Annotated in this window: 91 protein-coding genes, 1 pseudogene and 2 riboswitches (1 of these 94 running past the window's edge); of the genes and pseudogenes, 26 read left to right on the top strand and 66 right to left on the bottom strand. The window is 74.4% G+C overall.

Annotated features, from left to right (window positions below; genetic code table 11):
• The coding region (locus tag BLR33_RS29675) for a formate dehydrogenase accessory sulfurtransferase FdhD (protein ID WP_176930612.1) at positions 1 to 125 on the top strand (125 nt) is incomplete at its 5' end.
• A gap of 234 nt (positions 126 to 359) precedes the next feature.
• Here BLR33_RS29675 and BLR33_RS29680 read toward each other — a convergent pair.
• The 6 genes from BLR33_RS29680 to BLR33_RS29705 all read right to left on the bottom strand — a co-directional run bounded on the left by BLR33_RS29680 (position 360) and on the right by BLR33_RS29705 (position 10,994).
• Entirely contained in the window at positions 360 to 2,609 is a 2,250-nt protein-coding gene (locus BLR33_RS29680) for an RICIN domain-containing protein (protein ID WP_407639740.1), read from the bottom strand.
• Between the two features lie 157 nt (positions 2,610 to 2,766).
• Positions 2,767 to 3,603 (bottom strand): undecaprenyl-diphosphate phosphatase, encoded by an 837-nt coding sequence (locus tag BLR33_RS29685; protein WP_093787740.1) that lies wholly within the window; start codon positions 3,601 to 3,603, stop codon positions 2,767 to 2,769.
• 240 nt (positions 3,604 to 3,843) lie between these two features.
• Positions 3,844 to 5,415, bottom strand: coding sequence for a chitinase (locus BLR33_RS29690; RefSeq protein WP_093787741.1), 1,572 nt, complete (start codon positions 5,413 to 5,415; stop codon positions 3,844 to 3,846).
• Between the two features lie 185 nt (positions 5,416 to 5,600).
• Complete coding sequence (locus BLR33_RS29695) at positions 5,601 to 6,977, bottom strand: S53 family peptidase (RefSeq protein WP_093787742.1); 1,377 nt, start codon at positions 6,975 to 6,977, stop codon at positions 5,601 to 5,603.
• Between the two features lie 232 nt (positions 6,978 to 7,209).
• Positions 7,210 to 8,103: an ABC transporter permease gene (locus BLR33_RS29700; RefSeq protein WP_107408938.1), complete on the bottom strand. Its 894-nt coding sequence runs from the start codon at positions 8,101 to 8,103 to the stop codon at positions 7,210 to 7,212.
• A 116-nt stretch (positions 8,104 to 8,219) separates the two neighbouring features.
• Complete coding sequence (locus tag BLR33_RS29705) at positions 8,220 to 10,994, bottom strand: alpha/beta fold hydrolase (protein ID WP_093787743.1); 2,775 nt, start codon at positions 10,992 to 10,994, stop codon at positions 8,220 to 8,222.
• 197 nt (positions 10,995 to 11,191) lie between these two features.
• On the opposite strand from BLR33_RS29705, the gene BLR33_RS29710 reads away from it, so the two are divergent.
• The 3 genes from BLR33_RS29710 to BLR33_RS29720 all read left to right on the top strand — a co-directional run bounded on the left by BLR33_RS29710 (position 11,192) and on the right by BLR33_RS29720 (position 14,257).
• Positions 11,192 to 11,845 (top strand): hypothetical protein, encoded by a 654-nt coding sequence (locus BLR33_RS29710; protein ID WP_143031786.1) that lies wholly within the window; start codon positions 11,192 to 11,194, stop codon positions 11,843 to 11,845.
• A gap of 202 nt (positions 11,846 to 12,047) precedes the next feature.
• Positions 12,048 to 13,049: an aldo/keto reductase family protein gene (locus tag BLR33_RS29715; protein ID WP_093787745.1), complete on the top strand. Its 1,002-nt coding sequence runs from the start codon at positions 12,048 to 12,050 to the stop codon at positions 13,047 to 13,049.
• Between the two features lie 272 nt (positions 13,050 to 13,321).
• Positions 13,322 to 14,257: a phosphatase PAP2 family protein gene (locus tag BLR33_RS29720; protein WP_093787746.1), complete on the top strand. Its 936-nt coding sequence runs from the start codon at positions 13,322 to 13,324 to the stop codon at positions 14,255 to 14,257.
• Here BLR33_RS29720 and BLR33_RS29725 read toward each other — a convergent pair.
• Positions 14,247 to 15,536, bottom strand: a complete 1,290-nt coding sequence (locus BLR33_RS29725) for a transglycosylase family protein (RefSeq protein ID WP_093787747.1) — start codon at positions 15,534 to 15,536, stop codon at positions 14,247 to 14,249. The genes BLR33_RS29720 and BLR33_RS29725 overlap by 11 nt on opposite strands.
• A gap of 160 nt (positions 15,537 to 15,696) precedes the next feature.
• Here BLR33_RS29725 and BLR33_RS29730 point away from each other — a divergent pair, with 160 nt between their 5' ends.
• From BLR33_RS29730 to BLR33_RS29750, 5 genes are all read left to right on the top strand, one after another.
• Positions 15,697 to 16,737 (top strand): LLM class flavin-dependent oxidoreductase, encoded by a 1,041-nt coding sequence (locus BLR33_RS29730; protein WP_093787748.1) that lies wholly within the window; start codon positions 15,697 to 15,699, stop codon positions 16,735 to 16,737.
• Positions 16,738 to 16,848: 111 nt separating this feature from the next.
• Positions 16,849 to 18,189 carry a D-alanyl-D-alanine carboxypeptidase family protein gene (locus BLR33_RS29735; protein WP_093787749.1) on the top strand — a complete coding sequence of 447 codons (1,341 nt, stop codon included), beginning with the start codon at positions 16,849 to 16,851 and terminating at the stop codon, positions 18,187 to 18,189.
• Positions 18,190 to 18,422: 233 nt separating this feature from the next.
• Positions 18,423 to 20,531: a restriction endonuclease gene (locus BLR33_RS29740; protein ID WP_176930614.1), complete on the top strand. Its 2,109-nt coding sequence runs from the start codon at positions 18,423 to 18,425 to the stop codon at positions 20,529 to 20,531.
• A gap of 292 nt (positions 20,532 to 20,823) precedes the next feature.
• Positions 20,824 to 21,975 (top strand): transcription termination factor Rho, encoded by a 1,152-nt coding sequence (gene rho / locus BLR33_RS29745; protein ID WP_093787750.1) that lies wholly within the window; start codon positions 20,824 to 20,826, stop codon positions 21,973 to 21,975.
• A gap of 184 nt (positions 21,976 to 22,159) precedes the next feature.
• Positions 22,160 to 22,969 (top strand): phytanoyl-CoA dioxygenase family protein, encoded by an 810-nt coding sequence (locus BLR33_RS29750; RefSeq protein ID WP_093787751.1) that lies wholly within the window; start codon positions 22,160 to 22,162, stop codon positions 22,967 to 22,969.
• 132 nt (positions 22,970 to 23,101) lie between these two features.
• Here BLR33_RS29750 and BLR33_RS29755 read toward each other — a convergent pair whose 3' ends face one another.
• Positions 23,102 to 23,878 carry a M23 family metallopeptidase gene (locus BLR33_RS29755; protein ID WP_093787752.1) on the bottom strand — a complete coding sequence of 259 codons (777 nt, stop codon included), beginning with the start codon at positions 23,876 to 23,878 and terminating at the stop codon, positions 23,102 to 23,104.
• 5 nt (positions 23,879 to 23,883) lie between these two features.
• Positions 23,884 to 24,041, bottom strand: a riboswitch (cyclic di-AMP (ydaO/yuaA leader).
• A gap of 427 nt (positions 24,042 to 24,468) precedes the next feature.
• Between BLR33_RS29755 and BLR33_RS29760 the strand changes: the two genes are divergently transcribed.
• Positions 24,469 to 25,290 (top strand): alpha/beta fold hydrolase, encoded by an 822-nt coding sequence (locus tag BLR33_RS29760; RefSeq protein WP_093787753.1) that lies wholly within the window; start codon positions 24,469 to 24,471, stop codon positions 25,288 to 25,290.
• A gap of 293 nt (positions 25,291 to 25,583) precedes the next feature.
• Positions 25,584 to 26,180 (top strand): TetR/AcrR family transcriptional regulator, encoded by a 597-nt coding sequence (locus BLR33_RS29765; protein WP_093787754.1) that lies wholly within the window; start codon positions 25,584 to 25,586, stop codon positions 26,178 to 26,180.
• 20 nt (positions 26,181 to 26,200) lie between these two features.
• Here the strand turns inward: BLR33_RS29765 and BLR33_RS29770 are convergent, their stop codons facing one another.
• Together BLR33_RS29770 and BLR33_RS29775 are read right to left on the bottom strand one after the other, a co-directional pair.
• A complete protein-coding gene (locus BLR33_RS29770) occupies positions 26,201 to 27,217 on the bottom strand; it encodes a GNAT family N-acetyltransferase (RefSeq protein WP_093787755.1) in 1,017 nt (338 codons plus the stop codon).
• A gap of 451 nt (positions 27,218 to 27,668) precedes the next feature.
• Entirely contained in the window at positions 27,669 to 28,295 is a 627-nt protein-coding gene (locus BLR33_RS29775; protein ID WP_093787756.1) for a nucleoside/nucleotide kinase family protein, read from the bottom strand.
• A 334-nt stretch (positions 28,296 to 28,629) separates the two neighbouring features.
• Here BLR33_RS29775 and BLR33_RS29780 point away from each other — a divergent pair, with 334 nt between their 5' ends.
• Both BLR33_RS29780 and BLR33_RS29785 read left to right on the top strand, forming a co-directional pair.
• Positions 28,630 to 28,824: a hypothetical protein gene (locus tag BLR33_RS29780; protein ID WP_093787757.1), complete on the top strand. Its 195-nt coding sequence runs from the start codon at positions 28,630 to 28,632 to the stop codon at positions 28,822 to 28,824.
• A gap of 172 nt (positions 28,825 to 28,996) precedes the next feature.
• Positions 28,997 to 30,739: a hypothetical protein gene (locus tag BLR33_RS29785; RefSeq protein WP_093787758.1), complete on the top strand. Its 1,743-nt coding sequence runs from the start codon at positions 28,997 to 28,999 to the stop codon at positions 30,737 to 30,739.
• 413 nt (positions 30,740 to 31,152) lie between these two features.
• Here the strand turns inward: BLR33_RS29785 and yczR are convergent, their stop codons facing one another.
• On the bottom strand, positions 31,153 to 32,661 hold the full coding sequence (yczR, locus tag BLR33_RS29790) for a MocR-like transcription factor YczR (protein WP_093787759.1): 1,509 nt from the start codon (positions 32,659 to 32,661) through the stop codon (positions 31,153 to 31,155).
• A 496-nt stretch (positions 32,662 to 33,157) separates the two neighbouring features.
• On the opposite strand from yczR, the gene BLR33_RS29795 reads away from it, so the two are divergent.
• Entirely contained in the window at positions 33,158 to 33,532 is a 375-nt protein-coding gene (locus BLR33_RS29795) for an RNA polymerase-binding protein RbpA (protein WP_031517570.1), read from the top strand.
• A gap of 204 nt (positions 33,533 to 33,736) precedes the next feature.
• Here the strand turns inward: BLR33_RS29795 and BLR33_RS37205 are convergent.
• The 3 genes and pseudogenes from BLR33_RS37205 to fxsA all read right to left on the bottom strand — a co-directional run bounded on the left by BLR33_RS37205 (position 33,737) and on the right by fxsA (position 36,156).
• A pseudogene (locus BLR33_RS37205) lies at positions 33,737 to 34,986 on the bottom strand (RNA polymerase sigma factor).
• A 50-nt stretch (positions 34,987 to 35,036) separates the two neighbouring features.
• Entirely contained in the window at positions 35,037 to 35,387 is a 351-nt protein-coding gene (locus tag BLR33_RS29805; RefSeq protein WP_093787760.1) for a YciI family protein, read from the bottom strand.
• Positions 35,388 to 35,556: 169 nt separating this feature from the next.
• Positions 35,557 to 36,156, bottom strand: a complete 600-nt coding sequence (fxsA, locus tag BLR33_RS29810; protein WP_093787761.1) for an FxsA family membrane protein — start codon at positions 36,154 to 36,156, stop codon at positions 35,557 to 35,559.
• Between the two features lie 90 nt (positions 36,157 to 36,246).
• Between fxsA and BLR33_RS29815 the strand changes: the two genes are divergently transcribed.
• Entirely contained in the window at positions 36,247 to 37,215 is a 969-nt protein-coding gene (locus tag BLR33_RS29815) for a hypothetical protein (protein WP_245771751.1), read from the top strand.
• 53 nt (positions 37,216 to 37,268) lie between these two features.
• Here the strand turns inward: BLR33_RS29815 and BLR33_RS29820 are convergent, their stop codons facing one another.
• The 5 genes from BLR33_RS29820 to BLR33_RS29840 all read right to left on the bottom strand — a co-directional run bounded on the left by BLR33_RS29820 (position 37,269) and on the right by BLR33_RS29840 (position 44,051).
• Complete coding sequence (locus tag BLR33_RS29820; protein ID WP_093787762.1) at positions 37,269 to 38,039, bottom strand: polyprenol monophosphomannose synthase; 771 nt, start codon at positions 38,037 to 38,039, stop codon at positions 37,269 to 37,271.
• The gene (gene lnt, locus BLR33_RS29825) at positions 38,036 to 39,727 is read right to left on the bottom strand and encodes an apolipoprotein N-acyltransferase (RefSeq protein WP_245771752.1); all 1,692 of its coding nucleotides are present in this window, start codon (positions 39,725 to 39,727) and stop codon (positions 38,036 to 38,038) included. Before lnt ends, BLR33_RS29820 begins: the two co-directional genes overlap by 4 nt.
• A gap of 803 nt (positions 39,728 to 40,530) precedes the next feature.
• Positions 40,531 to 42,210: an amidohydrolase gene (locus tag BLR33_RS29830; protein WP_093787763.1), complete on the bottom strand. Its 1,680-nt coding sequence runs from the start codon at positions 42,208 to 42,210 to the stop codon at positions 40,531 to 40,533.
• Between the two features lie 82 nt (positions 42,211 to 42,292).
• The gene (locus BLR33_RS29835) at positions 42,293 to 42,733 is read right to left on the bottom strand and encodes an Lrp/AsnC family transcriptional regulator (protein ID WP_218136728.1); all 441 of its coding nucleotides are present in this window, start codon (positions 42,731 to 42,733) and stop codon (positions 42,293 to 42,295) included.
• Positions 42,734 to 42,809: 76 nt separating this feature from the next.
• On the bottom strand, positions 42,810 to 44,051 hold the full coding sequence (locus BLR33_RS29840) for a D-arabinono-1,4-lactone oxidase (RefSeq protein WP_093787765.1): 1,242 nt from the start codon (positions 44,049 to 44,051) through the stop codon (positions 42,810 to 42,812).
• 280 nt (positions 44,052 to 44,331) lie between these two features.
• Between BLR33_RS29840 and BLR33_RS29845 the strand changes: the two genes are divergently transcribed.
• Positions 44,332 to 44,829: a hypothetical protein gene (locus BLR33_RS29845; protein ID WP_093787766.1), complete on the top strand. Its 498-nt coding sequence runs from the start codon at positions 44,332 to 44,334 to the stop codon at positions 44,827 to 44,829.
• Positions 44,830 to 45,136: 307 nt separating this feature from the next.
• Here BLR33_RS29845 and BLR33_RS29850 read toward each other — a convergent pair whose 3' ends face one another.
• The 6 genes from BLR33_RS29850 to BLR33_RS29875 form a co-directional block, all read right to left on the bottom strand.
• On the bottom strand, positions 45,137 to 46,306 hold the full coding sequence (locus BLR33_RS29850) for an acyl-CoA dehydrogenase family protein (protein WP_093787767.1): 1,170 nt from the start codon (positions 46,304 to 46,306) through the stop codon (positions 45,137 to 45,139).
• A 285-nt stretch (positions 46,307 to 46,591) separates the two neighbouring features.
• Entirely contained in the window at positions 46,592 to 48,763 is a 2,172-nt protein-coding gene (locus tag BLR33_RS29855) for a putative bifunctional diguanylate cyclase/phosphodiesterase (protein WP_322987214.1), read from the bottom strand.
• On the bottom strand, positions 48,760 to 49,575 hold the full coding sequence (locus tag BLR33_RS29860) for an SAM-dependent methyltransferase (protein ID WP_245771753.1): 816 nt from the start codon (positions 49,573 to 49,575) through the stop codon (positions 48,760 to 48,762). The genes BLR33_RS29855 and BLR33_RS29860 overlap by 4 nt, the downstream gene beginning before the upstream one ends.
• Before the next feature lie 402 nt (positions 49,576 to 49,977).
• Entirely contained in the window at positions 49,978 to 51,231 is a 1,254-nt protein-coding gene (locus BLR33_RS29865) for a chitinase (protein ID WP_176930616.1), read from the bottom strand.
• A gap of 306 nt (positions 51,232 to 51,537) precedes the next feature.
• Entirely contained in the window at positions 51,538 to 52,950 is a 1,413-nt protein-coding gene (locus BLR33_RS29870) for a C39 family peptidase (protein WP_093787769.1), read from the bottom strand.
• Between the two features lie 158 nt (positions 52,951 to 53,108).
• Positions 53,109 to 54,236, bottom strand: a complete 1,128-nt coding sequence (locus tag BLR33_RS29875; RefSeq protein WP_093787830.1) for a M24 family metallopeptidase — start codon at positions 54,234 to 54,236, stop codon at positions 53,109 to 53,111.
• A gap of 129 nt (positions 54,237 to 54,365) precedes the next feature.
• Here BLR33_RS29875 and BLR33_RS29880 point away from each other — a divergent pair, with 129 nt between their 5' ends.
• Together BLR33_RS29880 and BLR33_RS29885 are read left to right on the top strand one after the other, a co-directional pair.
• A complete protein-coding gene (locus tag BLR33_RS29880) occupies positions 54,366 to 54,965 on the top strand; it encodes a uridine kinase family protein (protein WP_093787831.1) in 600 nt (199 codons plus the stop codon).
• A gap of 633 nt (positions 54,966 to 55,598) precedes the next feature.
• Positions 55,599 to 57,500 carry an AAA family ATPase gene (locus tag BLR33_RS29885; RefSeq protein WP_093787770.1) on the top strand — a complete coding sequence of 634 codons (1,902 nt, stop codon included), beginning with the start codon at positions 55,599 to 55,601 and terminating at the stop codon, positions 57,498 to 57,500.
• Between the two features lie 33 nt (positions 57,501 to 57,533).
• Here the strand turns inward: BLR33_RS29885 and BLR33_RS29890 are convergent, their stop codons facing one another.
• From BLR33_RS29890 to BLR33_RS29950, 13 genes are all read right to left on the bottom strand, one after another.
• Positions 57,534 to 57,899, bottom strand: coding sequence for a hypothetical protein (locus BLR33_RS29890; RefSeq protein ID WP_245771754.1), 366 nt, complete (start codon positions 57,897 to 57,899; stop codon positions 57,534 to 57,536).
• 213 nt (positions 57,900 to 58,112) lie between these two features.
• On the bottom strand, positions 58,113 to 59,207 hold the full coding sequence (locus BLR33_RS29895; RefSeq protein ID WP_093787772.1) for a hemolysin family protein: 1,095 nt from the start codon (positions 59,205 to 59,207) through the stop codon (positions 58,113 to 58,115).
• Positions 59,204 to 60,583 (bottom strand): hemolysin family protein, encoded by a 1,380-nt coding sequence (locus BLR33_RS29900; protein ID WP_093787773.1) that lies wholly within the window; start codon positions 60,581 to 60,583, stop codon positions 59,204 to 59,206. Before BLR33_RS29900 ends, BLR33_RS29895 begins: the two co-directional genes overlap by 4 nt.
• Positions 60,584 to 60,854: 271 nt before the next feature.
• Positions 60,855 to 61,367: a PH domain-containing protein gene (locus BLR33_RS29905; protein WP_407639741.1), complete on the bottom strand. Its 513-nt coding sequence runs from the start codon at positions 61,365 to 61,367 to the stop codon at positions 60,855 to 60,857.
• A complete protein-coding gene (hisG, locus tag BLR33_RS29910) occupies positions 61,364 to 62,212 on the bottom strand; it encodes an ATP phosphoribosyltransferase (protein ID WP_093787774.1) in 849 nt (282 codons plus the stop codon). Before hisG ends, BLR33_RS29905 begins: the two co-directional genes overlap by 4 nt.
• Positions 62,213 to 62,385: 173 nt before the next feature.
• Entirely contained in the window at positions 62,386 to 62,658 is a 273-nt protein-coding gene (locus tag BLR33_RS29915) for a phosphoribosyl-ATP diphosphatase (protein ID WP_093787775.1), read from the bottom strand.
• A 39-nt stretch (positions 62,659 to 62,697) separates the two neighbouring features.
• Positions 62,698 to 63,183 carry a 6,7-dimethyl-8-ribityllumazine synthase gene (ribH, locus tag BLR33_RS29920; protein ID WP_093787776.1) on the bottom strand — a complete coding sequence of 162 codons (486 nt, stop codon included), beginning with the start codon at positions 63,181 to 63,183 and terminating at the stop codon, positions 62,698 to 62,700.
• Positions 63,184 to 63,290: 107 nt separating this feature from the next.
• Entirely contained in the window at positions 63,291 to 64,712 is a 1,422-nt protein-coding gene (gene ribA, locus BLR33_RS29925; RefSeq protein ID WP_093787777.1) for a GTP cyclohydrolase II, read from the bottom strand.
• A complete protein-coding gene (locus BLR33_RS29930; protein ID WP_093787778.1) occupies positions 64,709 to 65,374 on the bottom strand; it encodes a nicotinamide mononucleotide transporter family protein in 666 nt (221 codons plus the stop codon). The genes ribA and BLR33_RS29930 overlap by 4 nt, the downstream gene beginning before the upstream one ends.
• Positions 65,371 to 65,994, bottom strand: a complete 624-nt coding sequence (locus BLR33_RS29935) for a riboflavin synthase (RefSeq protein WP_093787779.1) — start codon at positions 65,992 to 65,994, stop codon at positions 65,371 to 65,373. Before BLR33_RS29935 ends, BLR33_RS29930 begins: the two co-directional genes overlap by 4 nt.
• Before the next feature lies 1 nt (position 65,995).
• Entirely contained in the window at positions 65,996 to 67,063 is a 1,068-nt protein-coding gene (gene ribD, locus BLR33_RS29940; RefSeq protein ID WP_407639743.1) for a bifunctional diaminohydroxyphosphoribosylaminopyrimidine deaminase/5-amino-6-(5-phosphoribosylamino)uracil reductase RibD, read from the bottom strand.
• Between the two features lie 162 nt (positions 67,064 to 67,225).
• Positions 67,226 to 67,356, bottom strand: a riboswitch (FMN riboswitch).
• Between the two features lie 418 nt (positions 67,357 to 67,774).
• A complete protein-coding gene (locus BLR33_RS29945) occupies positions 67,775 to 68,611 on the bottom strand; it encodes a trypsin-like serine peptidase (RefSeq protein ID WP_143031787.1) in 837 nt (278 codons plus the stop codon).
• Positions 68,612 to 69,020: 409 nt separating this feature from the next.
• Entirely contained in the window at positions 69,021 to 70,226 is a 1,206-nt protein-coding gene (locus BLR33_RS29950; protein WP_093787781.1) for an ROK family transcriptional regulator, read from the bottom strand.
• A gap of 112 nt (positions 70,227 to 70,338) precedes the next feature.
• On the opposite strand from BLR33_RS29950, the gene BLR33_RS29955 reads away from it, so the two are divergent.
• A complete protein-coding gene (locus tag BLR33_RS29955; RefSeq protein ID WP_093787782.1) occupies positions 70,339 to 71,601 on the top strand; it encodes an MFS transporter in 1,263 nt (420 codons plus the stop codon).
• Between the two features lie 622 nt (positions 71,602 to 72,223).
• Positions 72,224 to 73,492: a DUF5995 family protein gene (locus BLR33_RS37210; protein ID WP_176930618.1), complete on the top strand. Its 1,269-nt coding sequence runs from the start codon at positions 72,224 to 72,226 to the stop codon at positions 73,490 to 73,492.
• Here BLR33_RS37210 and BLR33_RS29965 read toward each other — a convergent pair.
• From BLR33_RS29965 to rpe, 6 genes are all read right to left on the bottom strand, one after another.
• Entirely contained in the window at positions 73,453 to 75,156 is a 1,704-nt protein-coding gene (locus BLR33_RS29965; RefSeq protein WP_093787783.1) for a flavin monoamine oxidase family protein, read from the bottom strand. The two genes, BLR33_RS37210 and BLR33_RS29965, sit on opposite strands and share 40 nt — an antisense overlap.
• Positions 75,153 to 75,986 (bottom strand): carbon-nitrogen hydrolase family protein, encoded by an 834-nt coding sequence (locus BLR33_RS29970; protein WP_245771755.1) that lies wholly within the window; start codon positions 75,984 to 75,986, stop codon positions 75,153 to 75,155. The genes BLR33_RS29965 and BLR33_RS29970 overlap by 4 nt, the downstream gene beginning before the upstream one ends.
• 243 nt (positions 75,987 to 76,229) lie before the next feature.
• The gene (locus BLR33_RS29975) at positions 76,230 to 77,249 is read right to left on the bottom strand and encodes a DUF2382 domain-containing protein (RefSeq protein WP_093787784.1); all 1,020 of its coding nucleotides are present in this window, start codon (positions 77,247 to 77,249) and stop codon (positions 76,230 to 76,232) included.
• A gap of 400 nt (positions 77,250 to 77,649) precedes the next feature.
• Complete coding sequence (locus BLR33_RS29980) at positions 77,650 to 79,098, bottom strand: GuaB1 family IMP dehydrogenase-related protein (RefSeq protein ID WP_093787785.1); 1,449 nt, start codon at positions 79,096 to 79,098, stop codon at positions 77,650 to 77,652.
• A 111-nt stretch (positions 79,099 to 79,209) separates the two neighbouring features.
• Positions 79,210 to 80,223, bottom strand: coding sequence for a sugar-binding transcriptional regulator (locus BLR33_RS29985; RefSeq protein WP_093787786.1), 1,014 nt, complete (start codon positions 80,221 to 80,223; stop codon positions 79,210 to 79,212).
• 99 nt (positions 80,224 to 80,322) lie between these two features.
• Positions 80,323 to 80,988, bottom strand: coding sequence for a ribulose-phosphate 3-epimerase (gene rpe / locus BLR33_RS29990; RefSeq protein ID WP_093787787.1), 666 nt, complete (start codon positions 80,986 to 80,988; stop codon positions 80,323 to 80,325).
• A gap of 205 nt (positions 80,989 to 81,193) precedes the next feature.
• Between rpe and BLR33_RS29995 the strand changes: the two genes are divergently transcribed.
• Together BLR33_RS29995 and BLR33_RS30000 are read left to right on the top strand one after the other, a co-directional pair.
• Positions 81,194 to 83,320 (top strand): MMPL family transporter, encoded by a 2,127-nt coding sequence (locus BLR33_RS29995; protein ID WP_093787788.1) that lies wholly within the window; start codon positions 81,194 to 81,196, stop codon positions 83,318 to 83,320.
• 256 nt (positions 83,321 to 83,576) lie between these two features.
• Complete coding sequence (locus BLR33_RS30000) at positions 83,577 to 85,205, top strand: ricin-type beta-trefoil lectin domain protein (protein ID WP_093787789.1); 1,629 nt, start codon at positions 83,577 to 83,579, stop codon at positions 85,203 to 85,205.
• A 54-nt stretch (positions 85,206 to 85,259) separates the two neighbouring features.
• Here the strand turns inward: BLR33_RS30000 and BLR33_RS30005 are convergent, their stop codons facing one another.
• The 3 genes from BLR33_RS30005 to def all read right to left on the bottom strand — a co-directional run bounded on the left by BLR33_RS30005 (position 85,260) and on the right by def (position 88,888).
• Entirely contained in the window at positions 85,260 to 86,711 is a 1,452-nt protein-coding gene (locus BLR33_RS30005) for an RsmB/NOP family class I SAM-dependent RNA methyltransferase (RefSeq protein ID WP_093787790.1), read from the bottom strand.
• 527 nt (positions 86,712 to 87,238) lie between these two features.
• Entirely contained in the window at positions 87,239 to 88,171 is a 933-nt protein-coding gene (gene fmt / locus BLR33_RS30010; protein ID WP_093787791.1) for a methionyl-tRNA formyltransferase, read from the bottom strand.
• Between the two features lie 171 nt (positions 88,172 to 88,342).
• A complete protein-coding gene (gene def, locus BLR33_RS30015; protein ID WP_093787792.1) occupies positions 88,343 to 88,888 on the bottom strand; it encodes a peptide deformylase in 546 nt (181 codons plus the stop codon).
• A gap of 275 nt (positions 88,889 to 89,163) precedes the next feature.
• On the opposite strand from def, the gene BLR33_RS30020 reads away from it, so the two are divergent.
• Positions 89,164 to 89,619 carry a hypothetical protein gene (locus BLR33_RS30020; protein WP_093787835.1) on the top strand — a complete coding sequence of 152 codons (456 nt, stop codon included), beginning with the start codon at positions 89,164 to 89,166 and terminating at the stop codon, positions 89,617 to 89,619.
• A 717-nt stretch (positions 89,620 to 90,336) separates the two neighbouring features.
• Here BLR33_RS30020 and BLR33_RS30025 read toward each other — a convergent pair.
• The 14 genes from BLR33_RS30025 to pyrR form a co-directional block, all read right to left on the bottom strand.
• Complete coding sequence (locus tag BLR33_RS30025) at positions 90,337 to 92,457, bottom strand: primosomal protein N' (RefSeq protein WP_407639742.1); 2,121 nt, start codon at positions 92,455 to 92,457, stop codon at positions 90,337 to 90,339.
• Between the two features lie 230 nt (positions 92,458 to 92,687).
• Positions 92,688 to 93,896, bottom strand: coding sequence for a methionine adenosyltransferase (gene metK, locus BLR33_RS30030; RefSeq protein WP_093787794.1), 1,209 nt, complete (start codon positions 93,894 to 93,896; stop codon positions 92,688 to 92,690).
• A 320-nt stretch (positions 93,897 to 94,216) separates the two neighbouring features.
• Entirely contained in the window at positions 94,217 to 95,428 is a 1,212-nt protein-coding gene (coaBC, locus tag BLR33_RS30035) for a bifunctional phosphopantothenoylcysteine decarboxylase/phosphopantothenate--cysteine ligase CoaBC (protein ID WP_093787795.1), read from the bottom strand.
• A 123-nt stretch (positions 95,429 to 95,551) separates the two neighbouring features.
• A complete protein-coding gene (rpoZ, locus tag BLR33_RS30040) occupies positions 95,552 to 95,824 on the bottom strand; it encodes a DNA-directed RNA polymerase subunit omega (protein WP_093787796.1) in 273 nt (90 codons plus the stop codon).
• Positions 95,825 to 95,902: 78 nt separating this feature from the next.
• Positions 95,903 to 96,526 carry a guanylate kinase gene (gmk, locus tag BLR33_RS30045; protein WP_093787797.1) on the bottom strand — a complete coding sequence of 208 codons (624 nt, stop codon included), beginning with the start codon at positions 96,524 to 96,526 and terminating at the stop codon, positions 95,903 to 95,905.
• Positions 96,527 to 96,642: 116 nt separating this feature from the next.
• Positions 96,643 to 96,966 carry an integration host factor gene (locus BLR33_RS30050; protein ID WP_073502779.1) on the bottom strand — a complete coding sequence of 108 codons (324 nt, stop codon included), beginning with the start codon at positions 96,964 to 96,966 and terminating at the stop codon, positions 96,643 to 96,645.
• A gap of 304 nt (positions 96,967 to 97,270) precedes the next feature.
• Positions 97,271 to 98,149, bottom strand: a complete 879-nt coding sequence (gene pyrF / locus BLR33_RS30055) for an orotidine-5'-phosphate decarboxylase (protein ID WP_093787798.1) — start codon at positions 98,147 to 98,149, stop codon at positions 97,271 to 97,273.
• On the bottom strand, positions 98,146 to 99,249 hold the full coding sequence (locus BLR33_RS30060; protein ID WP_093787799.1) for a quinone-dependent dihydroorotate dehydrogenase: 1,104 nt from the start codon (positions 99,247 to 99,249) through the stop codon (positions 98,146 to 98,148). Before BLR33_RS30060 ends, pyrF begins: the two co-directional genes overlap by 4 nt.
• Before the next feature lie 50 nt (positions 99,250 to 99,299).
• A complete protein-coding gene (gene carB, locus BLR33_RS30065; RefSeq protein WP_093787800.1) occupies positions 99,300 to 102,614 on the bottom strand; it encodes a carbamoyl-phosphate synthase large subunit in 3,315 nt (1,104 codons plus the stop codon).
• Positions 102,607 to 103,740: a glutamine-hydrolyzing carbamoyl-phosphate synthase small subunit gene (carA, locus tag BLR33_RS30070; RefSeq protein ID WP_093787801.1), complete on the bottom strand. Its 1,134-nt coding sequence runs from the start codon at positions 103,738 to 103,740 to the stop codon at positions 102,607 to 102,609. Before carA ends, carB begins: the two co-directional genes overlap by 8 nt.
• On the bottom strand, positions 103,737 to 104,492 hold the full coding sequence (locus BLR33_RS30075) for a PH-like domain-containing protein (RefSeq protein ID WP_245771756.1): 756 nt from the start codon (positions 104,490 to 104,492) through the stop codon (positions 103,737 to 103,739). Before BLR33_RS30075 ends, carA begins: the two co-directional genes overlap by 4 nt.
• Positions 104,489 to 105,784, bottom strand: a complete 1,296-nt coding sequence (locus BLR33_RS30080; protein ID WP_093787802.1) for a dihydroorotase — start codon at positions 105,782 to 105,784, stop codon at positions 104,489 to 104,491. Before BLR33_RS30080 ends, BLR33_RS30075 begins: the two co-directional genes overlap by 4 nt.
• Positions 105,785 to 105,786: 2 nt before the next feature.
• Positions 105,787 to 106,773, bottom strand: coding sequence for an aspartate carbamoyltransferase catalytic subunit (locus tag BLR33_RS30085; RefSeq protein ID WP_093787803.1), 987 nt, complete (start codon positions 106,771 to 106,773; stop codon positions 105,787 to 105,789).
• A 139-nt stretch (positions 106,774 to 106,912) separates the two neighbouring features.
• Positions 106,913 to 107,596, bottom strand: a complete 684-nt coding sequence (pyrR, locus tag BLR33_RS30090) for a bifunctional pyr operon transcriptional regulator/uracil phosphoribosyltransferase PyrR (RefSeq protein ID WP_245771757.1) — start codon at positions 107,594 to 107,596, stop codon at positions 106,913 to 106,915.
• Between the two features lie 186 nt (positions 107,597 to 107,782).
• Between pyrR and bldD the strand changes: the two genes are divergently transcribed.
• Positions 107,783 to 108,283, top strand: coding sequence for a transcriptional regulator BldD (gene bldD, locus BLR33_RS30095; protein ID WP_093787804.1), 501 nt, complete (start codon positions 107,783 to 107,785; stop codon positions 108,281 to 108,283).
• A gap of 168 nt (positions 108,284 to 108,451) precedes the next feature.
• Here the strand turns inward: bldD and nusB are convergent, their stop codons facing one another.
• The 4 genes from nusB to BLR33_RS30115 form a co-directional block, all read right to left on the bottom strand.
• Entirely contained in the window at positions 108,452 to 108,877 is a 426-nt protein-coding gene (gene nusB / locus BLR33_RS30100; protein WP_093787805.1) for a transcription antitermination factor NusB, read from the bottom strand.
• A gap of 2 nt (positions 108,878 to 108,879) precedes the next feature.
• Positions 108,880 to 109,446 (bottom strand): elongation factor P, encoded by a 567-nt coding sequence (efp, locus tag BLR33_RS30105; protein ID WP_093787806.1) that lies wholly within the window; start codon positions 109,444 to 109,446, stop codon positions 108,880 to 108,882.
• A 62-nt stretch (positions 109,447 to 109,508) separates the two neighbouring features.
• A complete protein-coding gene (locus tag BLR33_RS30110; protein ID WP_093787807.1) occupies positions 109,509 to 110,612 on the bottom strand; it encodes a M24 family metallopeptidase in 1,104 nt (367 codons plus the stop codon).
• A gap of 197 nt (positions 110,613 to 110,809) precedes the next feature.
• Positions 110,810 to 112,015, bottom strand: coding sequence for an MFS transporter (locus BLR33_RS30115; RefSeq protein WP_245771759.1), 1,206 nt, complete (start codon positions 112,013 to 112,015; stop codon positions 110,810 to 110,812).
• Between the two features lie 467 nt (positions 112,016 to 112,482).
• Between BLR33_RS30115 and BLR33_RS30120 the strand changes: the two genes are divergently transcribed.
• Positions 112,483 to 113,493, top strand: a complete 1,011-nt coding sequence (locus tag BLR33_RS30120) for a DUF5937 family protein (protein ID WP_093787809.1) — start codon at positions 112,483 to 112,485, stop codon at positions 113,491 to 113,493.
• A 263-nt stretch (positions 113,494 to 113,756) separates the two neighbouring features.
• Here BLR33_RS30120 and BLR33_RS30125 read toward each other — a convergent pair whose 3' ends face one another.
• Positions 113,757 to 114,506: an AAA family ATPase gene (locus BLR33_RS30125; protein WP_093787838.1), complete on the bottom strand. Its 750-nt coding sequence runs from the start codon at positions 114,504 to 114,506 to the stop codon at positions 113,757 to 113,759.
• Between the two features lie 288 nt (positions 114,507 to 114,794).
• On the opposite strand from BLR33_RS30125, the gene BLR33_RS35685 reads away from it, so the two are divergent.
• Positions 114,795 to 115,343, top strand: the 5' portion of a protein-coding gene (locus tag BLR33_RS35685; RefSeq protein ID WP_093787810.1) for an ATP-binding protein. Its footprint extends 330 nt past the window's final position; the window shows 549 of its 879 coding nt (coding positions 1-549); it begins with the start codon at positions 114,795 to 114,797; the stop codon falls past the right edge of the window.

Raw genomic sequence — 115,343 nt, forward strand, 5'->3', positions numbered from 1 at the left:
CCCCCTCCTCCCTCGCCGTCGACCTCGCCCACGAAACCGGCCTCACCCTCATCGGCTTCCTCCGCGGCACCTCCATGAACGTGTACGCGGGCGAGCAGCGGGTCGCCCTCCACGCGACGGCCTGAACGGGCCGCCCGCCCCTGCCCGCTGCACGGGAAAGGGCCGGCCGGCGGAAGCAGCGCCCCCCTGCCGACCGGCCCTCCCCCCCTCTTTTCCGCTCTTTCGCTCCGGGGGCTTCAACCGGTGTCGACGGTCGATCATGCTCGGCCGATCGTTCCTCACGGCCTGCGCGTGTTCTCCCTTTCGACACCGGCCGCCCCCTGCGACTCAATCGCTGAACTCAACCGCTGATACGGGTTCTACGGGTAACTCGTCAGCGTCTCGTGGGTGTGGCTGGCCGTCACCGCCGCGCCCGAGTTGTCGATGATGTGGTTGATGTTGCCCGCGCCGCCGAGAACCGTGGTGACCATGTCGTGGAACTTCACGCCCGAGGTCGTGGGGGTCTCGATCGCGTGGCCCAGGACGAGGTCGGGGTGGTCGCGCAGGTAGGCGTAGATGCCGACGCCCCACGCCTCGTGCGTGGTCACGGAGTTGGCCACCTTGTAGGAGGCGTACCCGAGGTCGCCGCCGCTGGTGGTCCAACTGGCCTGGTCCGGCACGTCGTACGGGGTCTCGCTCTGGTAGAAGTACACGCGGCCGCCGTTGGCGTTCCAGGTGGTCTGGTACTTCTCGTAGTGCTCGACCGCCAGGCCGTACATGGTGACGTTGGCGCCGTTGACGACCAGGCCCTGCTGGGCCGGGTTGGTGTTCCAGCCCACGCCGTTGGAGTGGTCGCCGCGCCACAGCCACAGGTCGTCGCCGATGACGTTGGCGCTGTTGACCACCAGGGTCGTGGTGGCCTTGCCGGCGATGTCGCCGCCGACGCGGAAGAACACGTCCTGCAGCACGGTGGGGTCGGCGGCGTGCGAGGCGGTGGAGCCGGACGGGCCGATCTGCATCAGTGTCGCGGAGTTGGTGGTGTTGGCGCTGATCAGCAGGCCGGCGATGTCGATGCCGTCGACGTCGGCGGTGGTGATCGCGGTGACGCCGTTGTCGGGCACCAAGGTGGCCAGGCCGAGGCCGAGCACGACGGTGTCGGGGCGGGTGATGTTCAGCGGCGCCGACAGGTGGTAGACGCCCGGGGTGATGATCAGGTTCTTGCCCGCGGCGAGCGCGGCGTTGATCGTGGTGGCGGTGTCACCGGACTTGACGATGTAGAACTGGTCGATCGGGATCGAGGTCCCGGCCGGGGTGCCGTTGGTCCAGCTGGGGCCTTGGGCGTTGGTGCGCAGCGCCGGGTCGAACACCTGCCAGGCGCCGGAGGAGTCGACGTAGAGGAACGGCTTCTCCTTGGTCGTCGGGCTCTGGGCGACCGTGGTGTAGGGCGGGTTGGGGAAGCTGTTGCCCGGGGCGCCGTTGTCGCCGACGAAGACCATGTTCCAGTTGCTGCCGGACCAGCCGCCCATGGCGGTGTCCTTGGTGAGGTACTGCTGCTGGGTGCCGGAGGTGATCGTGCCCGAGATCCGGGAGTCACCGATGTAGCCGCCGCTGGACCAGTTGGTGGAGGTGCCGTGGGTGTTGTCGTAGAGCAGCATGCCGCCGTGCACGTCCATCCGGCGGAACGGGTCGGCCTGGGAGGCGGCCCACATGGTGCTGCCGGAGCTGGGGGTGACGGACATGTTCTCGGCGTCGCGCCAGAAGATCTGGGTGGCGTTGCCGTCGCTGGTGTGGCCGGAGACGTGGACGCCGCCGCCGGTGATGTTCACCTGGTCGGGGTTGAGGCCGAGCCCTGCGACCTGGGTGTAGTAGCCGACGGGCACGTCGACGTTGTAGGTGCCGGGGGTGAAGAGCAGGGCGTTGCGCTGCGTGCCGAACTCGTTGTTGACCTGGGCGTTGTAGACCGAGTTGATCGTCGACTGGATGGCGGACGTCGACATCGACGGGTCGAACACCGTGACGTTGGGGCCGAAGTCCGGGGTGCCGGCCGGCGGGGTGGTGCCGCCGCCGGAGCCGCCGATGGTGAAGGACTGCGCGGCGGTCCCGTTGCAGGTGTACTGCTCGAGTTGGACGCTGTCGGCGGTGGAGGCGCCGGGCACGTCCAGGCACTTGCCGCTGTTGCGGTTGACGAAGTGGTAGGTGCCGCCGGACTCGGCGACGGGCTGCCACTGCTGGTTGGCGCCGCCGCCGTAGAGCCACAGCTGGGTCAGGGCGCCGTCGGCGGTGGAGACGTCGGTCTCGTCCCAGACCTGACTGGGAGCGCTCGACACCCCGATCCGGTAGTAGCCGCTGTCGGTGGCGGTGAACTGCCAGGACTGGGCGGCGGTGCCGTTGCAGGTGTACTGCTGCACGGCGGTGCCGTTGGCGGTGGCGGCCGCGCGGGCGTCGACGCACTTGCCGCTGCCGGCGTTGACGACGGTGGCCGGGGAGGTGGGGATGGTGGCGGCGCCGGCGCCGCTCGCGGTGATCAGGGCCAGGCCGGCGCCCGCCGGGAGCAGCAGCGCGGCCGCGAGGGCGGCGGTCCGTCTGCGGTGCCGGCGGGGGCGGGCGGAGGTGGGGGAAACCGTTGTCACACGGGGCTCCTCGGTCGCGTTGTGGGGGGGGGATCGCGATGTGGTCTGGACCGTAGGTCCAGACCAGTGAGGAGTCAATACAGAACAAAAAATAAGTCGTGAACTATGCCGCGCGCCCTCGGCCGTGGAGGGGGCGGGGTCCTGGCTCAGGGCCGGCTCAGGGCTCCACGACGTTGGTGACCAGCAGGCCGATGAGCAGGACGCCGACGACGATCCGGTAGATCACGAACAGGTTGAAGTCGTGCCGGGCGACGTAGCGCAGCAGCCAGGCGATGGAGGCGTAGGCGACGACGAAGGAGACCAGGGTGCCCACCGCGAGCGCGCCGGTGCTCACACCCCCGCTGGTGGCGTCCTTGAGCTCGTAGAGCCCGGCGCCGGTGAGGGCGGGCAGGCCGAGGAAGAACGACAGCCGGGTGGCGGCCATGCGGTCCAGGTCGCGGATGAGGGCGGTGGAGATGGTGGCGCCGGAGCGGGAGAAGCCCGGGAAGAGCAGCGCGAGGATCTGCGAGCAGCCCACCCACATCGCGTCGCGCAGGGTCACCTCGGCCTCGCTGCGCTTGTAGCGGGCCATCTGCTCGGCGGCCCACATCACCCCGCTGCCGACGATCAGCGAGGCCGCCACCACCCACAGCGAGCCGAGCGGCCCGTCGATGAGCGGCTTGGCGGCCAGCCCGACGACCACGATGGGGATCGTCGCGTAGATCACCCACCAGGTGAACTTGTAGTCGTGGTCGGTGCGGGCCCGGCGGTCGGTGAGGCCGCGCAGCCAGGCGCCGACGAAGCGGGCGATGTCGCGGAAGAAGTAGACGAACACCGCGAGGATGGCGCCGACCTGGATCACCGCGGTGAAGCCCACGACGGAGTCGTCGTCGACGGGGATGTTCATCAGGCCCTCGACCAGCTTGAGGTGGCCCGTGGAGGAGACCGGCAGGAACTCGGTCAGCCCTTCCACGATGCCGAGAATGACGGCCTGGCCGACGCCGATGGCACTCATGGGCGGTTCCCGTCCCCTTGGGGTTCTGCGGTGCTCGGTCTGCTGCGACTACATGGGCGTAGACACCTTCGGCAGACTCTAGGGGATGGGCGTGCGCCGCACCGAAACGGGGGCAGGGCGCGGCCCGGTGCGGGCGGTCCGCGGGGACCGTCCGCACCGGGGTGTCAGGGGGTGCTCAGCGACCGGTCAGCACGTGAGGAGCAACCGAGAGCAACTGGTCGGCCCCTACCGACACGGACGTCAGCAGGGCCCGAGGTCCTGCCAGACGCCCCACTCGCCGGTGGTGCCGGGCACCTCGTCGGTGGTCCACCACTTGGCCTGCCAGGTGTGGCCGCCGTAGGAGACCTTGTCGCCGCCGACGTAGATCGCCGAGGAGCTCCACGGCTGCGCGGTGCAGGCGCTGGCGCCGCCGGTGACGGTGAGGGTGTACGTGGCGGTGTGGGTGGTGCTGCCGGCCTTGCCGGTCACGGTCAGCGGGTAGCTGCCGTTGACCGCCGAGGAGGAGGCGGACACGGTCAGGGTGGCGCTGCCGCCGGCGGTGACCGATCCGGGGCTGACCGCGGCGGTGACGCCGGCGGGCGCGCCGGACACGCTCAGCGCGACGGACTGGGCGCTGCCGGCGGTGACCGCGGTCTTCACCGTGGAGGTGGCCGAGCCGCCGACGGCGACGGAGCCGGAGGAGGGGGTCAGCGCGACCGAGAAGTCGTTGGCGGGCGGCGGGGTGGTGCTCCCGCCGCCGCTGAACGGCTCGAAGGTGTGGCTGAACTGCCAGGTGCTCTGCGAGATGCCGGAGCAGGTGTCGGAGGCGCTGCTGCCGGGGCAGCCGCCGTTGTCGCGCTGCAGCGCCCAGAAGGACAGCGTGTTGATGCCCTTGCTGACCGCCCAGTTGTAGACGGTGGTGGCGTTGGCGGTGGTGAAGGTCTCGGCCGGCCCGTAGTCGTCGACGCCGGGCATCTCGGTGACGCCGATGGTGTTCCACAGCTGGGCGTCGGTCCGGTTCGGGTAGAGCTGCGCGAGCTGGTCGTGCAGGCCCTGGGCGGCGGTCTCGGTGTCGGTGGCCATGTTGTGGGTGGCACCGTCGTAGTAGTCGAACGTCATCAGGTTGACGACGTTGAGGTTCACGCCGTTGGAGACCGCGTTCTGCAGCACCGGCAGGCCGGAGCCGTCGCCGAGGCTGCCGGTGGTCAGGCCGTGGGTGGTGGTCGGCAGGGTGTAGGAGAACTGCACGGTGCGGCCGTTGGCCGCCGCCCAGTCCTGGACCTGCTTGACGGCCTTGTTGCGGCGGTCGATGCCCGCGGAGTTGGAGAGCGAGTCGGCCTCGACGTCCAGGTCGATCCGGGTGACGTCGTAAGTGGTGATGACGCTCTCGTAGGCGGCGGCGATCGAGTTGACGTTGGTGCAGCTGTCGGCGATGTCGGTGCCGGTGGTGTCGGCCGCGTACCCGCCGAAGGACGGGATGACGTTGCCGCCGCCCGCCTGGATGGTGTCGATGTCGGCGCCGAAGTTCGCCTGGCTCACCGGGGTGGAGCTGTCGCCGTTCCAGTCGGGGGTGCACGAGCCGGCCGAGGCGGTCTGCAGGAACGCCATGGTGAGGTACTTGTTGCCCGAGGAGGAGGCGAGGCCGGAGAGGCTGTCGCCGTTGTACGCCTCGAAGTACGGGGCGAAGACGTGGGTGGGCAGCGGGGTGGCCGCGTGGGCGGAGCCGGCGCCGGTCAGCGCGAGGCCGGCGGAGGCCGCCGCGGTGACGAGGCCGGTGAGCAGGGCGCGGGTGCGCGTGCGGGCCTTGGGGGCTCTGCGAACGGGTCCGGTCATGGACCGCGCTCCCTTCGACGGTGGGGGTCCCAGCACGCGGGCCCGGTGCTGGTCTGGACCAATACTCTTGGTAGGGACCACCCAACTGTCAAGACTCCTAACAGATACCGCCGTTGGCACCGCGGCGACTTGGCCCGCCATTGGCCGGCTCTTGGCCCACCGCGGACCCGCGCCCTCGCTCCGGCTCAGTGCAGCCAGCTGAAGAGGGCGAGCGCGGGCACGAAACGCGCGGCGTCCACGGTGCCGACGCCCGTCGCCATGTCGTAGCCCTTGACCGCGGTGTAACCGGTCACGCCGTCGTAGCTGTTGTCGGTGCCGTCCGCGACGTCCACGATCCCGCCGGCGGCGCCGGCCCTGGCCAGCGTGTAGAGGGCGGTGTGGATGTCGCCCACCCGCTGCCCGGCGACCTGGTCGGCGAGCGCGACGACGCCCGAGAAGAGCGGGCTCGCCTCACTGGTGCCGCCGTAGACGTCCCAGCCGACGGCCGTGGGGTCGTAGCTGGAGTACACCCAGGCGCCGCCGTCCACCGCCGCGGACATCGAGACGTCCGGGGTGCCGCGCCGGCCGCCCACGGTGCCCGCCACCCCGTTCTGGTACGACGGGCGGGCGAAGACGTGCGACTGCCCGCCGCCACCGGCCCCGTAGTCGTTGTAGACCGAGTCCGGCGCGCTGCGGCGGCCCGACTCGTCCAGGTGCAGCTGGGTGCCGCCGATGGAGGTGACCAGCGGATCGGCCGAGGGCCAGGAGTTCACCGGGTACGGGTAGTTCGCCGTGCCGTCCTCGGTGGCGTCGGTGGGGCCCGCGTCGCCGGAGGAGGCGAGCACGGTCACCCCGCGCGCCCGGGCGGCCCGGAAGGCGTACCGCAGGTTCTCGATGCTGGAGAAGTCGCCCTTGGCGAAGCCCGGGAAGGTGTTCTCGGTGGCGCCGAAGCTCTGCGTGATGACGTCGCCGACACCGCGGTCGATCAGCGACTTCTCGGCGTCCATCATCTCGGGCAGCCCGGTGACGCCCTCGGTCTCGGCGACCCCGGTCTCCACCAGTACCAGGTGCGCGCCGGGCGCGACCGCGTGCGCCATCTCCACGTCCAGCGTGGTCTCGCCGGCCCAGCCGTTCTGGTCGGCGTCGGCCGGGTCGAAGGGCGGCACATGGCCCCACTTGACGACCTGCACCTCGGTGCTCGGCAGCCCGAACTGCCGGCTGTAGACGTCGAGGTCGTGCTGGATCGTCGGGGAGCCGAAGGAGTCCACGATGACGATCGTCCGGCCGCGCCCGGTCACCCCGGAGCGGTAGAGGGGGTTGAGGTCGTACGCCTGGCGGTACTGCAGAGGCGTGTAGCAGTTGATGCCCCAGTTCGCCTGGCACTGCGCGATGGTCAGCGGGCTGCTCGCGCCCTTGACCAGTTCGTGCCCGGTGACGGCGGGGACCGGCTTGGCAGCGGGCGCCGGGCGCTCGGCGGTGGCGGCCGCGCCGGTCGCGGGGGCGGCGACCAGGGCGGCGGCGGTGAGGGCGGCGGCCCCCGCGGCGGCGACGGCGGCGCGGCGCCGCGGACGGAATGGGCGCATGGACTCTCCTTGCGTGGAGGGCTCTTCGGGCGTGGCCGCGGCACCGCCCGCGAAGGGTGGGGCCATGGCCGCTTCCGTGGATCATGCCCAGGACAAGGAGGTCCGCATGTGTCGGATCGCCGTTCTACCCGAACGGCCGATCATCTGACCATCACTCAGAAGGGCCGTCCGAGGCGTGAGGAGCGCCGGGTACCGCGATGCCGGGCGCCCGGCCGGCTCGCGAGCCGGCCGCTCAGGAGACGATGTCCTTCGTGCGGAAGCCGCGGAACGCCAGCGCCGCCAGCACCACCGCGTACGCGACCGACACCGCCGTGCCCTGTGCCATCCCGCTCCACTCGGTGGTCGGCTGGATCGCGTCCAGCCACGCGTACTGCCAGTGCGCGGGCAGCACCTTGCGCCAGGAGTGCAGCGCCGTCACCGCGTCCAGCACGTTGCCGACGATGGTCAGCCCGACCGCGCCGCCCACCGCGCCCAGCGGCGCGTCCGTCACTGTGGACAGCCAGAACGCCAGCGCCGCCGTGACCAGTTGGCTCGCGTAGATGTACGCGACCGTGACCGCGAGCCGCGCCACCGCCGTGCCCGCCGGGACCGCGCCCCCGGCCGGCAGCTCCAGCGGCCCCCAGCCGTAGGCGACACCGCCCGCCACCAGCGCCACCAGCGGCAGCACCACCAGCGCGACCGCGCTGAAGCCCAGCGCCACGGCCAGCTTCACCGCGAGCAGCCGCACCCGCGGCACCGGCGCGGCCAGCAGGTAGCGCAGGCTGGACCAGCCGGCCTCCGAGGCCACGGTGTCCCCGCAGAACAGCGCCACCGGCACCACGAGCACGAAGCCCGCCGACACGAACAGCGCGGTGGCCGCGAAGTTGGCGCCGGAGGAGGTGGCGGTGTCGATGAGGGTCGGGCCGCCTGCGTCGTTGCCGGACGGGGTGCCGCCGACGGCGAAGGCGGCCATCAGCACGAAGGGCAGCGCGACCAGGAGGCCGAAGACCACCATCGTGCGGCGCCGCCGCAACTGGCGCCGGGCCTCCACCCGCAGCCGCAGGGTGCGGCCGGGGCGGTAGCCGGGGGCGGTGGCGGACCCGGGAGCGGCAGGGCGGGCGGGCGGTACGACAAGGGCGCTCGCCACGCCCGTACCCGTACGGCCCGCGCCCGCGGTGTCCGTGCTGGCCGTGCTGCCCGTGCTGTCCGTGCCGCCGGCCGCGTCCGTGCCGCCCGCGCTCCCCGCGCCGTCCGTACCCGTGCTCACGCCGAACCTCCGATCAGGGTCAGGAAGGCGTCCTCCAGCCGGCGGTGCGGGCCGACCTGCGCCACCGGGACGCCCAGGCGCACCAGTTCGGTCACCAGCGCGGCCGGCGTCATCCCGTCCAGCACCGCGAGCAGGCCGTCCTCCTCGCGGACGGCCGTCGCGACCCCGGGCAGCGCGGCCACCTTGTCCACCACGCCCTGCTCCATCTCGCCCTCCACGCCCACCAGTACGGTGTCCGCCGAGCCGACGATCTCGGCCACCGGGCCCGCCGTCACCAGCCGGCCGCGGTCCATCACCACCAGGTGCGTACAGCTCTGCTCGACCTCCGCGAGCAGGTGGCTGGAGACGATGACCGTCCGGCCGCCGGCCGCGTAGCGGATCAGCACCTCGCGCATCTCGCGGATCTGCGGCGGGTCCAGGCCGTTGGTCGGCTCGTCGAGGATCAGCAGGTCGGGCAGGCCCAGCATGGCCTGGGCGATGGCCAGGCGCTGCCGCATGCCCTGCGAGTAGGTGCGCACCGCCCGCTGCAGCGCGTCGCCGAGTCCGGCGATCTCCAGCGCCTCGGCCAGGTGGGCGTCCTGCTCGGGCCGCCCGGTGGCCTGCCAGTACAGGTCCAGGTTCTGCCGCCCGGTCAGGTGCGGCAGGAAGCCGGCGCCCTCCACGAAGGCGCCCACCCGCGACAGCACCGGCGCACCCGGCCGGACCGCCTCGCCGAACACCCGGATCTCGCCGTCGTCGGGCCTGATCAGGCCCATCAGCATCCGCAGGGTGGTGGTCTTGCCGGCCCCGTTGGGCCCGAGCAGGCCCAGCACCTGGCCGGGCTCCACCCGGAAGGACAGGTCGCGCACGGCGTAGCGGTCGGCGGACTTCGCGTACCGCTTGCTCAGGCCGGTGATCTGCAGCGGCACCGCGGCGAGCGCCGGGTCGGCCGGCCGCGGCCGCACCCGACGGCGGCCGGTGAGCAGTAGCGCGACGGCCACCACGAGCGCGGCCGGCGGCAGCGCCCACACCCACCACGGCACCGAGGCCGCGTCCGCGTGCAGCGCGTGGTCGACCGGGACGGTGAGCCCCGGGCCGTCGAGGGCCACGGTGGAGACGGCGGGCGCGGCGGGGACCGCGTAGCCGAGGTCGGTGCTGGCCAGCGCCACGCCCATGCGGTGACCGGCGGCGAACTCGTGGTCGATCGCGGGCAGTCGGATGCGGACGGCGGTGCCGTGCGGGGAGCCGGCCACCCGGACGGGGGTGACCAGGCCGGAGGGCAGGGTGCGCTTGCCGTCCGGCCCGATGTCGTAGACCTTCGCGAACAGGACCGCCTCGGGTGCGCTGGTGGCGACCTTCACGGTGACGCCCGGCGAGCCCGTCACGGTGGTCGCCCTCGGCAGCGGGGCCGAGGTGAACAGGGCGGTCTGGCCGGGGAAGTCGGTGGCCAGGCCGGTGTCCGCGCCGAGTTGGGAGAGCTGGCTGAGCGAGCCGAGTCCCGGCACCGCGGAGATCGCCGGGGGCGCGCCGCCTGCCGGGCGGGTGACCTGCTGCGGCCGCCCGCCGAGCGCGATCCGCTCGCTGCCCGTGCCGTCGAGCCCGGGGTACACGCCGGCGCTCGCCCCTCGCAGCACGACGCTGCCGTCGGTGGAGTCGAGGCCGCCGGTGCGGGTGACGCGGAAGGCGGGGCCGGTGGCCGCGCCCGTGTCCTTCTTCAGGTAGTGGTCGAACCACGTGGTGACCCGGGCGTCGATCCGCTGGGGCTCGGTGTCGCCGCCGTCGTGGCCGCCCGCGATCCAGTCGACGTCCACAGGGGCGCCGTTGGCGCGGATCGCCTTCGCGGCGGCGTCGGCCTGGCCGAGGGTGAACAGGGAGTCGGTCTGGCCCTGCACGAGCAGGGTGGGCACGTCGATGCTGCGCGCCACGGCCTGAGGGCTGAGGGCGGCAAGGCGGGCTTCGGCGGCGGCGTCGGGCTTCCCCGCTTCGGCGACGCGGGTGTAGAGGGCGCACAGGGAGGGCTCGAAGCGGCCGCAGCCGGGGGCGGGTGCCCGGCTGCTCGGGGGTGCCTGTCCGTTGCCCGGCGGGGCGTTCCGGCCGGTGGCGGGGGCGGTCTGCCCGCCCGGGGACGGGGTGGCCGTAGCGCCGGCCGTGCCCGTGGTGTTCAGGGCCGTCTCCGGGGAGCCGGCGGAGAAGAGGATGCCGGTCCACAACTTCTTGTAGACACCGTCGGGGAAGAGGGCGTCGGAGAGATTCCAGTAGCTCTCGCGGGGGGCGATGGCGTCGATGCGGTGGTCGTAGCCGGCCGCGAGCAGGGAGAGGCCGCCGCCGTAGGAGATGCCGGAGACGCCGACGCGGGGGTCGCCGGGGGCGTCGAGCTGCACGGCGGGCTGCTCGGCGAGCCAGTCCAGCAGGCGGCTGACGTCGGCGACCTCGCCGGTGCGGGAGTTGAGCCCGATCTGCCCGCCGGAGCGGCCGAAGCCGCGCGCGGACCAGGTCAGCACGGCGTACCCGTGCCGGGCCAGCGCCTCGGCCTGCGCCTTCACGTCCGCCTTGCTGCCACCGAAGCCGTGGGCGAGCAGGACGGCGGGGCGCCGCCGGGTGCCGCCGGTGGTGAAGTAGGAGGTGTCGAGCTTGACGCCGCCCGCGCCGGTGAGCATCGCGTCGCTCTCCCGTACGGCGGCTCCCCCGCCGCCCCCGCTCGCGCCGAGCGCCACTCCCCCGCCCACCGCCACCACGGCGAGCGCCCCCACCGCCGCGACCCATTTCCGCCCGCGCGGCCACCGAAATCGCATCCCCCGATCCTAGGTCGCCACCCGCGCGACAACGGGCGCCGGGCCGGTGGGGGGCGGTTTTCCCCGGCTTTTCCCAGGGTTCGAGGGCGTGGGGGCGACTGGGTCAGGCACCGGGGGCCTGGTGCCGCGGCCGGTACAGGGTGATCGGTCGCCTGTGGCGGTTCGGGGGTGACGGTGGGGGGCGGTACGGTCCTGGGGTGGGGACTTTGACGGCTGCGCAGCGCAGGGCCGTGGTCGAGTCGGAGCCCGGGACGGGGCGGCTGGCCGCGCGGCCGCAGGTGTGCGCGGCGCTGGTGGCGGCCGGGGTCGCCGTACGGCACGGGCGGGCCGGGCACCATGGCTTCTACCTGAACCGCGAGGGGCTGGCGCTGCGGGCGGAGCTGATGCGGGCGGCCGAGCAGCGGACGCCGGAGCCGCAGGGACCCGCGGAGCCCACGGAACCCGCCGCGGGCGGTTTCGTGGCGGACGACGGTTCCGGGGCGGTCCCCGCCTCGCCGCGCCGTGCGGCCGAGGTGGCGGCCGCGTGGGAGGGGCTGCTGCAGATCAGGTCCGTACTGGGCGCGGGGGCCGCGGAGGTGCCCGCGCCGTGGGAACGCGAACGCGCGGTCCACGCGGTGGCGCTGGCGCTCGAAGCAGCGGGGGTGCCACCGGCCCGCCCGGACTCCCCCGGCTACCAGGTCGCCCCGTCCCAGGACCCCGCCCTCCCCCGTATCACCTGGACATCCCCGTCGCAGGCCCCGCAGGCCCTTGCCCGGATCGCCTCGCTCCTCCCCTCTTCGGGCTGGCAGCCCACCCTCCACCGCACCCGCACCGCAACCCCGTACCTCCTCGCGTCCCCCCGCCGGGCCTGAGTGGGTTCTTGCGCAAGGAACCGCCCGAAACGGGCGCCCCGGTCCGCCCCGGACCACCCGCCGGCACATGGCTCGGCGCGCGGCTCCCCTCGCACCCGCACGCCTTGTGTCCGCGGGTCTGCCGTCGCACAAGGGGTCGCGGCCGTCGTGGGAGGGGGAACCGGCCGGTCAGGGGCGGCGGGGCCGGGATAGAGTCGCATGCATGGAATATCGCCACCTCGGCCGCAGCGGCCTCTTCATCAGCGAAATCGCCTACGGCAACTGGCTCACGCACGGCTCCCAGGTGGAGGAGGACGCCGCCACGGCGTGCGTGCGGGCGGCGCTGGACGCCGGGATCACCACCTTCGACACCGCCGACGTGTACGCGCAGACCCGCGCCGAGTCGGTGCTCGGCCGCGCGCTGAAGGGCGAGCGCCGCGAGGGCCTGGAGATCCTGACGAAGGTCTTCTGGCCCACCGGCCCCGGCAACAACGACCGTGGCCTGTCCCGCAAGCACATCCACGAGTCGATCGCCAACTCGCTGCGCCGCCTGCAGACCGACTACGTCGACGTCTACCAGGCGCACCGCTTCGACGTCTCGACCCCGCTGGAGGAGACGATGGAGGCGTTCGCCGACGTCGTGCACTCCGGCAAGGCGCTCTACATAGGCGTCTCGGAGTGGACCTCGGACCAGATCCGCCGCGGCCACGCGCTCGCCCGCGAGCTGCACATCCCGTTCGTCTCCAACCAGCCGCAGTACAGCGCGCTGTGGCGGATCATCGAGGGCGAGGTCGTCCCCACCAGCGAGGAACTCGGCATCGGCCAGGTCGTGTTCTCGCCCATCGCGCAGGGCGTGCTGACCGGCAAGTACAAGCCGGGACAGCAGCCGCCGGCGGGCTCGCGCGCCACCGACGACAAGGGCGGCGCCGACATGATCAGCCGCTGGATGCGCGACGAGGTGCTGGAGCGCGTGCAGTTGCTGGAGCCGCTGGCCGCGGAGGCGGGCCTGTCGCTGGCCCAGCTCGCCGTCGCCTGGGTGCTGCAGAACCCGAACGTGTCGGCCGCGATCGTCGGCGCCTCCCGCCCGGAGCAGGTCGCGGAGAACGCCAAGGCCGCGGGCGTCAAGCTCGACGCGGACCTGCTGGCGAAGATCGAGGAGATCCTGGAGCCGGTCGCGGTCACCAGCCCGCTGCGGGTGCACGAGAACGTGCCCGCCAAGCGCTGACCTGCGGTTCTCTTCCACGGCGGCCGTACGCCGGGCTCGGACCCGGGTACGGCCGCCGTGTCGTCGGCGGACCCGGGTAGACTGACGACAGCCCTGTAGACAGTGGGGCGGCGGCCGGGACGTACCGTGGAGACGAGGGTCCGCGGACCCGGCGGACCAGCAGGACGCGGTCGCACGCGGCCCAGGCAGGCGGCGGGCGGCCCGCACGGACACCGCACCGGCGGCCCGGCTCCCCGCCCGGCCCGGCCGGGGAAAGGCACCGACTCCACGCGATGACCCGGCACCCGCGGCACACCCCCGAGCCCGAGTCCGCAGACCCCGCGCACGACGCCGGCCGCGACCCCACCGCCCCCGGACCGGAGCCCGTGCACCCGGCGCCCACCTCCGAGCCCGAGGACCCCGCGGGCACCCCGGAACCCCACCCCACAGGCTCCTCACGCGACCCCGAGCCCGAGCCCGGACCCGCCGAACCCGCACTCTCCGTGCCGGGACGTATCCGCACCCCTTACACCCGGGCGGTTCTGCTGCTCGCGGTTCTGCTGGGGGCCGGCTTCGCCGTCGTGGCGGCCGTGGTGAACCTGCGGCAGGGGCACCCGTACGGCTTCGACACCGGGCCGCACCACTGGGCGGTCGCGCACCGGCCGCACGGGTGGGTGGTGGCCGCCCGCGGGGTGACCCACGCCGGGACGGGGGCGTACCCGTACCTCGCCGCGGCGGCCGGCGGGCTGCTGGCCGGCAGACGCGCCGGATGGCTGCGGACCGGTGTGCCCACCGCGCTGCTCGCGGTGCTGGCGCTGCTCGCCGAGCAGGTGGTGCGCACCGCGCTCATGGCCGCCTTCGCCCGGCCCCGCCCGCCGGCGGCCGACTGGGCCACCCCCGTGACGGGCCACGCCTTCCCCTCGGGGCACTCCTCCTCCGGCGCGATGGCGGCCGGCCTGCTGGCCTGGGGCCTGCTGTGGGCCCTGCCGCCGCTCGCCGGCCGGCTCGGGGCGGCGGTGTGCGTCCTGGCCGCGGCCGCGATCGGCTTCACCCGCGTCTACCTGGGCGTGCACTGGCCCAGCGACGTGCTCGGCGGCTGGCTCTACGCGGGCCTGTGCCTCACCCTGGCGCTGCCGCTGCTGGCCGCGTTCGTCCGCCGGGCGGGTACGGCGGACACAGCAGGCGCGGCCGACGGATCCGGCGCACCCGAGCCGCCGGTCAGACGCTGACGCCGTGCGAGCGCAGGAACCGCAAGGGGTCGACGTCGTCGCCGTACACCGGCCCGGTGCGCACCTCGAAGTGCAGGTGCGGGCCCGTGGCGTTGCCGGTCGCGCCCGAACGCGCGATCCGCTGGCCCTCGTTGACGTGCTGGCCGACCTTCACGGAGATCTGCGACAGGTGGCCGTACTGGCTGTAGTAGCCGTCCGCGTGCCGGATGACGACCTGGTAGCCGTACGAGCCGCCCCAGCCGGCGGTGACCACGGTGCCGGAAGCGGCCGCGTGGACGGCGGTGCCGGTGCCGACGAGGAAGTCCACGCCCGTGTGGTAGCCGCTGGCCCAGCTCGCGCCGCCGACGTGGTAGCCGGTGCCTATGGCGGCGTGGACGGGCACGGTCCAGCCGGTGGTGTGCGCGGCCTTGTGGGTGGTCTTCGGGGCTGTCTTGTGGGCGGCCTTGGCGTCCGTCTTGTGCTCGGCGGGCGCCTCGTGGTGCTTGGCGGGGGCCGGGTGGGTCGCGGGCTTGGGCTTCGTCGCCGTGGCGGCGGAGTGCGCGGAGTGCCTGCCGCCCGCGGGCTCGGCCAGGTGCAGGTGCTGGCCGGGGAAGATCAGGTCGGGGTCGTCGCCGACGACCTCGCGGTTGTCGCGGTAGAGCGCGGGCCAGCCGCCCTTGACCGCGTGCTCCTCGGCGATCTGCGAGAGGGTGTCGCCGTGGACGACGGTGTAGGGGTCGGCCTTCTCCCGGGTGGGAGCGACGGCCGGCTTCGCGGGCTGCTTCGGCTTCGCGGACCGCGTGGTCTTCGGCTCGGCGGCCTCCGGCTTCTTCGGCGCCGCCTCGTGCGCCGCCTTCTGCACGCTCTTCACGGCCTTCGGCTTCGCCGCCGCCACATGCACGGTGTGCGAGGCGGTCGCGGGCTCGCGGGTCAGCCCCGCCTCGCGGGAGCAGACCGGCCAGGCTTTCGGCCCCTGCGCGTCGAGCACCTTCTCGGCGATCGCGATCTGCTCGCTCTTGCTGGCCAGGTCCGCCCTGGGGGCGTAGGCGGTGCCTCCGTACGCCTTCCATGTGCCGGCCGCGAACTGCAGCCCGCCGTAGAACCCGTTGCCCGTGTTGATCGACCAGTTGCCCGAGGACTCGCACTTGGCGACCTTGTCCCACACCCCCGCGGAGGCGGCGTGCGCGCTGGTCATGCCGACCAGCGGCAGGGCGAGCCCGGCGCCGCCCGCGGTGACGGTCAGCGATGCCTGCGAGACCCGGCTCGGGCGGTAACGGCGGTGGCGTCCGCGTAAGGCCATAACGCGCGTCCTCTCAGGGACGGCCCCCTCGGGGCCTGTGCACCCGTGACACCCGGCCTGCCCGGGCGGGGCCAAGATAGGCCCTGCCCCACCCCGCCACAAGAGCGCCCGCATCCGCACAGGTGGGACTACCCGGCGCAACGCGGACGTTGGACGAGAAATGATCCGTCTGCTGCATCAGACACCGTTCTCCGTCCTGGACCGCTCCCGCGTCCGCGAGGGCGGCACCCCGGCGCAGGCGCTGCGCGACACCGTGGAGTTCGCGCGCGAGGCCGAGGCACTGGGGTACCACCGCTTCTGGGTCTCCGAGCACCACAGCGTGCCCGGCGTGGCCGGCTCGGCGCCGACCGTGCTCGCGGCCGCGGTGGCGGCGGCGACCTCGCGGATCAGGGTCGGCACCGGCGGGGTGATGCTGCCCAACCACCGCCCGCTCGTCGTCGCCGAGCAGTTCGGCGTGCTGGAGGCGCTGCACCCGGGGCGGATCGACATGGGCCTGGGCCGCTCGGTGGGGTTCACCGGCGGTGTCCGCAAGGCGCTCGGCCAGGGCAAGGAGGCCGCCGACGCCTTCGGCGACCTGATCGCCGAGCTGCTCGGCTGGTTCGACGGCAGCCAGCGCGCGTACCCCGAGGTGCACGCCTGGCCCGCGGAGGGGCTGCGCCCCGCCCCCTTCCTGCTCGCCGTGGGCAGCGGCGCCGACCTGGCGGCCGCCCACGGCCTGCCCCTGGTGATCGGCGGCATCCGCGGCGAGGACGAGATGCTGCGCGCGGTCAACCGCTACCGCGCCGCCTTCCGCCCCTCGCCGTGGGCCGAGCGGCCCTACGTGGTGCTCTCCGGCACGGTCGCGGTGGCTGCGACGCCGCAAGAGGCCTACCGTCTGCTGCTGCCGGAGGCGTGGGCGACGGCCTGGTCCCGTACCCACGGGGTCTTCCCGCCGCTCTCCCCCGCCGCCGCGATCGAGGCCCGCACGATGGCCCCGGCCGAGCGCGCCCGCTTCGAGCAGGCGCTGGCCGGCCACATCCACGGCACCCCGGATGCGGTGGCCGACGCGCTGGAGTCGCTGCTCGCCCGCAGCGGGGCCGACGAGTTCCTGGTGACGACCAGCACCTACGACCGCGCGGCGCTGCTGGAGTCCTACCGGCTGCTGGCCGGTGTGCTGCACGGCGCCCCCGACAGGAGGTCAGGCGCGGGCGCGGCTCGATGATGTGACGGTACGTCCGGTTGGCGGGAAGAGCGTCACCCGCAGGCGCGGCCCGCTCACCGTGATGGGCGGCGTCACCGCGCCACCGGCCCGGTGCGTTCTTACGGTGAGCACATGAACGCCTACCGCCGGTTCCGCCGCCCGCCGCTGCCGCACCCGCTCCCCACCGCCAGGCAGCAGGCGGCCGCGCTCGCCACCGCCTGCTGCCTGGCGGCGCTGGCCGCCGGGCCCGCGCTGGCCGGCGAGAACAGCGGAACCGGCGGTACGGGCGGGTCCGCCCGGCAGGCCACCTCCGCGGCTTCCTCGGCGGACCGGTCCGACGCCGCCCGGGCCGGCAGCGCCACGGCCCTGCTGTCCGAGCCCGGCGTGCACGTCGCGCCGCGGGCCGGGGCGCCCGCGTTGCCCTCGGGGCTGTCGGCGCTGTCGTGGACGGTGAGCGACGCCCGCACCGGCGAGGTGCTGGCGGCGAAGGACGCGCACCGCAAGCTCCCCCCGGCCTCCACGCTGAAGACGCTCTTCGCCGACACGGTGATGCCGCGCTTCCCGGCGACCCTCAAGCACAAGGTCACCCAGGCCGACCTGGCGGGGCTGGGCGAGGGCAGCAGCCTGGTCGGGGTGCAGCCCGGGCAGACCTACACGGTGGCGGACCTGTGGCGCGGGGTCTTCCTCGCCTCGGGCAACGACGCGGTGCACGTGCTGGCGAACATGAACGGCTCGGTGGCCAACACGGTCGCCCAGATGCAGGCCAAGGCACGGATGCTGGGCGCGAACGACACCCACGTCGTCACCCCCGACGGGTACGACGAGCCCGGCCAGGTCTCCTCCGCGTACGACCTGGCCGTCTTCGCCCGGGCCGGCCTCGACAACCCGGACTTCGCCGGCTACGCGGCCACCAAGGACTCGCAGTTCCCCGGCGGCTACGACGACCACGGCACCTATGTCGCCTCCTTCGGCATCGAGAACACCAACCGGCTGCTCACCGGCGAGAAGGGCGTCACCGCCTACCCGGGCCTGATCGGCGTGAAGAACGGCTACACGACGAACGCGGGCAACACGCTGGTGGCGGCGGCCCGCCGGGACGGCCGGACGATCATCGTCTCGGTGATGAACCCGCAGTCGGGCGTCTACAACGCGGTCTACACCGAGGCCACCAAGCTGCTCGACTGGGGCTTCGCCGCCGCCGACCACACCTCGGCGGTCGGCACCCTCAACGCGGCCGCCCCCGACCGGCCGGCCGACGCCGGGGTGGCCCCGGCCGGGCAGTCCACGTCCTCGGCGTCGGCCGCCGATCCCGGCGCGCCCCGCGAGGAGCCGGCCGGCCCGGTCTCGGCGCACTCCGACACCGCCTCCACGACCGCGTGGTACATCGGCGGGGCGCTGGTGCTGGTCGCGGCGGTGTGCGTGGTGCTGCTGCGGCGGCGCGGCATCAAAGGCCACGATTCCGCGGAGAGTTGAGGGTGCCAGGCGGCTGACTGACGGAGCGTCGGTGCGCGGGGGCCGCGGACGGCGGCGGACGGTTTCCCGGCTGCCCGCGGACGGGTCCCGCGCCACCCGCGCGAGCGCGACGAACCGGTACGGAATCCCCTGGCCAAGGGGTACGCTCGGGTGATCGGCGGTTCGGCCGGGGCCTTGGGGGGCGCGCACCGGGACCGCCGCTGCGTCGTGCCGCCGAGGGGGAGCTTCACCGCATGAGCCGTCGTTCGACCGGTCTGGTCTCCACGTGGGCCGAGATCCAGCGCCAGCAGCAGCGGCAGGCCGAGGCGCAGCACCGGGCGAGGCTCCGCCAGCAGCGCGACGCCGAGCGGCAGCAGCGGGCCGCGGAGCAGGCGCTGGCCCGCTCGCAGCGCGAGCAGCGGGCCGCCTACCGGCACCGCCGCGAGGAGGACGCCCGCCGGGCGACCGACGAACTGGAGCGCCGGTTCACGGAGTTGACGGGGCTGCTGCAGGCCGGCTGCCGGGCCCCGGTGTTCACGCCCGCCGCCCTGGCCCTGCCCGAGCAGGTCGAGCCCTTCGCGCCCGGCCCGCTCGCGACCCCGGTACCGATGCCGGAGCTGCGGGACTACCTCCCGGCGCAGCGCCAGGGCTGGGGACTGGGCGGCGGCCGCGACCAGCGGGCCGCCCGCGAGGCATACGAGCACGACCTGCGGGCCGCACAGGCCGCGGAGGCCCAGCGCCAGGCCCAGTTGGCCGACTACAGCCGCCGGTACCGCAGTTGGGCCGACCAGCGGCTGGCCGAGATACGCCGGCACAACGCGAGCGTGCAGGAGTCGCTGGCCCGGCTGCGGCGCGGCGAGCCGGACGCCATCGAGGACTACCTGACCGGCGCGCTGTACGCCTCGCAAGCGTTCCCCGAGGGCCTGCCACGCCAGGTGGCGGCCACCTTCGAGGCGCCCGAGCGGCGGCTGGTGCTCAACTGGGAGCTGCCGTCCTTCGCGGTGGTGCCCGAGGCGGCGATGGTGCGCTACATGCCCGGCGCCGACCGGGACAAGGAGGTGGCGCGGCCGGTCGCCGAGCGGCGCGCGGCCTACCGGGACGTGCTCGCCCAGGTCATGCTGCTGGTGCTGCGCGAGGTGTTCGGCGCCGACAGCTTCGGCCTGCTGGAGTCGGTGGCGCTCAACGGCTTCGTGGACGACACCGACCCGGCCACCGGGCACCGCACGCCGGTGTTCCTGGCCACCGTGCTCGCCTCCCGCGCCGACTTCACGGCCGTCAACCTCGCCCAGGTCAACGCGGTGGACTGCCTGGTGGACGGGCTCGGCGGGCAGCTGTCGCCGCGCCCGGACCGGCGGGCCGCGGTGCCGCCGGCGCGGGTGCCGGGCCAGGCCGGGCGCGAGGCGGTCACGCACGGCGGCGGCGAGGAGCCGGACCTGCTGACGATGGACCCGCTGGAGTTCGAGGAGCTGGTCGCCGAGCTGTTCCGGGCCATGGGCATGCACGCGGTCACCACGGTGCGCTCCGGCGACGGCGGGGTGGACGTGGACGCGCTCGACCCGGACCCGATCCGCGGCGGCAAGATCGTGGTGCAGGTCAAGCGGTACCGCAACACGGTCGCGCCCACCGCGGTGCGCGACCTGTACGGCACCGTGCAGGACCAGGGCGCCAACAAGGGCGTGCTGATCACGACTTCGGGGTTCGGCCCGACCTCGCACGCCTTCGCCAACGGCAAGCCGCTGACGCTGGTCTCGGGCACCGACCTGGTGGAACTGCTCCACCAGCACGGCCTGGCCGGGCGGTTGGGCGGCGGGCCGGCGGCCGAGGCGAACTCCCCCGCGGGCCGGGCGGGTTCGGCGCTGGACGAGGACGCCGACGACGTGAGCGTGCTCGGCATGCGGTGGTCGGGGCCGGTCGCCCTGGACGTGTGCGCGCTGGTCTGCCGCGGGTCGCGGGTACTCGGCGACGACCACTTCGTCTTCTACAACAACCCCGCCACGCCCGACGGGACGGTCCGGATGATGCCGGGGGTCGGCGGCGACAAGGCCGCGATCTGGGTCGCCTTCGACCGGCTGCCGGCGGCCGCCGACCGGGTGGTGCTGGTCGCCGCCGTCGACCCCCAGGTGAACCCGGACGACGACCTGACCGGCTTCACCGACGCCTGCATCCGGCTCACCGACCCCAGCGGCAGCGAGGCCGACCGGCTCGACGTCTCCGACGGCCGCCCCGGCGAGACCGCCCTGGTCCTGGGCTCCTTCCGGCGCCGTGCGGGCGGCGACTGGGACTTCGTCCCCGGCGGCAAGGGGTACGAGGGGGCGGGCGGTTTGGTCGAGCTCGTGCAGGAGTACGGCATCGAGGTGGAATAGCCCGGGCGACGCTCGTGCTACACTAAGTGTGGGGACACAGAGTCCGCGTTTTTTCATCCGACGCCTGTCCCGATCTTTCTCAGGGGTTCGACCCCTTCCCTTCCGGCGGCTGACGGCCCGGAATCCCGGGTCTCCGCGAACGGCACACCTGTGGTTTCCCCGAGTGCCGCTTGTCCCGCCGTATGTCCGCGGTCCGTGGAGCGTGACCTTTCCGCTCGCGCCGCATCCCCCGCAACGCACCTTCCGGCGGCGCACCGCGCCGCACCGTACGTCCGCGAAAGGACGACCATCCATGACCGACACTCTCGAACGACCCGCCGTACGGCAGGAGTTGCCGCAGCGGGTGGCCGGCGTGCTCGACCCCGGGCGCGGCGGCCAGGGCCGGCTCGTCGGCCCCACGCTGCTGCCCGCCCCCGGCGATCCGACTGTCCCGCAGGCGCTGATGCGCGCGCACGGCCTGCGCAAGGGCGACCTGGTGGAGGGCACGGCCGCCAAGGGCGGCACCCTCGGCGAGGTCCTGCTCCTCAACGGCCTGCCGCCGGAGCGCTCCCGGCCCCGCTTCGCCGACCTCACCCCCCTCCACCCCGACCGGCGGCTGCGCCTGGAGAGCCCGCTGCTGCGCGGCCCCGCCGCCGCGGCCGGCCGCGTCATCGACCTGATGGCGCCGATCGGCAAGGGCCAGCGCGGCCTGATCGTCGCCCCGCCCAAGGCGGGCAAGACGATCCTGCTCCAGGGCATCGCGGCCGCCGTCTCCGCCAACCACCCCGAGGCCCACCTGATGGTGCTGCTCCTGGACGAGCGGCCCGAGGAGGTCACCGACATGCGGGCGCACGTGCGCGGCGAGGTGGTCTCCTCCACCTTCGACCAGCCCGCCAAGCAGCACATCGCGGTCGCCGAACTCGCCGTCGAGCGGGCCCGGCGGATGGTCGAGCAGGGCCGGGACGTGGTGATCCTGATGGACTCCCTCACCCGGCTGTGCCGCGCCCACAACACCGCCGGCACCGGCACCGGCCGCACTCTTTCCGGCGGCGTGGACGCCGGGGCGCTGCTCGGCCCCAAGCGCCTGTTCGGCGCGGCCCGCAACACCGAGGAGGGCGGCTCGCTGACCATCCTCGCCACCGCCCTGGTCGACACCGGCTCACGCGCCGACGACTTCTACTACGAGGAGCTCAAGGGCACCGGCAACATGGAGCTCCACCTCGACCGCTCGCTCGCCGAGCGCCGCCTCTTCCCCGCGATCGACATCACCGCCTCGGGCACCCGGCGCGAGGAACTCCTGCAGTCCCGCGAGGAGCTGGCCGCGCAGCGCGCCCTGCGCCGGGCGCTGGCCACGCGCGACCCGCACACCGCCATGGAGACCCTCCTCGACCGCCTCCGCCAGACCCCGGACAACCAGGCCTTCCTCCGCCACGCCCTGGCCACCAGCCCGCAGCCGGCCGCCTGACCCGACTCGGCGCAGCCGCTGCCGGATACCCGAAGCCGGTTGCCGACCGCCGGCTTCCCGCTTCCCGCTTCCCGCGTCCCACTGAGCCCGCCGTCCACCGGGAAGCGTCCCGCTCAGGAGCGCCCCGCACGGGCCCGCGGAAAAGCAGTGGCGGCCGGGGCGGGGTCGTGGGCATGATCGCGGGATGGCGGAACGTGCGACGGAGCAGCAGGCGGCCGAACACGACGGTCTCGCCGAGCAGTTCGTGCGGGACGGGTTCGTGAAGCTGGCGGGCGCCGTCGACGGCGGCACCGCGCGGGAGTGCGCGCGGCTGCTGTGGGAGCGGACCGGCTGTGACCCGCAGGACCCGGTGACCTGGACGCAACCGGTGCACTGGGTCGGCGACATGGCGCAGCCGCCGTTCGAGCGGGCCGTCAACAGCCCGGCGCTGCATGCCGCGTTCGATCTGCTGGTCGGACCCGGGCGGTGGGCGCCGCGCCGTTCGCTCGGCTCGTTCCCCTTGCGCTTCCCGCACGAGGAGGAGCCCGACGACGCCGGCTGGCACATCGAGGCCAGTTACCTGTTGCCCGGCGGCACCCAGCACTTCACGAACGTGCGCTCGCGCGACCGGGTGCTGCTGATGCTCTTCCTCTTCACGGAGGTCGGCGAGCAGGACGCGCCCACCCGCATCCGCGTCGGCTCGCACCTGGACGTCCCGCCGGTCCTCGTCCCCTACGGCGAACGCGGCGCCAGCATCTTCACCTTCGCCCGCGAGGTGGACGAGGCCAGCGCGCACCGCCCGGTGGCCCTGGCCACCGGCAGCCCCGGCGACGTGTTCCTGTGCCACCCCTTCCTGGTGCACGCCGCGCAGCCGCACCACGGCACCCGTCCCCGCTTCATGGCCCAGCCCCCGCTGCACCCCGCCGAGCAGATCGCCCTGGAACGCCCGGACGGCGCCTACTCCCCCGTCGAGCAGGCCATCCGGCTGGGCCTGGCGGACACGCCTCTCACCTGAACGCTCCGGGCACGCGCCAGAGCAACCCGACTCGGACGCGAACGGTGCCCGCCCGGTGGGGGGACCGGGCGGGCACCGCTGTGCCGGTGTGCAGGCCCGGCCGGAAGAGGGCCGGGGCCCGTGCGGGCGGCGTCAGATGGTGATGCCGTGCGAGGCCATGTAGGCGACGGGGTCGATGTCCGAGCCGTAGTACGGCGTGGTGCGCACCTCGAAGTGCAGGTGCGGGCCGGTGACGTTGCCGGTGGCGCCGGAGATGCCGATCTCCTGGCCCTCGGTCACCGCCTGACCGGCCGCGACCAGCGGCTGGGTGAGGTGGCCGTAGAGGGTGTACTTGCCGTCGGCGTGCTTGATGATCACGTCGTTGCCGTAGGCGCCGTCCCAGCCGGCCGAGACCACGGTGCCCGCGGCGACCGCGTGCACGGGGGTGCCGCTGCCCACGAGGAAGTCGACGCCGGTGTGGGAGCCGCTGGACCACAGCGAACCGGACGCCTTGTAGCCGGTGCCGATGGCGGCGTTGCCGACCGGCTTCATCCAGCCGCCGGCGGCAGTGGTGGCCGCGGCGGGCCGGGCGGCGGGCTTCGCGGCCGGCGCCGCCTTGAGGGCGAGCGTCTGGCCGGGGTGGATCAGGCCGGGGTCGGCACCGATCACGGACCGGTTCGCGGCGTACAGGGCCTTCCAGCCGCCGCTGACGTGGTGGGCGGCGGCGATGCCGGCGAGGGTGTCGCCCTTGACCACCTTGTAGGTGGCGGTCGTCGCGGGCGCGGGCACGACCGGCGTGGCGGCGGAGGCGTGCACGGCGCCGATCAGCGGCAGGGCGAGGGCGGCGCCACCGGTTCCGGCGGCGGCGTACAGGCGGGTCAGGCGGCGGGTGCGGGGCTTGGCCTTGCGGTGCTGGCCGGTTCCGGGCATGGCGGATGTCCTCTCCTGCGCCTGCGAGGTGAGCTGTCGGGTTCGGGCAGGAGATGCCTGGTCGCGGCGCGACTTCACCCCAAGCCGCCCGCAGCGTGGCTGCGGACGGCGGCTTACCTGGTTCCCCCGCTCCTGCCGTCGGTCGGTTCGGCTGACCCCGGGACCGGGCGGCGGCAGGATTCGGCGGCCCGCCCGGCGGGTGCGGGCCGTGCTCGGCCCGCGGCAATCGGAACCTAGGCGCACCCCCGCGCCCTCCGCAAACCTCCTTTTTCAGCACACCCGAGCGCGCCGGCCACCCTCCGCGCCGGAGTGCGCACGGTACGCACGGCCCCCTCACTCTCCGCCGAGAAAACAGGGGCATGGCGTCACACACAGCTCCGCCTCACTGGCTCCACGTGAGGGGCCCACGACTCATCGTGCGGGTCCTGTGATCCCTCTCACCGCGTCCCCATTCGATGACATACGGAAGGAATTGCCCGATACGGCCTCGGCGACAGATGATTCTCGTCGTGAGACTTCACTTGCACGAAGAGCGCGAGGCCTCTATATTCATGAGAGTCAGATCTCACGACGAAGGAAAAGGCGCAGCAATGACCACCCCCGTCACCCCCACCACCCGCACCGTCGACCTCCCGAACGGCCTGTCCGTCACCATCGAGGAGCGCGGGAGCACCACCTCGGGCAACGGCTTCCTGCTGCTGCACGGCGGCGCGGGCCCGCGGACGATGGCCGGCCTGGCGAACGCGCTGACCGAGCACGCGTACACCGTGATCCCGACCCACCCGGGCTTCGACGGCACGCCCCGCCCCGATTGGGTCGACTCGCCGGCCGACCTCGCGACCGCCTACCTCGACCTGCTGGACGTCCTCGGCCTGACCGAGGTCATGGTGATCGGCAACTCGCTGGGCGGCTGGATCGCCTCCGAGATGGCCCTGCGCGACACCAAGTGCACCATCGGCAGCGTCACCCTGCTCAACGCCCTGGGCATCCACGCGGTCAACAAGCAGAACGCGGCCGTCGACACCCGCTCACTCGCCCCGGCCGAGATCACCCAGCTGTCCTTCGCCAACGCGGCCTTCCGGCCGGACTTCTCCAGCCTCACCGACGAGCAGCGCGCACAGGGCGCCGCCAACATGCGGACGCTGGCGGTCTACGGGGGCGAGCACTTCACCCACGACCCCAAGCTGCGCCGCCGGCTGCACCGCGTCACCGTGCCGGTGCTGGTCGCCTGGGGCGAGGAGGACGGCATCGCCTCCACGGCCTACGGCCGCGGCTACGCGAAGTCCTTCGCCAACGGCCACTTCACCCCGATCGCCGAGGCCGGGCACCTCCCGCACATCGAGCAGCTGGGCCGGACCCTGGGTGCCATCGGCGACTTCGCCACCACCGTGGTGAAGCCCGAGGCCGCCTGACCCACCCGCAGTCCCGACGAACACCCCTTCCACCCCGTGCGCCGGAGCCGTCAGGGCCCGGCGCGGGGGGGGTGGGCGCTGCCGAGCAGCGCAGACCGAAAGGTGGACCCATGCCCCCGTCGACACCGTCCCCGTCCGCCCGGCAGGGCTCCTGGGCCCCGCCCGTCCGGCCGGCCGCGTCACCCTCGGCCGAGCCGTCGCCCTCGGACCCCTCGCGCCCGTCGGCCCCATCGGTCCGGTCGGCGCCACCGGTCCCGCCCTCCGGGTGGCCCGACGCGCCCGCGCCCACCGCCATGACCGGCCGCGCCAACCAGAAGCTGCGCACGCGCCGGGCGATCGTGCAGGCCGCGGCCGACCTCAGCAGGACCGGCCGCGACGTCAGCATGTCCGACATCGCCGCCGCGGCCCTCGTCTCCGAGGCCACCGCCTACCGCTACTTCCCCGACCTCGTCAGCCTGCTCCGCGAGGCCATCGCCGGCCAGCTGCCGGGCCCGGACGAAGCGCTCGCCTCGATCGCGCACTGCGCGGACCCGGTCGAACGCGTCGCCGCGGCGGCCGAGTTCTTGCTGCGCCACGTGCTGACCCGGCAGGGCGTGGTGCGCGCCATGATCGCCGGGACCATCGCCCGCCCCGCGCCGTCCGCCCGCCCCGGCCTGCGCTTCGGGCTGATCGACCACGCGCTCGCCCCCGAGGAGGAGAACGGAACCGTCGAGCCCGCCGTACTCGAACAGCTCAGGCGGGGCCTCGCCGTGGTGGTCAGCCCCGAGGCGCTCTTCACCCTCACCGACCTCTACGGCCTCGACCCGGAGGACGCCGTCGCCGGCATCGTCGCGACCGCCGCGACCCTCACCCGCGCCACCCTCCCCCCGGCCACCGGGCCGGCCTCCTAGGGCGTGCTGGTACGTGCCGGCTAGTACGTGCCGGGCGGGCCCGTCAGGCGGGAGTCGAGGGTGCGGGAGAGGCGGTAGGCGACGGGGCGGAAGCCGATCGCCGGGAAGTGCCCGGCGGCCAGCGGGGAGGCCGAGGGCCAGTTGGCCGACATGTAGCGGTGGCCGTTGTCGAACGCCCAGGCCAGGCCCGTGGCCAGCAGCACCCGGCTGATGCCCTCGCCCCGGTGGGCGGGCTCGACGTACGCCTCGGCGAGCTCGACGCAGGAGGCGGGGGTGACCGGGTCGGGCTGGGCCGGCACCAGCACGACCATGCCGATCTCCTCGCCCCGGCGCAGCGCGATCCAGGCGCCGCAGCGGGAGTCGGCGAGCGCGTCGGCGTAGTGCACGCGCAGCGCGGCAAGGGCCTGCTCGGGCTGCGGCTGGAAGGTAGCGGTGCCGCGCTGCCGCCGGGCGGACTCCGCGGCCATCCGGCCGATCTGCGGCAGGTCGCCGGGGCCCGCGCGGCGGATGGCGAGCCCTTCGACGCCGCGCGGCTGGCGGCCGCGCGCCTTGACGGCCATCAGCCCGTACACCCGCTCGCGGCCGAAGCCGAGGTCGCACCAGGGGGCAGTGGCGGCCTCGCCCGCGGGGACATCGGCGTAGTGCACCAACCGGCGGTCGGCGACGAGCCGTTCGGCGACGCGGACGTACAGCGAGCGCAGCACCTCGCTCTCCCGGCCGGACGGCAGCGCGTGGCCGCCGTGCGGGACGAGGGCGGAGCGGGGGTGGCTGCGCAGGGCCGCGGGGTCGTCGGGGCGCAGGTCCTGGGGCACCGCCGCGAGGTGGCCGATCAGGGCGCCGTCGCCGTCGAGGGCGCGGCACGCCTCCAGTCCCGGGGTGTGCTGGAGCTTGCCGAGCAGTTCGTCGCCGCGCACCGGGCCGTCGGCGAGCCAGGACCGCTGCGAGGGGGGCCGCCGGGCACGGGCGAACCAGCGGTCGTAGCGCTGCGCGGCAAGGGGTATGTGCTCGGAGGTCAGCGGCGCGGTGGCGACAGTCATGGTGCTCGTGGACGCTAGTGCCGCTCCTGCCCCGAGGGCAAGGCGAGCCCCGCCGCTCCGGGGTACAGCTCGGGACGTGCCCCGCGAAGCACCCCCAAATGCCGCTCCCCCAAGGGCGGTTCACGGCGGTCAAGGGGCCGCCTTGCGTGCACGCCGGAACCCCGTACGAAGGCGGGCAGCCGCCCGCCCGGGCCCCGCACCGGTGGCAGCCGCATGGACGGCGGCCGACCGCCCGGCTGTGCGATCCTGCGCGCACGCCCCCCGGCCGCACGCACGGGATCGGCCCGGACACACCGGGCGGGTCCTCCGGGCCGGCCGGCGTCCCGGCCGCACGCACGGGATCGGCCGGACACACCGCACGGGTCGTCCAGGCCGTACGCACCGGATCGGCCCGGATCCACCGGGCGGATCGTCCGACCGGCCGGTGCCCCGGCCGCACGCATGGGAGCGGTCAGCCGGTCCAGGCGGGGTGGCGGGGGTCGTCGGCGCGGACCAGGACGTCGGCGGTCTCCTCGGGGAGGACCTCCTCGGCGTAGCGCGCGTACGCCGGCAGGGTCCAGTGCTCGGCCTCGGGGGTGCGGCGGCGCAAGGCGGCCGGGGAGAGCCGCAGGTGCACGGTGAGGTCGAGCGGCAGCCCCTGGCCGAGCAGCAGCGGGCCGTCCAGCACCAGGACACCGCCGGGTGGCAGTTCGACGTAGCCGGCCCGGGTGGAGCGGTCGGTGGCGGGGTCGCGCAGGGAGGGCAGGGCGCGGCCGGTGCCGCCGGGGCCGAGCGGGTCGAGCACCTCGCGGCGCAGCGCCCCGGTGTCGAGCCACAGCTGGTAGTAGGCGTCGACGTCCTCGTGGCCGTACTCCAGCCGGAGCGAGGCGGACCGCCAGAAAGAGGGGGCGCTCACCCGCAGCACCGGGTGGCCGAGCGGGGGCAGCGCCTCGGCCAGGGCGTCGGCGAGGCCGGCGGGGTTCGCGGCGGGCGCGCCGTCGACGGCCACCCGCCACCAGGGGCCGGGGGCGGGACCGCGGGCGATCCGCTCGGCGAGCGCGTCGGCGAGTCTGGGCCAGGTGATCGGGGTCAGCTGCACCCGCCCATCCTGCCGGACCCGCCGGCCGGCACCCTGCGTCACCCCGCCGCCCCTTCGTCACCCGATCGGGCGAAGCGAGCCTCCGGTGCGGACGGTTGCCCCGGCGTCCGCGCGCCGGCCGAGCCCCCTCACCGAAGCTCGACCGGCCCCGGGGTCCACCCCGCACATCCGCCCCGCGATGGGCGCGAGCCCCGCCGCACCGCCGGTCCGAACTCACCCAGGTAGTGGAAATTCTCTACAAATCACCCTTTTGCCGCCGTGCGCGATCTATTACTTCTTGTGAGCCTGGAAGAACTCATGGTGACCGTCCCCATCACCTCAGGAGAAGAGCCCCATGATCCTTTCCATCTCCGGCGTCGTCCTGCTCGGCGTCATCTGCTTCCTGTTCTTCCGCAAGGACGGCCTGAAGGTGTCCCACGGAGTGGTCTGCTCGCTCTTCGGGTTCTACCTCGCGGGCACCGCCATCGCACCGAGCATCACCGCCGGCGGCGCGAGCCTGGCCAGCCTGATCGGCGGGCTCAAGATCTAGGCCGTACCCCGCGCCGGCCACTCCTGCCCCACCCGCACGGGCCTGGCAGCGGTCGCACCGCTCCCGGGCCCGTGCCCGTCCGACGAGCCCCGCCCGCCGCACGCGCGCCACCGGCCGTCCCCGCCGGCCGCGCACCCGTCCCCCCACACCCGAAACACCCCATGGAGCACCCGTGGCCAGGCGTCCCCTTCCCAGCATCCTGAGCAGCCGCCCCTCGCTCGCCCGCGGCCGCGAGCTCGCCCGCACCGCCGCCGACGGCGCCGGCGACGTGCTCCACCCGGTCATCACCATCGCCCGCGGCATGCGCCGGCAGGCCGCCTGGGCCGGCGCCTGGTGGGGCCGCACCCCCAAGGACCGCCGGATGCCCGCCCTGCTGCTGGCCGCCGCGGCCGTGGTGGTCGTCGCGATGATGCCCTACGGGCCGATCATCGCGGTCGCCGCGCTGGTGGCCTCGGCGGCCTGGGCGGGCCGGGACCGCACCACAGCGGCGCCGGGCGGCCCGAGCGAGGCCGAGGAGGTGCGGCTGCAGTCGCTCTACGAGGCCCTGGTGCCCTATCTGTCGGACGCCGGTGATCCCGCCCCGCTCTACGCCCACGACGGCGGCTGGGAGCGCGCCTTCAGCTCCTACGAGTTCCAGGACGGCCGGCTGGTGCGGCTGCACCTGCGGTATCCGGCCTACTTCACCGACGGCGAGGCGGACTCCAGGGCCCGGGTCGAGCAACTGCTGCACGCCAAGGCGGGCCGCGGCCGCGAGTACCGCTTCGACTGGAACGAGGAGGAGAACCACCTCACCCTCACCGCCCTGCCGCCGCTGCCGACGGACATCGTCGCGCAGCGGTTCGTCACTTCTCCGGGCGAGACCGTGCTCGGCTTCACCGACGCCGACGCGGTGCAGCGCACCGTCCCGGTCACGGTGCCCGCCGACGGCGGGGGCGAGGCGGCCGGCTCGGGCGCCGAGGGCGGCGCGGTGGTCAGGGACGCGCCGCCGGTGGTGTGGCGCACCGGGCCGCGCTCCACCGAGCCGCACCTGCTGGCGCTCGGCCAGCCCGGCACCGGGACCACCAGCCTGCTGCGCTCGATCGCCCTGCAGGGCCTGGTGCACGGGGACATCGTGGTCGTCGACGGCAGCGGCACCGGCGAGTACGCGTGCCTGGCCGGGCGGCCCGGGGTGCTCGCGGTGGAGGACGGGCTGCTGGGCGCCTCGGCGACCCTGGAGTGGGCGGCGCACGAGACCGAGCGGCGGCTGATCGCCGTCAACCGGGCCCGGCAGGCGGGCAACCCGGTGGCCGAGGACGTCCGCCGGCCGCTGTGGATCCTGGTCGACCGGCCCACCGCGCTCACCCAGCTCGCCCTGGCCGAGGGCCGCCCGGACCCGCAGGCGCTGCTCGACGTCCCGCTGCGGCACGGCCGGGCGGCGAACGTGGCGGTCGCCGTCGCCGACCAGCTCGACGCCACCGAGACCCTCGCGCCCGTGGTCATCGCGCAGACCAGGGCCCGGATCGTGCTCGGCCCGCTCGCCCCCGAGCACGTGCAGGCCGTCCTGGGCGCCCCCCAGCGCACCACCCCGGCCGCAGACGTGCCGCCCGGACGCGGCTACGCGCGGCTCGGCACCGGCCCGGTGCTGCGGCTCCAGGTGCCGGCCACGCCCGACCCCTTCGACGAGGAGACGCCCGCCGCCGAGCGCGCCGCCGTCCTGGCCCTGCTGCCGCCCACGGGCACGGCGATGGACGACCTCACGGACGAGGCCCGCAAGGCGGCGCAGGAGGCGGAGGCGGCCGAAGCCAAGGAGGCCAAGGAGGCCAAGGAGGCCAAGGGGGGCACGGACGGCAGGGAAGCCGGGGAGCAGCTGCCCGAGGCGGTGGCACTGGGCAAGGAGGCGGTGGTGCGGACCGTCGCCGACCTCGAACTCGGCTGACCCCGCCCCACGCCCGTTGGGCTCCGGACGCCACGGCTGCGGCCCCCGCTCCCCCACCGGGAACGGGGGCCGCGCCACGGCAAGCGGCACACGGGTCCGTACGGGCGCGTACGGCAGCGGCACGGGTACGGACGGGTCCGTACGTCACAGGCGCGGCCCATCCGGGGATCGGCCGCGGGCCGCCCGGGTACGCACCGGCCTGAGTTGCAGCAGCACGGACACCAGGCCGTACGGCTCAGGTGCGGGCACGGATCCGCACTGCACGGGCGCGGGTCCGTCAGGGAACCGGCCGCGGGCCGCCCGAAAAAGCAACGGCCCGGCCCGCGCGGCAACGGCAACCGGCGTGACCCCGTACGCGAGCCGGCTGCCACGGCCCGGCGCAGCTGCCTCCCGCTGCTCCCTCTACCGCTCGCCTATGCCACGAACAGTCCCACCGGCTCCCCGTCGGCCCCGGCGCCGTTGCGGACGAGGTCGGCGGCCTGGGCGAGGCGGGCGGCGGCCTCCTCGGCGGCGGCGCCGCTGACCGTGAAGGGGACCCGCACGTAGGACTCGAAGGCGCCGTCCACGCCGAAGCGCGGCCCCGAGGGGACCCGCACGCCGAGCCGCTCGCCCGCCACGGCCACCCGGGAGCCGGAGACGCCGCCGGTGCGCACCCACATCGTCATGCCGCCGCGCGGCACCGAGAAGCTCCACTCGGGCACATGGGCGCGCAGCGCGGCCACCAGGTCGTCCCGGCACTCGCGGGCCCGCTGCCGGCGGGCGGCCAGCGCCTGCTCCCAGTTCCCGCCGCGCAGCAGCCAGGCCAGGGCGAGTTGGTCGACCACCGGGGAGGCGAGGTCGAGGTAGGCGCGGGCGGCGACCAGGCGGCGCACGAGGTCGGGGGTGGTGCGCACCCAGCCGATCCGCAGGCCCGCCCAGATCGCCTTGCTCGCCGAACCGACCGACATCACGGTGCCGCCGTGGTCGAAGGCGGCCATCGGGCGCGGCCCCGACTCCTCGCCGTCCAGGGTGAGTTCGGCCATGGACTCGTCCACCACGACCACGGTGCCGGCCGCCCGCGCGGCCGCCACCAGCGCCCGCCGCTGTTCCTCGCCGACGAGGGTGCCGGTCGGGTTGTGGAAGTCCGGCTGGACGTACGCCATCCGCGGGGCCGCGTCGCGCAGCACCCGGCGCCAGGCGGGCATGTCCCAGCCGCCCAGGCCGTCCCTGAGGGCGACCGGGACCAGCCGGGAGCCGGTCTCGCGGAACAGCTCCAGGACGTTGCCGTAGCTCGGCGACTCCACCGCGACCCGCTCGCCGACGCCGACCAGCCGGCGGGTGGCCGCGGCGATGCCGCCCATCGCGCCGGTGGTCACCATGATCTGCTCGGGCATGGTGGGCACCCCGCGCGCGGTGTAGCGGTCGGCGATGGCCTCGCGCAGCACGGGCAGCCCGGCCGGGAAGTCGCCGTGGGTGGCGGCGTAGGCGGGCAGGTCGGCGAGGGCCGCCTGCATGGCCCGGGTGAGCCAGGGCTCGGGCGCGGGCAGCGCGGCGCAGCCGAGGTCGATCACGGAGCCCGCGGTGTCCGGCGGCAGCGGCTCCAGACTGCGGCTGGGCTGGATGTGGCCCGCGGGGATCGCGGTCCAGGTGCCGGCGCCGCGCCGGGAGCGGGCGAAGCCCTCGGTGCGCAGCGCCTCGTACGCGGCCGCCACGGTGGTGCGGCTGACGCCCAGGGCGAGGGCCAGCTCGCGCTCGGCGGGCAACCGGGCCGCGACCTGGACCCGGCCTTCGAGCACCAGCAGCCGCACCCCGTCGGCCAGCTCCCGGTAGGCGGGCAGCCGCCGGGCGCCCTCGCGCACGGAGGCTTGGGAATCGGCGACCGGACGGGGTTCGAGGAGCCGGGCGAGATGCGCCGCGCTCACCGTTGCGGTCCACTGGGGCATCGAGTGGGTCCACCTTCCGCTGATTGGCCCTGACACAACCATTTTCGCAGGCCGCATGGTGGCACGTCGGCCCGGCCGCCGCCAGGGGTCGGACCGGGCGCCGGGCGGGGGAACAACCTCGGCGGGATTCGCGCTGTTCCGGGAGTTTCCGGGGGTTTCCACGGGTTTCCCGTGCTTCCTCATGCCCCCGGGCGTTTTCACCGGGAACCGCCGGAACCCTCGGCAGTGGCCCCGATTTACTCCTGGGCGCGGCGGGCGGGTAGTGTACGCGGTTGGCCCAGCGACCTGATGGTCACTGCATGCAAAAGATACGCCGACCGCGGGTGACATACCGGAACGGATGTGACAAATCGCAGATTGCTGGGTACACACAGGGGCGACACGACGGGCGACGCACATCCCTGAACGGGAATCTTCACCGCCGACCGGACGTTGACCGGATGACGACGACAGCGACACCTGTCCTGTGGGCGACCAAGCCCGGGAGGCACGATTCATGAGTGAGCGAGCTCTCCGCGGCACGCGACTCGGGGCCACCAGCTACGAGACCGACCGCGGCATCGATCTGGCCCCGCGCCAGACCGTGGAGTACGCATGCCGGAACGGCCATCGCTTTGAGATGCCGTTCTCGGTCGAGGCAGAGATTCCGCCGGAGTGGGAGTGCCGCGCCTGCGGCCAGACCGCACTCCTGGTGGACGGAGAAGGTCCCGAGGAGAAGACCACCAAGCCCGCGCGCACGCACTGGGACATGCTGATGGAGCGGCGCACCTTGGAGGAGCTGGAGGAAGTGCTGGCCGAGCGGCTGGCCGTCCTGCGCTCCGGTGCGATGAACATCGCGGTGCACCCGCGCGACAACCGCAAGACCGCCTGACCCAGGCACCGGGCCCGCACAGGAGCGGGCCCGGCGGGGCCCGACGCGTGACGGGCCCACCCCATCCGACGCCCCCACGGGTTCCCGCACGGGAGCCCGTTTCCTATGCCCGCGTCCGCTCCTAGTGGCCGTCCACGGCCCTGCCGAGGCACCGGGGCCGGCCGCACGGGCGCCGCTGCTAATCGCGGCCGGCCCTCCCCGCGGTCAGCCGGGAAGGCCCGCGATCCGGTTCCGTACGCTCGCGCGCTCGACCTCGTTGCCGGTGAACGCCAGCGCCTCCTCGTACGCCGCGCGGGCCTCTGCGACCCGGCCCAGGCGCTCGAGGAACTCCCCGCGGGCCAGTGCCCAGTACGGGTAGCAGGCGAGGGCGGGCTCGTCCGCCAGAGCGTCCACGGCGGCGAGCCCGGCCCGCGGACCGGCGGCGAAACCCACCGCGACCGCCCGGTTGAGGGCGGCCACCGGGTCCGGCCGGCGCCGCAGCAGCAGGTCGTACAGGCCGACGATCTGCGGCCAGCCGTCTCCTGCCACGAGGGCGCCTCGGCGTGCACGGCCGCGATGGCCGCCCGCAGCGCGAAGGGTCCCGGCCGGCCCCGGCGCAGCGCCCGCCGTACCAGGGCCAGGCCCTCGGCGACGGCGGCGGCGTCCCAGCGACCACGGTCCTGGTCGGCGAGGAGCACCGCCCGCCCCCGCGCGTCCAGCCGGGCCGCCCGCCGGGCGTCGGTGAGCAGCACCAGCGCGAGCAGCCCGGCGGCCTCCCCGTCGCCGGGCAGCAGTTCCACGAGCATCCGGGCCAGGTCCCGGGCGCGGCCGATCAGGTCCGGGCGCGTCAGGTCGGGTCCGCCCGGCGCCACATGGCCGGTGGTGAAGAGCAGGTCCACCACCGTCAGCACCGCCCCGATCCGCTCGGGCAGCTCCTCGGCGGCCGGGATGCGGTACGGGATGCGGGCCGCGGCGATCTTCTTCTTCGCCCGGGTGATCCGGGCCGCCATCGTCGCCTCCCCCACCAGGAACGCCCGGGCCACCTGCGGGGTGGTCAGCCCGCACACCAGCCGCAGGGTGAGGGCCACCTGGGCCGGGCGGGACAGGGCCGGGTGGCAGCAGGTGAAGACCAGCCGCAGCCGCTCGTCGGCGATGTCCTCGCCGTCCTCCGGCCCCGCGCCGGCCTCGTCCTCGGCGAGCAGCGGCAGCGCGGTGCGCAGGAAGGCGTCGCGCCGGATCAGGTCCACCGCCCGATTGCGGGCCGCCGTGGTGAGCCAGGCGCCGGGGCGGGCCGGCACCCCCGTGGCACCGGCCCAGGCGACCAGCGCCTTGGCGTAGGCGTCCTGGACGCACTCCTCGGCGAGATCCAGGTCGCGGGTGACCCGCACGGTGGCCGCGAGCACGAACGCCCACTCGGTGCGGTGCGCCCGCGCGACGGCGTCCGCCGCCGACGCCCGCGCCCGGTCGCTCGCCATCGGTCCCCCCTTCCCGCCTTTCCCGTCTGCCCGGTGGACGCCAGGAGCTGTCAGTGCAGCGGCCGGACCTCGACCGCGGCCTCACCCGTGCGGCCGAAGTACGGCAGCCGTTTGGCGACGGCGAGGGCGGCGTCGAGGTCGGGGACGTCCACGACGTAGTAGCCGCCCAGCGCCTCCTTGGTCTCGGCGTAGGGGCCGTCGGTCACCAGGAAGCCGCCCTCGCCGTCCTCGCGGACGACCGTGGCCGTCGCGGACTGCTGCAGGTGGGCGCTGGCGGTGATGACGTCCTTGTGGGCGCGGGCGAAGGCCGCGTGCGCCTCGTCGTGGGCGCGGTGGGCCGCCTCGTCGGCGGCGTCCCAGTCGGCCTCGTTGTCGTGGATGAGCAGCAGGTACTGCGCCATGGCTCGGTCGTCCCCATTCTCCGCGGTCCTCCGCGGTTCCTCGCGGTACGCGCCGGTGGCGTGCGGCCACCGGTCCGTACGGAGGGCGCATTCGCGCGCCCTTCACTGCACCGACGAACGGGACGGGGCCCGAATCGACACCTCGGCGCCGCGAATCGGGGCGCCGGGCTCAGTCGCGGTCGACGACCTCGCCCTGGATGACCTTGCCGCCCCCGGAGGGGCCACCGGAGCCGTCACCGGACGGGCCGCGGCCGGGACCGCCGCCGGGCCCCGTCGGGCCGCCCATGGGTCCCATGGGGCCGCCGGGCGGGAAGTCGAGCGGGACCCCGCGGCGGCGCAGCGAGCGGTCCAGCAGGCGCCCGGCGAGCCGGCGGACCGGCGGCAGGAGCAGCAGCAGACCGACCGCGTCGGAGAGGAAGCCGGGGATGATCAGCAGCAGGCCGCCGAGCATGGCCAGCCCGTTGCGCCCGCCGCCCTCCGGCGGCCGCGGCACCGTGCCCTGCTGCTGGGCGGCGACCTGGGCCGTCAGGTTCCGCCAGGCGCTGCGCCCGGCCCGCTTGACGGCTGCGGCGCCGAGTACGAAGCCGGCGACGATGCAGAGCAGGACGACGAAGCCGTTGGTCGCCGAGGCCACCTCGACCAGCAGCCAGATCTCCAGCACCGCCCAGGCCGCGACGGCCAGCGGGAGCACCGTGCGCATCCGCGAGCGCGCGGGCCGCGGGCGCACCGGGGGCGGTGTCGGCGGGGACGTCGTGGGCGGAGTGGTCATACCTCAAGTGTGCCAAAGACCGGGTAAAGCCCGGATACGGGAGCCTGCCGCGGTGGACCCCGGCGGCGCCCGGCCGCGACGATGGCGGACGTGACGCACGAGGAACCGGCCGCGAGCCCCGACGAGCCCGACACGAGCGGCCGCACCGCCCGCCCCATCCCCGCCCCGGCAACTGCACCAGCCCCTGCGGGCGACCCCCGGGCCTCCGCTTCGGCCGCCCAGCCGGCCGACGGGCAGCCCATGGGCCCGCAGTTCACGACCGGGCCCACCGCGGCGGACCGTCCCGGCGGCGGCTCCCCGCCCGACCCCGTGGTGAGCCGGCTGGCCCGGATCGAGGCGCTGCTGGCCCAGTCGCACGGCGCGGGCGGCCGGGACCTCGTACGGTCCGGGCAGCAGCACCTGGTGCCCGCGTGGCGGCGGGTCACGCGGGGCGAGACCCGCTGGGCGGCGACCGTGTCGGTGCTCGCCGTGCTCGGGATGCAACTGCACCTGCCGCCGCGGCTCGCCGGGCACCCCCAACTGCTGATGCCCGCCGTGGAGTTCGGGCTGCTGCTGTGCCTGTTCGCGCTCAACCCGCACCGGATCGTGCGGCGTTCCGCGCTCTACCGGCTGCTCGGCCTCGCGCTCACCTTGTGCACGGCCGGCGCCAACCTCTACTCGGCCGGCCGGCTCGTCGCCGAAGTGGTGCGCGGCACCGACCACTTGACCGCGGGCGCGCTGCTGGTGGCGGGCGGCGAGATCTGGCTGATCAACGTGGTGATCTTCGCCCTGGCCTACTGGGAGTGGGACCGCGGCGGCCCGGCCGCCCGGGCGTTCGCCGAGCGGGACGTGCCGGACTTCCTCTTCGTGCAGATGCAGGAGCCCGAACTCGCGCCCCCGCACTGGGAACCCGAGTTCCTGGACTACTTCTACCTGTCCTTCACCAACTCCACCGCCTTCAGCCCCACCGACGTCATGCCGGTGACCCGGCCCGCCAAGGCGCTGATGCTGGCGCAGTCCGCGGTCTCGCTGACCACGGTGGTGCTGGTGGTGGCGCGAGCCGTCAACATCCTCGGCTGACCTCCCGCGCCCGGCAACAGGCCACCGTGCCGGAGGGGTTCGGCGCCCTCGCCCTACGGCAGCGGGCGGCGCCCGGTGAAGCGCGCGGCCCGCGAGCCGACGCCCCAGGCCGTCACCCGCCACAGCGCCTCCGCCACGATGCCGCGGCTCATCTTGCTGTCCCCGCGCACCCGCTCCACGAAGGTGATCGGCACCTCCACCACGTGGAAGCCCGCCTTCACCGCGCGCCAGGCGAGGTCGACCTGGAAGCAGTAGCCGGCCGAGGCGACGTCGCCCATGCCCAGGCCCTCCAGGGTCTCCCGGCGGAAGGCCCGGTAGCCGCCGGTGACGTCATGGACCGGCACGTCCAGCATCAGCCGCGAGTAGGTGCTGCCGCCGCGCGAGAGGAACTCGCGGGACTTGGGCCAGTTCACCACCCGGCCGCCGGGGATCCAGCGCGAGCCCAGCACGAGGTCGGCGCTCTTGAGGGCAGTGAGCAGCCGGGGCAGTTCCTCGGGCTGGTGGGAGCCGTCGGCGTCCATCTCCACCAGCACGCCGTAGTCGTGGTCGATGCCCCACTGGAAGCCGGCGAGGTAGGCGGCGCCCAGGCCCTCCTTGCCGCGCCGATGCATCACGTGCACCTGCTCGTCGGCGGCGGCCAGCTCGTCGGCGAGCTTGCCGGTCCCGTCCGGGCTGTTGTCGTCGGCGATCAGCACGTGCGCCTCGGGCACCGCGGCCCGCACCCGCTTGACGATCGGCACGACGTTCTCGGCCTCGTTGTAGGTCGGGATGATGACCAGGACCTTGCCGAGCGGCCCGAAGCTCCGCTGCTCGTCCTCGTTCACTGCTGGGTCTGCCCTTTCGCCGTGCGGGTGCGCTCGAACCTGCCGATCGCGACGGCGGCCGCGCAGGACAGGAGCCCCACCATAGCGAGGGTCCACTCCGGCGCCGCACCGACGCGGTCGGCGAGGGTCTTCTCGTCGCGCAGCGGGATGTCGGCGCTGATGACCTGTTGCGTGAACTCCTTGCTGCGCTGTTCGATCTTCCCATCAGGAGCGACGATCGCACTGATCCCGCTGGTCGCGGCCGTGACGACGGCCCGGCCGTGCTCCACCGCCCGCAGCCTGGACATCGCCAGCTGCTGCTCGGGCTGCCCGGTGCGGCCGTAGGTGGCGTTGTTGGTCTGCACGACGATGGCGCGGGCACCGGCGTTGACGGTGTCGCGGACGATGCCGTCGTAGGCGACCTCGAAGCAGATGACGTCGCCGAGCCTGGCCGGGCCGATCTGCATCACGCCGGTGGTCTTCCCCGGGTAGAAGTCGCGCGGGATCTCGTTGAGCATCGGCACGATCTTGGTGAGCTGCTTGCGGAAGGGCACGTACTCGCCGAAGGGCACCGGGTGCTGCTTGGTGTAGTGGGCGCCGGGGCCGGTGACCGGGTCCCAGACGATGCCCTCGTTCTGCACGTGGTCCTTGTCCGGGCCGTCCACCAGGGCGCCGACCAGGACCGGGACGCCGACCGCCTGCACGGCCTCGGTGATCTTGTCGTACGCCTGCGGGTAGGTGAAGGGGTCGAGGTCGGAGGAGTTCTCCGGCCACAGCACGATGTCCGGCTTGGGCACCCGGCCGGCCTTGATGTCGGCGGCGAGCTTGAGGGTGGCCTGCACGTGGTTGTCGAGGATCTTCATCGGACGGCCGAGGAAGTGCATCCCCGGCTGCTGCACGTTGCCCTGCACGACAGCGATCCGCACGTGCCCGTCGGCGTTGGTGTGCACGGGGACGAACAGGCCGGCGCAGAAGACGGCCGCGGACAGCACGAGGGCGCCGGCGCCGGTCAGGACGGCACGCAGGGTGCGCGGGTCGGTGCGGCGGTACAGGCGGTGGGCGCGCAGCAGGGCGGCGGCGAGCAGGGTGCCGCTGAGGGCGACGCCGAAGCTGACGAGGGGGGCGCCGCCGAGGGCCGCGAGCGGGGTGAAGGGCGAGGCGGTGTTGGCGAACGCGAGGCGGCCCCAGGGGAAGCCGCCGAACGGGAGCCGGTCGCGGACGAGTTCCTGCGTCACCCACAGGCAGGCGCACCACAGCGGCCAGGCGCGCAGCCGCTGCACGAGGACCATCAGGGCGGCCATCAGCACGAGGTAGAGCGCCTCGACGCCCGACAGGACCACCACGGCGATCCAGATCACCGAGCGCAGCCAGACCAGCAGCCAGAGGAAGAAGGGGAAGGCGAAGGCGAAGCCGAGCCAGGCGCCCTGCCTGACGGTGCGGTCGCGCAGCACGAGGGCGAAGCCGGCGACGGCGACGAGGGAGAGCGGCCACACGCCGTACGGCGGGAAGGCGGCGGCCATGGCCAGGCCGAGGGCGGCGGCGACGCCGCTGCGGGGCGCTGCCGCGCGGGCTGTGGCGGTCCACCGCTCGCGCCGGGACGGGCGGGGGGCCGCCGCTTGCGCCGCTGCCGCGGCCGGCGCCACGACCGGCTGGGCCGCGCGGCCCGCGCCGGAGGGAACGGCGGGGTCATCGGGGGGACGCAGGCGCACGGGCGCGGCCTTCCTCTGTGAGACGTACAGAAGGTGAAGGTACCGCGTGTGTCTGTGGGGTGTCCCCCCCACCACGGGGCCGCGGGTCGCCCCGGGACCTTCCCCCGCGGGGTGGCTTGTCGCGCAGTTCCTCGCGCCCCTTCGGATTCCCGCCTGCCCCAGCCCCGCCGTTCCCGGCCGCAGGCCGGTGGCCGGTTGCTCGCGCAGTTCCTCCCCCAGAGCTTCGCCTGGGAGGTACCCCCAGCGCCCCTTTACGGCAACCCGCCTGCCCGAACCCCGCCATTCCCGGCCACCGGCCGGTGGCCTCTTCTCGCGCAGTTCCTCCCCCAGAGCTTCGCCTGGGGGTGCCCCCAGCGCCCCTTGGAGGCAAGTCGCCGTGTGCTGTTTTGGGTACGGGACGAGCCCGGACGCCCTTCGGGCCGACCTGGGAACCGCTGGCTGCGGCTCGGCACCGAGGCCGTTGTCTACTGGGCGTCCGGGCCCTTCCCGGGTCGCACCTGCCGATCGGGCGGCACTCCCCCCGCGTTCCGCGTCGCGGATGCTGGACCTGGCTGCCAGTGGCGTCCGCTGTGCGGCGGCGCCCCATGGCCCAGCGTGGCCGACGCAACCGCGGAGAGCCCCCGGTCCGACGTCCTGTGGTGGACTTCGCCGAAGTTACCCGCCCCCGACCAGCGGCTGTCAACACTGCTGTGACCTGCGGGCTTTCGGTAAAGAGGCAGGTCAGTGCGGAGGCCGCCGCGCGGCTGCGACACGCCGCCGCCCGGCGACCGCACACCGTTCGGCGGCATGGCGGAGCACCCGGCTCACCCGTTCGGAGGCCCGAAGACGGTGCGGCCGGCGACGACCGTGGTCAGCGCAGTGGGCAGGGCGGCGCCGGGGGTCAGGTCGGGCAGCCCGGGGGTGCCCGAGCGGGGGTCGGTGGACCAGTTGGCGACGCGCGCGTCGGGCGCCTGGACCAGCAGGTCGCCGACCTGCCAGACGGCGTAGTCGGCGGGCGCGCCGGGCACGAGGACGCCGGCCTCGTCGCGGCCGATGGCGCGCCAGCCGCCGCGGGTGTGGGCCTGGAAGGCGGCCCGCGCGGAGATGCGGTGGGCGCGGGTGCGGTGGAAGGCGGCGGCCCGGACGGTGCCCCAGGGGTCGAGCGGGGTGACGGGGCTGTCGGAGCCGAGGACGAGCGGAACCCCGGCCCGGGTCATCGCGGCGAACGGGTTGAGCGCGGCGGCCCGCTCGGCGCCGAGCCGGGCGGCGTACATGCCGTCGGGGCCGCCCCAGGCCGCGTCGAAGGCGGGCTGCACGGAGGCGATGAGCCCGAACTCGGCGAAGGCGTCGATCGCTTGCGACGACATCAGCTCGGCGTGCTCCACCCGGTGCCGCAGGGCCCGTACGCGGTCCAGGCCGGCCGCTGCGGCGGCCGCGCGCACCCCGGCCACCACGGCGTCGATGGCGGCGTCCCCGATGGCGTGGAAGCCCGCCTGGACCCCGGCGCGGGTGCACACCAGCAGGTGGCGGGCGACGGTGTCGGCGTCGAGGTAGGTGACGCCGCTGTGGCCGGCGTCGGCGTAGGGGGCGTGCAGGGCGGCGGTGTGCGAGCCGAGGGAGCCGTCCACGAAGAGGTCGCCGCCGGCCCCGAGGGCGCCGAGGTCGCGCAGCTTGTCGAGATCGGCGGCCTCGGCCGCAGCCTCGGCCCAGTAGGCGTGCACGCGCGGGCCGGGCCCTTCGGCGGCCAGCGCCAGCAGGGAGGCGAGGTCGTCCTCGGAGGAGATGTCGGGGCCGGCGCACTCGTGCAGGCTGCCGATGCCGCGGGCCGCGGCGTGCCGCAGGGCGGCGCGCTGGGCGTCCGCGCGCTGGGCGGGGCTGATCGCGGCGTGGGCGGCGGCCCGTACGGCGTGGTGGGCGTCGCGGGTCAGCGGGCCCTGGGGGTCGTGGCCGAGGCGGTCGGTGACGCCGGGGACGAGGTCGAGCAGCGCGGTGCTGACCGCGGCGGAGTGGACGTCGGCGCGGGCGAGGTAGGCGGGGCGGCCGCCGGTGGCCGCGTCGACCTCGGCGCGGGTGGGCGGACGCCCCTCGGGCCAGGCGCTCTCGTCCCAGCCCTGGCCGAGCAGCACCCGGTCGCCGGGGTGGGCGGCGGCGAAGGCGGCGGTGCGGGCGAGCGCGTCGGCCAGCGAGGCGGCGCCGGACAGGTCGAGGCCGGTCAGGGCGAGGCCGGTGGCGGTGGCGTGCACGTGCGCGTCCACGAAGGCGGGGGTGACCAGGGCGCCGTCGAGGTGCACGACGCGGTCCACGCCGTCCGCGAAGGAGTCGGCCGCCCCCTCGGAGCCGACCCAGGCGACGGTGTCGCCGTCGACGACCATGGCGGTGGCGAAGGGATCGGCGGGGCTGTAGACGAAGCCGCCGCGCAGCAGCACGGTGCCGCCGGGCGCGGGGTCGTCGGGGCGGGAGGTCGCGGGGACCGCTGCGGTGGGGCTGCTGGGCGTGGCGTGCATGGGGCCAGTCTCCCCCGCCGCCGGGGGTGCCGTGCCGCGGGGTGGTGGTGCCCCGGGCCGCGGGCAGCCGCGGGGCGCGGCGTCAGATGCGCGGGGGGCGGGCCTCGTAGGCGGTGGAGAGCACCACGGTGGTGCGGGTGGACACGCCCGCCAGCGAGCGGATGCGGCCGAGCAGGTGTTCCAGCTCGATGGGGGTGGCGACCCGCACCTTGAGGATGTAGTTCTCGTCGCCGGCCACGCTGTGGCACGCCTCGATCTCGGGGACGTCGGCGAGCCGGTCGGCGATGTCGTCGGGCGCGCTCGGGTCGAAGGGCTTGACCGAGATGAACGCGGTCAGCGACAGGCCGACCGCCTCGGGGTCGATGACGGCCGCGTAGCCGCGGATCACGCCGCGCTGCTCCAGCCGCCGGACGCGCTGGTGCACCGCCGAGGTGGACAGGCCCGTGGCCTTGCCCAGGTCGGTGTAGCTCATCCGCCCGTCGGCGACGAGCAGTTCCACGATGTGCCGGTCGAGCTCCTCCACAGCCGATGACATTACCGGTAACAGGGCGGATTACTCACCGTAGGAGCCGTGGCTTTCGATCGCCCCCGGGCGCGTCTCACCCGCCGAGGACGGTGTCGAGGTAGGCGTTGCCGAAGACGCCCTCGGGGTCGGCCTGCGCGACCAGGGCGCGGAAGTCGTCCATGCGCGGGTAGAGGGCGCGCACCTGCTCGGGTGCGGTGGTGAAGAGCTTGCCCCAGTGCGGGCGGGCCTCGTAGGGGGCCAGTGCGGCCTCCATCAGGCCGAGGACGGGGGTGACGGCGGGCTGGTCCTTGATCCAGGTGAAGTGCAGGGCCACCGTGTCGCGGCCGTGGGCGGGGCTGAGCCAGAGGTCGTCGGCGGCCACCGTGCGGACCTCGCAGATCTGCAGGACGGGCGCGATGACCCCGCGCAGGCCGGCCAGGGCGTCGAGGGCGTGGGCCGCGTGGGCGCGCGGCACCAGGTACTCCGACTGGAGTTCCTCGCCGTTGCTGGGGGTGAACTCGGGCCGGAAGTGCGGCAGCCGCTGGTGCCAGGGGCCGGGGGTGCCGTCCTGCGGGGTGCAGTGCACGGGGTCGACGCCGGGCACGGGGTGCAGGGGTCCCGGGGCGGGCTCGGTCCAGGGCAGGTCGGGTGCGGGGGCGCCGTCGAGCTGCTTGAGCCAGACCTGGGTGAAGCGGTCCTCGCGCCAGTCGGTGAAGAGGCTGACGCTGTAGGCGGCGCCGGTGATCGCGTCGAAGTGGGCGAGGGCGTCGCTCAGGGCGAGCCCGGTGCGCACCTGCTGGCGGACCTGGAAGGCCGGGACGAGGTCGAGGACGAGGTGGGTGGCGATGCCGAGGGCGCCCAGGGCCACCACGCTGCCGGCGAAGCGGTCGCCGTCCTCGTCGCGGCTGAGCACCTGGCTGCCGCCGTCGGCGGTGACCAGTTCGAGGCCGCGCACCGCGGTGGCGAGCGAGCCGTTGCCGTTGCCTGAGCCGTGGGTGCCGGTGGCGACCGAGCCGGCCACCGAGATGTGCGGCAGGGAGGCCATGTTGGGCAGGGCGAAGCCGTGGGCGTCGAGTTCCTCGGCGAGTTCGGCGTAGCGGACGCCGGCGGCGACGCGGACGGTGGCCGCGTCGGAGTCGATGTCGATGTCGGCCGGCAGGCCGGAGAGCTCGACGAGGTCGCCCTCGGTGTCGGCGATGCCGTTGAAGGAGTGGCCGCTGCCGAGCGCCTTGACCCGTCGGCCACCGGCCACCAGGGCGCGCAGCTCGTCCAGGGAGGCGGGGCGGTGGACGCGCTCCGCGGCGAAGGTCAGGTTGCCCGCCCAGTTGGTTCGCATCGTCCGTCCGTCCTGCCGATCGCGGCACAACCGCCCTGGTCGCGCCGGTTCGCACCCTATAAGGCGGCCCCGGCGGGGAGCGGGCCGGGGGCGCCGGGGCGCACGTGGGGGGCGCAGGCGCGGGGCACGCGGCGGCTGTGACGAAGGCCACATCGCGTGCGACCTGCGTGCTCCCGGTGGCGCGATTACCCGCGTAGCGCGGCGGGAAGTGCTCGCTATGGCCGCGAGCGTGAAGCCGGGCCGGCCCACCACAGGGCGACACCCATAGGGGGAACGCAGTATGCGTAACCATGTGCGCCACAGCCGCAGCGAACGCACCTCGGCGTTCGAGGAGGGGCACGAACGCGATCTCGCGCTCGCCGGCCCCGGTGCCGATGACGCGGAGGACTTCCCGGGCGGCGACGCCGAGTTCGCCGCTGACGCGGACCTCTACGAGGAGGCCGACGGCCTCGCCGACACGACCCGCGTGATCTGCCCCGACTGCGCCCGGCCGATCGCCCTGCGCGGCGGCGAGGAGAGCCTGCCGGTGCACGCGGTGTGCGCCACGCCGTGGAACCCGTTCGGGGTCACGGTCTGCGCCGGCTCCGGCCGCGCGGCCGGCGACGCCCCGCCGCTGATCGGCGGCACCGCCGAGGAGCAGGAGGGCGCCGAGCCCGCCTTCGGCGCGGTGCTGGCGCTGCCGGCCGGCCTCGACTGGCGCACCCAGCCCTTCTCGCACGTCGGTGGCCCCGGCTCGCGCCCGATCCGGCTGCCCGCCCAGCGCCGCCTGGCCGCCTGAGGCCGGCCGGGAGCCGAGCCGCGGGCCCGCAGGAGCCCGGGCCCGAGCCGCGTCCCGCCGCTGTTCGCCCTCCCGCGGCCGCACCCGCGGCGGGCGGCCGACGTACCGCTGCGGCCGGTCCGGCGCACCCCGCCCGGCCGCCGGGCCCGGCACGTACCTCCACCGCGCCGCCGCTCGTCAGAACAGCCCGGCAGCCGCCCGCTCGTACGGTCGCTGCCAACCGCCGGGCCCGGCACGCACGCCCGCCGCGCCGCTGGTTCTCGGCGCAGCCCGGCAGGCGTACGCGCATACGGTCCCCGCGGGGCCGTCAGTCCTGCGACTCCGGGCCCAGCACGTCGCGGGCGATCACCATCCGCTGGATCTGGTTGGTGCCCTCCACGATCTGCAGCACCTTCGCCTCGCGCATGTAGCGCTCCAGCGGGAAGTCGGCGGTGTAGCCGTAGCCGCCGAGCAGCTGGACGGCGTCGGTGGTGACCTGCATCGCGGTGTCGGTGCAGATCAGCTTCGCCATGGCGGCCTGGGTGCCGAAGGGCAGCCCGGCGTCCTTGCGGCGTGCCGCGGCCAGGTACAGCGCGCGACCCGCCTCGATCCGCGCGGCCATGTCGGCGACCATGAAGCGCAGGCCCTGGAAGTCGGCGATGGGGTGGCCGAACTGGCGCCGCTCGCGCAGGTAGGCCGCGCCCGCGTCCAGGGCGGCCTGCGCCACGCCGATCGCGCAGGCGGCGATGCCGAGCCGCCCGGCGTCCAGCGCGGACAGCGCTATGGCGAAGCCCTGGCCCTCCTCGCCGATCCGCCGCTCGTCGGGCACCCGTACGCCGTCGAGGTGCACCTGCGCGGTGGGCGAGCCCTTCAGGCCCATCTTCCGCTCGGGGGCGGCGGCGCTCAGGCCCGGGGCGTCCCCGGGAACGAGGTAGGCGGTGATGCCGTGGGCGCCGGGGCCGCCGCTGCGGGCGAGCACGGTGTAGAAGTCGGCGACGCCGCCGTGGGTGATCCACGCCTTGGTGCCCTCGATCGTCCAGGTGCCGCCCTCGCGCACCGCCCTCGTCCGCAGGGAGGCCGCGTCCGATCCGGAGGTGGGCTCCGAGAGGCAATAGGCGCCGAGCAGTTCGCCGCCGAGCATGGCGGGCAGGTGGTCGGCGCGCTGCTCCTTGCTGCCGAAGGCGGCCAGGGCGTGGCAGGACAGGGTGTGCACGCTGACGCCGAGGCCGACGGTGAGCCGGGCGGCCGCCAGCTCCTCCAGCACCTGCAGGTACACCTCGTACGGCTGGTCGCCGCCGCCGTACTCGGCGGAGTAGGGCAGGCCGAGCAGTCCGGCGCGGCCGATCAGGGTGAAGACCTCGCGGGGGAAGCGCCCGGCGTCCTCCTGCTCGGCCGCGGCGGGCGCGATCTCGCGGCCGGCCAGCTCGCGGGTGAGGGCGAGCAGCTCGCGGGCCTCGTCGGTGGGCAGCTGCCGGTCTACCGTTCGGGGGTGCGGCATGGCGGCGGTTCCTCCCTGTTCGGGTGGCGGCGGCCCGGGGCCTGGGTGGGGCGGGGCCGTCCGGTGGCGGGGCCGGATCCGGCGGCCTGCCCGTGCCGGGTCTCGGCACAGGTGATCAACGGGTCCGGCGGATGGAGTATGCCCGAATCGGCCGCCTCCGTCACGGGTGCCGTGCCGGGCCGCGCGGGCGGCCGCCGTACGCGCGTAGACAGCGTCGGCGGAACCGCCCGGCGAGCCCGGTCTCCAGGGGGCTGTCGGCCTGCTCCTGGGTCGTCCTGGGGGCGCTCAGCCCGCGTCGGCGAGGTGCAGCTCGTGCAGCCGTTCCGGGGGGCCGGGGCGGCCGTAGTACCAGCCCTGGCCGGTGTCGCAGCCGAGCGCCCGCAGGTGCTCGGCCTGGGTGCTGGTCTCGATGCCCTCCACCGTGACCGTCAGGCCCAGGCCGTGGGCCAGGGAGACGATGCCCTCGACGATCTTCAGGTCGACCGGGTCGGCGGGGTGGCGGCGCATGCCGCGGGTGAAGGCGCGGTCCAGCTTGAGGACGCTGACCGGCAGCCAGCGCAGCGAGGAGAGGTTGGAGTAGCCGGTGCCGAAGTCGTCGAGCGCTATCTCCACGCCGAGGTCGGCGATCCGGCGCAGCGGCCGCAGCGCCTCGGGGTCGGCGCCGATCAGCGCGCTCTCGGTGACCTCCAGGCACAGGGCCTCGGGGGCGAGTCCGGTCTCGTCCAGCACCCGGGTGACCTCGCCGACCAGGTCGGGGTGGTGCAGCTGGAGCGGGGAGAGGTTGACGTTGACCCGCGGGCCGCAGCCGTGGGTGTGCTCGGCGGCCCACGCCTGCGCCTGGCGGGCGGCCTGCTCCAGCACCCAGCGGCCGAGGGGCACGATCTGGCCGGTGTTCTCGGCGAGCGGGATGAAGCGGTCGGGGCCGAGCACGCCGTGCACCGGGTGGCCCCAGCGGACCAGGGCCTCGGCGCCGTGCACGGCGCCGTCGCGCAGCCCGATCAGCGGCTGGTACTCCACGAAGAACTCGCCGCGCTCCAGGGCGACCGGCAGCCGGTTGGTCAGGTCGTGCCGGGTGATGGCGCGCGCGTCGTGGGCGGGGTCGGCGATCTCGTACCGATTGCCGCCCATCTCCTTGGCCCGGTACATCGTGATGTCGGCGCTGCGCAGCAGGTCGGCGGCGGCGCCCTCGCCGGCCGGGCCGTGCACGAGGCCGATGCTGCCGTGGACGGTCAGGTCGCGGCCGTCCACCCGCACCGGCGTGGCGAGGGCGGCCAGGATGCGGTCGGCCAGGGCGGTGACGGCGGCGCGGTCGGGCGGGTCGGTGTACAGGGCGACGAACTCGTCGCCGCCGATCCGCGCCATCAGCTGGCCGGTGCCGGTCAGGCAGCCGCGCAGCCGCTCGGCGACGGCCACCAGCAGCCGGTCGCCGACCGCGTGGCCGAGGCTGTCGTTGACCGCCTTGAAGCCGTCCAGGTCCAGGTAGCACAGGCCGATGGCGCGCTCGCCGCCGTCGGTGCCCAGGGCCTGGTCGAGGCGTTCGAAGAACAGGGCGCGGTTGGGCAGGCCGGTGAGCGCGTCGTGGGTGGCCTCGTGGCGCAGCCGCTCCAGCAGCCGGCGGCGCTCGGTGACGTCCTCCAGGAGGGCCAGCTGGTACTGGGGGCGGCCGGCGGCGTCGTGCAGCAGGGAGACCCGCAGGTTGGCCCACAGGACACTGCCGTCGGCCCGCGGGTAGGCCTTCTCCACGTGGTAGCTGTCGCGCTCGCCGCGCAGCAGTTCGCCGTTGAGCGCAGCCAGGCCCGGGGCGTTCTCCGGGTGGGTCCACTCGCCGACGGCGCGGCGGCGGATGTACGACTCGCCGCCGAGCATGCGGCTGAGCGCGTCGTTGACCTCGACCACCTTGCCGTCCAGGTCGGCGATGCCGATGCCGACGGCGGCGTGCTCGAAGACCGCGCGGAAGCGGGCCTCGCTGGCGGCCAGGGCGCGTTCGGCCTCCTGCTGGGCGGCGAGCGCGGCCCGGGAGATGGACTCCTGCTCGGCCAGGGTGCGCTCGCGCAGCGCCTGGGTGAAGCCGACCGCGACCGCGTGCTGCAGGCGGGCGCAGCGGGCCCGGCTCTCGTCGGCGGGCACGCCGTCGCCGGGCGGGCAGTAGAGCACGAGGTAGGCGTCGATGACGCCGAGGATGCTCGGCAGGGCCTCGGGGTCGGTGCAGTGGGCGGCCACCAGGGCGGCGCCGACCGGGACCGCGGCCCTGGGGTCGAACGGGCGGGCGGCGAGCGCGTCGCGCAGCACCCGGGCGAGCGGGACGAGGTGGGTCTCGAACTCGGCGCGGGTCATCGAGGTGGCGGTCGCGGGGAAGACCGCACGGCTCCATATGGCCGCGAACCGGCGCAGGTTGTCGGGCTCGCCGGGCACCGCGCCCTCGTGCGGGGCCTGTTCGGCCGGTGCCCCGGTGGTCACGGCTTCAGCCCCACGCCGGCCAGCCCGAGCAGCACCGCGGGATCCTCGTCGCCCGGCGGGGTGTCGGGCCGCCAGTGCGGCAGGTGCACGATGCCGGGTTCGACGATCTCGAACCCGTCGAAGAACGGCCGGAGTTGATCGATGGTGCGGGTGACCAGGGAGGCGGTCGTGGCACGCCGGTAGACGGCCTGTACCTCGCTCTGGCCGGCGGGGGCGGCCTCGTGGTCGGGGGTGGCGTGCGTGATGACGACGACGCTGCCGGGGGCGAGGGCGTCGCGCAGGGTGGCGACGATTTCGGCCGGGCGGTCCTCGTCGGGCAGGAAGTGCAGGACGGCCACCAGCATCAGCGCGACCGGCCGGGACAGGTCGAGCATCCGCAGGGTCTCGGGCGCCTCCAGGATCGAGCGCGGATCGCGCAGGTCGGCGGCGGCGATGTCGGCGTCGGGGGTGTCCTGGAGGACGGCGCGGCTGTGGGCGATGGCCACCGGGTCGTTGTCGACGTAGACCACCCGGGCGCCGGGGTGGGCGGCCTGGGCCACCTCGTGGACGTTGCCGAAGGTGGGGATGCCGGAGCCGATGTCGAGGAACTGGGTGATGCCGCGGTCGACGGCGAAGCGCACCGCGCGGCGCATCACCGCCCGGTTGGCCTGGCTGATCTTGGGGATGCCCGGCAGCGCCTTCATCGCCTTCCTGGCCGCCTCCCGGTCGACCTCGAAGTTGTGCGAGCCGCCGAGGAAGTAGTCGTAGATCCGGGACACACTGGGCACGTTGAGGTCGATACCCGTGGGGGCCCAGGAGGGTCGGTCGGTCACGGTTGCGGTCTCCAGGTCGTGGGCGGACAGGTCGCGGCGGGGGGAGGCGTGAGGCGGCATCGGGCCCGGCGCGTGGCGGCGGAGGGCGGGGGACGCGGGAGACGTCAGCCGCGGTCCGCTGCCGGCACACCCGGCCTGAGGCTACTGATCACCTGTTCGGAGTGAAACACAACGGCCGGAGTCATGACGTCCGTTTTGGTCAACAACCACCGGCATGCGCTCTTGCGAAAACGCGCAGCTGCGAATACGCGCACACATGGCGGAGGTCCCGCGGCGCAATTGCGCCGCGGGACCTCCGTAGACTGGATTATTTGACGCTTTCCCGCCGCCTTCTGACGGCGGGTCGGCGCGGGAGGTGGCGGAGTTCCGTCACGCTTCCCCCGCGCCCGCGCCGGCCGGCCGTCAGCAGGCGCCCTCGTCCTTCCAGACGCCCCACTGGCCGGTGGTGCCGGGCACCTCATTGGTGGTCCACCACTGGGCGAGCCACTTGTGGCCGCCGTAGGAGACCTCGTTGCCGCCGACGTAGACCGCCGAGGCGCTCCAGGCCGGCACGCCCGCGCAGCTGCCGCCGGTGGGCGGGCTGGTCGGCGGCGAGGTGGGCGGGCTGGTGGGCGGGGTCACGCCGGCGAACTGCACGGCGTACTTGGCGAAGTCCCAGTCCGCCTGCGGCACCGAGCTGCAGGTGCCGGAGGTGGTGCCGTTGTTGTCCGGCGGGCTGCACTGGCGGTCGCGGTTGAGCGACCAGAAGGTGAAGCGGCCCATCCCGTGGCTGGTGGCGTAGTTCAGCACGGTCTGGAAGTCCGACTGGTAGAAGTACTCGCCCGAGTCGCTGCGGCCGTTCATGCCCGAGAAGCCCTCGTGGGCGTAGGCGGTGGCCGCGCTCCAGCCGAAGGTGGACTGCAGGATGCCGTTGAACGCGGTCAGGGCCGCGGTCTGGGAGGCCGCGCCGCTGAAGCCGCCGTCGAAGGGCATGATGGAGAAGTTGTTCGGGGTGAAGCCGATCGACTTCGCCTCCTGCAGCATTTGCGTGCCGAACCAGCCGGTGCCGGCCGCGGTGCCCGGCGTGGTCACCGAGATGTAGATGCCCGGGTTGTTCTGCTGGAGGATCTTGGCGGCCCCCAGTTCGTTGGCGACGGCCGCGGTGTTCTCGTACTCCGGCTCCTCCAGGTCGAAGTCGATCGCCTTGAGCTGGTACTTGGTGACGACCTGCTGGTAGGCGGCCGCGGTGGAGGCCGCGTCGGAGCAGGCCTGGCCGAGCTTGGTGCCGCCGTAGCCGCCGATGGACACCGACACGTCGCCGCCCTTGGCGCGGATGGCGGAGATCGTGCTCGCCACGGCGGTGTCGGAGGAGACCGCGCTGGTGCCGCCCCATGTGGGGGTGCAGCCGCCGCCGTTGGGGGCGAGGACGAAGGCGAGCTGGAACGCCTTGAGGCCGGTGGCGTCCATGATGGCGGTGGCGCTGGGCGGGTTGTTGTCCAGCGGCATCAGGTACGGGGCGGCGGCGTACCAGCTGCTGCTCAGCGCGGCCGGCGCCGCGGCAGCCGCGGGTTCGGCCCCGCTGGCCTGACCGCTGCCGAGCGCCGCGGCCGCGCCGAGCCCGGCGAACGCCAGGGCGGCGGCGGCCACTCCGGAACCGAGGGCTTTGAGACGGTTCACATCGGACCTCCTGTGGGGGAACGTGGCAGCAGCGTGCTGCGCTGACCTGGACGCGTCAATAGTTTGGTCCAGACCTTTGGGTCAACCCACAAATTGGTCTCTACCATGTCTGCGCGCGGTACGGCCCCGCCCGGTCCCTGGTGAGGGCAGCGGACGGGGCCGGGCAGGAGCCGGACAGGAGCCGTGGCGCAGCCGCGGGACGGCCCGCGCGGACCGCCGCCGCCCGCGGCAGCCCCGGCCTGCTGCCGGGACCGCTGCCGGGACGGTTGCCGGGACGGCCGCCGGGACCCCTGCCCGGCCTCCTGCTCAGACCACGCCGACCGACGCGAGCGCCCGCCGCTGGCCCGGCGACGGCTTCACCGGGAAGTAGAGGTACACCACACCGCCGCTGCCCGAGCCGACGCCGCCACTGGCGGTGATCCGCTTGGTGCGCAGCCACACCGTCTCGAACTGGGCCCGCTTGTAGACGTTGCGCACTGCGTCGTCGTCGGAGCTGGCCGGGTCGTTGGCGATCACGTCGCCCTCGGCGGTGAAGCCGATGATGCACATCAGGTGGCCCGAGGTGCTGTAGTTCGACCCGTCCAGCTCGCTCGCCAGGAACGACTGCGACGTTATGACCGGGATGCCGGCCTTCACCAGCCGCTCGATGTCGTTGAGCGAGTGCAGCTGGGTGACCACGCCCTGCAGGTCCTTGTACGTGGCCGCGTAGGCGGCGTTGAAGGGCCAGTTGCCGCAGCCCTCGTACTGGTAGTCGTAGGTGTAGCGGGCGCCCTGGTCGACCTGCGGGTCGGCGTAGGAGGGGTCCACCCAGGCCATGTCGGCCGCGGTGGGCCCGCGGCCCCAGTACTCGATCACCATGGTGGAGGAGGTCGGGCTGCACCAGGCCTCGCCGCCGTTGTCGTACTGCGGGTACTGGCCCTTGTGGATGTCCTGCGAGTAGCGCGGCACCGGGAGTTCGACGGCGCCGTCCAGGCCCGGCACGGAGGCCGGCACGGTGTAGCGGTCGGGGATGTTCGAGGCGAAGGCGCCCAGACGCCACACGGTGGGGGTCAGTCCGGTGCCCGGCTTGCGGAAGAGGGTCAGCCGCAACCGGTAGGAGGCGAGCAGCTTGCCCTGGCTCGGGTCGTCGACCGCGAAGGTGTCGGTGTAGATGCTGCTGGTGTCGTCGCCCTGGCCGTCCACCGAGGTGCGGCGGATGTCCTCGTCGCCGTCGCCCGCGGTCCAGCGGCCCATCACGTAGGCCGGGGTGGCGGTGCCGTCGGTGTAGGTGCCCAGCAGCTCGACCTGGATCCAGGTGCCCGCCGGGGTGTGCGCGTTCCAGGAGGAGACCAGCTCGGTGGCCGGGTGCGGCAGCTGCCGCACCGGGGAGGTCCAGCTCGCCGACTCCCAGGTGGCGGTGATGCCGGTGTGCGGGTCGGTGTAGTCAAGGGTGCCGGTGGCGCGGGCGATCCGGACCCCGGGCCGCTCCCCGGGCACCGGCACCGTGCCGTGGTGCACGCCGAACAGCCAGTCCGGATACGCGGTCCAGGCGTGGTAGTCCACGGGGGCGTCGTCGGGTGCGGCGCTGCCGCTCTTCTTCCCGGCGGGCACCGCGGCGGCCGGGCCGCCCGCGGGGGCCGGGGCGGCGGTGGCGCTCTGCGCGGTGGCCGTGGTCGCCGCCGCGGCGGCCGCGGCGAGCGCGGCGGTCAGGACGGCGCGCCGGGGCGCGTTTGTGCTCATGTCGGTAGTACCTCGGTTTCCCTCGACGCGAACGGGAAAGGGCCCGTCGAACCTCTGTCCGCAGGACGGCGGGTGGCACAACTATCGCCGCTCGGCCACCCCGGCACCAGGGTTGCCGTGTTCCCAGCAGGATCATTATTGGTCTACGCCACTGGCGGTCACACCGGGAGAACCACCAGGTCGCGCCCGGTCAGGTTCAGCCGTTCGCCGCCGTCTTCCGTACACACCGCGATGTCCTCGATGCGCGCGCCGAACCGGCCGGGCAGGTAGATCCCCGGCTCCACCGAGAACGCCATGCCCGGTTCCAGCACCCGCGCGCTGCCCGCCACGATGTACGGCTCCTCGTGCGTCTCCAGGCCGATGCCGTGGCCGGTGCGGTGGATGAAGTGCTCGCCGTAGCCGGCCGCCGCGATCCGGTCCCGGCCGATCGCGTCCAGCTGCTCGGCGGTGATCCCGGGCCGCACCGCGTCGGTCTGGGCGCTCTGCGCGGCCAGCAGCACCTCGTACAGCTCGCGGAACTCCCGCGGCGGCTCGCCGACGGCGTAGGTGCGGGTGGAGTCCGAGCAGTAGCCGTCCGGAGTGGTGCCGCCGATGTCGACCACGACCGGATCGCCGGGCGCGATCACCCGGTCGGACACCTCGTGGTGCGGGCTCGCCCCGTTGGGGCCGGAGCCGACGATGACGAAGTCGGCGGTGGCGTGCCCGGCGGCCACGATCGCGGCCGCGATGTCGGCGGCGACCTCCCGCTCGGTGCGGCCGGCCCGCAGCCACTCCCCCATCCGGCGGTGCACCCGGTCGATCGCGGCGCCGGCCCGACGCAGCGCCTCGATCTCGGCCGGGCTCTTGCGCATCCGCAGCACCGAGAGCACGTCGCCGGCCAGGCCCGCCTGCGCGCCGGGCAGCGCGTCCTGGAAGGCGAGCAGCTTCTCGGCCCACATGTGGTTGTCGACCGCGAACCGCCGGGTGCCCACTGGCAGCCGGCGGGCGATCAGCTCGTAGGCGTCGTCCGTCTCGGCGAAGCCGGTGATCTCGATACCGAGGCCCCCGGCGGGCGACGCCTCGGCCGCCGGCTGCTCCAGCCGCGGCACCACCAGGAACGGCTCGCCGCCGGCCGGCACCACCAGGCAGGTCAGCCGCTCCAGCGGCTGCGCCTGGTAGCCCGTCAGGTAGCGCAGGTCCGCGCCCGGCGTCACCAGCAGCGCGTCGAGTCCGGCATCCTGTGCGGCGGCCTGCGCGGCCGCCAGTCGCTCGCGCGGGAAGAGCCCGCCGCCCGTCGCATCCGTCACGGACCCCACCGTAGACGCAAGGCCCCGCGCCCGCCGCCGACTCCTGCTCGTGCCGCGGCCGCGGTCGCCCGGCCGCCGCCTATCGTCGGCAGGGTGGCGCACAGCGAGCGGGAGAAGACGGTGGACGGGATGGCGGTGGCCGCGCTGCGGGCCGCGCCGAGGTGCGGCAGTGTCCGCGTGGTGGCCGTGGACGGCCACGCGGGCGCCGGGAAGACCACGCTGGCCGCGCAGTTGGCGGCCCGGCTCGGTGACGCGCCCGTGGTGCACACCGACGACCTCGCGACCCACGAGGAGCCCTTCGGCTGGACCGGCCGGCTCGCCGCCCAGGTGCTCGGCCCGCTGTCCGAGGGCCGCGCGGCCGAGCACCAGGTCTACGACTGGGACACGCGCGCCTTCACCACCACGCGGCACTTCCCGCCGGCCCCGGTCGTCGTCCTGGAGGGGGTGGGCACCGGACGCGCGGCCGTCCGCCCGTACCTGGCGCTGCTGCTGTGGCTGGAGGTCCCGCCCGCCGAGGCGCGACGGCGCGGGCGGCGCCGGGACGGTCCCGAACTGGCGCACTTCTGGACCGGCTGGACCGCGGCGGAGGACGCGCACTTCGCCGCGGACCCGAGCCGCCCCTTCGCCGATCTGCTGGTCCATCAGGACGCGCGGGTGGCCGGCGGTTACCGGGCGGTACCGGGTCCGGCGGTACGGGCCGGCAGCCGCCCGTCACGTGACGCACGGTGAGCGGGCGAGCCGGGTCGGCGACGATGCGCAGGCCGCCGGTGCGGCGGGGGCGGTGCCCGGCTGGGCACCGCTCGCCCCTGCCGGGGTGGCGGCGCCAAAGCGCCGCCCGAACCGCTTGACCACGCGGGTACGCAGCAATTACGTTTTCAACCAGCGGCGGAAAGCGGCCGCTCAGCAGACGCGGAGCCCCCGGTTGTTCCCCCGTGACCGGGGGCTTCGTCCTGTGCGGCGGGGGTACGGCGGGGCGATCGGGAGATCACGCTTCGTGATCTCCCGCGACCGGTCTGCGGCTCCCCGCCGCGGGGGTTCTTCTACAGTGCCGAGTGCTACCCGGTGGCGGGCTGCGGACGGGGACGGCGGCGAACCCCAATGGCGGGATGCCGTTTCTTGGGGGCCGCGTGGGGCGGACGGGAGCCTGGATGGGGCGGCTGGTGGGCCGCCGTGGGGACTCGGGGAGCCGCCGGCCAGGCTGCGGCACCCTACGGTGATCGGAAGTTCGCGGGTACGATGCCGCAAAGGGGGGCGCGGCGGCGCCGGGGAGTTCCGCTGCCTGCCTCAACTCCCTCCCGTCGGCCACGGGTTGGGGGGCGGCGCATGTCGGCGAGGCGGGGGGACGGAGTTGGTGGGGACTTGATGGACTTCGGCACCGACCGCCCGGGCTCCCCGGCCGACCTGGCCTGGCTGCGCGGCGTGGACGCGTACACCATGGGCGCCTACGTCCAGGCCGAGGAGGAGTTCCGGTCCGCGGTGCGGATGGACCCGGGGATGGCCGACGCCTGGCTGGGGCTGCACGCCCTGCGCGCCGACACCACCACCGCCCTGCTGCAGATGTACCGGCACCGCGACCGCTTCGGCGAGCAGCGCGCCGCCCACCGCCGCCCGCTCAACTCCTGGTACTGGCTGGGCTGGTGGGTGCAGCCGGTGCTGGAGACCAGCCGGGACCTGCTGCTCGCGCACGCCTCGCACTGGCTCGACGGCCGCCATGTCGCCGAGCTGGACCGGGCGTTGGCCGACTGCCCGCCGGTGGACACCGATCCGCAGGTGCGGTTCCTGCACGCCTGCCGGGCGTATCTGGTCAAGGACTGGGAGCGGCTGGTGCGGCACACCGAGCCGCTGCTCGGCGACCCCGTCCTCGGCATCGAGGCGGGCCTGTTCGGCGGGATGGCCCGGGTCCGGCTGGAGATGTGCGGCCAGGCCGAACCGCTGCTGGCCGCCGCCCTGATGCGCTGCCGCACCGAGCAGCCGCAGCGCAAGGAGCTGCGCTACTGGCTGGCCCGCGCCTATGAGGGCACCGGCCGTACCGCCGCCGCCGTACCGCTCTACCGGGCCGTGCACCGGGTGGACCCGGCGTTCATGGACACCGCCGCGCGGCTGGCCGCGATCCACGAGACCGACGACGGGCTGGACGAGGGCACCGGCCTGGCCGCCGTCTCGCTGGCCGGCACCGGCCAGGCCGTCCCGGAGGGCGCGGACGCGCTGGACCCGTACCCCACCGACTTCCCCGCCGACCCGCCGCCCGGCAGCGGCGCGGCCCCCGACCTGGAGGAGTCGCTGCTGACCGCCGGGCCGCTGGGGGACGGCGTACGGGACCGCGCGGCGACGCAGTCGCAGGGCGGCGCCGCGCCGGGGCTGCCGCTGGGCGGCTCGGACCCGGTGCTGCTCGCCCAGGCGCTCGCCGAACTCGACCGCATGGTGGGCCTGGAGCCGGTCAAGCGGCAGGTGCGGGCGCTGTCGGCGCAATTGCGGATGGCCCGGCTGCGGGCCGGGCAGGGCCTGCCGGTGCAGCCGCCGAAGCGGCACTTCGTCTTCTCCGGTCCCTCCGGCACCGGCAAGACCACGGTGGCCCGCATCCTCGGCCGGGTCTTCTACGCGCTCGGCCTGCTCGGCGGCGACCACCTCGTGGAGGCCCAACGCTCGGACCTGGTGGGCGAGTTCCTGGGCCAGACGGCCGTGAAGGCGAATGAGCTGATCGACTCCGCGCTCGGCGGCGTGCTCTTCGTGGACGAGGCGTACGCGCTGTCCAACTCCGGCTACACCAAGGGCGATGCCTACGGCGACGAGGCCCTGCAGGTGCTGCTGAAGCGGGCCGAGGACAACCGGGACCGGCTGGTGGTGATCCTCGCCGGCTACCCCGAGGGCATGGACCGCCTGCTGGCGGCGAACCCGGGCCTCAGCTCGCGCTTCACCACCCGCGTGGACTTCCCCAGTTACCGCCCCCAGGAGCTGACCCGCATAGGCGAGGTCCTCGCCGCCGAGAACGGCGACCACTGGGACGAGGAGGCGCTGGACGAACTCGGCGCGATCAGCAGCCACGTGGTGGACCAGGGCTGGATCGACGAACTCGGCAATGGCCGCCTCCTGCGGACCCTCTACGAGAAGAGCTGCGCCTACCGCGACCTGCGGCTCTCGGAGTACCCGACGCCCCCCAGCCGGGACGAGCTGGCCACCCTGCGCCTCCCGGACCTGATGCAGGCCTACGGCGAGGTCCTCTCCGGCCGCGGCCCCGGCGTCCCGCCCCCGGCGGAGGGGGAGTAGGGCCTCGGGCCCGTGCGGGGCAGCTGTTACGGTTCAACGCCCGCGCCGGGCGATGAGTTCTTCCCCGCCGGGGGCGAGGAGCTTGGGCAGGAGACGCCGCAGGCCGGCAGCATGCTGGTGAACGCGCTTGAGCGTGGCTCGCCGTGTCGGGGCGGACTCGGGCACATCCTGCGCGGGCCCGCACCCGGCTGCGACGTACAGGTCGTCCAGCGGCGCCCATTTGCCATGGACTCCCCCCGGGCCGATCAGGAAGACCATCGTGTACACCGCGGGTTCGTGACCATCAGGGCACCAGACCTCGATGTCCAGGCCCTCGCCATGGAAGGCGACCCCATGAAGGGTCCGTTCAGGTCCCGAGAAGCCCGCGTCTTCGACCAGGAAGGCGAAGGCAGTGCCCACCGCCGCCCGGAACTCCTCCGCCGGATCTCCCCGATGCCCCATGTGTCGATACTCGGGCATCCCGTAGGGCGGGGGTAGACCACGACAGGATCCTTCGAGTCTTCGGAGCCGGTGCGGGCCGGGGCCGCTCGCGGCGCGGGTACTTACCGGGCGCGGGCAGGCAGTCCCCGGCGTGCCCCGGGCCTCACCGCGCCGGTTCCCCTTCCGCCGCCCTCAGCGGACCAGCTCCCCCGGGGTTGCGCCGCCGTGGGCGGGTCCGGGGACCTCCGGCAGCGGGCGGTGGGCCGGGTCGCGGACCTCGCCGACCAGCATCTCCAGCACGTCCTCCATCGCCACCAGGCCCAGCACGCGGCCCGAGGCGTCGGTGACCGAGGCGAGGTGGGTGGCCGCGCGGCGCATCGCGGTCAGCGCGTCGTCCAGGGGGAGGTCGGCCCGCAGCGTCGTCATCGGGCGCCACAGGCGCTGCGGGACCGGCCGGTCGGCGTCCTCCACGTCCAGGACGTCCTTGACGTGCAGGTAGCCGAGGTAGCGGGCGCCGGGGCCCGGCTGGTCGGCGACCGGGAAACGGGAGTAGCCGGTGCGCACGGTCAGCTCCTCCACCTCTCGGGCGGTCACACCCGGGCCGAGCGTGACCAGTTCGTCGGGGGTGAGCAGCACCTCGGTGACGGAGCGGGTGCCCAGTTCCAGGGCGTCCTCCAGCCGCTCCTGCTCGTCCGGGTCGAGCAGCCCGGCGGCGCGCGCGTCCTCGACCAGGACGGTCAGCTCCGCGCTGGTGAAGACCGCGTCGACCTCGTCCTTCGGCTCCACCTTGAAGGCGCGCAGGATCAGCCGGGCGCACGAGCCGAGCACGGAGATGACCGGGCGGAAGACCCGGGCGAAGGCGACCAGCCCGGGCGCCAGCCGCAGAGCGGCCTTCTCCGGGTCGGCCATCGCCAGGTTCTTGGGCACCATCTCGCCGATCACCAGATGCAGGAAGACCACCAGGGCGAGGGCGAGGACGTAGCCGACCGGGTGCACGAGGTCGTCGGGCACGTGGACGGCGGAGAAGACGGGCTCCAGCAGGTGGGCGACGGTGGGCTCGGCGACCGCGCCCAGCGTCAGCGAGCAGACGGTGACGCCGAACTGCGCGGCGGCCATCATCTGCGGCAGGTGCTCCAGCCCGTACAGGACGGTGCGGGCCGGGCGGTTGCTCTCGGCGAGCGGTTCGATCTGGCTGCGGCGCACCGAGACCAGGGCGAACTCGGCGCCGACGAAGAAGCCGTTGCCCAGCACCAGCAGCACGGCGAACAGCAGTTGCAGGGCGCTCATGCCGCTCCCTCCGTCGCCGCCCCGGCGTCGGCGGCGGCATCGGTGTCGACGGCGCTGCCGGTTCCGGTCCCGGTGCCGGTGCGTACGATCCGCACCCGTTCGGCCCGGTGGTGGCCGACCTCCTCGACCCGCAGTGTCCAGCCGGGCAGCTCGGCGGTGTCGCCGGGCTCGGGGATGCGGCCGAGCAGGTCGGCGACCAGGCCGGCCACCGTCTCGTAGGGGCCCTCGGGGGCGGCGAGGCCGATGCCGGCCAGGGTGTCCAGGCGGGCGCCGCCGTCGGCGTCCCAGGCGGGGTGGCCGTCCTCGGCGGGGGCCTGGGCGAGTTCGGGCAGGTCGACGGCGTCGTGCTCGTCGCGCACCTCGCCGACCAGCTCCTCCACGATGTCCTCCAGCGTCACCACGCCGGCCGTGCCGCCGTACTCGTCGACGACGACGGCGATCGGCTGCTGGCTGCGCAGCAGGCCGAGCAGCTGCTGCACCGGCAGCGTCTCGGGCACCAGCAGCGGCGCCACGGCGACCGAGCCGACGGGGGTGCGGCCGCGCCGGTCGGCGGGGACGGCGAGGGCGTCCTTGAGGTGGACCATGCCGGTGATGTCGTCCACCCGCTCCCGGTAGACGGGGAAGCGGGACAGGCCGGTGGCGCGGGTGAGGTTCAGGACGTCGGCCGCGGTGGCGGTGTCCTCCAGGGCGCTCACCCGCACCCGGGGCGTCATCACGTTCTCGGCGGTGAGGTCGCCCAGCGACAGGGTGCGCACGAAGAGGTCGGCGGTGTCGGCCTCCAGGGCGCCGGCGAGGGCGGAGTGCTTGGCGAGCGAGACCAGCTCGGTGGGGGTGCGGGCGGAGACCAGCTCGTCGGCGGGCTCCACGCCGAGCATCCGCACCAGGCGGTTCGCGGCCCGGTTGAGCAGGTCGATCACCGGCCGGAAGGCGCTGGAGAAGGCGCGCTGCGGCCCGGCGACGACGCGGGCGACGGCCAGCGGGCGGGAGACGGCCCAGTTCTTGGGGACGAGTTCGCCGATGACCATCTGCACGCCGGAGGCGACCATCATGCCGACCACGACGGCCACGCCGGGGGCGGCGCCGTGCGGGATGCCGATGCCGCGCAGCGGCCCGGCGAGCAGGTCGGCGAGCGCGGGCTCGGCGAGCATGCCGACGACCAGCGAGGTGATGGTGATGCCGAGCTGGGTGCCGGAGAGCTGGAAGGAGAGCCGGCGCAGGGCCGCGACCACGCTGCGGGCCCGGCGGTCGCCCGCGGCGGCGGCGCGTTCGGCCGCCGGGCGCTCCACGGTCACCAGGCCGAACTCGGCCGCGACGAAGAACCCGTTGGCGAGGATCAGGACGAGGGCTGCCGCGAGCAGCAGCAGGGAGGTGCTCATGAGGCCGCCGCTCCGTTTTCCCGGACGGGAGGGGCGGCGCAGGTACTACCGGACGGTTCGTCCATCGGGGTGTGAGTGTCACTCCTCGGTCGGTCGGTCGGTGCCGTGGGCGCTCGGCGCCCGGATCCAGAGTAGTCGGCGCGGCCGCGCGCGCGAAGGGACGGCGGCCGCCCGGCGTACGCGGGCGCGCCGCGGCGGACGGCGGAGGGCACGCAGCAGGCAAGCGGCAGGCAAGCAGCGGGGAACAGGTGGCGGCCGGTGGCTCCTGGGGTCAGCGGGACTCGCCGAGGGCGGCGACCAGGTCGCGCAGCCTGCGGGCGTCCCGCAGCGCCCGCTGCCGGGCGAGCCCGGGCTGGATGCCCATGGCGGGCAGGCTCGTGCCGTCGGCGAGGTCGAGGTGGACCCAGGCGTCGCCGTGCGAGAGGTTGACGGCCAGCACCTCGGGCCAGGCGAGCCGGCGGCTGACCGTGAGGTTGACCACGGTCAGCCCGTCGGGGTCGGCGACCACCTTGGGACGGGCGAGCAGGGTGAGCCCGGCCGCGAGCAGCACCGCCGTGCCGATCACGGTGGCGCGCTCGCCGGTGCTCCAGGGCGTGTCCCCGTCGTGCGGCATCGCCAGCGCCACCGAGGTCAGCGCGGCGAGCACGGCGACCGCCAGGCCCAGCAGCACCACGCGGGTGACGACCGGGCGGAAGGTGACGGGCAGGCCGGCCAGCGCCGCGGCGGCGGCCGCGTCCGGGGCGGCGCCGCCGGGCGCGGCCGGGGCGCCGTGCGGGCCGGTCACAGCCGGGCGGCGTGGATGCCGGTGGTGAGGATCGCCCGGGCGCCCAGGTCGTAGAGCTGGTCCATGATCTGCTGGGCGTCGGCGGTGGGCACCATGGCGCGCACGGCGACCCAGCCCTCGTGGTGCAGCGGGGAGACGGTGGGCGACTCCAGGCCGGGGGTGAGGGCGACGGCCTTCTCCACCTGCTCGACGCGGATGTCGTAGTCCATCATCACGTACCGGCGGGCGACCAGGACGCCCTGCAGGCGGCGCAGGAACTGCTGCACCTTCGGCTCGGCGGGGTCCGCGCCGGTGCGGCGGACCACGACGGCCTCGGACTCCATGATCGGCTCGCCGAACGCCTCCAGGCCCGCGTTGCGCAGCGAGGTGCCGGTCTCAACCACGTCGGCGATGACCTGGGCGACGCCGAGCTGGATCGCGGTCTCCACGGCGCCGTCGAGGTGCACCACCGAGGCGTCGACGCCGCTGTCGGCCAGGTGCTTGGCGACCACGCCCTCGTAGGAGGTGGCCACCGTCATCCCGCCGAGGTCGGCGACCTGGGTGGCGGTGCCGGGCCGGGCGGCGTAGCGGAAGGTGGAGCGGGCGAAGCCGAGCTGCAGGATCTCCTCGGCGTTGGCGCCGGAGTCCAGCAGCAGGTCGCGGCCGGTGATGCCGATGTCGAGCTTTCCGGAGCTGACGTAGATGGCGATGTCGCGCGGGCGCAGGTAGAAGAACTCGACGTCGTTGGCGCTGTCGACCAGCACCAGCTCCTTGGACTCCTTGCGCTGGCGGTAGCCGGCCTCATGGAGCATGGCCGTCGCGGGTCCGGAGAGCGAGCCCTTGTTGGGGACGGCGATGCGCAGCATGGCGTCGGGTTCCTTCTGTTCGTGCCGGCTGTTCGTGCCGGTCCGGCGGGGTCGTACGGTCGGGGTGCCGCGGGCCGGGGCCGGCCCGGGCGGAGGCTACGGGATCGGGGCGGCCGCCGGGTGAACGGCAGCCGGAAGAACGGGGCGAGCGCGGCGGGTGCGGGGCGGGCCGCTCACAGATGGGCGTAGACGTCCGCCAGGGAGATCCCGCGCGCGACCATCATCACCTGGACGTGGTACAGCAGCTGCGAGATCTCCTCGGCGGTCGCGGCGGCGCCCTCGTACTCGGCGGCCATCCACACCTCGGCGGCCTCCTCGACCACCTTCTTGCCGATCGCGTGCACGCCCTTGCCGACGAGTTCGGCGGTGCGGGACGTGCTGGGGTCGCCGGTGGCGGCCTTCTGCTGGAGCTCGGTGAAGAGCTCCTCGAATGTCTTGTTGGCCATGGTGGTCCTAGCCTACGGGGAAGCGAGCCCCGGCCGCGGTCAGCGCCAGGGTTCGGACACCGAGCGCAGGGTGGCGGCGGTGGCGACGGCGGCGGTGACCGCCTCGTGGCCCTTGTCCTCGCTGGAGCCGGGCAGCCCGGCGCGGTCCAGCGCCTGCTCCTCGGTGTCGCAGGTGAGGACGCCGAAGCCGACGGGCACCCCGGTCTCCACCGCGACCTGGGTGAGCCCGGCGGTCACGCCCTGCGAGACGTACTCGAAGTGCGGGGTGCCGCCGCGGATGATGACGCCGAGGGCGACGATCGCGTCGTAGCCGCGGCCGGCCAGTACCTTGGCGACGACGGGGAGTTCGAAGCTGCCCGGCACCCGCAGCAGGGTCGGCTCGTCGATGCCGAGGTCGCGCAGCGCGCGCACGGCCCCGTCCACGAGGCCGTCCATCACCTGGGTGTGCCACTGGGCCGCGATGACGGCGACCCGCAGGTCCCCGCAGTTCTTCACGGTCAGCTCGGGGGCGCCCTTACCGCTCACTGTTTCGTCCTCGGTGCTTTCTCGTCGGTGTCACGGGATGGTGCGGGGTCGTGGTGGGGGGGTGCTGCGGGGTCGCGGCGGTCCCGCGGCCGCGGGACGGCCGCACGTCACTGGCCGGCGGCGTCCAGCCACGGCAGGTCGTGGCCCATGCGGTCCCGCTTGGTGCGCAGGTAACGCAGGTTGTGCTCGCCGGCGGCGACCGGCAGCGGCTCGCGGCCGGTCACCTTCAGCCCGTGCGCGGTCAACGCGGCGGACTTGTCGGGGTTGTTGGTGAGCAGCCGCAGCGAGCGCACGCCGAGGTCGGCGAGGATGCGGGCGGCGGCGCCGTAGTCGCGCGCGTCGGCGGGCAGGCCCAACTCCAGGTTGGCGTCCAGGGTGTCGCGGCCGCGCTCCTGCAACTCGTAGGCGCGCAGCTTGGACATCAGGCCGATGCCGCGCCCCTCGTGGCCGCGCAGGTAGAGCACCACCCCGCGGCCCTCCTCGCCGATCCGCCGCATCGCCGCGTGCAGTTGGGGCCCGCAGTCGCAGCGCAGCGAGCCGAACACGTCGCCGGTCAGGCACTCGGAGTGGACCCGCACCAGCACGTCCTCGCCGTCGCCGATGTCGCCGGCGACCAGGGCGACGTGCTCCACGCCGTCCTCGGTGCTGCGGTAGCCGTGGGCGCGGAAGTCGCCGTCGGCGGTGGGCAGGGTGGTGGTGGCCTCGCGGCGCACGGCGGGGGCCGGCGGCAGGTCCACGGGGAGGGCGGTGGGCTGCGCGGCGGGCGCCTCCGCGGGCAGGACGGCGGTGCGGGTCGCGGGCTCCGCGGGGCTGGCGGGCACGGGTTCGGTGCGCCGCCGGTGGGCGATCAGGTCGGCGATGGAGATGATGTGCAGGCCGTGCCGGCGGGCGAAGGGCACCAGGTCGGGCAGCCGGGCCATGGTGCCGTCGGCGTGCGCGATCTCCACGATGGCGGCGGCCGGGCGCAGTCCGGCCAGCCGGGCGAGGTCCACGCCGGCCTCGGTGTGGCCGGGGCGGGCCAGCACCCCGCCGGGCCGGGCGCGCAGCGGGAAGACGTGCCCGGGCCGGACGAAGTCCCCCGCGGCGGCGGCCGGTTCGGCCAGCAGCCGGATGGTGGCGGCGCGGTCGGCGGCCGAGATGCCGGTGGTGACGCCGTGCTCGGCGGAGGCGTCCACCGAGACGGTGAAGGCGGTGCGCATGGACTCGGTGTTGTCCCGCACCATCTGCGGCAGGTCCAGCCGGTCCAGCGCGGGCCCCTCCATGGGCACGCAGATCAGCCCGCGGCACTCGCTCATCATGAACGCGACGGTCTGCGCGGTGATCTTCTCCGCGGCGACCACCAGGTCGCCCTCGTTCTCACGGTCGGCGTCGTCGACGACCACGACCGGCCGGCCGGCCGCGATGTCCGCGACGGCCTGCTCGACGGTGTCCAGGACGAGGGCGTCGCCCGCCCGCTGCTCGGGGGTGTGCCGGGCGGTGCCGGCGGCGGTGGGCTGGTGCGCGGTCGCTGTGCTCAGGGTGCCGGTCATGCCGCCACTCCTTCCGGGACGGTGGCACCCTGCCGCGGCCGGGACCGCGGCCGCCGGGTCTGCTGCCACCAGGCGTACATCCCGGCGATCACCAGGACGAAGTACACGATGTAGACGAGGCCGGAGAACGGCAGCCCGCTGTGGAAGTTCAGCGGCACCCCGACCAGGTCGACGGCCAGCCAGGCGAACCAGAACTCGACCCAGCCGCGGGCCTGCGCGTACATCGCGGCCAGGGTGCCGACGAAGATGTACGCGTCCGGCCAGGGGTTCCACGACAGCCGGGGGTAGGCGAGGAAGAGCGCGGCCACGGCGACGGTGCCCAGGCCGGTGGCGGCGACCAGGAGCGCCCGCTCGCGCCAGGTGGCGAAGCGGATGCCGATCCGGCCCGCCTCGCCCGTGCCGCGGTGCCACCGGTACCAGCCCCACACCGCCATGGTGATCACCACGAACTGCTTGCCGACGCCGCCGCCGAGGTGGGCGCCCCAGAAGGCGGCCACCAGCACGACACCGGAGAGCAGCTGGACCGGCCAGGTGAGCATCGCCCGCCGCCAGCCGAGGGCGAGCGCGGCCAGCCCCAGCAGGTTGCCGATCATGTCGGACCACACCACGTGCTGGTCGAAGGCGGTGAACGCCTCGCTGTTCAGCCAGTGCACGGGGTTCATCGCGCCGCCTGTGTGCCGGAGTCGGCGGCGGGGCCCGAACCGAGCATCCGCTCCACGTACTTGGCGATGACGTCGACCTCCAGGTTGACCGGGTCGCCGGGCTGCTTGATGCCGAGCGTGGTCAGCGCGAGGGTGGTCGGGATGAGGCTGACGGTGAACCAGTCGGCCGCCGCCTCGACGACGGTGAGGCTGATGCCGTCCACCGTGATGGAGCCCTTCTCCACCACGTAGCGGGACAGCTCCGGCGGCAGGGCGACCTTCACGATCTCCCACTGCTCGCCGGGGGTGCGGGCCAGGACGGTGCCGGTGCCGTCCACGTGGCCCTGCACCAGGTGCCCGCCGAGCCGGCCGCCGAGCGCCATCGGGCGCTCCAGGTTGACCCGCGAGCCGGGGGCCAGGGCGCCCAGGCTGGAGCGCTTGAGCGTCTCGTCCATGACGTCGGCGGTGAAGGCGTCGTCCAGCAGGTCCACCACCGTCAGGCAGACGCCGTTGACGGCGATCGAGTCGCCGTGTTTCGCGCCTTCGGTGACGACGGGTCCGCGCACGGTGAAGCGGGCGGAGTCGGCCAGTTCCTCGACAGCGGTGATCTCGCCCAGCTCTTCGACGATTCCGGTGAACACGTCACTTCTCCTGTACGGCAGTGGGGACGGCGGTCAGCCGCAGGTCGGGCCCGATGCGCACGACGTCGGTCACGTCGAGCCGGAACGCCTGGGCGATGCCGGTGATTCCTGCGTCGGCGAGCGCGGCCGGGCCGGCGCCGAGCAGGGCGGGTGCGAGGTAGGCGGTGACGGAGTCGACGGCGCCGGCCGCCACGAACGCGCCGGCCAGCGTCGGCCCGCCCTCCAGCAGCACCGAGCGCACGCCGCGGGCGTACAGCTCGGCGAGCAGGGCGGCGATGTCCAGGCCCCTGCCGCCTTCCCCGTAGGGCAGCCGGACCACGTCGACGCCCGGCAGGTGGGCGGTGTCGGCGTCCTTGCCGACGGCGACCAGGGTGGGGGCCGCGTCGTCCAGGACGGGCGCGGCCAGGGTGATGCGGGCGCGGGTGTCGACCACCACCCGCAGCGGCTGGACGGCGCCCTCGATGCCGCGGACGGCCAGGTGCGGGTCGTCGGCGACGAGGGTGCCCGAGCCGACGACGACCGCGTCGGCCTCGGCCCGCAGCCGGTGCGCGTCCGCGCGCGACTCCGCCGAGCTGATCCAGCGGCTGGAGCCGTCGGCGGCGGCGATCCGGCCGTCGAGGGTGGCGGCGTACTTCCAGCGGACGAAAGGGCGGCCGGTACGGGCCGAGGTGAGCCAGGCGATGTTGACCGCCTCGGCCTCCGCCGCGAGCAGGCCCGCCTCGGTGTCGACGCCGGCCGCGCGCAGGGTCTGCGCGCCGCCCGCGGCGGTGGGGCTGGGGTCGGCGACGGCGTAGACGACGCGGGCGACACCCGCGGCGATCAGCGCCTGGGCGCACGGGCCGGTGCGGCCGGTGTGGTTGCAGGGTTCGAGGGTGACGACCGCGGTGCCGCCGCGGGCCCGGTCGCCCGCCGCTGCCAGGGCGTGCACCTCGGCGTGCGGGCCGCCGGCCTTCCGGTGCCAGCCCTCGCCCGCGACCTCGCCGGCCGGGTCCAGGATCACGCAGCCGACGACCGGGTTGGGGGCGGTCGCGCCCAGCGCGCGGGCCGACAGTGCGACGGCGCGGCGCATCGCGTCGGCTTCCGTGGTGGTGGCCACCGGGTCCTCCTGCCTCATCGGGCACGGACTCCGGGGCCGAGCGGGCGGCTCCCTCCGGGGGCCCCTCCCGCGCAACGGCCCGCGTGCTCGCGCACGGGCCCGCTCCGAACGGCGGCCTTCCCGAGTGAACGCCCGCCGCGCACTGCCTCCCATCCGGACTTTCACCGTCGGTCCAGGAATTTCACCTGGTCAACCGACCGCTGGCTGCGGCCGGGTCGCGGACTGTAACCGCCGGTTCGGAATTGCACCGACCCCGGAGTGCGCGAACGTCACTTCTACGGCAAGTCTGCCACGAGTTTTCCCCCGAGATCCACTGTGTGCCGCGTCACGGTCCTTACAGTGCGGCTCCCCGCCGCGGGGGTTCCCCGCCGTTGCCGCGTGCCGCCCGCACATGGCATGCCGCCCACCTCCCCGCGGCCCTACGAAGGGCAACCCGCCGTAAGGGCTTCCGCACGTTCCCGACCGCGGCCCCGCCTTGGGCTTGTCGCGCAGTTCCCCGCGCCCCTATAGCGCTTGCCCTTCGCGCGAACGGTGAGGCCGTACCGCCCAGGGGCGCTGGGGGTACCTCCCAGGCGAAGCTCTGGGGGAGGAACTGCGCGACCAGCCCAGGCCGGGCTGCGGTCGGGGACGCGGAGGAGCCCCTACGGCGGGTTGCCGTTCTTGGGGGCACGCTGCCCGCAGGGCTCAGCAGCCGTCGCTGCCTGCCTGCGGCACCGTGTCGGGGCGCAGGCCCAGGGTCGCGCGGGCGATGAGGGTGTAGACGTCGGGGCGGAACGCCGGGGAGTACGAGGTGTACTCGTAGCAACCGCCCTGGTGGAGGCCGCCGATGACGCCGACGACCGAGGTGATGCCGCCCGGGCCCTTGAGCAGCCAGGGGCTGCCGCTGGAACCGCCCACGTAGCCGTGGCAGTTGAAGGACGGGAAGCCGTCGGTCCAGTAGACGCGCACGGCGCAGTGGATCGCCTGGTCGTCGAGACCGGCGTTGTAGGCGATGTCGGTGACGGCGGTGCCCGCGGCGGGCGCCTGGCCCAGCACGTCGGCACCGGTGACGGACTGGAGGCTCACCGTGCGGCCGGCGCGACGGGCGGGGGCGACGGTGAGGACGGCGTAGTCGTGCTGGGTGTCGCCGTTCTTCTGCCAGGCGGGCGGGACGTAGGCGTGGGTGACGGTCCACACGCCGTACGGGGTGGCGCCGTCGTCGTAACCGGGGGCGAACTGCCAGCCGGCGGCGGTGCCGTGGACGCAGTGGGCGGCGGTGAGGATCTCGTCGCCGAGCGGGCTGGCCACCACGCTGGCGGTGCAGCCGTGGTCGGAGCCGAGGCCGTTGCGGAACAGCGGTCCCACGGTCGGGGTGCCGGCGAACGACGTGGCGGTCGGCGTGCCGGGGGGCGCCGGCGGGTCGGCGGCGGCGGGTCCCGCGGCGAGCACCCCCAGCGAGACGGCGGCCGCCGCGGCGACCGCCCAGACCCGCACCTTCGACATCCCCATGCCTGCTACCTGCTTCTTCCAGGGCCTTGCCACGCGCTGGCTCCTCTCGGCGGACGACCGCACCGGCATGCCCGGCCGCGGGCCCGCCGGCCGCGGTGTCGCGCGGGCAGACCGGTCCCCCGGATGTCGCCGGTCACACGGTGGGTGTTGACGCCGCCGTTCCTACCCGCCCCGCGCGCCGGGGCGCAAGGCTCCGGGCACGGTGGAAACACCGCTTTTACCTGCGACGATGGCCCCGCGGGCACGTTCCGTCGCCGGATCGGCGCCGCGATCACCGGCCGGAGCACCAATCTCCCTTCGCAGCAAGGCGGTTGACGCTCCGTCCGGTCGGCCCCGGGGACTTTGCCCGGCCTTTGCGATCCGTTCCGGGCCCGGGCCCTCCCTCCGCGCGGTCCCGCGACCCCGGACCGCCGCCCCACGCTCCGGCGACGGGGTGTACCCGTTAGGCAGGAGGAGCGAACACGTCGAGCTGGGCGGCGTCCATCGCCACCGTCACCGCCCCCCGGAGCACCGGCGCGGCCGTCTCGCTGACGTGGAAGTCCGTACGGAGCGGGGAGATGCGGGCGAAGGCGGCGGCGGTGCGGGCGGCGAGTTCGGGCCCGCCGGCGGAGCCGACCTCACCGGCGAGGACGACCACCCCGGGGTCGAGGACGGCGCAGACGGCCGCCGCCCCGAGGGCGATCCGCTCGGCGAGGGCGTCGAGGAAACCGTCCGCGCCGCAGGCCAGCGCCGAGCGGACGAGCGCCGCGGCCGCCGCGGCGTCGGCGGCGGGATCGACGGCCAGCCCGTGGGAGCGCCCGAGCGCGCAGACCGCCCGGCTGCCGACCATCCCGTGGTACCCGTCGTCGCAGTCGTCGGCCCGCGGCACACCCCCCGTGGCGGAGACCGGCAGGAATCCCACCTCGCCGGCCCCGCCGGACACCCCCCGCCGCAGCCGCCCGTCGAGCACGACCCCGGCCCCGACACCACCGCCGATCCACAGCAGCACGAAGGTCTCGTCCTCGGGGGCGCCGGCGAGGGAGCGGGCCCGCTGCTCGGCGACGGCCGCGAGGTTCACCTCGTTCTCCAGCAGCACCGGCACCCCGAGCCTGCGGCGCACCTCGTCCACGAGGGCGCCGTGCCATGCGGGCAGCGCGCCGCTCGGCCGCATCCGGCCGGAGCCGGGGTCCACCTGGCCGGGCGCGCCGCAGGCCACGGTGTGCAGGGCGGCCGCGCCGGCTTCGCGGGCGGTGGCGAGCAGCAGTTCCACCCCGGACTCGACGAGCCCCGCGAGGTCGGCCCCGACCGGCACGGGCCGCTCGGCGCGGGCGGCGGTGCGCCCGAGCAGGTCGGCGACCTCCACCCCGATGCTCTCGATGCGCACGTCGAGCCCTGCGACGTAGGCGCGGTCGGCGACGATCCCGTACAGGCGCGCGTTCGGTCCGCGCCGGGCCTCGCCCGCCTCCCCGACCACCTCGATCAGCCCGGACTTCTGGAGCCGCTCCACCAGGTCGGCCACGCTCGGCCGGGACATGCCGGTCAGCTCCTTCAACTGCGCGGCGGTGAGCGGGCCTTCCCGCTGGAGCAGGCGCAGCGCGAGCCGGTCGTTGATGGCACGCGCGGTCCGGGGCGAGGCGCCCCGCCCGGGACGCGCGGGGGACACGGTCATGCCCCCGATCCTCCCAGACACCCCCGCGGCTCCCCCGTCCGCACACGGTGACCCCCTCCGGCGGCGAAAAAACCGCTAACTTTCAGGCAGGCTTCCTGATAGTTTGCGAGCCATGACGACCGACGCCGCCGAGTGGTCTCCCGCCCGGATCCGCCGGGCCCACCTGACCATGCGGGCCGCCTTCGCCGTGCACGGCGCCACCCAGGGCTCCTTCGCCGCCCGCCTCCCGTGGATCAAGGACCATCTGGGCCTGGGCGCGGGCACGTTGGGGCTCGCGCTGGTCTGCCCGGCGATCGGCTCCTCGCTGCTGATGCCGCTGGCCGGACGGTTGATGCACCGGTACGGCTCCCGGCACGCGCTGCGGCTGCTGCTGACCCTGTGCGCGGCCACCCTCGCGCTGCCCGCGCTCGCGCCCGGTCTGCCGTGGCTGTGCGCGGCCCTGCTGCTGTGCGGCGCGAGCGCGGGGACGGCGGACGTGGTGATGAACGCGCTCGGCATCGCGGTCGAGGAGCACAAGGGCGCCTCGATCATGTCCGGCCTGCACGGGATGTGGAGCGCGGGCACGCTGGTGGGCGCCGCGCTGGGCGTGCCCGCCGCGCACGCGGGGCTGGACGGGCGCGTCCACTTGGGCCTGATGGCCGCGCTGCTCGCCGGCTGCGCCCTGGCCCTGGCCGCCGGCGCCCCCGACATCCGGCCGGGCGCGGACGAGGCGGCCCCGCCCCGGTTCGCGCTGCCGCCACGGGCCGCGGTGGTGATCGGGGTCGTGGGCTTCTGCGGGGCGTTCGCCGAGGGCGGCAGCTCCGACTGGTGCGCGGTCTATCTGCGGGACGTCGCCCACGCCTCCCCGGCGATCGCCGCGCTCGCCTTCACCGCCTTCTCGTGCACGATGACCGCCACCCGCCTCGTGGGGGACCTGGCGGTCAGGCGCTTGGGCCCGGTGCGCACCCTGCGGGCCGGCGGGATGGTCTCCACGCTGGGCGCGCTGCTCGTGGTGCTCGCGCATCAACCCGCGCCCGCCATCGCGGGGTTCGCGCTGGTCGGGGTGGGCGTGTCGGTCACAGTGCCGCTCTGCTTCGCGGCGGCGGGGCGGCGCGGTCCGGTGCCGAGCCAGGCGATCGCGGGGGTGGCCACGGTGACGTACACCTCGGGGCTGGTCGCGCCGGCCGCCATCGGCGGTATCGCGGGGGCGAGTTCGCTCACCGCGTCCTTCGGGCTGGTCACCCTGCTGGCGTTCGGGCTGGTGGTCGGCGCGGGGGTGCTGCGGCCGCCGGTGCCGCGCCTGCCGGTGGTCTCGGCGCCAAAAGGGCTGCCCGGTCAGGCGGTTGGGGAACGACCGGCGGGCAGCGACCGTTCGCGCGGTTCCCGGCGCCCGTAACGGACGCTGCCACGCGGCTCGTCGGTGACATGCCGCCACGGTGGGGAAACCGTGCGATCGGCGGCGTACAAGGGGAGGTTCGGCGGGCGCGCACGGGGGAATCGAGCCCGCCGAACCGTGTCTCCACGTTAGCTTCCCCTCACGCACGGTTGGAGAGCGAGCCGGACAATTGGTGTCGCGCGAACACGCCATGGCACAGGGTCGCGCCATCAGCCGTGCCCAGAAGGGGAGTTGACGCAGCTGACGGCAGCCGCGCGGGCATCTCCCAGTCCGGTGCCAAGGCGTGGCTGCCCGGAGCAATTGCAAGCGCCGCGCGCCCGGCCCGCCACCGGAACCCGGCGCCGTGGGCGCCCGGGCGGACGGGGTGCGACGCGGCGCCGGGCGGTCGTACGGCCGCGGCTCCGGCGTCTCATGGTTCGCCGAGAGGCGCTTCGCGCGTCCCCGGCATTCCCACCCGCGACGGCGGCGCGGCCAGGACCGGCCGGAGCAACCAGGGTCGGCGGGATTGGCCGGGGCAGCCGCCGGTACGAGAGCGGACGGCCGGAGACGGCGGTGGGCCGTCTCGGGGACGGGTGCCGTGTGGCGGACGGGCAGGACAGCGGCACACGGCCAGGATGATCGTATGACCCCAGCCCCTCCCGCCCTGCCGCCGGCGAAGGTCTCCACCGCTGTCCCCGCCACGGCCCCCACCGAGGTCCCCCCAAAGCCACCGGCCAAGGCCCGCACCAAAGCTCCCGCCACCGTCCCCGCAAAGGCCCCGGCCAAGGCTCCCGCCCAGCTCCGCACAAAGGCCCCGGCCAAGGCCCGCACCGAGGCCCCCGCCAAGGTCCCCGCCGCCATCCCGGCGAAGGCCCCCGTCAAAGCTCCCGCCGAGGTTGCCGCAAAAGCTCCCGCCAAGGCCCGCGCTCAAGCCCCGGCCACCGTCCCCGCCGAGGTTGCCGCCAAAGCTCCCGCCACCGTCCAGACAACCCCCGCCGCGCCCCGCCTGGCCCGGGCCGCCGAGGCGGCGCCGAAGCGACCCGCCGCGGCTCCCCGCGCCCCTCGCCGTCCCGCCGGGGCGGCCGCGGTGCGGCGGGTGGCCGCCCGGATGCGTGCACTCGCCGCGGAGCTGCCGGAGCGCGACGGCGTGGCGGTCTTCAACCGGGTGTACCTGTCGGTCACCGAGGAGGTGGCACGGAGGGTGGCGGCGGGCCAGTTCGCGGACGGGCCGCGGGCCGCGCGGCTGACCGTGCTGTTCGCCGAGCGCTATCTGGCCGCCGTGACGGGCCCGCCGGCGGCGCCGGCCTGTTGGCGGACGCTGATCCGGGCCCGCAACCGACGCCGGGTGGCGCCGCTGCAGTTCGCACTCGCCGGGATCACCGCGCACGTCGGCCACGACCTGCCGCTGGCGGTGGTGGACGCCTGCCGGGCCACCCGCTGCCCGCCGCCGGTGCTGGACGCGGACTTCGCCGAGGTCGGCGAGGTCCTGGCGGCGATCGAGGAGCGGGTCCGCGAGGAGCTGATGCCAGGGCCCGACCTGCTGGAGCGGTTCGACCCGCTCACCCACGCCGTCGGCTGCTGGAGCCTGGCCCGGGCCCGCTCGGGCGCCTGGGGCGCCGCCCGCGTGCTGTGGGCACTGCGCGGCCACCCCGAGGGGTACGCCCGGTGCGTGGCCGGCCTGGACCGTACGACGGCGCTGGCGGTACGCGCGCTGCTCACCCCGGCCGGCCCGGCCGCACCCGCACCGTCCCCCGCACCCGCCGCAGCCGCGGGGACCGCCCCGCAGACGCCCGCGCAGGCACCGGCGGCCACCACGGACGCACCGGCAACCACCGCGGGCAGCACGGCAACAGTCACGCCCGGAGCGGGAGTTCAGTCCTCCGGGAGCAGCACGGGCGCGATCTCGTCGTAGACGTCGCCGGGGCCGGGGTTGAGCGGGTCGGTGGCGCCGCCGAGGTGGTGCATGACGCCCCACACCGCGTTCAGCGCGGTCTGCACCGCGCCCTCGGCCCAGCCCGCCGTCCACGAGATGTCGTCGCCGGCCAGGAACAGGCCGCGCTGGTCGGCGGGCAGTGTCTCCTGCATGAAGTGGGTGAACAGCCGCCGCTGGTAGCGGTAGTGCCCGGGCAGGTTGGCCTTGAACGCGCCCATGAAGTACGGCTCGTTCTCCCAGGAGACGGTCACCGGGTTGCCGATGATGTGCTTCCTGATGTCGACGCCCGGGTAGATCTCGCCGAGCGACTTGAGCATGACTTCCATCCGCTCGTGCGCGCTCAGCGGCAGCCACTTCAGGCTGTCGTCGCACCAGGTGTACGACAGGCAGATCACCGCCGGCCGGTCCGGGCCGTCGTCGAGCAGGTAGGTGCCGCGGGTCATCCGGTCGGTGAGCGTCATCGACAGGGTGTCCCGGCCGGTACGCGGGTCCTTGTCGAGCCAGAACGGCCGGTCGACGGGCACGAACAGCTTGCTGGACTCCATGTAGTGGGTGCGTTCGATCGCCGTCCAGTGGTCGATCGGGAACAGCGAGTCGTCGCAGGCCACCTTCGACAGCAGCATCCAGCTCTGGGCGGTGAAGATCGCCGCGCGGTAGGTGCGGATGTCGCCGGTGGCGTCGGTGACGGTGATCCGGTTCCCCGCGGTGCGGTGCAGCCCGGTGACCGCGGGGCGCGGCTCGCCGCCGTGCAGCGAGCGCAGCGATGTGCCGCGCGGCCAGTGCAGCAGCTTGTCCGGCGCCCGCTCCCACAGCCGCAGCGGGAGCTGCTGGCTGCCGCCGACGATGCCGCGGTGGTCGTCGTCCGCGCCCGTGTAGACGACCCGCAGGATCTCCAGGATGGAGTTGGGGAAGTCGGTGTCCCAGCCGCCGGTGCCGAAGCCGACCTGGCCGAAGATCTCGCGGTGCCGGAAGGAGGCGAACGCCGGCGAGTCGCACAGGAACCCGTAGAAGGTCTGGTTGTCCAGCTTCTCCACCAGCGGGGCCCATATCCGGCGGATCGCGGGTATGTCGCGGGTGCGCAGGGCCTGCTGCATCGCCGAGAAGTCCGCGCCCTCCTCCAGGCAGGTGTTCCAGGCGTGCATCACCTGGCGGTAGACGTCCGGCAGGTCCTGCAGCGAGGTGGCGTAGTGGGACTCGCCCTTGAGGTCCACCACGGTCGACGGGGTGGCGGGCGCCAGCGGGTTGGGGAACGGCCGGGTCCGCAGGCCCACCAGGTCGACGTAGTGCTGGAAGGCGGTGGAGGACGGCGGGAAGCGCATCGCGCCCATCTCCGCGGTCAGGCCCGGGTCGCAGCCCTCGAAGCCGACCGTGCGCAGCCGTCCGCCGATCCGGTCGGCCTCGTAGACCACCGGCCGCAGGCCCATCCTCATCAGCTCGTACGCGGCGACGATCCCGGACAGGCCGCCGCCGATGACCGCCACCTCGGTGCCGTGCTCGGTGGCCGGCACCGAGCCCAGGCCCGCCGGGTGGGCGAGGAAGTCGTCGTAGGCGAAGGGGAAGTCGGGGCCGAACATGGTGATCGGCGGTTGCTGCTGGGCCTCGGCGTGCTGCTCGTCGTGGACGGCGGTGGGCACGGACGTCATCGGGTGGCGCTCCTGGGGGCACGGCCGACGGTGAGGGCACCGTACAACTCGGGCCTGCGGTCGGTGAGATAGGGGGTATCGGCGCGGGCGGCCGCCGTCGCGGCCGGGTCGGCATCGGCGACGAGCAGGCGGGGTCCGGCGCCGGCCCGGGCCAGGACGGTGCCGTCGGGGCCGGCCAGGCAACTGCGGCCGGCGAAGTCCCACTCGCCCTCCGGGCCGCAGCGGTTGGCGTAGGCGATGTGGAAGCCGTTCTCCCAGGCGCGGGTGGGCACGAGCGTGTCGGGCACGAAGTCGTACGGGCGCATCAGCGCGGTGGGGACGGCGAGGAGTTCGGTGCCGGCCAGCGCGTGCGCCCGTACGAGTTCGGGGAACTCCACGTCGTAGCAGATGAGCAGGCCGATCCGGGTGCCGTCGAGGTCGGCCTGCGCGAGCGGGCGCTCACCGGGGGTGAACACCTGCTGCTCGTAGGCGCCGAACAGGTGGGTCTTGCGGTAGTCGGCCAGCGCGGTGCCGTCGGGGCCGGTGAGGCGGGCTGCGTTGTAGACGCGCTCGCCGTCCCGCTCGGGGTAGCCGTGGACGATGGCCAGGCGGTGGCGGGCGGCAATGGCGGCGACCTCCTGCGCGGAGGCTCCCCCGGCGGGTTCGGCCAGCTCGCGCACGGTCTCGCCGAGGGCGTAGCCGGTGAGGAACATCTCGCTGGTCACCAGCAGCCGGGCGCCCTGCCCTGCGGCTTCCCGCGCGGCTTCGTCCAGCGCCTTCAGGCTCTCCGCCACGCCGCCGGGCAGCCCGGCGGGCCCCTGCAGCAGCGCGACGCGCAGACTCCCGTTCACGAACGTCCTTCCCGGTTCCTCGCCCCCGTGGCGCGGCTGCCGCCGCGGGCGCCCGTCCCCGCGGCCGCCACCGTCGAAGGTAAGGGGTGGCCGCGCGTTCCGGAAAGGACGAACGTCACGCCCTCGACGATCGGCCGCGCCCGGGGCGGGGAGGTCGGCCGCGCCGAGGGCGGACGCGGGCACACGACGGGGCGCCCCGCCCCCGATACGGGGTGGGGCGCCCTGGTGGAGAAGGGTGTGCGGTCAGCGGAAGCGCTTGTCGCGGCCCTGCCCGGGGGCCTCGTCCGTGGCCTTCTCCTCGCCCGCGGACTCCGACAGCTCGGTCTCGATGCGCTCCTTGCGCACCCGGCCGTGCACGGTCTTCTGCTCCACGTGCTCCTCGACGCGCATCCGCACGCGCTCCTTGGGCACGACCTCGGTCTCCACGATCGGCCGGTCCTCGTGGAGCGTGACGACGTGCTCGGCCTCGCTGATGTCGGGACCGGAGCGGGCGGCGCCGCGGTTCGCCTCGGTGATCGGCTCCCGCTCCAAGCGCACTTCCTCGTGCCGGATCGGGATGGTCTGCTCGACCTCCTCGACGTCCACGTACTTGCGCAGACGCGCCTGCCCGGCGTCCTGGCGCTCGACCCTGACGTGCAGTTCCTCCTCGGAGCGGGTCATGGCGTCGGCGCCGGCGTCGGGGGCGACGCGCTCGGCGGAGCCGCTGGTCCCGGCGGCGAAGGATGCGGTGCCGGTGCCCGTGCCGACCCCGGCCTCGCTGCCGGCCATCTCCTCCTGGGTGCCCTTGGCGCCGGCGGCTCCGGCGTCGGCCCCGCGGGAGGGCATGCCCTCCTCGCCCCCGGCGCGCTTGGCGTGGCGGCCGCCGCCCGCGGCAGCCGCGGTGCCCGCGGTGCCGGCCGCGGCGGCCTTCTCGCCCTCGCCCATGCCGCCGTCGCCGGAGCGGGAGCCCTCCAGGCCGTAGTAGCGGTAGAGGTGCCGCTCCTCCTCGGCCGACAGGTGCCCGCCGGAGTCGACGTCGACGTTCGGCGCGCCCTTGACCTGGTCCTTGTCGTACGGCACCTCAAGGTGGTCCTGGACGATACGGGCGGCACGCGTCGGCACGAAGGTCTCGTTGTTGCCGAAGAAGCCGGTCTTGACCGTCACCCATTCCGGGTCGCCGGTGGCGTCGTCCAGGTACATGTGCTTGGCATCGCCGATCTTCTTCCCCTGCGCATCGTGGACCGGGTGGCCCACGACTTGGGGTATCTGCTCGCGCGTGATCATGTGTCGCCTCCTCGGGCTGCCGCGGCCGGTCTCCCGGCCTTCACTTCAGCGCGTACCCCAAAGAAGGGACCAAAACATCCCTAAATGGACATTTCGCTACAGCCGAGGATCCGCCGCCCCGGTTCCCAGGCCAGCGCCCCCGGGTTGTACGGGGCTCGCTGTGCGCGCGAAGGGCAAGTTGTACAGGGGCGCGGGGAACGGCTCCCCCAGAGGGGGCACCCCCAGAAGAGGCCACCGTCCTTGCGACGGCATACAAGTCCCGTGGGGCAGACGGGTTGCCGTTTCTTGGGGGCGCTGGGGGTACCTCCCAGGCGAAGCTCTGGGGGAGGAACTGCGCGAGCAACCCGTCACCGGACCGCGGCCGGGCGCGAGACAGGAGCCCAACGGCGAACAGCCACCGTCACTGCCAGCTGGCGTAAAGCGGCTGGCCCTCGGCGTAACCGGCCGCGCTCTGCACGCCGACGACCGCACGCGCGGCGAACTCCTCCAGCGTGGCCGCGCCGGCGTACGTGCAGGAGCTGCGCACCCCCGCGATGATCGAGTCGATCAGGTCCTCGACGCCGGGACGCACCGGGTCCAGGAACATCCGCGAGGTCGAGATCCCCTCCTCGAAGAGCGCCTTGCGGGCCCGGTCGTAGGCGGACTCCTCACTCGTGCGGTTGCGCACCGCCCGCGCGGAGGCCATCCCGAAGGACTCCTTGTACAGCCGCCCGTCCGCGGCCTGCTGCAGGTCGCCCGGCGACTCGTGGGTGCCGGCGAACCAGGAGCCGATCATCACGTTGGACGCGCCCGCGGCCAGTGCCATGGCGACATCGCGCGGGTGCCGCACGCCCCCGTCGGCCCACACGTGCCGCCCGTGCTTGCGCGCCTCGGCCGCGCACTCCAGCACCGCCGAGAACTGCGGCCGCCCCACCCCGGTCATCATCCGCGTCGTGCACATCGCGCCGGGGCCCACCCCGACCTTGACGATGTCGGCGCCGGCCTCGATCAGGTCGCGCACGCCCGCGGCGGCGACCACGTTGCCCGCCACGATCGGCACCTGCGGGTCGAGCGCCCGCACCGCGCGGACTGCGGCAAGCATCGACTCCTGGTGGCCGTGCGCGGTGTCCACGACGAGGGTGTCCACCCCGCCGTCGAGCAATTGCTTCGCCTTGCCCGCCACGTCGCCGTTGATCCCGACCGCCGCGGCGATCCGCAGCCGCCCATTGGCGTCCACGGCCGGCTCGTACAGGGTGGCGCGCAGGGCGCCGGTGCGCGTGAGGATGCCGGCCAGCCGCCCGTCGGCGTCGACGGCGGGGGCGAGCCTGCGGTGCGCCTCCTCCAGCTTGTTGAAGGCGTCCCGGGGCGCGATGCCGGCGTCGAGCAGCAGCAGGTCGCGCGACATCACCACCGACAGCTGGGTGAAGCGGTCCACGCCGGTCAGGTCGGACTCGGTGACCACGCCGACCGGCCGGCCGTCCTCGACCACCACGCCGGCGCCGTGCGCCCGCTTGGGCAGCAGCGCGAGCGCGTCGGCGACGGTCTGGGTGGGCGCGAGAGTGATCGGGGTGTCGAGCACCAGGTGGCGCTGCTTGACCCAGCCGACCACTTCGGTGACCACGTCGATCGGGATGTCCTGCGGGATCACCACCAGCCCGCCGCGCCGGGCGACGGTCTCGGCCATCCGGCGGCCGGCGATGGCGGTCATGTTGGCCACCACGAGCGGGATGGTGGTGCCCGTCCCGTCGGGGGACCTCAGGTCCACACCCTGCCGGGAGCCCACCGCGCTGCGGCTGGGCACCATGAACACGTCGTCGTACGTCAGGTCGTACGCGGGCTGCACATCATTGAGGAAACGCACGTACTTCATATTTGCATGCGCGGGTATGGACTGCCTACGGACGAACCTCCGGCACTTCCGCGGGCCTTTCGTACGAACCTCCAGGCCGGCGCCGGCGCGGGCAGCCGCCGCGCCCCGGCCTCAGAAGTCGTCGGGGTCGGCGCGGTCCAGGGCCGGGCGGGGGGCCGGGCCGGTGGAATGCAGCAGGTATTCCGCGGCGGCGGTGTCGGTGACGAGGCTGGTCACCAGACCCGAGCGCAGCACCGCGTCGATCGCCGCGCCCTTGCGGGTGCCGCCCGCGATGGCCAGCACCTCGGGGATGCGGCGCAGCCGGTCGGCGTCGATGGTGATGCACCGCTCGCCGAGGTCGCGGCCGACCCGCCGGCCGCGGGTGTCGAACAGGTGCGAGGACATCTCGGCGGCCACGCCGAGGTCCACGTACTTCTCCCGCTCGGCGGGGGTCAGCGCGTCGTGCACGGTGGAGACGCCGGCCTCCCAGGAGCCGACGGAGACCACGGCCACGGTGACCTTCTCGAAATAGCCCATGGCGGCCGCGATCTGCGGCTGGGAGCGCAGCGCGGCGGCGGTGGCGGGGTCGGCGAGCACCATGGGCGCGTACAGCGGGTGGGCCTCGCCGCCGGAGACCGCGGCGGCGGTCCGCACCGCCTCCACCGAGCCGCGCTCGGCGGTGCCCACGTCGTAGACGCCGGTGAGCTGGACGACGGTGCAGGGCGCGAGCCGGTCCAGCGCGTTGGCCATGGTGATGATGGAGCGGCCCCAGGCCAGGCCCAGCACGTCACCGTCGCTGACCAGCTCGCCCAGCAGATCGGCGGCGACCGCGCCCAGGTTCTCCGGGTCGGGGGTGTCGGCCTGGTCGGCAGGGGTCTCCACCACGACGGCGTGCCGCAGCCCGTAGTGGGCGCGCAGGGCGTCGGAGCACTCGGCGTCGAGTTCGGCGGGGACCCGGATCTCGATGCGGACCAGGTCGCGTTCGAGGGCGGTCTCCAGCACCCGGGCCACCTTGAACCGGCTGACCCCGAACTCCTCGGCGATCTGGATCTTGGACTTGCCCTCCAGGTAGAAGCGGCGCGCCATCGCTGCCGCCTGGACCATCTCGCCCGGGCCCATGCGCACCTGTGCGCGGCCTGTGCTCACGTCGCCTCTCCCCAGTCAGCCAAGTGATCCGCTCGCTTCTCATCCTCCCAGACGCGGGGGGTTACCTGCGCGTAGCTTCGGCGGCTCCGCAGCGCGGGGTCAGCGCACCACCGCGGCCTCGGCCTTCGCACGCAGCGCCCGTACGGCCGCCGCCGGGTCCTGCGCCCCGTAGACAGCCGAGCCGGCGACGAAGACATCGGCGCCGGCCTCCGCGCAGCGCTCGATGGTGTCGGCCGAGACCCCGCCGTCGACCTGCAGCCACATCTGCAGCCCGTACTTGTCGATCAGCGCCCGGGTGCGGCGGATCTTGGGCAGCATGACGTCGAGGAACGCCTGGCCGCCGAAGCCGGGCTCCACCGTCATCACCAGCAGCATGTCCAGCTCGGGCAGCAAGTCCTCGTAGGGCTCGACGGGCGTGGCGGGCTTGAGGGCCATCGCGGCGCGGGCGCCCTTCGCGCGGATCTCGCGGGCCAGCCGCACCGGCGCGGCGGCGGCCTCGGCGTGGAAGGTGACCGAGCCGGCGCCGGCCTCCACGTAGGCGGGCGCCCAGCGGTCGGGCTCCTCGATCATCAGGTGGCAGTCGATCGGTGTGTCCGTGGCTCGGCCCAGCGACTCCACGACCGGCACGCCCAGCGTCAAATTGGGCACGAAGTGGTTGTCCATCACGTCGACATGGAGCCAGTCGGCGCCCTTCACCGCTTCGGCCTCCTCGGCGAGCCGGGCGAAGTCGGCGGACAGGATGCTGGGGCTGATCTGCACGGTCATGTGCCCAGCAAAGCAGATGCGGCGGCGGGGGTGCCAAACACGGTGCGGGCCCGGCGCGAACCCGGATCCGGCGCACCCGGCGTCCCCGGATCGGCGCAACCACCGCGCGCCCCCCTACGGCCCGGTGGAATGCTGGGAGCCGACCACCCGGGGCCCTCGCGCACCGGGGTGACGGGGGACCACCGGACCAGGAACGGACGCGTTCATGACGAGTGGAGCCGGGCGGGCGGCGCGACTGGTGTGCGGGCGGCGCAGCAAGTGGGTCGTGCTGGTGCTGTGGGTGATCGTGCTGGTGGCGCTGGGGCCGCTGGCGAGCAAGCTGATGGACGCGGAGAAGAACGACGCGGCCAGCTGGCTGCCGGGCTCGGCGGAGTCCACGCAGGTGCTGGACCTGCAGAAGAAGTTCGTGCCGCAGACCGCGCCCGCGGTGGTGATCTTCACCCGCGACGGCGGCCTGACCGCGGCCGACGTCCGGCAGATCCAGGCGAACACGGCTGCGGTGCGGTCCCTGACCGCGCACGGAATCCTCGGCTCGCGCAGCGTCGGCCCGGTGCCCGACCGGGCGCAGGCGCCGCGGGCCGCGCAGCTGATCGTGCCGATCGTGGTGGGCGAGAACGGGTGGAACAAGCTGCCGGACGCGGTGGACGACATCCGCTCGGCGGCGGAGCGGAACCTGCCCGGGGTGGCCGTGCACGTGACCGGGCCGGGCGGCTTCGGCGCCGACCAGAGCAAGGCGTTCCAGGGCATCGACGGCACCCTGCTGTACTCCGCGCTGGCCGTGGTGGTCGTCATCCTGCTGATCACCTACCGCAGCCCGACCCTGCTGCTGGTGCCGGTGGTCTCGGTGGTGAGCGCGCTGTTCACCGCGCAGGCGGTGATCTACCTGCTGGCCCGGCACGCGGGCCTGACGGTGAACGCGCAGAGTGCCGGCATCCTGCTGGTGCTGGTCTTCGGCGCGGGCACCGACTACGGCCTGCTGCTGGTGGCCCGCTACCGCGAGGAGCTGCGCCGGCACGAGGACCGGCACGAGGCGATGGCGCTGGCGCTGCACCGGGCCGGGCCCGCGGTCATCGCGAGCGCGGCCACCGTCGCCTTGAGCATGCTGTGCCTGCTGGCGGCGGAGATGAACTCCACCTCCGGGCTCGGCCCGGTGGCCGCGGTGGGCGTGGCGATCGCGCTGGCGGCGATGGTGACACTCTTCCCTGCGCTGCTGGTGATCGTCGGGCGGTGGGTGTTCTGGCCGGTGATCCCGCACACGGGCTCGGCCGAACCGACGGCGACGGGGGTGTGGGCGCGCATCGGCGGCCGGATCGCGCGCCGGCCGCGGGCGGTGTGGACGGCGACGGTGGCGGTGCTCGCCGCGCTCTCCTTCGGCCTGATCTCGCTGAACGCGGTGGGCCTGTCCAACGCGCAGGGCTTCACCAACACCCCGGAGTCGGTGGTGGGCCAGCGGCTCCAGGACCGCTACTTCCCGGCCGGTGGCGGCCAGCCGCTGGTGGTGATCAGCAACGCCGCACAGGGCCCGCAGGTCAAGCGGGCGCTGACGGGCCTGCCCGGGGTGGTGCCCGCCTCGGTCGGCACCCCGCCGGGCGTGGCGCCGGTGAAGGACGGGCTCGCCTACCTGGAGGCCACCCTCACCGACCGGCCGGACAGCAGCGCGGCCCGCCGCACCGTGGAGCGCGCCCGCAGCGAGCTGCACGCGATCCCCGGCGCCGACGCCAAGGTCGGCGGCGGGGCGGCGGTGCTCAAGGACACCGCCCACGCCTCCGACGAGGACAACAAGCTGCTGATCCCGCTGATCCTGGCGGTGGTCCTGATCATCCTCGGCCTGCTGCTGCGGGCGGTGGTGGCGCCGCTGGTGCTGATCGCGACCGTGGTGCTGTCCTTCGCGGCCGCGCTCGGGGTGAGCGCGCTGGCCTTCCGCCACCTGTTCCATTGGGCGGGCGAGGACACCGCCTTCCCGCTGTTCGTCTTCGTGTTCCTGGTGGCGCTCGGCATCGACTACAACATCTTCCTGATGACGCGCATCCGCGAGGAGAGCTGGCAGCGGGGCACCCGGCAGGGCGTGCTGGTGGGCCTGGCGGCGACCGGCGGGGTGATCACCTCGGCCGGCCTGGTGCTGGCGGGCACCTTCGCGGCGCTGGGCACGCTGCCGGTGGTCGCCTTCGCCGAGATCGGGTTCGCGGTCGCCTTCGGCGTGCTGCTGGACACCTTCGTGGTGCGCTCGGTGCTGGTCTCTGCCATCTCGCTGGACCTGCGGGACCGTGTCTGGTGGCCGAGCCGCCCGCCGGCCCGGCCGCAGGAGGACGAGGCGGCGCGCACGCGGGTGTGAGCCGCGCGCGGGACACGGCCGGCCGCCGGCTCAGGGGCGAGCGGCTTGCAGCTTTCGGCTTTCGGCTTTCATCGTCGGGCGCTGAGCTGCGGGCGACGCCGCCCGCCGCGCACCCTCTTGACGTGACCCCATCACAAGCCGACACTGCGACCGGTCAACTTCCAACACTTCCGCGCACGTTGAAACAGATCCAGGAAACAGATCCCGCGCAGCTCCGGCACCGCCCCGCGTTTCCCCCCACCCCTGGAGAAGGCCCATGCGCCCCTCGCTCCGCACGCCGCCGCCCGCCCGCGGCCCGGTCCATCCACTCGCGGCCACCCTGACCGCGCTCCTCCTGCTGCTGCCCGCCCTGCTCCTGCTCGGCCCGGCGCAAAGCGCGCACGCCCTCGACAACGGCCTGGCCCGTACGCCCCCGATGGGCTTCAACGACTGGAACGCCTTCGGCTGCAACGTCAGCGAGCAGCTGATCGAGCAGACCGCCGACTACCTGGTCTCCTCCGGGCTGAGGGACGACGGTTACACGTACGTCAACATCGACGACTGCTGGCTCACCCACTCCCGAGACGCCGCGGGCAACCTCGTCCCCGACCCCGCGAAGTTCCCCGACGGCATCAAGGGCACCGCGGACTACGTGCACGCCAAGGGCCTCAAGCTCGGCATCTACGAGGACGCCGGCACCGCCACCTGCGCCGGCTACCCCGGCAGCCTCGGCCACGAGCAGCAGGACGCGAACAGCTTCGCCGCCTGGGGCGTGGACTACCTGAAGTACGACAACTGCAACAACACCGGCGTGCCCTGGCAGCAGCGCTACGACGCCATGCGCGACGCGCTGGCCGCCACCGGCCGGCCGATCGTCTTCAGCATGTGCGAGTGGGGCGAGGACTCGGTGTGGACGTGGGGCGCACCGACCGGCAACCTCTGGCGCACCACCGGCGACATCAGCGCGAACTTCTCCTCGATGCTGTCGATCTACCACAGCAACGTGCAGCTGGCCGCCTACGCCGGGCCCGGCGGCTGGAACGACCCGGACATGCTGGAGGTCGGCAACGGCATGTCGTTCACCGAGGACCGCTCGGAGTTCAGCCTGTGGGCCGAGATGGCGGCGCCGCTGATCGCCGGCACCGACCTGCGCCAGGCCACCCCGGCGACCCTGTCCCTCTACGGCAACAAGGCCGTCATCGCGGTGGACCAGGACCCGCTGGGCCGCCAGGGCACCCAGGTCTCCTCCTCCGGCGGCCTGGACGTGCTCGCGAAGCCGCTGGCCAACGGCGATGTGGCCGTCGTGCTCTTCAACGAGAACTCCTCGGCCGCCACGATCAGCACCACCGCGGGAGCCGTCGGCCTGCCCGCCTCCTCGTCGTACAAGCTGACCAACCTGTGGTCGAACGCCGTCACCAGCAGCGGCGGCGCCATCTCCGCCTCGGTGCCCGGGCACGGCAGCGTGATGTACCGCGTCTCGCCGGGCAGCGGCAGCAGCACCGGCACCACACACCCGCTGCTGGGCGCCTCCTCGCACCGCTGCCTCGACGCCACCGGCGGCGCCACCGACCCCGGCACCACCATCGAGATCTGGGACTGCAACGACGGCGCCAACCAGGCCGTCACCCTCACCTCGGCCGGCGAACTGCGCCTGTACGGCGGGACGCAGTGCCTGGACGCCTACGACAACCAGACGTCGTCCGGCACCAAGGTCGAGCTGTGGACCTGCAACGGCGGCGCCAACCAGCAGTGGCGCCTGAACCCGGACGGCACCGTCACCGGCGTCCAGTCCGGTCTGTGCCTCGACGTCACCGGCGGCGACAAGCCCGCGGGCAACGTCAACGGCACCCCTCTGGAGCTGTGGACCTGCAACGGCGGGGCGAACCAGCAGTGGAGCCTGATCTGACACCGTGACAGCCGGCGGCCCCGTACGCGGGTGCGCACGGGGCCGCCGGGCCGCTCACGCCGTGCGGCGCAGCAGCGACAGGTACATCGCGTCGGTGCCGTGGAGGTGGGGCCACAGCTGGATGTCGGGGCCTTCGCCCAAGGCGGGGACGCCCGGCAGGAGGGGGCGGGCGTCGATGCGTTCGGCGGAAGGGGCCTGGGCGGAGCGCAGGACGTCCGCGACGACCGCTCGGGTCTCGGCCAGATGCGGCGAGCACGTGGCGTAGCCGACGACACCGCCGGGGCGCACCGCCCGCAGCGCCTCCGTCAGCAGCGCGCGCTGCAGGGTGCCGAAGCCGCCGACGTCCTCGGCCCGGCGCCGCCAGCGCGCCTCCGGGCGGCGGCGCAGCGCGCCGAGCCCCGTGCACGGCACGTCGACCAGCACCCGGTCGAAGGAGCCCGGCGCCCACGCCGGGCGGGTGCCGTCGGCGACGACCACCTGGTAGGGCCCCGGGTTGCCGTCCAGCGCCCGGCCGACCAACCGGGCCCGGTGCGGCTGCTTCTCCGAGGCGACCAGCACCGCCCCGCGCTGCGCGGCCAGCGCCGCCAGCAGCGCGGCCTTGCCGCCCGGGCCCGCGCAGCCGTCGAGCCAGCGCGCGTCCGGCCCGTCGAGCGGGGCCGCGGCCAGGGCGGCGGCCACCAGCTGGCTGCCCTCGTCCTGCACCCCGGCGCGCCCCTCGCGCACCGCCGCCACGCCCGCCGGGTCGCCGCCCTCGGCCAGCCGCACCGCGTACGGCGACCAGCGCCCCGGCACCGCCGACTCCTCCGGCAGCGAGTCCACGATCTCGGCGGCGGTGGACCGCCCGGGACGCGCCACCAGCGTCACCTCGGGCCGCGCGTTGTCCGCGGCGAGCAGCTCCTCGATCCCGGCCCGGTCGCCGCCGAGCGCGTCCCACAGCGCCGAGACGATCCACCGCGGGTGCGAGTGCACCACGGCCAGGTGCTCCTCGGGGTCCTCGTCGTAACCGGGCGCGACCTGTGCCAGCCACGCGTCCAGGTCCTGCGCGGAGATCCGGCGCAGCACCGCGTTGACGAACCGGGCCCGGCCGTCGCCCAGCACCACCCGGGCCAGCTCGACCGTCGCCGAGACGGCCGCGTGCGTGGGGATACGGGTGCCGAGCAACTGGTGGGCGCCCAGCGAGAGCACGTCCAGCACCGGCGGGTCCACCTCGCGCAGCGGGCGGTCCACGCAGGCGGCGATCACGGCGTCGTAGGTGCCCTGGCGGCGCAGCGTGCCGTAGACCAGTTCCGTCGCCAGTGCCGCGTCCCGCCGGTCGAACACCCGGCCCTTCTTCGCGGCCTCCTCCGCGGCGGCCTTGAGCAGACCGGGCAGCACGAGGTTCGCGTACGCGTCCCGCTCGTCCACGGCGCGCAGGGCCTCGTAGGCGAGTTCCCTGACGGGGTCGCGGCGGGGGCGGCGGTACGGTTTGCCCTGCGGGCGGCTGGGGCGGGTGCGCTGCTCGCTCAAAAGTGCTCCGGAATTTCTTTTACGGGGTGTGCGACGGCTCGCACCCAGCCTAAACGCCCCCCGTCACGGGCCTTCCCCGCGGCCCCCGCCCGCACCCGAACCGCCCCGCCGGCTTCGGCCCCCCGCCGCGAGGGTTCCCCGCCGTTGCCGCGTGCAGCCCGCCTTGGGCTTGTCGCGCAGTTCCTCCCCCAGAGCTTCGCCTGGGGGGTACCCCCAGCGCCCCCAGAAACGGCAACCCGCCGTTGGAGGTTCCGCGCGTTCCCGGGCGCCGCACGGTGCCTGGCTGGTCGCGCAGTTCCCCGCGCCCCTATTGAGCTTGCCCTTTGCGCGCAAGGCGAGCCCCGTACCACCCAGGGGCGCGGGGAACTGCGCGCGCAACCGGTCAGCGGGCTGGCAGACGGGCACGGCGAGGTGCAGGCAGATGCGTAGCCGAAGGGGCGCGGGGAACTGCGCGACGAGCCCAGGGCCGGGCTGGTGGGCGGGGTGCGGGAGAACCCTCGCGGCGGGGAGCCGGACGGGGGTGGCCGTCAGACGCCGAGGCGGGCGTCTGACGGGAGGTGCAGGCCGCGGGACCAATCCGCCGCCGCCATCCGCCGCTTGCCCACGGCCTGGACCTCGCCGAGGGCAATCGCGTGGCTCCCCGTGCCGACGTGCACCACGTGCTTGCCGACCGCGAGCTCGCCCGGCGCGAGGCCGGTGACCTCGGAGGCGAGCGTGACGGGGAAGAGCTTGAGCCGCTCCCCCCCGATGAGCGTCCACGCACCCGGCGCGGGCGTGCAACCGCGGATGAGGCGGTCGACGTGCAGGGCGGGCGCCGTCCAGTCCACCCGCGCGTCGTCCACCGTGATCTTGGGCGCGAGTGTGACGCCCTCCCCCGGTTGCGGCCGCGCCACCAGCTCGTCGCTCTCGATCCCGTCCATGGTGGCGGCAAGGAGCCGCGCCCCACTGTGCGAGAGCCGTTCCAGCAGGTCGCCGCTGGTGTCGGTGGCGCGGATCTCCTCGGTGACGACACCGTAGACCGGCCCGGAGTCCAGGCCCTCCTCGATGAGGAAGGTGCTCGCCCCGGTCACCTCGTCCCCGGCCATCACCGCGTGCTGGACGGGCGCGGCGCCGCGCCAGGCGGGCAGCAGCGAGAAGTGCAGGTTCACCCAGCCGACGCGGGGCACGTCGAGCGCGGACTTCGGCAGCAGCGCGCCGTACGCGACGACCGGGCAGCAGTCGGGGGCGATCTCCCGCAGCCGGGCGAGGAAGTCCTCGTCGCGCGGCCGCGCGGGCTTGAGCACCTCGATCCCGGCTTCTTCGGCCCGCCGCGCGACCGGGCTGGCCAGCAGCTTGCGCCCGCGGCCCGCGGTGGCGTCCGGCCGGGTCACGACGGCGGCCACCTCGTGCCGCTCGGAGGCGATCAGGGCGTCGAGCGCGGGGACGGCGACCTCGGGGGTGCCGGCGAAGACGAGCTTCATCGTTGCGGGGGTGCCTCTCGGAACGTACGGGGTGGAGCGGGGGCGGGACAGCAGGGGGGCGCCGAGGAGTACGGCGGCGGATGGACCGGGGGTTGCGGGGAACTGCGGGTGGCTGCGGCGTGACTGTGCGGGGCTACGGCGTCGGGTATCGCCGCGGGCCCGGGCGGTGCCCTACCGCGCCTGGCCGAACGTGTCGTGCGGGGAGATCCTGACCTGCGGGGCGCCCGCGCCGCCCCACTCCGCCTCGCGGATCGCCCGCAGCGCGTCCTTGCGCTGCTCGGCGTCGAGCCGGTCGATGAAGATGATGCCGTCGAGGTGGTCCGTCTCGTGCTGGATGCAGCGGGCGAGCCGCTGGGTGCCCTCGATCGTCACCGGGTCGCCGTACATGTTGAAGCCCTTGGCGACGACGCCGTACGCGCGCACGCAGTCGTACGTCAGCCCCGGCAGCGACAGACAGCCCTCCGGCCCGTCCTGCCGCTCCTCGGTCAGGCTCAGCTGCGGATTGACCAGGTGGCCGAGCTCGCCTTCCACGTTGTAGGTGAACACCCGCAGGGACACGCCGAGTTGGGGTGCCGCCAGGCCCGCGCCCGGGGCTTCCAGCATGGTGTCGGTCAGGTCCTTGACGAGCGTGCGCAGCTCCTTGTCGAAGGTGGTGACCGGCCGCGCGGCCATGCGCAGCACCGGGTCGCCGAACAGGCGGATGGGCTTGACGGTCACGTGCGTCGTCTCCTGGGTCGGGGCGGGGTGGGGGTCAAGTCTAGGGTCTGCCGTGCGGGCGCCGCGGAGGGATCGCGGCGGGGGCGTCCCGGGGCGCGGAAAGGGGTGCGCGGGCGGCGGCGCGCGCCCTGCGGGAGGAGGGCCGCGCCCGCCCCGCGTGACCCGTGGGGCGGTGGCGCGTTGGTCAAGAGAGTTTGACCGATATCGGGTGGTCGCGCGGGCGGATCGCGCGGTGCCCGGAGCCGAGAGACCGCCGGTTGGAGGGGCCCGTTCAGATGCCCGACCACGCAACTCCCGACGCCCAGGCGCGGGCGAGCCTGCACCTGCTGGTGCGGGACATCGAGAGGGTCCGTCGCCAGGTGGACGCCCTGCGCACCCTCACGGCCCAGTTGGGCAACGTCTACCGGCCGCGGCGCAGCGGGCCGTCCGCGGGGTTCGTGGTGTACGGGCGCGCGCCGGCGCCCACGGTGCGGCTCGCGCAGGAGCTGCGGGACAGTGTCGAGACGCTGGTGACGGCGGCGGTGGAGTTCGACCGGTCGCTCGGGTTCTCCTGGGACGCGGTGGGCTCCGCGCTCGGGGTCACCAAGCAGGCGGTGCACCGGCGGTACGGGGGGCGGCGGCCGGCTCCTCCCGAGCCGGCCGCCGCCTCTGCGGTTCCCACGGTCCCCGCGGCCCGCGGCCCCCACGAGGAGTCCCCCTCCCCCGGCCTCCCCACCCCCCGCCACCCGTGACCAGGGGGTCCCCCCTGCACCCCCGTACCAGGGCCTCTTTCGCCATGCGGCGCCCCCGGCTCCCCGCCGCAGCGCTCCTCTTACGGCGCCGAGTGCTACGTCATTGGGCCGATGGAACGGCAGCCCGCCATAGGCGCTTCTCCCGATTCCCGGCCGCCAGGCCGGTCTTTGGCTGGTCGCGCAGTTCCCCGCGCCCCAAGAACGGCAACCCGTCTGCCCCACGGGAGTTGTCTGCCGTCCAAAGGCCGGTGGCCTGTTCCCGCGCAGTTCCCCGCGCCCCTGTACAACTTGCCCCTCGCGCGCACAGCGAGCCCCGTACAACCCAGGGGCGCTGGGGGTACCCCCAGGCGAAGCGCTGGGGGAGGAACTGCGCGACCAGCCAGCGACCGGCCTGGCGGCCGGGGACCGGCAGAACCCCAACGGCGGGTGGCCGCTCTTGGGGGCGCGGGGAACGGCGCGGGAAGAGGCCACCGTCCTTGCGACGGCAACGGGCCCCGTCGGGCAGACGGGCACCCGAAAGGGGCGCGAGGAACTGCGCGACCAGCCCAATCGGCGCGGCACCCGGCATCGTAAAAGAAGCCCTGCGGCGGGGAGCCGGGGGACCCCGGAGGCGGGAGAAAGCGGCGCGCCCTTGGGCGCAAGGGGCCCTCGCAGCGGGAGCTGCACGGTGCGCTTCGTACGCAGGGTGCGGGAGGATCCCGTGCACCGGCGGAGCCGTCAGCCGATGTCGGGCGGGTCCATCCGCAGCAGCAGCGGGAGCTGGGCCGCCCGCGCGGCACGAGCGACCCGCGCGGCCTTGAGCGCGGCCGCCAGCGCACCCCCCTGCCCCGGCGGCACCCGGTAGAGCAACCGCTCCCACCCCTCACCCCCCTGAGCCCGCGGCACGCGATACGGCACGGGCCCCAGCACCTCCGTCCCCTCCGGCAGCCGCACCAGCTCCGCGAACTCCGCGAGAGCGGCCGGCGGCCCCGTCACGGAAGCCATCCGCGCCACGGGCGGGAACCGCAGCTCGGCCCGTTCGGCGAGTTCCCGCACGGCGTGCCCTGCCGGGTCCCACCGCACCAGTGCCTGCACCGGCCGCAGCGTCGGCTCTGCGAGGACGACGACGGTGCCGCCCTGCCCGGCCGGCCGCACCAGCGAGGCCGCCAGCGCCCAGCGCCGCAGCGCCTCCTCCCCCGCCCGCAGGTCGGGACGGCCGAGCAGCGCCCACCCGTCCAGCAGCAGCGCGGCCGCGTACCCGCCGTCGGCGACAGGCTCGGCGCCGGGCGTGGCGATGACGAGCGCGGGCGCGGCACCGACGGTGGCGAGCACCGTGTCCCGCCCCGAGGTCCGTACCGGCACCTTCGGGAACGCCCGCCCCAGCTCCTCGGCGGTCCGCCGGGCCCCCACGATGCTGGCCCGCAGCCGGAAACCGCCGCACTCCTGGCAGTGCCAGTCCGCGGCGGGCCGCCCGCACCAGCCGCAGGACGGCGTGCCGCCCTCCTCGCGGACCTCCAGCGGCCCGGAGCAGGCCGCGCACCTGGCGGGCTCGCGGCAGCGGTCGCAGGCGAGCCGCGGCACGTAGCCGCGGCGCGGCACCTGGACGAGGACGGGCCCGTGCGCGAGGGCGTCGCGGGTGACGCGCCAGGCGAGCGAGGGCAGCCGGGCGGCGCGCGCGGCCTCGTCCCGGGCCTGGTCGGCGTCGCCGACGGTCCGCACCAGGGGTGCCGCGGCCCGTACCTCCTCGCGAGCCGCGGCCAGCGGCAGCGCCCACCCGCTGTCCACGAGCTGCGCGCCCTCCACCGTGCCGGTGATGCCGCCGAGCAGCAGGGCGGTGCGCTCCTCGCGGGCCCGCAGCAGCAGCACCTCGCGGGCGTGCGGCTGGGGGGCGTGCGGCTCGGCGTGGCTGGAGTCGCCGTCGTCCCACAGGGCGACCAGCCCCAGGTCGGCGACGGGGGCGAACATCGCGGCCCGGGTGCCGACCACCGCCTTGACGGCCCCGCGGCTGACCGCGAGCCAGCGCCGGTAGCGCTCCTCCGGTCCGGCGTCGGCGGTGAGCAGCACGTGCCGGCCCGCGCCGAGCAGCGCGGTCAGTGCGGCGTCCACCCGGGCGGCGCTGCGCCCGTCGGGCAGGACGACCAGGGCGCCGCGTCCGGCGGCGAGCGCGGTCGCCGCGGCGGTGGCCAGCTCCAGCGGCCAGTGCGGTCCGGGCAGCGCGAGCCAGACCGCGCGCGGGGTGTCGCCGCGGGCGAGGGCCTGCAGGAAGGCGGGGCCCGTGGGGTAGCGGGTCCAGGGGCCGGGGGCGGGCGGCGCGGGGTCGGGCAGCGGGTCCGGCGAGGGCTCGCGTTCGGCGCGGGCCATCCGGGGCGGCACGGCGAGCTGCACGACGTCGGCGAGCGCGCCCGCGTAGCGGTCGGCGACCTGGCGGCACAGCCGCAGCAGGGCGGGAGTGAGCACGGGTTCGGTGGACAGCACCTGGGCGAGCGGGGCGAGCGGGCCGGCGAAGTCGCTGTCGGCGCGGCGCTCGACGATGAAGCCGTCGTGCAGGGTGCCGCCCTCGCGGCGGCCCTTGACGACGCGGGCGCCGAACCTGACCCGGATCCGCACGCCGGGCCGGGCGTCCTCGTCCATGGCGGCGGGCACGGCGTAGTCGAAGAACTGGTCCAGGTGGACCAGGCCCTTGTCCACCAGGACGCGTGCGACGGGCAGTCCCTCGGCGAGTGCGGCGCCGCGCCAGGTGCGCGGCTTGGCCCGGGGTTCCTTGGCCTTGCGGACGGTCTCCCGGATGAGCGCGAGCTGCTCCCCGCCCGGTGCCTGCTCTCCCGGACGTCCCGCCTGCTCACCCTTCTCGCCGCTCACCATGTGATTCCTACCAGACGGCACGGACATCCCCCGCCCACCGGCCGGTCCGCCGGGCCGCAAGGAGCCGTCGGCACCTGTACGTCCGCACGCCGCCTGCCGCCACGGGAAGCGCGGGGGCCCCGCACGCCGCCGTACGGACCTGCGTACACGCGGAAGGCCCGGTCCCACCGCGTGGGTGGGACCGGGCCTTCGGGGTGCCGCCCGGAGCGGGGCGGCGAAGTGTCCGCTTACAGGCCCGCGGCGGCGCGCAGCTCGTCCACGCGGTTCGTCTTCTCCCACGTGAAGTCGTCCAGCTCGCGGCCGAAGTGGCCGTACGCCGCGGTCTGGGCGTAGATCGGCCGGAGCAGGTCCAGGTCGCGGATGATCGCGGCCGGGCGCAGGTCGAAGACCTCGCTGATGGCCTGCTCGATCTTCTCGACCTCGACGTTCGCGGTGCCGAAGGTCTCCACGAACAGGCCCACCGGCTCGGCCTTGCCGATCGCGTAGGCGACCTGGACCTCGCAGCGGGCGGCCAGGCGCGCAGCCACGACGTTCTTGGCGACCCAGCGCATCGCGTAGGCGGCCGAGCGGTCCACCTTGGACGGGTCCTTGCCGGAGAAGGCGCCGCCGCCGTGGCGGGCCATGCCGCCGTAGGTGTCGATGATGATCTTGCGGCCGGTCAGGCCCGCGTCGCCCATCGGGCCGCCGATCTCGAACCGCCCGGTGGGGTTGACCAGCAGCCGGTAGCCGTCGGTGTCGAGCTTGATGCCCTCGTCGAGCAGCGCCTTCAGCTCGACCTCGACCACGAACTCGCGGATGTCGGGGGCGAGCAGCGACTCCAGGTCGATGTCGGAGGCGTGCTGCGAGGAGACCACCACCGTGTCGAGGCGGACGGCCTTGTCGCCGTCGTACTCGATGGTGACCTGGGTCTTGCCGTCGGGGCGCAGGTAGGGGATGGTCCCGTTCTTGCGCACCTCGGACAGCCGCTTGGACAGCCGGTGGGCGAGCATGATCGGCAGCGGCATCAGCTCGGGCGTCTCGTCGGAGGCGTAGCCGAACATCAGGCCCTGGTCGCCGGCGCCCTGCTTGTCCAGGTCGTCGTCGTCGCCCTCGACCCGCTTCTCGTACGCGGTGTCGACGCCCTGCGCGATGTCGGGCGACTGCGCGCCGATGGAGACCGAGACACCGCAGGACGCGCCGTCGAAGCCCTTCTTGGAGGAGTCGTACCCGATCTCCAGGATCCGCTCGCGCACCAGGGAGGCGATGTCCACGTACGCGGAGGTCGTCACCTCGCCCGCGATGTGCACCTGGCCGGTGGTGATCAAGGTCTCCACCGCGACCCGGGAGGTCGGGTCGGCGGCGAGCAGGGCGTCCAGAATGCTGTCGCTGATCTGGTCAGCGATCTTGTCGGGGTGACCCTCGGTCACGGACTCCGAAGTGAACAGACGGCGGGACACATCGCTCCCTGGGGTTGCAGCGGCTGCTGGCTCGATCGTTGCGGAGTGCTCAGGGCTGCGCCCGGCGCTCCGCGGCAAGCTTATCGTCCGCGTCGCGCCGGCGGGCCTGGCATCTCGTCCTTTGGATATGCCACAGCCTGGGCGCTGTGTCCACCCTCGTCCACCTCACTCTGCGCGCATGCCGCCGCTTGGGCGAGCGGGCGGCCCGCCGTCCGGGGTGCGATTCACCCCAGCGGCACCCCAACGGCACCCCAGCGGCACCCCCGGCACTCGGGCGGCACCTCCGGCGGCCACGGCGGCTGGCCCGTCCCCCGGGCGGGTCAGGGGGCGGTTTCCAGCCGCGCCGCCACCAGGTCCCACACCTGGTCGGCCAGCGCTTCCTTCGGCCCGTGCGGTACGGGCGTGGCGCTGCCGTCGGCGCCCAGCACGACGGCCTCGTTGTCCTCGGTGCCGAACGCCTTGCCGTCACCGACCTCGTTGACGACCAGCAGGTCGCAGCCCTTGCGGGCGAGCTTGGCGCGGCCGTGGGCGAGCACGTCGTCGGTCTCGGCGGCGAATCCGACGACGACCTGGCCGGGCCGGGCCCGGCGGGCGGAGATCTCGGCGAGGATGTCGGGGTTGCGGACCAGCGCCAGCGGCTCGGGCTCCTGCCCGTCCTGCTTCTTGATCTTGCTGGCCGCGTAGGCGGCTGGCCGGAAGTCCGCGACGGCCGCGGCCATGACGACGGCGTCCGCGTCGGCGGCGGCCTTGACGACGGCTTCGCGCAGCTGCTCGGCGGTGCCGACCGCGATCACGTCGGCGCCGGCCGGGTCGGGCAGCCCGGTGTTCGCCGCGACCAGGGTCACCCGGGCGCCGCGGGCCAGCGCGGTGCGGGCCAGGGCGTAGCCCTGCTTGCCGGAGGAGCGGTTGCCGAGGTAGCGCACGGGGTCCAGCGGCTCGCGGGTGCCGCCGGCGCTGACCACCACGTGCCGCCCGGCGAGGTCGGGGCGGGCCGGGCCGCGGGCGAGCACCCGGCGGCAGACCTGGAAGATCTCGTCCGGGTCGGGCAGCCGGCCCTTGCCGGTGTCGGCGCCGGTCAGCCGTCCGACGGCCGGCTCCAGGACGACGGCGCCGCGCTCGCGCAGGGTGGCCACGTTCGCCCGGGTGGCCGGGTGCTCCCACATCTCGGTGTGCATGGCGGGGGCGAAGACCACCGGGCAGCGGGCGGTGAGCAGGGTGTTGGTCAGCAGGTCGTCGGCCAGGCCGTGCGCGGCCCTGGCGAGCACGTCGGCGGTGGCGGGGGCGACGACGACGAGGTCGGCGTGCCGGCCGATCCGCACGTGGGGCACCTCGTGCGCGTCGTCCCACACCCGGGTGGCGACGGGCTTGCCGGACAGCGCCGCCCAGGTGGCCTCGCCGACGAAGTGCAGCGCCGACGCGGTGGGCACCACCTGCACCTCGTGCCCGGACTCGGTCAGCCGGCGCAGCAGCTCGCACGCCTTGTACGCGGCGATGCCGCCGCTGACGCCGAGGACGACCTGTGGCTTGCCCATGCCTGCACTCCGCTCCTGTCACCGGTGGGCCCGGACCCGTGGCCCCCGCTCTCCCCCATGACACACCACGGGCCCGGCGGGTGCTCCGCCGGGCCCGTGGTGGGGCGATGTGATGGCCCGCCGCTACTGCGGCGGCGCCTCGACGGCCTCGGAGGTGAGCAGGCCGGCGTTGATCTCCCGCAGCGCGATGGACAGCGGCTTCTCGTGGACGTGGGTGTCGACCAGCGGTCCGACGTACTCCAGCAGGCCCTCGCCGAGCTGGGAGTAGTACGCGTTGATCTGCCGGGCGCGCTTGGCCGCGTAGATCACCAGGCTGTACTTGGAGTCGGTGGCCTCGAGGAGCTCGTCGATCGGCGGGTTGATGATGCCCTCGGGCGTGGTGATGGAAGAGGACACGCTCTACCTACCCCTACTTGTGGACGACGGTGATCGGGTCCGGATCGCTCCGGACAGGTGGACCGCAGGCAGCCGCGGTCACCCGATTCCCATCAAGGCTAGCAGCTCGCGCGCTACCGCCTCGACGGAGGTGTTGACAAGGGTGGTGTCGAACTCCGACTCCGCGGCCAGCTCGACCCGGGCCGCGGCCAGCCGCCGCTCGATCACCTCGGGCGATTCGGTGCCCCGCCCGGTGAGCCGGCGCACCAGCTCCTCCCAGCTCGGCGGGGCCAGGAAGACCAGCCGCGCGTCGGGCATCGACTCGCGGACCAGCCGCGCGCCCTGCAGGTCGATCTCCAGCAGCACCGGCTCGCCGGCCGCGAGCCGGTCCAGGACGGCCTGCCGGGGGGTGCCGTAGCGGTGGCCGGCGAACTCGGCCCACTCCAGCAGCTCGCCGTTGGCGACGAGCTTGTCGAACTCGTCGTCGTCGGTGAAGAAGTACTGCACGCCCTCCTGCTCGCCGGGCCGGGGCCTGCGGGTGGTGGCCGAGACCGACAGCCAGACCTCGGGGTGCTCGGCGCGCAGGTGGGCGACGACCGTGCTCTTGCCGACGCCCGAGGGGCCGGAGAGCACGGTCAGCCGCGGATGTCCGTCCGGGGGGGCCGGGGAAGCCCCCTGCGAGGCGAGGGGACTGGCCGCCCCCGGGGAGACTGGAGAGCTCATGAAGCGATTATCCCCGGTTCCCGGGAGCGGCGGGACCGGACTCGCTCGCGGCGGCGGGTGCCGGACGGGGTGTGCGGCCCCGACCCGGCGCCCACCGGGCCCTGACGAGGGCCCGGTCAGGCCGGGGTGCCGCCGAACTCGCGCTCCAGGGAGGCGATCTGGTTCGAGCCGAGGCCGCGAACACGACGGCTCTCGGAGATGCCGAGCCGCTCCATGATCTGCTTGGCGCGGACCTTGCCGACGCCGGGGAGGGATTCGAGCAGGGCGGAGACCTTCATCTTGCCGATGACATCGTTCTCCTGGCCCTGCTTGATGACCTCGTGCAGCGAAGCGCCGGAGTGCTTGAGCCGGTTCTTGACCTCGGCGCGCTCCCGGCGAGCCGCGGCGGCCTTTTCGAGCGCGGCAGCGCGCTGTTCAGGGGTAAGGGGCGGAAGAGCCACGCCTACGTCACCTCGGATGTAGAGCAATCGGATACGGAGTGCCGGTCACCCGGCGGCACCGGGCGACCTGTGGCGCGCCTGGGACGGCGCGTTCAGTCGGAGACTAGCGGTCCCAACGGCCCAAGTCAGCGAGAACAGAGGAAAAGTCCTGGTCAGCATCAATCCACCGGGATATTTGGGGCATACCGGAACGGGAATCGCGGTCAATGCGCCGAGTGGTTGAATCCGGCCCTTTTTTCGATCGTTTACCCGTCGTATCGGCGGACCGTAATACCGGCGGAATCCGTCTCCGGTGATCGCCGATTCAGGCCCGGCCGGCGACCGCCGCCGTGATCTCCTCGGTGTAGCGCCGGGCGGCCGCGCGCAGGGCCACCGGGTCCGGGCCGTGCCGCAGCACGTCGCGACTCACGCTGGGCAGCACATTCGCCAGCACCGGGCCGAAGAGCGCCGGCAGGTCCGCGGGAGTGGCGCCCTGGGCGCCGATGCCCGGGGCGAGCAGGGGGCCGTTGACCGCGAGGTCGGCCGCGGCGGCCGACAAAGTTGCGCCCACCACCGCGCCCACCGAACCCAGCGGCCGCGCCCCCACGTTCTCCGCCGCGATGGCGTCCAGCACCGTCTGCGCCACCGACCGCCCGTCCGCGGCCGTCGCCCGCTGCACCTGCGCGCCCTCCGGGTTCGAGGTCAGGGCGAGCACGAACACCCCGGCGCCGGCGAGCGCGGCTGCATCCAGGGCCGGGCGCAGAGCGCCGAAGCCGAGGTAGGGGCTGACCGTCACCGCGTCGCTGAACAGCGGCGAGCCGGGATCGAGGTAGGTGGCCGCGTAGGCGGCCATGGTGGAGCCGATGTCGCCGCGTTTGGCGTCCATCAGCACCAGGGCGCCCCGCTCGCGGGCCTCGGCGACCGCCTTCTCCAGGACGGCGATGCCGCGCGAGCCGAAGCGCTCGAAGAACGCCGACTGCGGCTTGAAGACCGCCGTGGTCGCGCCCAGCGCCTCCACCACCGTCATGGTGAAGCGCTCCAGGCCGTCCACGTCGTCGGCCAGGCCCCAGGAGGCCAGCAGCGAGGCGTGCGGGTCGATCCCGACGCACAGCTGCCCGCGGGTGTTCATCGCGCGGTGCAGCCGGGCGCCGAAGGGCTCGGCGAGCGTCTCGGCATCGGGGAGGCCGCGGCTGTCGGTCGTCATGCGGGCACCTTCCGGGACTCGGCGCCGACCGCGTCGGCGAGGGTGGCGTACGGGCTGGCGGCCAGGCGAGCGGCCAGGCCCTTGTGGACCGAGCGCATCCACAGCGGGCCGCGGTAGATGAAGGCGCTGTAGCCCTGGACGAGCGTGGCTCCGGCGAGGATGCGCTGCCAGGCGTCCTCGGCGTCCTCGACGCCGCCCACCCCGACCAGCGTGATGCGGTCGCCGACCCGCGCGTACAGCCGGCGCAGCACCTCCAGGGAGCGCTCCTTGAGCGGGGCGCCCGACAGTCCGCCGGTCTCGGCGGTCAGGGCCTGCGGGGAGCGCAGGCCGTCCCGGGAGACGGTGGTGTTGGTGGCGATGATGCCGTCGAGCCCGAGGTCGACGGCGAGGTCGGCGACGGCGTCCACGTCCTCGTCGGCGAGGTCGGGGGCGATTTTGACCAGCAGCGGCACCCGGCGGTCCGGCACCGCGCGGTCGGCGGCCGCGCGCACCGCGGTGAGCAGCGGGCGCAGCGCGTCGGTGGCCTGGAGGTTGCGCAGGCCGGGTGTGTTGGGCGAAGAGACGTTCACGACGAGGTAGTCGGCGTGGGCGGCCAGCCGCTCGGTGGACGTGACGTAGTCGGCGGCGGCCTCGGCCTCGGGGACGGTCTTGGTCTTGCCGATGTTCACCCCCACCGTGGTGCGGAAGACCGCCCGGCGGGCGGCGAGCCGGGCCGCCACAGCCGCCGAGCCGTCGTTGTTGAAGCCCATCCGGTTGATCAGCGCGCGGTCGGCGACCAGCCGGAAGAGCCGCCGGGGCGGGTTGCCCGGCTGCCCTTGCGCGGTCACGGTGCCGATCTCCACGTGGTCGAAGCCGAGCATCGCCAGCCCGTCGATCGCCACGGCGTTCTTGTCGAACCCCGCGGCCAGCCCCACCGGCCCGTGCATGCGCAAGCCCAAAGCCTCCGTGCGCAGCTCCTTGAACCGCGGCGCCAGGTAGGCGGCGACGAAGGTGCGCAGCACCGGCACCCCGGCAACCAGCCGGATCCAGCCGACGGCCAGCCGATGTGCGGCCTCGGGGTCCATCCGGCGGAAGAAGAGGCGGAAGAAGAGCGGGTACATGCGGTCGCTTTCGTGGTGCGCGGGCAGGGGCGGTGGGGCCTGGCGGGGTGTCAGGCCCGGGCCTGGGCGAGGCGGGCGGCGTGCTCCTGCAGGGAGCGCACACCGATGCCGCCCTGGTTGAGCGCGTCGATGCCCTGCACGGCCGCGGCCAGCGCCTGGACGGTGGTCAGGCACGGGATGCCGCGGGCGACGGCGGCGGTGCGGATGTCGTAGCCGTCGAGCCGGCCGCCGGTGCCGAAGGGCGTGTTGACGATGAGGTCGATCTCGCCCTCGTGGATGAGGGTGACCACGGTCGGCTCGCCCCCGGGCCCGACGCCCTCGCTCTGCTTGCGCACCACCCGCGCCTCGATGCCGTTGCGGCGCAGCACCTCGGCGGTGCCGGAGGTGGCCAGCAGCTCGAAGCCGTGCTCGATCAGCGCCCGGGCGGGGAAGATCAGCGCGCGCTTGTCGCGGTTGGCGACCGAGACGAAGGCGCGGCCCTTGGTGGGCAGCGCCCCGTACGCGCCGGCCTGCGACTTGGCGTAGGCGGTGCCGAAGACCTCGTCGATGCCCATGACCTCGCCGGTGGAGCGCATCTCGGGGCCGAGCACGGTGTCCACGCCGCGGCCCTGCTGGTCGCGGAAGCGGCTCCAGGGCAGCACGGCCTCCTTGACGGAGATCGGCGCGTCCAGCGGCAGGGTGCCGCCGTCGCCCTCGGCCGGCAGCAGCCCCTCGGCCCGCAGCTGGGCCACGGTCGCGCCCAGCGAGATCCGGGCGGCGGCCTTGGCCAGCGGCACCGCGGTGGCCTTGGAGGTGAAGGGCACCGTCCGCGAGGCGCGCGGGTTGGCCTCCAGGACGTAGAGGATGTCGCCGGCCAGCGCGAACTGGATGTTGATCAGGCCGCGTACCCCGACCCCGGCGGCGATCGCCTCGGTGGAGGCGCGCAGCCGCTTGATGTCGTGGCCGCCGAGCGTGATGGGCGGCAGGGCGCACGCGGAGTCGCCGGAGTGGATGCCGGCCTCCTCGATGTGCTCCATGACGCCGCCGAGGTAGAGCTCCTGGCCGTCGTAGAGGGCGTCGACGTCGATCTCGATGGCGTCGTCGAGGAAGCGGTCGACCAGCACCGGGCGGGTGGCGCTGATCTCGGTGGACTCCTCGATGTAGGAGGCCAGCCGCGCCTCCTCGTAGACGATCTCCATGCCGCGGCCGCCGAGCACGTAGGAGGGGCGGACGAGGACGGGGTAGCCGATCTCGTCGGCGATCGCCTTGGCCTCGGGGAAGGACGTGGCGGTGCCGTGCTTGGGCGCGGGCAGCCCGGCCTCGGCGAGCACCCGGCCGAAGGCGCCGCGGTCCTCGGCGAGGTGGATCGCCTCGGGCGAGGTGCCGACCACGGGCACGCCGTTGTCCTTCAGCGCCTGCGCCAGGCCGAGCGGGGTCTGCCCGCCGAGCTGGACGATGACGCCGGCCACCGGCCCGGCCTGCTGCTCGGCGTGCACGATCTCCAGGACGTCCTCCAGAGTGAGCGGCTCGAAGTACAGCCGGTCGGAGGTGTCGTAGTCGGTGGAGACCGTCTCGGGGTTGCAGTTGACCATCACGGTCTCGTACCCGGCGTCGTGCAGCGCGAAGGAGGCGTGCACGCACGAGTAGTCGAACTCGATGCCCTGGCCGATCCGGTTGGGGCCCGAGCCCAGGATGATCACCGCGGGCCGCTCGCGCGGGGCGACCTCGGACTCCTCGTCGTAGGAGGAGTAGAAGTACGGGGTGCGGGCGGCGAACTCTGCCGCGCAGGTGTCGACCGTCTTGTAGACCGGGCGGATGCCCAGGCTGTGCCGCACCTCGCGCACCACGTCCTCGCGCAGGCCGCGCACGGCGGCGATCTGCGCGTCCGACAGGCCGTGCCGCTTGGCCTCGGCGAGCAGCTCGGGGGTGAGCCGCTCGGCGGCGGCGACGTCGTCGGCGACCTCCTTGACCAGGAAGAGCTGGTCGACGAACCACGGGTCGATGCGGGTGGCCTCGAAGACCTCCTGCTGTGTGGCGCCGGCCCGGATCGCGGCCATGACGGTGTTGATCCGGCCGTCGGTCGGCACCCCGGCGCGCGCCAGCAGCTCGTCCTTGGCGGCCGGGTCGGCGGGGGTGCCGAAGTCGAACTGCGAGCCCTTCTTCTCCAGCGAGCGCAGCGCCTTGCCCAGTGCCTCGGTGAAGTTGCGGCCGATCGCCATGGCCTCGCCGACCGACTTCATGGTGGTGGTCAGGCTGGCGTCGGCGGCCGGGAACTTCTCGAAGGCGAACCGCGGCACCTTCACCACCACGTAGTCCAGGGTGGGTTCGAAGGAGGCCGGGGTCTGCTCGGTGATGTCGTTGGGGATCTCGTCCAGCGTGTAGCCGACGGCCAGGCGCGCGGCGATCTTGGCAATGGGGAAGCCGGTCGCCTTGGAGGCCAGCGCGGAGGAGCGCGAGACCCGCGGGTTCATCTCGATGACGATGACCCGGCCGTCCTCGGGGTTGACCGCGAACTGGATGTTGCAGCCGCCGGTGTCCACCCCGACCTCGCGGATGACGGCGATGCCGATGTCGCGCAGCACCTGGTACTCGCGGTCGGTGAGCGTCATGGCGGGCGCGACGGTGATCGAGTCGCCGGTGTGCACGCCCATGGGGTCGAAGTTCTCGATGGAGCAGACGACGACCACGTTGTCGTGCTTGTCGCGCATCAGCTCCAGCTCGTACTCCTTCCAGCCGAGGATGGACTCCTCCAGCAGGACCTCGGTGGTGGGCGACAGGGTCAGGCCCTGGCCGGCGATGCGGCGCAGCTCCTCCTCGTCGTGCGCGAAGCCGGAGCCGGCGCCGCCCATGGTGAAGGAGGGCCGCACCACGACCGGGTAGCCGCCCAGGGTGTCCACCCCGGCGAGGACGTCGTCCATGGAGTGGCAGATCACCGAGCGGGCGGACTCGCCGTGGCCGATCTTGCGCCGCACCTCCTCGACGACCTGCTTGAACTGGTCGCGGTCCTCGCCCTTGTGGATGGCGGCCACATTGGCGCCGATCAGCTCGACGCCATGGCGGGCCAGGGTGCCGTTCTCGTGCAGGGCGATCGCGGTGTTGAGCGCGGTCTGGCCGCCCAGGGTGGGCAGCAGGGCGTCCGGGTGCTCCTTGGCGATGATCTTCTCGACGTACTCCGGGGTGATCGGCTCGACGTAGGTGGCGTCGGCGATCTCCGGGTCGGTCATGATCGTCGCCGGGTTGGAGTTGACCAGGATCACCCGCAGGCCCTCGGCCTTCAGGACCCGGCACGCCTGCGTGCCGGAGTAGTCGAACTCCGCGGCCTGGCCGATGACGATCGGGCCGGAGCCGATGACCAGGACGGACTGGATATCGGTGCGCTTAGGCACGCTGGCCCTCCATCAGGGACGTGAAGCGGTCGAACAGGTAGGCGGCGTCGTGCGGGCCGGCCGCCGCCTCGGGGTGGTACTGGACGCTGAAGGCCGGGCGGTCCAGCAGCCGCAGGCCCTCCACCACGTCGTCGTTGAGGCAGACGTGGCTGACCTCGGCGCGGCCGAAGGGGGTGTCGCTGACCTGGTCCAGGGGCGCGTCCACGGCGAAGCCGTGGTTGTGCGCGGTGACCTCGACCCGGCCGGTGGCGCGGTCCTGCACCGGCTGGTTGATGCCGCGGTGGCCGTACTTGAGCTTGTAGGTGCCGAAGCCCAGGGCGCGGCCGAGCAGCTGGTTGCCGAAGCAGATGCCGAACAGCGGGGTGCCGCGCTCAAGCACCTCCTGGATCACGGTGAGGTCGGCGGTGGCGGGGTCGCCGGGGCCGTTGGACAGGAACACCCCGTCCGGCCCCACCGCGTAGACGTCGGCCGCGGTGGCGGTGGCGGGCAGCACGTGCACCTCGATGCCCCGCTGGGCCATGCGGTGCGGGGTCATGCCCTTGATGCCGAGGTCGAGCGCGGCCACGGTGAACCGCTTCTCCCCCAGCGCCGGCACCACGTACGGCTCGGCGGTGGCGACCTCGGCGGACAGGTCCGCGCCGGTCATCTCCGGGGCCTGGCGGACCCGGGCGAGCAGCGCGTCGTCGGGGGCGAGGGCGGCGCCGGAGAAGATGCCGACCCGCATGGCGCCGCGCTCGCGCAGGTGCCGGGTGAGCGCGCGGGTGTCCACACCGGAGATGCCGACCACGCCCTGCGCGGCCAGCTCCTCGTCCAGGCTGCGCCGGGCCCGCCAGCTGGAGGTCACCCGGGCGGGGTCGCGCACCACGTAGCCGGCCACCCAGATGCGGGAGGACTCCGGGTCCTCGTCGTTGACACCGGTGTTGCCGACGTGCGGGGCGGTCATCACCACGACCTGGCGGTGGTACGAGGGGTCCGTCAGGGTCTCCTGGTAGCCGGTCATGCCAGTGGAGAACACGGCCTCGCCGAGGGTCTGGCCCTCGGCGCCGTAGGCCCGGCCGCGGAAGGTGCGGCCGTCCTCCAGGACGAGTACGGCGGGTGCGCCGGCAGCCCGTGCGGAGGTCGTCATCGTGCGCCTTCCTTGTCGTCGGCAGTGGTGGCAGTGGTGCTGGCAGTGGTGCTGGCAGATGTGGTGGCGGCGGCTGCCCGGGCGGGGGCGGTGTCCGCGCCGGTGGGGGCGCCCTGTGCTTCCTCGTGTGCCCCCTGCGCCTGACGCGTGTCGCCGCCGGTCGTACGGGTCAGGGCCGCCACCCAGGCGGCGTGCTCTGCGGCGTGCTCGGAGCGGAACCCGGAGTCGATCAGGGTGCCGCCGTGCTCCCAGGTGACCACGAGCAGGCCGCCCTCGGGGAGCACCTTCCCCGCGATGGCCCGGTCGAGGCGGGCGCCGCGCAGGGCGGCCGCGGGCACGAAGAAGCCCGGGGCACCGGTGCGCTCCACGAGCAGGCCCTGCGCCGTGAGGGTGAGCTGGGCCCGGCTGCGCACGCCCAGGCCGTGGGCGACGATGCGGTCCAGCCACTGCCCGGCGGTGGTGGAGCCGTGGTAGCGGCCCGCCAGGGTGAGCAGGGCGGCTCCGGGCTCCTCGGGCGGCTGCGGCAGGGCGGGCAGGCCGCCCTGCAGGGTGCGGCGCCACTGCCAGCCCTGGCGCATCAGCCAGTAGACCAGCGCGACGAACAGCCCGAGGCCGACCACCCACCCGATCCGGTCCGACCAGTGGGTGACCTTCGCGGAGTGCTTGCCGCCGTCGGCCGCGAGCGCGGTGAGCCGGCCCTGCACGGCGGGCGCGAGGTGGGCGAGAGGGTGGGGGTGCGTCGGTGCCGTCATGCGAGCTTCCCGTCCTGGACCGTGGCGCGGCCCCGCAGGTAGGTCGCGACGACCCGGCCGGGCAGCTCGCGGCCCTCGTAGGGGGTGTTGCGGCTGCGGGAGGCGAAGCCTGCGGGATTGACGGTCCCACGGTATGCGGGGTCCAGCAGCACCAGGTTCGCGGGCTCGCCCGCGGCGATCGGGCGGCCGTGGCCGGCGAGCCGGCCGATGGCGGCGGGCCGGGTGGACATCCGGTCGGCGACGCCGGCCCAGTCCAGCAGCCCGGTGTCGACCATGGTGTGCTGCACCACCGACAGCGCGGTCTCCAGGCCGATCATGCCCATCGCGGCCGCGGACCACTCGCAGTCCTTGTCCTCGTGCGGGTGGGGCGCGTGGTCGGTGGCGACGCAGTCGATGGTGCCGTCGGCCAGCGCCTCGCGCAGCGCGATCACATCGGCCTCGGTGCGCAGCGGCGGGTTGACCTTGTAGACGGGGTCGAAGGTGCGCACCAGCTCGTCGGTGAGCAGCAGGTGGTGCGGAGTGACCTCGGCGGTCACCGCCCAGCCCTTGGACTTCGCCCAGCGCACCAGCTCCACCGAGCCGGCCGTCGACAGGTGGCAGATGTGCACGCGGGAGCCGACGTGGGCGGCGAGCAGCAGGTCGCGGGCGATGATGGACTCCTCGGCGACGGCCGGCCATCCGGTCAGGCCCAGCTCGCCGGAGACGGTGCCCTCGTTCATCTGGGCGCCCTCGGTCAGCCGCGGCTCCTGGGCGTGCTGGGCGACGACGCCGTCGAACGCCTTCACGTACTCCAGCGCGCGCCGCATGATCACCGCGTCGTCCACGCACTTGCCGTCGTCGGAGAACACCCGCACCTGGGCGGCGGAGTCGGCCATGGCGCCCAGTTCGGCCAGCTTCTTGCCCTCCAGGCCGACGGTGACGGCGCCGACCGGCTGCACGTCGCAGTAGCCGGACTCGCGGCCCAGCCGCCAGACCTGCTCCACGACGCCGGCGGTGTCGGCGACGGGGAAGGTGTTCGCCATGGCGTGCACGGCGGTGTAGCCGCCGGCCGCGGCGGCCCGGGTGCCGGTCAGGACGGTCTCGGAGTCCTCGCGGCCGGGCTCGCGCAGGTGGGTGTGCAGGTCGACCAGGCCGGGCAGCAGCACCAGGCCGTCGGCCTCGACGACATCGACGACATCAGCGCCGTCGGTGCCGAGGCCGCTGCCCACCGCGGCGACGATTTCGCCGTCGATCAGCACGTCCTGCGCCTCACCGCCGAGCAGCCGGGCACCGCGGATCAGGGTCTTGCTCATGGTCACTTGCTCTCCTCGGTGCGGGTGGCGGCGGTGGCGGCCGCGGGGGCGACGGCCGGTTCTGAGCCGCCGAGCAGCAGGTACAGGACGGCCATGCGGGTGCTGACGCCGTTGGCGACCTGTTCGACGGCGGTGCAGCGCGGCGAGTCGGCGACCTCGGCGGTGATCTCCATGCCGCGGTTCATCGGTCCGGGGTGCATGACGATGGCGTGCTCGGGCAGGGCCGCCATCCGCAGCCCGTCCAGGCCGTAGCGGCGGGCGTACTCGCGCTCGGTGGGGAAGAACGCGGCGTTCATCCGCTCGCGCTGGACCCGCAGCATCATCACGGCGTCGGACTTGGCGAGCACCGCGTCCAGGTCGTAGGAGACCTGGCAGGGCCAGCGCTCGACGCCGATGGGCAGCAGGGTGGGCGGGGCCACGAGCGTGACCTCGGCCCCCAGGGTGGTCAGCAGCAGCACATTGGAGCGGGCCACCCTGCTGTGCAGCACGTCGCCGACGACGGTGATCCGGCGGCCGTTCAGGTCGCGGCCCGGCCCGGACAAGTGGCGGCGCAGGGTGAAGGCGTCCAGCAGCGCCTGGGTGGGGTGCTCGTGGGTGCCGTCGCCGGCGTTGACCACGGAGGCGTTGATCCAGCCGGAGGCGGCCAGCCGGTGCGGGGCCCCGGAGGAGGGGTGCCGGATGACGACGGCGTCGGCTCCCATCGCCTCCAGGGTGAGCGCGGTGTCCTTCAGCGACTCGCCCTTGGAGACCGAGGAGCCCTTGGCGGAGAAGTTGATGACGTCGGCGGACAGCCGCTTGGCGGCGGCCTCGAAGGAGATCCGGGTGCGGGTGGAGTCCTCGAAGAACAGGTTGACGACGGTCCGGCCGCGCAGGGTGGGCAGTTTCTTGATCGGCCGGTCGGCGACGCGGGCCATCTCCTCGGCGGTGTCGAGCACGAGGAGGGCGTCGTCGCGGGTCAGGTCGGCGGCCGAGATCAGGTGGCGCTTCATACGGGTGACTCCGGAGGGGCTGGTGCGGGCCGGGCGGTGCCGGGGTGCGGGTGGGCGCACGGGGGCGCCGCGGGGCCGGCCGGGCCGGCGGGGGATGCCGCGTGGGCGCCGAAAATGCGAGGCGCCTCGTGCGGGGACGCTAGCGGGCGGGGGCGTCGCTGCGGGCGTCCGCGCCCGGGCCGCCGTGCGCGTCCTGCCGGCTGTCGTTCCGGCTCTCCTTCTGCCCCAGCAGCACGCTGTCGCGGCCGTCCTCCTCGGCGAGCAGCACCTTGACGGTCTCGCGCAGGGAGGTGGGCAGGTTCTTGCCGACGTAGTCCGCGCGGATCGGCAGCTCGCGGTGGCCGCGGTCGACCAGGACGGCCAGCTGTACGGCGCGGGGGCGGCCGATGTCGCCGAGGGCGTCGAGCGCGGCCCTGATGGTGCGGCCGGAGAAGAGCACGTCGTCGACGAGGACGACCAGGCGGCCGTCGACCCCGTCGCCGGGGATCTCGGTGCGGGCCAGGGCACGCGGGGGGTGCAGCCGCAGGTCGTCGCGGTACATCGTGATGTCCAGCGAGCCGACCTGGGTGGGGCGGCCGGTGATCCCGGTGAGCTTGTCGGCCAGCCGGCGGGCGAGGAAGACCCCGCGGGTGGGGATGCCGAGGAGCACCACGTCGTCGGCGCCCTTGGCGCGTTCGACGATCTCGTGGGCGATGCGGGTGAGCACCCGGGCGATGTCGGGCGCCTCCAGCACGGGCCGGGCCGGCGCCGGGAGGTCGGCCGCTGCGGCCTGGGCCTGGGCGGCGCCCGTGGGCCCCGCCGTACTGCTGTGGTTCTCGACCATGGGTCGGGGACCTCCTTCCCCGCCTCACGGGACGGGTGTTAAAGGACGTCTGGGGGTACCCGGCCACCGTACCAGGTGACCGGGACGGCGCAGGTCAGGCACCGGTCGGCCCTTCCCGGCTTGACGGGCCCGGATTACGCTGCGTAACCTCACAGTGAGTCACCGAGTTTTCGTCCGGGGAGCCATATGTCCAGCGATTACGCCAAACAGCTCGGAGCAAAACTCCGGGCCATCCGCACGCAACAGGGCCTTTCTCTGCACGGCGTCGAGGAGAAGTCCCAGGGCCGCTGGAAGGCAGTGGTCGTGGGCTCCTACGAGCGGGGGGACCGCGCGGTCACCGTCCAGCGCCTCGCCGAGCTCGCCGACTTCTACGGGGTCCCGGTCCAGGAGCTGCTGCCCGGCACGACGCCCGGCGGCGCCGCCGAGCCGCCGCCGAAGCTGGTGCTCGACCTGGAGCGGCTCGCGCAGGTGCCGCCGGAGAAGGCCGGCCCGCTGCAGCGCTACGCGGCCACCATCCAGAGCCAGCGCGGCGACTACAACGGCAAGGTGCTCTCCATCCGCCAGGACGACCTGCGCACCCTCGCCGTGATCTACGACCAGTCGCCTTCGGTTCTCACCGAGCAGCTGATCTCCTGGGGAGTGCTCGACGCCGACGCGCGCCGTGCGGTCCAGCACGAGGAGAACTAGCCGCCGCGACGGCCCACACCCGCAGAAACGTACCCTCGCCCGGTGCGGCGTCCTCCGTACGGAGGGCGCGGCACCGGGCGAGGGCGTGTGTACGGCTTCCCGCGGGGCTGCTGGGCCGGTGTGGAGCCCTGCGGGGCCCTGCGGGGCTTGGCCCCGGGCCCAGCGGCCCTAGCGGCCCAGGGTCGGCTTGAGTTCCATCAGCCGGCCGAGCAGGCCGTTGACGAACGACGGGGACTCGTCGGTGGAGAACTCCTTGGCGAGCTGCACGGCCTCGTCGAGGACCACCGCGTCCGGGACGTCGTCCTCCCAGATCAGCTCGTAGGTGCCCAGCCGCAGCACGTTGCGGTCCACGGTGGGCATCCGGTCCAGGGTCCAGCCGACCGCGTAGCCCGAGAGCAGTTCGTCGATCCGCGCGGCGTGCTCGGAGTACCCCTGGACCAGCTGCTTCGTGTACTCGGTGACCGGCGGCTGCCGGTCGTCGGTCCGCGCGAGCCGGATCCAGTCCGCCATGACGGCCGTGGGGGCGGCGCCCCGCTGCTCGGCCTCGAAGAGGATCTGGAAGGCGCGCTTGCGGGCCTTGTTGCGGGCAGCCACGGTTAGCTGTTCACCCGGCCGAGGTAGTCGCCCGTACGGGTGTCGACCTTCACCTTTTCACCCGTGGTGATGAAGAGCGGGACGCCGATCTCGTACCCGGTCTCCAGGCGGGCGGGCTTGGAGCCGCCGGTGGAGCGGTCGCCCTGCACACCGGGCTCGGTGTACTCGACGACCAGCTCGACGGAGGCGGGCAGCTCGATGTAGAGCGGCGAGCCCTCGTACATCGCCACGACCGCCTCGAAGCCCTCCAGCAGGTAGTTGGCGGCGTCGCCGACCACCTCGGGGCTGACGCTGATCTGGTCGTAGGTCTCGGTGTCCATGAAGACGAAGTCGGTGCCGTCCTTGTAGGAGAACTGCATGCCGCGCTTGTCGACGTTGGCGGTCTCGACCTTCACGCCGGCGTTGAAGGTCTTGTCCACGACCTTCCCCGAGAGCACGTGCTTGAGCTTGGTGCGCACGAAGGCGGGGCCCTTGCCGGGCTTGACGTGCTGGAACTCGACAACGGTCCAGAGCTGGCCGCTGTCGAGCTTGAGCACGAGGCCGTTCTTGAGGTCGTTCGTGGTGGCCACGGTTGCGGAATCTCCTGAAAGTGCTGCTTCGGGACCGCGGAGCCCCCCGGCCCGCACGGACTTCACAGGGCGAGGAGTTCCTTGGTCGTGATGGTGAGTAGCTCGGGCCCGCCGTCCGCCACGGGACGTACGACGAGTGTGTCGTCGATCCTGACACCGCCGCGGCCCGGAAGGTGGACCCCCGGCTCGACGGTGACCGGCACGCAAGCGTCCAGTTTACCCATGGCCGCAGGTGACAACTGAGGGTCCTCGTCGATTTCCAGGCCGACGCCGTGGCCGGTCCAGGGCGCCAGGCCCTCGGTGTGGCCGGCCGCGGTGAGCACGTCGCGGGTGGCGCGGTCCACATCGCGGCAGGCCACACCCGGTGCGAGGGCCTCGCGGCCGGCCCGCTGCGCGGCGAACACGGCGTCGTACAGCTCGATCTGCCAGGCGGCCGGGGCGCTGCCGATGACGAAGGTGCGGCCGACCTCGCAGCGGTAGCCGCGGTACGAGGCGCCCAGCCGCACGCTGAGGAAGTCGCCCTCCTCCACGCGGCGGTCGGTCGGGATGTGCCGGGCGGCGCCCGAGTGCGGTCCGGTGCCCACGCAGGTGGGGAAGGCGGCGCCGTCGGCGCCGTGGTCCACCAGGCGCCGCTCCAGCTCCAGGGCGAGGTGCCGCTCGGTGCGGCCGACCAGGATCGACTCCAGCAGCTCGCCGAGCGCCTGGTCGCTGATCTCGGCGGCGATCCGCAGGCTGGCGATCTCGTGCTCGTCCTTGACCAGGCGCAGCTGCTCGACGGAGCCGGCGAGGTCGGTCAGGTGCACGCCGGCCGCCACGGAGCGCAGGGCGCGGTGGCGGGTGACGGTGAGGTGGTGCTCCTCGACGGCCAGGCCGTCGGCGTGCTGCTGGCGGGCGAGGTCGGCGGCGGCGACGGCGGCGTCGCCGTCCGGCGAGGGCAGCACGATGCTGCGCAGCTCGTCGGGGGGCTGCGCGGTGCCGTCCGGCGGCGGCCGCAGGTGGACGAGGGTGTCCGCGGGGCCGGGCCCTACCAGCAGCGCCGCGCCCGGGGGCGCGCACCCGGTCAGGTACTGCACGTTCGCGGGCCGTGTCACCAGCGCGGCGGCCGCCCCGGCCGCGGCGCAGCGCTCACGCAGCCGCGCTCTGCGTACGGAGTGCACTTCCGCCATGCGGCGAGCGTACGACGAGGTTCTCTCCTTGGCCTCCCCACGGCACCCTTCCGGTCCCACCGCCGCCTTTTCCCGCCACCGGTCGGTGGCCCGGAGACCGGGGTGCCCCCGCGGGCCGGTGGCGAAGCCCACGAGCGTCACCGCTTGGCGCGCAGTTCTCCCCCAGAGCTTCGCATGGGAGGTACCCCCAGCGCCCCTTAGGTGACAGGGCCCGCCCCGCGTGCGGACGGCACCGCCCTACGGCTCATACGCAGTGCTTTGTGGGGCCAGTGTGCGGTGAGGAGGGTGGCGGCGCCCGCCGCGGACAGGGCGGTGGAGGTCGGTGCGAGGAGGGCGAGCGTGCCGAAGAGGGTGGGGGCGACGCCCTGGAACGTCATCGTGCCCGAGGCGAGCAGCCCGAAGGCGTGCCCCTGTGCGGACGCCGGGACCGCGTCCAGGAAGGCCCGCTGGAGCCCCAGCGCGTAGGAGAAACCGAGCCCCGTGGCCAGGAGGAGCCCCGCGCTGACGGCAACCCCGGGCGCGAAGAGGAACCCCACGAGCGGCGCGCCCATCAGCAGCACCAGCGGCGTCACGAGCCGTTCCCGCGTCGGCGGCGCAGCCAGCCGCCCCACCGCGAAGTCCCCCACCAGCATCCCGACCGGCAAGCACGCCAGCAGCAACGCGTACGCCCCCGCCGCGAACCCCCGCTCCCCCGCGTACGCGACCAGCAGCCCCTCCCCGCCTGCCACGCACGCCCCCGGCAGCCACTGGGCGAGCAGCAACGTACGGCTCCGCGGGGCCCGCAGCAGCGTCCCCGTCGCGGCAAGGCTGGCCCGGACCGGGGAGGCGGCCGCGCCCTCGCGCGGCTCGATGCCCAGCCGCGGCAGCCCGAGCCGCACCCGGACGGCCACCGCGAGGTAGATCCCCGCTCCCACCAGCAGCGCGTGCCGGGCCCCGAGCGCCGAGACGGCCGCGCCGCCGATGGCGAGCCCCCCGAGCTGCGCCCCGGAGGAGGCCATGTTGTTGAGCGAGCGCCCGAGCACGTACGCGTCCCCCGTCAGCCAGCGCGCGACCAGCCGCGCGGAGGCGCCGCCGAAGACCGGGGTGAGCAGGGCGACCAGTGCCACCAGCGCGAGGCTCGCGCCGATCGAGAGCGGCCCGAGTGCGAGCAGCAGCGCGGCCGCGCACTCCAGCAGGTACCCGCTGGTGATCAGCGCCCTGGGCGGCAACCGATCGGCGAGCGAACCGAGCAGCGTGGTGCCGACCATCTGCGGCAGGAACCCCGCCCCGAACGCCACCCCGCTGAGCAGTGGCGAGGTCGTCGCCGCGTACACGAGCACGGAGAACGTCGTGATCCGCAGGCTGTCGGCGACGATCGCGAGCGTCCGCGTCAGGAACAGCACCCGGAACCGCGTCTCGGCCAGAACCTCCCGATACGTGGCCCGCCCCGCGGGAGCAGCCGCGGGCTCGCCAGGACGGCCCGAGTCGGCATCGTCATGGGCCGCGCCCGAGCCGTGGGCGGCGGCTTCGCTGGAGCCGCCCGAGCCGAGAGCGTGGGGCCCAGCGGCGCCACCCGCACCGACAACCGCCGGGCCACCCCGAACGTCCGGTTCGGCGGCCGCCCCCGCGGGCTTGCTCGGCGTCCTCGGGGGCTGCGAACGAGCCGTGGGCGGGGGCGACGGCGCCGAGTGGGGGTTCCGGGCGGGAGAAGGCTCGGTCGTGCGATCGGCGTGCGGGTCGGCTGCCGGCGGCAGGGACGAGGCGGGCGTGGGGTCGGGTGGTTGCGCCGGCGAGGTCGGGCGTGGGGATCGCATGGGGTGAGCGTCAGGGGCGGGGCGGCGGCGCGGCCAATGGTTCGCCGTGGGACGTAAGGTCGCCGTACCGTGGAGGCATGCTGCGGTTCGAGGTGAGCGCCGAGGAGCTGCTGCGGAGCCGTTTCGCGCTCTCGCCCGCCTTCGAGTTGGCGAGCCTGCTGCGGGCGCTGGAAGGCGGCGGGCGACGGGCGTTGCCCGCCGCCTGGACGGCACGGCTGCGGCCGGTCTTCGCGCGGCTGCGGCGGGAGACGGAGCTGGACGCCGTCCTCGCGCTGCAAGGCCCGCGCTACGGCGCGGACTTCGTCGCCGTGCCGCCACGGGGCCTCGCGCAGACCTGGGCGGACGACCTGGCTGCGATCCGTTCGACCCCGCTCGCCCAGGCTCGCGCCGAGATCGCGCGGGCGAGGGCGCGGGCCGGGCGGCCGCCGCTGCGGGACCCGCGGGTGCGGGAGGTGCTGGACGCGCCCGATGTCGTGGAGCGGGTCGCCCTCGCGCTGGACCGCGCCTGGCACGAACTCCTCGGCCCCGACTGGCCCCAATTGCGGGCCGTCTGCGAGCGGGACGTCGTGCACCGGGTGGGCGTGATCGGCGAGCACGGCTGGGCCGCGGCCATCGCGGACCTGCACGAGAGCGTCGCCTGGCGATCGGGAGGCGTCGAACTCGCCAGCGTGGACGAGGGGTTGACGGGCCGTCGTACCGTACGGCTGGGCGGCGAGGGCCTGTTGCTCATCCCGTCCGTGCTGGTCTGGCCGGGTGTGGCCGTGCACCACGAGGAGCCGTGGCCGAAGGCGATCGTCTATCCGGCGCGCGGGACGGCCACGTTGTGGCAGCGGCCGGGTGCGGCCGTGCCCGACGCGCTCGCGGCCCTGCTCGGCCGCTCGCGCGCCCACCTGCTCACCGCGCTGGACGCTCCCGCGAGCACCACACAGCTGGCCCGCCAACTCGGCCTCGCGCCGGGCGCGGTGGGCGACCACCTCGCGGTCCTGCGCACCGCCGGCCTGCTCACCCGCGCCCGCGCCGGCCGCTCGGTCCTCTACCGCCGCACCGCGCTGGGCGACGCACTCGCCGCCATCGAACCCGAAAGGTGACCGAGATTCACCCCCCTTACGTGGAGGGCGACTTGAGCCTACGGCTACCGAACCGGAGAACCCCGCAAGCTGCGGGCGACCACGCGGTCAAGGGCCGCCGGGCCCAGCTCACGACCACCTCGCCCTCGTACGCACCGCCGGCCTGCTCGCACGCGCCGATCGCACCGCCCTCGGCGACGCACTCGCCGCACCCCGACCATCGAACCCAAGAAGTGACGGTGCTTCACCCGCCTTACGTAGCACGGGGCTTCAGCATCGTGCGGCTACCAGATCGGAGGACCTTGCAGGCTGCGGGTGACCACGCGGTCGAGGGCGGCCGCGGCCGCTTCCACGTCGAGGTGGGAGTTGTCGATGATGGGCAGCCCCGAGCCGTACCAGCCGGCCATGCGGCCGTGGATGCGGGCGACTTCCTCGTCGGAGAGGCGGCGGTTGCCGCTGCGTGCCGCGTTGCGGGTGAGCACGATGTCCAGGCCCGGCAGCAGTACGACGGGCAGCAGCCCGGGGCCCACGTGCCGCTTCCAGCCGCCGAGGCCGACGGCGGGGCGGTCGGGGAAGACGGCGTCGTCGATGATGCAGGAGACGCCGTTGGCCAGGAAGTTGCGGGCGGCGAAGCCGCAGGTCCGGCGGGCGAGGCGGTACTGGGCCTCGGAGTTCTCGTTCCAGCCGGCCTGGGGGTCGGCGAAGCCGGAGCGGACCCATTCGCGGACGTCGTCCAGGCTGATGTGGGCGGTGGGGGTGGCGCGGTGGTCCGCCCAGTGGCGGGCGATGGTGGTCTTCCCGGCGCCGGCCGCGCCGATGAGCAGAACGGCGATGGGGCCATGCGGCGTGCCGGGCGGGGGGCTGCCGGCGGGGCCCGCCGGGGCCTGCACCGGGACCGGGGCGGGGAGGGGGAAGTGGCCGGTGGTACTCGCCCCGGCGCCTGCGGCGGGCGGGGCGGGGGTGGGGGGCGGTGCCGGGACGTGAGCCGGCTGTGACGGGCCGCCCGGCTGCGGCGCCCCTACGGCGTGCTGCATGTCGGCCCACTCCATCCCGTCCGGCGCGCGATCGAAACGAAACGGTACCGCGAGGGAGGGGCCTTCCGTGAGGCGGCCCTCCGCGGTGCCGCGGGTGGCCGCCGGGCTCTGCCCCGGCACGGGTGCCTTTCCGGCCACGGCATGCTGCGGCCCCGCTTGAACGGTCGGGCGCGGCTACCGCCGCGGCGGATCTCCTACGCCGCCGGCTGCCGCCCGGCAGGCGGCCGGCCGCCTCCCTCAATGCCGACGGTCGCGGCGGGCCGGTGCCGTACCCGGCAGGATGAAGCCGTGCCGAAGAACCCTCCGGAATCGATGCAGCACCACCTGTGCCGGCGGCTGAACCGCCATGCTCGCGAACGCTGGCCGCATGTGGAGGGCATCACGGTCCGCTTCCGCGCGGGATTCGCCTACGTGGCGGCCCAGTTGCCCGGAGAAAAGAGCCTGCCGCTGTGTCGACTGCGTTTCACCGGCGTGCTGCACACCTGGGGCTTCGCCCTCTTCCTGGCCGGCGACAACACCTACCGGGACACCCTCCTGCCCAGCGGACTGCCGGCCGGCTCCCCGGAGGAAGCCCTCGACTGCGCGGGCGACGTCCACCTCGGCGCTCTGGCGCCGGGCATCCGGGTTCCGGCAGGACTCGTCGTCCTCGTCGGCCCACCGGCCTCGGGCAAGACCAGCTTCGTTCGGGCACTGATCGGGCGCCGGCAGATCGACGCGGAAGGCGTGGTGTCCAGCGACGAGATCCGCGCGGAACTCCTCGGCACCTCACCCGCGGAAGCGGCATCCGACGCCGCGGACGCACGGATCTTCGAGGAACGCGACCGCAGGATCATCGCC

The sequence above is a fragment of the Actinacidiphila guanduensis genome (assembly GCF_900103985.1).
Classification (GTDB): domain Bacteria; phylum Actinomycetota; class Actinomycetes; order Streptomycetales; family Streptomycetaceae; genus Actinacidiphila; species Actinacidiphila guanduensis.

Coding starts and splice junctions, on each gene's coding strand:
- BLR33_RS29840 (WP_093787765.1), bottom strand. CDS start 44,051: ATGCGAACCAACTGGGCGGGCAACCTGACCTTCGCCGCGGAGCGCGTC.
- BLR33_RS30125 (WP_093787838.1), bottom strand. CDS start 114,506: ATGCAGCACGCCGTAGGGGCGCCGCAGCCGGGCGGCCCGTCACAGCCG.
- BLR33_RS30075 (WP_245771756.1), bottom strand. CDS start 104,492: ATGACGGCACCGACGCACCCCCACCCTCTCGCCCACCTCGCGCCCGCC.
- BLR33_RS30020 (WP_093787835.1), top strand. CDS start 89,164: ATGCCCGACCACGCAACTCCCGACGCCCAGGCGCGGGCGAGCCTGCAC.
- hisG (WP_093787774.1), bottom strand. CDS start 62,212: ATGCTGCGCATCGCCGTCCCCAACAAGGGCTCGCTCTCCGGACCCGCG.
- BLR33_RS29730 (WP_093787748.1), top strand. CDS start 15,697: ATGATCCGTCTGCTGCATCAGACACCGTTCTCCGTCCTGGACCGCTCC.
- fmt (WP_093787791.1), bottom strand. CDS start 88,171: ATGAAGCTCGTCTTCGCCGGCACCCCCGAGGTCGCCGTCCCCGCGCTC.
- BLR33_RS29930 (WP_093787778.1), bottom strand. CDS start 65,374: ATGAACCCCGTGCACTGGCTGAACAGCGAGGCGTTCACCGCCTTCGAC.
- rho (WP_093787750.1), top strand. CDS start 20,824: ATGACCGACACTCTCGAACGACCCGCCGTACGGCAGGAGTTGCCGCAG.
- BLR33_RS29980 (WP_093787785.1), bottom strand. CDS start 79,098: ATGAAGTACGTGCGTTTCCTCAATGATGTGCAGCCCGCGTACGACCTG.
- coaBC (WP_093787795.1), bottom strand. CDS start 95,428: ATGGGCAAGCCACAGGTCGTCCTCGGCGTCAGCGGCGGCATCGCCGCG.
- BLR33_RS29720 (WP_093787746.1), top strand. CDS start 13,322: ATGACCCGGCACCCGCGGCACACCCCCGAGCCCGAGTCCGCAGACCCC.
- BLR33_RS29770 (WP_093787755.1), bottom strand. CDS start 27,217: ATGACTGTCGCCACCGCGCCGCTGACCTCCGAGCACATACCCCTTGCC.
- BLR33_RS29805 (WP_093787760.1), bottom strand. CDS start 35,387: ATGGCGCAGTACCTGCTGCTCATCCACGACAACGAGGCCGACTGGGAC.
- BLR33_RS29965 (WP_093787783.1), bottom strand. CDS start 75,156: ATGACGTCCGTGCCCACCGCCGTCCACGACGAGCAGCACGCCGAGGCC.
- BLR33_RS29705 (WP_093787743.1), bottom strand. CDS start 10,994: ATGCGATTTCGGTGGCCGCGCGGGCGGAAATGGGTCGCGGCGGTGGGG.
- BLR33_RS29995 (WP_093787788.1), top strand. CDS start 81,194: ATGACGAGTGGAGCCGGGCGGGCGGCGCGACTGGTGTGCGGGCGGCGC.
- BLR33_RS29975 (WP_093787784.1), bottom strand. CDS start 77,249: ATGATCACGCGCGAGCAGATACCCCAAGTCGTGGGCCACCCGGTCCAC.
- BLR33_RS29715 (WP_093787745.1), top strand. CDS start 12,048: ATGGAATATCGCCACCTCGGCCGCAGCGGCCTCTTCATCAGCGAAATC.
- BLR33_RS29900 (WP_093787773.1), bottom strand. CDS start 60,583: ATGAGCACCTCCCTGCTGCTGCTCGCGGCAGCCCTCGTCCTGATCCTC.
- fxsA (WP_093787761.1), bottom strand. CDS start 36,156: ATGACCACTCCGCCCACGACGTCCCCGCCGACACCGCCCCCGGTGCGC.
- yczR (WP_093787759.1), bottom strand. CDS start 32,661: ATGCCCCAGTGGACCGCAACGGTGAGCGCGGCGCATCTCGCCCGGCTC.
- BLR33_RS30000 (WP_093787789.1), top strand. CDS start 83,577: ATGCGCCCCTCGCTCCGCACGCCGCCGCCCGCCCGCGGCCCGGTCCAT.
- BLR33_RS29830 (WP_093787763.1), bottom strand. CDS start 42,210: ATGCACGCCACGCCCAGCAGCCCCACCGCAGCGGTCCCCGCGACCTCC.
- BLR33_RS29795 (WP_031517570.1), top strand. CDS start 33,158: ATGAGTGAGCGAGCTCTCCGCGGCACGCGACTCGGGGCCACCAGCTAC.
- BLR33_RS29870 (WP_093787769.1), bottom strand. CDS start 52,950: ATGAGCACAAACGCGCCCCGGCGCGCCGTCCTGACCGCCGCGCTCGCC.
- pyrF (WP_093787798.1), bottom strand. CDS start 98,149: ATGACGACCGACAGCCGCGGCCTCCCCGATGCCGAGACGCTCGCCGAG.
- BLR33_RS29695 (WP_093787742.1), bottom strand. CDS start 6,977: ATGCGCCCATTCCGTCCGCGGCGCCGCGCCGCCGTCGCCGCCGCGGGG.
- BLR33_RS29845 (WP_093787766.1), top strand. CDS start 44,332: ATGCGTAACCATGTGCGCCACAGCCGCAGCGAACGCACCTCGGCGTTC.
- BLR33_RS30120 (WP_093787809.1), top strand. CDS start 112,483: ATGCTGCGGTTCGAGGTGAGCGCCGAGGAGCTGCTGCGGAGCCGTTTC.
- BLR33_RS29885 (WP_093787770.1), top strand. CDS start 55,599: ATGGACTTCGGCACCGACCGCCCGGGCTCCCCGGCCGACCTGGCCTGG.
- BLR33_RS30110 (WP_093787807.1), bottom strand. CDS start 110,612: ATGGCGGAAGTGCACTCCGTACGCAGAGCGCGGCTGCGTGAGCGCTGC.
- BLR33_RS29915 (WP_093787775.1), bottom strand. CDS start 62,658: ATGGCCAACAAGACATTCGAGGAGCTCTTCACCGAGCTCCAGCAGAAG.
- BLR33_RS29750 (WP_093787751.1), top strand. CDS start 22,160: ATGGCGGAACGTGCGACGGAGCAGCAGGCGGCCGAACACGACGGTCTC.
- ribD (WP_407639743.1), bottom strand. CDS start 67,063: ATGCGCCGCGCCGTCGCACTGTCGGCCCGCGCGCTGGGCGCGACCGCC.
- pyrR (WP_245771757.1), bottom strand. CDS start 107,596: ATGGTCGAGAACCACAGCAGTACGGCGGGGCCCACGGGCGCCGCCCAG.
- BLR33_RS29685 (WP_093787740.1), bottom strand. CDS start 3,603: ATGAGTGCCATCGGCGTCGGCCAGGCCGTCATTCTCGGCATCGTGGAA.
- BLR33_RS29880 (WP_093787831.1), top strand. CDS start 54,366: ATGGCGGTGGCCGCGCTGCGGGCCGCGCCGAGGTGCGGCAGTGTCCGC.
- BLR33_RS29760 (WP_093787753.1), top strand. CDS start 24,469: ATGACCACCCCCGTCACCCCCACCACCCGCACCGTCGACCTCCCGAAC.
- BLR33_RS37210 (WP_176930618.1), top strand. CDS start 72,224: ATGACCCCAGCCCCTCCCGCCCTGCCGCCGGCGAAGGTCTCCACCGCT.
- BLR33_RS29735 (WP_093787749.1), top strand. CDS start 16,849: ATGAACGCCTACCGCCGGTTCCGCCGCCCGCCGCTGCCGCACCCGCTC.
- BLR33_RS29765 (WP_093787754.1), top strand. CDS start 25,584: ATGACCGGCCGCGCCAACCAGAAGCTGCGCACGCGCCGGGCGATCGTG.
- ribA (WP_093787777.1), bottom strand. CDS start 64,712: ATGACCGGCACCCTGAGCACAGCGACCGCGCACCAGCCCACCGCCGCC.
- BLR33_RS29950 (WP_093787781.1), bottom strand. CDS start 70,226: ATGACCGTGTCCCCCGCGCGTCCCGGGCGGGGCGCCTCGCCCCGGACC.
- carA (WP_093787801.1), bottom strand. CDS start 103,740: ATGACGACCTCCGCACGGGCTGCCGGCGCACCCGCCGTACTCGTCCTG.
- BLR33_RS29895 (WP_093787772.1), bottom strand. CDS start 59,207: ATGAGCGCCCTGCAACTGCTGTTCGCCGTGCTGCTGGTGCTGGGCAAC.
- BLR33_RS30060 (WP_093787799.1), bottom strand. CDS start 99,249: ATGTACCCGCTCTTCTTCCGCCTCTTCTTCCGCCGGATGGACCCCGAG.
- BLR33_RS30080 (WP_093787802.1), bottom strand. CDS start 105,784: ATGAGCAAGACCCTGATCCGCGGTGCCCGGCTGCTCGGCGGTGAGGCG.
- BLR33_RS29740 (WP_176930614.1), top strand. CDS start 18,423: ATGAGCCGTCGTTCGACCGGTCTGGTCTCCACGTGGGCCGAGATCCAG.
- BLR33_RS29850 (WP_093787767.1), bottom strand. CDS start 46,306: ATGCCGCACCCCCGAACGGTAGACCGGCAGCTGCCCACCGACGAGGCC.
- bldD (WP_093787804.1), top strand. CDS start 107,783: ATGTCCAGCGATTACGCCAAACAGCTCGGAGCAAAACTCCGGGCCATC.
- BLR33_RS29755 (WP_093787752.1), bottom strand. CDS start 23,878: ATGCCCGGAACCGGCCAGCACCGCAAGGCCAAGCCCCGCACCCGCCGC.
- BLR33_RS29780 (WP_093787757.1), top strand. CDS start 28,630: ATGATCCTTTCCATCTCCGGCGTCGTCCTGCTCGGCGTCATCTGCTTC.
- BLR33_RS29725 (WP_093787747.1), bottom strand. CDS start 15,536: ATGGCCTTACGCGGACGCCACCGCCGTTACCGCCCGAGCCGGGTCTCG.
- BLR33_RS30085 (WP_093787803.1), bottom strand. CDS start 106,773: ATGAAGCGCCACCTGATCTCGGCCGCCGACCTGACCCGCGACGACGCC.
- rpe (WP_093787787.1), bottom strand. CDS start 80,988: ATGACCGTGCAGATCAGCCCCAGCATCCTGTCCGCCGACTTCGCCCGG.
- BLR33_RS29955 (WP_093787782.1), top strand. CDS start 70,339: ATGACGACCGACGCCGCCGAGTGGTCTCCCGCCCGGATCCGCCGGGCC.
- gmk (WP_093787797.1), bottom strand. CDS start 96,526: ATGAGCTCTCCAGTCTCCCCGGGGGCGGCCAGTCCCCTCGCCTCGCAG.
- BLR33_RS29690 (WP_093787741.1), bottom strand. CDS start 5,415: ATGACCGGACCCGTTCGCAGAGCCCCCAAGGCCCGCACGCGCACCCGC.